Source organism: Chloroflexota bacterium (assembly GCA_014360825.1).
GTDB lineage: Bacteria > Chloroflexota > Anaerolineae > UBA2200 > JACIWT01 > JACIWT01.
On the sequence record JACIWT010000010.1, the window covers coordinates 1 to 115,343 of the forward strand.

The following is a 115,343-nucleotide window of genomic DNA, read 5'->3' on the forward strand; positions in this document are numbered from 1 at the left end:
CGTTCACTCGGTGGTATCCTTTCCATGGCGTGTGGTCCTTTCTACCCTTCCGGGATGGTGATGGGTTTGTTCGCCATAGTGTACCACACGCCGTTTGATTTTACAGGAGTGTACTGCCATCACCCGGAGCCTTTTGGCAAAGCAAAGGCCGTTTTGGTCTCTCCTGTCCTGTGCCTAAAGAGTTTTGCCAACAGGGCAAGAAGATAACTTTAGGAGGAAGATACGCCGGGGTTGGCTATCTTTTACCTGCAGGAACACCTTTCTTGGCAGCGCTGGATGGAGAGTTAAGATACGGACATGTGGTGATGAATCCGGAATATGGCGGAGAAACCTTTCAAACGGTTTCTGTCCTTAACGGCCGGGACCATCTGATTTGCACCTACTTAGGAAATCCCGAATACAGGACGGGGATGGTTTCCAAAGGTGAACAGATAGGTAGGGCAGATCAAACGCTTTCTCCTTACGGAGAGGTGAACCTGCTTTTTCTTTATGAGAAGGGAGGAGAGCCGGTAGAAATTACTGCCAAAGATTTTGATTAAAATGAAAAAGGTTGCTGTTGCTTTGTTTTTAGTTTTGGCTGTCTTTTTGATTTTGCCCCAACCGGCTGAGGCTGGGGTTTATTGTCCGGATGGTTATACCAAATGTGGACTTCAGCCTGGAGCAGGGTGTTACGGCGATGCGGGATGTGAGGAGGCCTGTTGTACTGGCCCAAAACCTGCAGACTTTTGTTGTGGGGCTTCAAATTGTGGCTCTGTCCCTGCCTGGAGTTATGCCTGGGCAGTTTGTTGCAGGCAGAAATTACCAGACCGAACATCCTTTGAATTTGGTTGGGAGACGACGGACTGCAATACTGCTGACCGGTGTGATGAGGCGAGGACTCCAGCCGGAAGTTATGATGCCGATGGGGATATTGCCTACGGCCTTTGTGATATTTCCCAGGGGCTTTTGAACTGCGGACGATATGGGGCGCATTATAAGAAATGCTGTCGGGTGGCTGGAGGAGCGTCGGCGGGAAACAGGTTGACAGGAGCCACGGGAATCTGTTCAAATGGAACTTGTTCTTCGGGAACCTGTGTTCGGGCAACGAGTTGTGATGCGAATAAATGTCTTGATTATTTGCATGAGGGATGTTGGTATTTGAAAGATTGTGGGGCGCCTTCTGGGCCGACGCCAGGGTCGCTACCTCTTGCAGCCGGCGCAGGAGGTAGCGGCGCACGTGGAGCAGGCGCTGCCCGTGCCGGGGATGGCGCTGGTCACGCCGGAGGAGTCCTTGCTGAGGCAAGCGAAGAGGGAGAGCAGCCGCTGTCCCTGCGGCTGTCCGCAGGCGGGGCAGGTAGCAGGCTCGTCAGCCTGGCTGAACCCGCGCAGTAACTCGAACTTATGACCACAGTTTTGGCAGCGATATTCGTACAGTGGCATCCCTAACACCTCGATCCGGCTATATCATACGCCCACTACCGAATTCGGTCAAATGGCGCGTGGGAGTGGTCTCCAGACCACGACCTTGCCCGCAGGCGATCTATCCTACCGCCAGCGTGACCACCGTCACGCCATCGCCGCCCTCACCTTGCTCGCCGGGGCGATAGTTGCTCACCAGGGGGTGATCCCCTAACGCCTGACGAACGGCGCGGCGCAGTGCTCCCGTGCCCTTCCCGTGGACAATGGATACCTCGGACATCCCGGCCAGGTAGGCGTCGTTCAGGTATTTGTCCAGTTCGATCAGCGCATCTTCCACCCGCGCGCCACGCAGATGAAGTTGCCGGGGGACCAGCGTGGACGGGGTCGGCAGGCGGGTTCGGGAGCGAGCCTTTGCTTGGGAGACCTCAGGGCGGCTGCGGAATTCGAGAGTCGCCGGGTCCGCCCGCACGCGAAAATTGCCCACCTGTATTTCGGCTCCCTCCTCGTCCAAGGCAACGATTTCACCCTCCAGATTCAGATGTGAGACCCACACCCGATCTCCCACGCGCAGATCACTGGTCACCCGACTCACGGGCTGCGGTGCGCTGGCGACCTTCACTTGCTCCAAACGCCGTTCTGCCTGGGCGATCCACTCTGCGGTGATGGACTGGGTCTCCATCGCTGCCCGCAGGGTGCGCAATTCGGCGCGAATGCGCTGGAGTTCTTCGCGGGCTTCGGCCAGCAATTCCTGGCGCTCCGATTCGATCTCGGCCAGACGGCGTGCTAATTCACGCTCTTGCTCCTGGATGCGGGCCAGGGCGGCGGCAGCCTCCCGTCGGGCGCGCGCGGTCTCCTCTCGCGCCGTGCGGATGTCATCCAGGAGACGATCCGCCTCCTGGTCGCCGTCAGAGACCCAGGTCCTGGCTCGCTCGATGATCTCCGCGCTCAACCCCAGCCGCGAGGCGATGGCCAGCGCGTTGCTCCGGCCCGGCAGGCCGATGGTCAGTTCATACGTGGGCGAGAGCGTCTCCAAGTCAAACTCCACCGATGCGTTCTGCACCCGCGGCGTGGAGTGGGCGTAGAGTTTGAGTTGCGGATAATGGGTCGCTACCATTGCCGGGATGCGCCGGTCGAGCAGCGTGGAGAGGATGGCCCGCGCCAGAGCCGAGCCCTCCACCGGATCGGTGCCAGCGCCCAATTCATCCAGCAGGACGAGGGAACGCTCATTCGCCTTGGCGAGGATATCAATGATGTTGGTCAGGTGCGACGAGAAAGTGGACAGGCTCTGTTCGATGCTCTGCTCATCGCCGATGTCGGCGTAGAGGCCATCGAACACAGCCAGCGCCGAACCCTCGCTGGCCGGGATGTGCAGGCCCGCCTGAGCCATCGCTGCCAGAAGGCCCACCGTTTTCAGGGTTACGGTCTTCCCGCCCGTATTGGGTCCGGTGATGACCAGGATGTCGAAATCGCCGCCCAGCCAAACATCTATGGGCACCACGGTCTCCGGGGGCAGTAGCGGATGCCGGGCCCGCACCAGGTCCACAATCGTGCTTGGATGATGGCGCCGCGCCTCGCGCTCCCGATGCAGGCGGGTGGCAGTCGGTTCGATCAGGTCCACCAGTTCGGGCGCTACACACTTCAGTTGGTAACTGTACTTCGCCTTGGCGAAGGCCAGGTCCAGTGCAGCCAGGGCGTCTACAGTGGCGATGATGGCCTCGCCTGCCTCAGCCACCTGCGCGGTCAACTCAGAGAGGATGCGGCGGATTTCTTGCTCCTCGTCCAGTTGCAGTTTGCGCCACTGGTTGCCCAGTTCCAGCGTGGCCAGCGGTTCGATGAAGAGCGTAGCGCCGCTGGCGGATTGGTCGTGCACTAAGCCGCGGATGCGACCTTTGAAGTCGGCCTTGAGGGGGATGACGTAGCGCCCCTCGCGCTGGGTTACGATGGCTTCCTGGAGATAGGCGGCGTTCCTGGGGTCGTTGACGATGCGGTTCAGCCGCTCCAACAGCCTGGCGTGGGTGGTAGCCAGGTCGCGGCGGATGCGGGCCAGAGCGGGACTGGCGCTATCCAGCACCTCGCCCCGGTCGTTGAGGACCCGCTCGATGCTGGCTACCAGTTCGGGGCACTCCTGAATGCCCTCCGCTGTTTGAGCCAATAGGGGGAATTCCGCAGCCAGCCGGCTGATGGCGCGACGCAACACCCGTCCGCTGGTCAGTGTGCCGCGGATGTCCAAGAGTTCACCCGGCTCCAGGACACGTCCCAGGCGGGCCTGGTGCACCAAAGGGCGCACATCCCTGGCCCCGCCCACCGAGGCATCGCTCTTGAGGTCCAGGAAAGCGCGGGCCTCGCTGGTCTCTTGCTGTCGCCGCCGCACTTCGGCGATGTCCGAAGAAGGGCGCAGCGCCAGCGCCAGTTCGCGGCCAGCAGAGAAGTCCGTGTATCCAGCCAGCCGCTCGATGATCTTGGGATATTCGAGTGTTTCGAGGTATTTGTCGTCCATCAGTCCTTTGTAATGCAAAGTATAGCGCAGCGGGGGGAGGGGACAAAATTGGATCCAAATAGCAATAATAGAGAAACTTGACAATTCACAAGATTGTGGTATAATTATTTTAGTTTAAACGATTAAGTTCTCTGGCCCCGGGAAAACGGGGGTATTTATTGGCTTTGTTATTAAACGTTTAACCTGAAGGGGAGAAAGAGTACGTGGCTACGATCAAGGATGTCGCCAGGCGGGCAGAAGTCTCTATTGCCACTGTTTCCTACGTTCTTAACGGCCGCGAGTCTGTCAGCCAGAGCACCCGTGAACGCGTGCTGCAGGCCGTCCGCGAATTAGGGTACCGCCCCAACGTCCTTGCTCAAGGCCTCCAGGCCGGCGAAAGCCGCATGATTGGCTACTCTTGGAACCCCGCTCCACCAGATCAGTTCAACCCCATTCTCGACAAATTCCTGCAAAGCATGATCGAAACAGCCGAGAAGGCTGGCTACCACATCCTGCCCTTCCCTTGCCCGCCGGACCACGCCCAGGTCGAGGCCTACGAAGCATTGATCGCCACCAACCGCGTGGATGGCTTTGTCCTTTCCAGCACCAATCTGAACGACCAACGCATCGCCTATTTGATGGAAATTGGCTTTCCCTTTGTTGCCTTCGGGCGGGCCAATCCGGACTGGGATTTCGCCTATGTGGATGTGGATAACCAAGGTGGTGTCCGAGAGGCCATCGAGCATTTGCTGGCCTTGGGACACCGCCGTATCGGCCTTATCGCCTGGCCGGAAGACTCGCTAACTGGCACCCTCCGCCTACAGGGCTACCTGGAGGCGATGGCCAGCGCCGGGATCTCGGTTGATCCAGCCTGGATCGTGCGCACTGAGCACACTGTCACTGCTGGTCAGCAAGCAGCAGGGCAACTCCTGGACTTGCCAGCTGATCGCCGCCCCACTGCCATTATGGCCGTGAGCGATTTCATGGCCATCGGGGCCATGAACGCCATTCAGAACCGCGGCCTCGGTGTGGGCCGGGATGTGGCCATCATCGGCTTTGACGACGCGCCTTTAGTGCAGTACTTGCGCCCGCCCCTGACTTCGGTACGCCAACCAATCGTGGAGGCGGGCCAGCGCATTATGGACATGCTTATCCGACTCATCCGGGAGGAACCATTGGTGGAGAGGCACGTACTCCTGACCCCGAGTCTGATCATACGAGAATCCAGTGGTGGCCCAGTTATATATGAGTGATCTAATTCCACGAACAGGTGGATTATGGACACCTGGCGAATTATCGAAAACAAATTCGATCCTCAGCAGCTTCATCACAAAGAAACCCTGTTCACATTAGGCAACGGCTATGCCGGCACCCGCGGCGCGTTTGAGGAGGGCTATCCCGGCGCTTGGCCCACCACCCTCGTCCACGGGGTCTTTGATGACCTCCCGCTTTTCCACACCGAGTTGGTCAATTGTCCCAACTGGCTGCCGTTCATCCTATTGGTGGAAGGTGAGCGCTTTGGATTAGACCGAGGCCGGATATTGGCTTATGAACGCATCTTAGACCTGGGCCATGGCGTGCTTACCCGGTGGGTGCGCTGGCAAAGTCCTGCCGGCCACATGGTAGATCTGGTCATCGAGCGGTTCATGAGCCTAGCCGATGAACATGCTTTGGCCATCCGCTACCAGGTCACCCCGCGGGACTTCCGGGGCCTTCTGGAATTCCACACTGGGCTCAGCGGCTGCGTGGACAATCAGGGCGTGGTGCACTGGGACCACCTGGACCAAGGGGCTAGCCCAAGGGCAATATGGTTGCATAGCCGCACCCGCCACACGGGGATCGAGTTGTGTTTGGCCGCCAGTCTGAACATTGTGGGGGCTGACTCTCCAGAATTTGAGGGCCAGAATTGTGAATATCATCCAACCCTCACTGCCTTGTGTCAAGTAGCGTCAGGCCAGACCATCACTGCTGAGAAACGGGTAGTTCTCTACACCTCGCGGGAGACAGCCGATGTGCGACAAGAGGCCCTGGCCCACCTGGATCAATTACCAAGTTATGAAGCCTTACGCGTGGCCCACGAGGCGGCATGGGAGAAAACCTGGACCGATTGCGACATCGTCATCGAGGGCGATGAAGACGCCCAGCGAGCCGTCCGTTACAACCTCTTTCAACTTCTGGCGGCCGTTCCCCGCCAGGACGGCCGAGTCAGTATTCCGGCCAAGACCTTATCTGGCTATGGTTATAAGGGTCATGTTTTCTGGGATACCGAGATCTTTATGCTGCCTTTTTTCACTTTTACCCAGCCGGCCCTGGCCCGTAATCTCTTGATGTACCGCTATCATACTCTCCCTGGGGCGCGGCGCAAAGCCAAGAATGCTGGCTTCGAGGGGGCTATCTTCGCCTGGGAGAGCGCAGCCACCGGCGACGAAGTAACCCCTCGCTGGGCCATCGGGCCGACCCAGGATCCGGTGCGCATCTGGTGTGGCGACATCGAACTCCACATTAACGCCGACGTGGCCTATGCCGTGTGGCAATATTGGCAGGCTACCGGAGACGACGAATTCATGGTCCATTATGGGGCCGAGATCATCCTCGATACGGCCGTCTTCTGGGGCAGTCGTGCCGAGTGGAATCAGGAACGGGGCTCTTACGAATTCAACGATGTCATTGGCCCGGACGAAAATCACGAGCATGTGAACAACTCGGTCTTCACCAACTGCATGGCACAGTGGCACCTGAAGACTGCGCTGGAGACCTTAATGTGGTTGCGCCAGCATTCTCCAGAAAAGGCTATGGAACTCACCGCCCAGCTGGATTTGTGCCCAAAGCGGCTTGCCCATTGGGCTGACGTCATTAGCCGTCTCTATATTAGCCATGACCATGAAACCGGACTCATGGAACAATTCGATGGCTTTTTCGATTTGGAAGACCCAGATCTGAGGAGCCTGGAGCCGCGCACTCGCTCTGTACAATCTTTGCTGGGCGTGGAGAGGACACAGCAGGTACAGGTGATCAAACAGCCTGATGTGCTAATGCTCCTTTACCTGCTAGGTGACCACTACGACTATCAGACCAAGCAGGTCAACTGGGATTACTATGTCCCTCGCACCGACCAGACGTATGGTTCATCGCTTTCACCGAGCATCCACGCCATCTTGGCCTGCGAGTTGGGTCAGTTAGAAACTGCCTACGAATTTTTCATGGAGGCGGCTTTGATGGACCTGGAAGGCTTACGAGGCAATACCCAGGATGGTATCCATGGGGGCTCAGCAGGAGGAACGTGGCAGGCAGTGGTCTTTGGCTTCGGCGGCGTGCACCTGGCTGAAGAGGGGCTGACGGCTACCCCCCGGCTGCCGCAAGGCTGGCGAAGGCTCCGCTTCCGACTTCAGCACCGAGGTCGGTGGCACGAGTTTGATTTTCGACAATGAGGACACCCCAGGGAATGGGAAAGAATGGACATCAGAGGCGTTATCTTTGATCTGGATGGCGTGTTGACTGACACGGCGGAGTATCACTATCGGGCCTGGCAGCGTCTGGCTGATGAAGAGGGCATTCCCTTCACCCGCGAGGACAATGAAGCCCTCCGAGGGATATCGCGGCGGGAGTCGCTGGAACTGCTATTGAGGGGCCGGCCAGTGACCGAAGAACAGGTCCAGGCTCTGATGGAGCGCAAGAACCAGTACTATCGCCAGATGATCAAGCAGATAACACCGGCAGACCTTCTGCCAGGTGTGGCTGATTTGTTGAAGGAACTAAAGACCTCTGGCATCAAGGTAGCCATCGCCTCAGCCAGTAAAAATGCTCGCGATGTCATCGAGCAACTGGGCATCGCTGGTCAGGTGGACGCCATCTCCGATGGCTACAGCGTAACGCAGACCAAACCAGCCCCGAACTTGTTTCTCCATGCAGCGCAACAACTGGGGCTACCACCGTCACAGTGCCTCGTGGTTGAAGACGCAACCTCTGGGGTGGAGGCGGCCAAAACAGCCGGTATGTGGGTGGTAGGGTTGGGACCGGTCACACGCGTGGGCCGCGCTGATGTGATCTTCCCCAGCCTGATTGGCCTCCAATGGCAGAATATTCTAGAAGCATTGGAACATAGACGGAGTGAATACTTTAGCCCGACCACTGAAAACTAACTTAACAGTCCTAAGAAAGTTGGAGAGCCACCTAAGCGTCTTTCGCCGGACTCTCGGTGGCTCTCCCAAGCACCCCCGTCGCGCAGGGCCTTGTCTAGGGACAGGCATAGTTTGCCCCGGGACGGCCTATGGTGCTACCTAATTGTAGTCACTTTCCTCCATCGAGGCAAAAAGCCATTGCATTTGGAAAAGTGGTGGCCAGTTGCGCAGCGGGATGATCACAAAGGAGGTGATACCTGAACCGAAACGAATTTTGAGATCAGATGGTGAAGCAACCACACAACAAGGAGGAGTAAGATGGACAAGCGCATAGTTCGTTTAGTGGCCACCACAGTAATTGTCGCTACGCTGGCTACGACCCTGGGTGCTTGCGCTCCCGCCCCGACGCCGACGCCCCAGGTCATCCGAGAGACCGTTGTGGCGCCACAGACAGTAGTGGTGGAAAAGGAAAAGGAGAGGATCGAGGTTCGTCTCTCCGGCTGGGCCGCCAACCCCCAGGAGACAGCGCTCCTCGAATCACTGCTCTACAAGTTCTCAGTGGCTAATCCGGACATCATCGTCAAATACGAGCCCATCACTGGGGACTATTGGGCAGCTATGAGTACCATGGTGGCTGCAGGGCAGGAACCGGACATTTACTACATGGATATCTTCCAGTTCCTGTTCTATGCCACCAAAGGGGTGTTGGTGCCGCTAGACGAGTACATGGCCAAAGATGGGGTGAAGAAAGAGGATTTCGTCCCCACCCTGATTAATGCTTTCACCTATCAGGGCAAGGTCTACGGCATCCCTAAGGATTTTAACACTCTGGGCCTGTTCTACAACAAGAAGTACTTCGCCGAGGCTGGCCTGGAGGCGCCCACCGACGACTGGACCTGGGACGACATGAAGGCCGCTGCCAGAGCCCTTTCCAAGCCCGATAAAGGCATCTATGGCCTGGGCGTGCCTGCTGACGCCGGCCGTTTCCCCATCTTCGTTTTCCAAAACGGAGGCCATATCATGAACGCTGACTTTACCGACACCCTGCTGGATAGCCCGGAGGCCATTGCCGCGGCTGAGTTCTACACCGGCTTCCGCGCCGATAAGAGCGGGGCTACTCCCGCCGATGTGGGCGATGGCTGGCAAGGAACGTCGTTCGGCAAAGGCACCATGGCCATGGTCTTCGAGGGTGGTTGGCTGATCCCCTACCTGAAGGAACAATTCCCCGATACCCAGTACGGGGTGGTCGTTCCGCCGGCAGGCCCTAAGGGCGAGGGTAACTTGGTCTTCACAGTGGCCTACGTCATCTCCAAGAACTGCAAAAACCCTGAGGCGGCCTGGAAGGTCATCAACTTCCTGACCAACAAAGAGAGCCAGACCACCGTCTTGCAGAGCGGTTTTGCTCTGCCATCACGAGCGGCTCTGGCTGATGACCCTTACTTCAAGGATCATCCAGATTCGGCGGCCATCTTCAAGGGAGCGGAGTTCGCCACACCGTTTATGTGGGGCCTGCACGGCTCTGACGTGAACGATCAGATGAGCAAGGCCTTGGAGCGGGTTTACTTGAAGGGGCAAAGCCCGGCCGATGCCCTGAAAGAAGCGGCGAATGAGATCCGCAAGATTTTAGCGGAGTGATCTTGCACTCGGTTGGGGTGGGGTTCACCCCTGGTGGACTCCACCCCTACCCTCTCGTGTTTTTTAGGAAAGGGGCAGACGATGCAAGGGTTTCTGGCTGTTGGCGTGCGGGCTGGGTTGGTGGTTGGGGTGTTGGCAATCATACTCGCTCTCTTTCGTCCCTACATTGTTCGCCGCGAATGGCTGACGGCTTATATCTTCTTGTTGCCCTACCTGTTCACTTTTGGCCTTTTCTCCGCCATTTCTGTAGCCTACGCCTTCTATCTCTCGTTCACCAAATACGATCTCTTCAGCCCGCCCCAGTGGATTGGCATCCAGCAATATGTGAGATTACTCACCAATGAGACCTTTATCAAGCACGCCATACCCAACACGCTGAAATACGTGATCGGTGTCGTGCCTACTCAGACGGTGATCAGCCTGGTGGTAGCGTTTGCTCTGGACCAGAAGTTGAAATTCCGTCGCTTTTTCCGCACTGCCTTCTACGTGCCTTCAGTAACATCCTCGGTGGTTATTTCCTTGATTTTCTTGTGGTTGTTCGCCAACACCGGCATCGTCAACATGATTTTGATGAGCCTGTTCGGCGTTCGGGTGGATTGGCTGACCAACCCTAATACTGCTCTACCCACTATTATGATAGTCAACATCTGGAGCACCATTGGTACAATGATGCTCATTTTCCTGGCTGCCTTGCAAGACATTCCTACCGAACTCTACGAGGCGGCTGCCATTGACGGTGCTAACCGCCTCCAGATTTTCCGTTATGTTACCATCCCTGTCCTGCGACCAGTGATCTTTTTCGTAGTCACCATTGGCATGATTGGCTGCTTCCAGGTTTTCGACCAGATTTATGTCATGACTGCCGGTGGCCCATTGGATTCAACTACAACTATGGCTTACTTGATTTACAAATGGGCTTTCCAGAGCACCACGCCTCACATGGGCCGGGCGTCGGCCGTAGCCTTTATCCTGGCCCTGATGATCCTGGCGGCCACGATACTCCAGCGTCGCATCATTGAGGGCGCTGGAGCCCAAGTAGAAGGAGCGTAAAAGATATGGCAGCAACAAGTGTTGCCCTACGCGGCGCTATCCGGCACGAAGTTAGCTGGTGGGATCGCCTCAAGCAGCCTTTTTTCTATGCTATCTTGATCGGTTGGGCTATTCTCTCCATCGCCCCATTTTACTTGTCAGTGGTGTTTTCCTTAAAGCCAGTACAAAACATCTATGACAAGCCTTTGTTCTGGCCGCAGCCTTTCACGCTGGATAATTATGCCAAGATAATTACCCAGTTTGAGTATTTTCCACAGTGGTTGCTGAACAGCACTATCGTGGCCGTGTTTCTCTGCCTCGTTCGCACCCTTTTCTGCGCCATGGGTGGGTATGCTTTTGCCCGAATGAAATTCCCTGGCAAGAATCTCCTGTTCACAGCCATGCTAGTGTCCATGATGATTCCGGGTCAAGTGACCATCATAACCAACTTCCTGATCATTGGCCCTCGTGTCTTCCACTTGATCGACAACTTGTGGGCGGTGATCCTTCCCGGCATTACTACTGCCTTCGGCGTGTTCATGATGACCCAGTTTTTCAAGAGTATCCCCAAAGATTTGGAGGAAGCAGCCTACATAGACGGAGCTGATCGCTTCACAGTTTTCTTCCGACTCATTTTGCCTCTCAGCCAGACATCGCTTATCACGTTGGCCTTGTTCACTTTCCAGGGGGAGTGGAATGCCTTCATGTGGCCGCTCATTGTGTTGCGCACGCCAACGAACTTCACCCTGCCATTAGGGTTGCAGTGGTTTAAGGGGGAATATTACTCGCTCTATTCCATCATCCTGGCCGGGTCTCTGTTTAATGCTCTGCCTATCATCATTATATTTTTCTTGTTCCAGCGCTTTTTCATCCAGAGTATCGCCACAACCGGACTGAAGGGCGTATAATACCCTGGGCGCGATGCCCACCCCCATCACCCGTTTCCCCACACTGGTGCGGAGATCACCTACATTCGCCTTGCTCGACAAAGAGAATACCCGAAGCGCTTGATGTTGCCGACTTTTGCGGTATAATTTAAGAAAGGGCGATTGCCGCATGGCGTCTGCACATTTTCTCAGCCATTAGTTGCTCCACTTGAGGAGGACTTCCATGAACCCGTTAGATCTCAATCCCTTTTTCTTCCCAGGCGGTCCCACTGGTTGCCTGCTGATCCACGGCTTCAGCGGCAGCCCGCCCGAGATGCGACCTATGGGCGAATACCTGGCATCGCAGGGCCTCACCGTGCGGGGCGTCCGCTTGGCTGGTCATGGCACCACCCCCGAGGATATGGCGCGCACCGGATGGCGGGACTGGGTCGCCTCGGCGGAGGAGGGCCTTCGGGAACTCCAGGACCGCTGCGACCGCGTCTTCGTGGCCGGCCTCTCAATGGGCGGGCTGCTGACCCTGCACCTGGCGGCCCACTATCCTCTGCCCGGAATTATTGTCATGTCTGCCCCAGCCTATATCGCCGACTGGCGCTTCCGCTTCCTGCCCCTGGTACAGTCCTTCGTCCACTGGGTGACCCCGGATATAGAATCCGATCTGACCGACCCGGAGGCAGAGAGCCGTTACTGGTCCTACGACCGGCTCCCCACTCGCTGCGTGGTCAGTCTGGGCGAACTCCTCTGGCTGGTGCGAGGAGAACTGGCGAGGGTGCAGATACCGGCTTTGGTTATGCAAGGGAGATGCGACCGCCATATCCCTCCCGACAGCGCCCAGATCATCTACGATCGCCTGGGTTCGGCGGACAAGGAACTGGTTTGGTTCGAGAACTCTGGCCATTGCATCACCATTGACAGCGAGCGGGAGGCAGTTTGGGCTCGGGCTTATAAGTTCATCGTCGCTCACTCCGCGCGACAACCGTAGATGTTTGACTTGGGGACTTAAACGAGAGTATACTAAGGGCATGGTTCCCGATCCCCCATAATATATCCCGTACAATGGCGTCGAAAGGAGCGAAGATGACGGTCTTCAAGAACGGCACGCTTATCACTATGGACCCCCGGCGCCGCATCATCACCGAGGGAGCCATCGCCGTCCAGGGCGATCGCATTGCTGCCATTGGCAAGGCGACGGAAGTGCAGGCCCGTTTCCCCCACGATCAGCAAGTGGACCTCCAGGGCAACGTCGTCCTGCCTGGACTGGTGGACACCCACGTCCACCTGGCTCAAGCCATGATCCGGGGTTGCGCCGATGATCTATCTCTTATTGATTGGCTCTCCAAGCGGGTGTGGGTGCTCCAGGGCAACTACGACGAGGACGACGGTCGCACCAGCGCCGAGTTGTGTATCCTGGAGATGCTCAAATCAGGCACCACCGCTTTCGTGGAATCCATGATCGCCGGGCGCTACGGTTTCGACGGCATCGCGGAGGTGGTGGTGCGCTCCGGCATCCGGGCTGCCCTCTCCAAAGTGGTCATGGATATCCCCACCTACGCCACTCAGACCGATATCATGTATCCCGGTATGAAGGAAGACCCTGAAATCAGCATGCGCCAGGCTTTGGAGGCTCACGACAAATGGCAAGGCGCTGCTGACGGGCGCATCCAGGTCTGGTTCGGCCCGCGACCCCCAGGCGGCTGTACCCCCGAACTCTACCGCCGCGTGGCTCGTCACGCCGCCGAACGGGGCATGAGCGTTACCATTCACCTGGCCGAAGTGCAGGCTGATGTGGAATATATCCGGCGAGAGTACGGTATGTCACCCACGGAGTATATGGAGAGCGTGGGGCTTCTTGGCCCGAACGTACTCCTCATCCACGCGGTCTGGATGGACGCAGATGACATCGCCCGACTGGCCCGCACTGGCACCCACGTTACTCACAACCCCCTCTCCAATACCAAATTAGCCTCTGGGATCGCCCCCGTGCCCGAGATGCTGGCAGCTGGGGTGAACGTGTCCATCGGTTGCGACGGTGGCCCCAGCAATAACGCCTACGATATGGTTCGTGACCTGCGTTGGGCATCGTACCTGCACAAAGTGCGTGCGCTGGACCCGACCATCATGCCCGCCGAGACCGTTTTGGAAATGGCCACCATCAACGGGGCGAAAGCCATGGGGCTGGCCGATCAAATCGGTTCGTTGGAAGTGGGCAAAAAGGCAGATTTCGTCGTCATCGCGATGAACAAGCCCCACCTTACGCCGAGTCCCAACCCGGTGTCCACGATCGTCTGCGCTGCTACGGGGCAGGATGTGGACACTGTGGTCATTGATGGCAAGATCATCGTGCAAGGTGGGCGAGTGCTCACTATGGACGAGGAACGCATCTTGGCTGAGGCCAGAGAGCGGGCGGAGAAATTATACCGACGGGCAGGGATAGAGATTCGACCGCGATGGCCGGTCATGTGAAACGAAATTACCCGAGACCGTCCCGGGAAGTGATGAACAATCGAACATATACCAAAAGGAGGTGATAGCCGAGGAAATCGTACGTGCTCCCGTGGAGATAGTTGTAGGCAGATTGTGGCGATTTGCCCCGAGTACGCGAAACAACTTTCGAAAGGAGGAGAACCATGTTGCGAACGAGTAGGCTTTGGAGTTTGTTGGCCATCCTAGTAGTAGCCGCCAGTATCGTCGCTGCCTGCGCGCCCGCTGCCACACCCACACCGGTGCCCCCGCCGCCAACGGCGCCTCCCACGCCCGTGCCGCCCACTCCTACTCCGCCCCCACCTACCCCAGCGCCGCCCAAGGTGCTCAAAGTGGCCATGATCATGCCCGGCCGCATTGATGACATGGCCTGGAACCAGGCCGGCTATCGGTCTTTCCTGCGGCTGCAGGGGAAATTGGGCCCTGAGATCCAGACTGCCTGGGTGGAAGGTGTGTACGACGCCGTGGACATTGTGCCTGCCCTGCGCTACTACGCCGAGAAGGGCTATGACCTGATCATCGGACACGGCTTCCAATTCCAGGAGCCGATCAAAGAAGTGGCTCCAGATTACCCCAACGTGAGTTTTCTCATCACGGCTGGTTGGGAAGCCGCGCCTAACTTCTCCTTCTGCGACGTGCGCACTGACCAGACGGGCTATCTGGAGGGTGTGTTAGCCGCTAAGATGTCCAAGACCGGCAAAATCGGCTACGTCGCCGGGCTCGAGGTGGCCGAACTGGCTCGCTTTGCCAAGGGCTACGAATTGGGAGCCAAGTCGGTCAACCCGAACATCGAAATCCATAAGGTCTATACTGGGCACTTCCATGACGTGGCCGGAGCCAAGGAGACGGCCATCAGCCTGGCCAATGCTGGGGTAGATGTCATCGCTACGATGGGCGATGGCGTGGTGCTAGGCACCATAGCCGGATGCAAAGAGAAGAAGGTGTTTTGCCTCGGCAATGGCGCGGACGCCCGAGAACTAGCCCCAGAATTGGTCCTCACCAGCGGAGTCTGGTACTGGGACGCAGTCTACGAGCAGTGGATCGAAGACTACAAAGCCGGCATCAAAGGTGGCAAGACCTATTGGGCCGACCTGGCCAACAAGGGCCTGGCACTGGCCGATTTCAATGCCGCCGTGCCTGAAGATGTAATCGCCTTGCTCAACGAAATCAAGAACAAGATCATCGCGGGCGAGATCGAGACCGGCGGGCCATAAGTGATCGGACCAATTCTGCTCGGTCTTTGCAATGACGTGTAAGAGTGATGGCGACAGGGCCGATGATGGGTCTGGCTGGTTACCAACTCCCTTCCTCTCCTCATAAGGGAGAGGAAGGGAGTGTTCATGGAGCGGGGCACGGACGGAGGAGAGAATAGTTTGAAGATCCTGAATTTTAAGGTCGAAGAAGGACCAGAGCCTTCGACTCTGAGAAAGGTGCTGGCTCCCATTCTGGCCATACTGATGGCTCTCTTGGCTGCGGCGGTTCTGATCGTCATGGCTGGAGCCAGCCCTTGGGTGGCCTATCTGTCTCTCTTCAGTGGAGCCTTCGGTAGTGTGCAAAGCCTGGCCGAGACCCTGGTCAAGGCCACGCCGCTTCTACTGGTGGCCTTGGGCATGATCGTGGCTTTCCGTGGCCGAGTGTGGAACATCGGTGGGGAAGGACAACTCATCGCCGGGGCCATTGCCGCCACTTGGGCTGGCCTGAACTTTGGTTATCTTCCGAAGGGGATGCTGTTCCTCGTGGTGTTGGCAGTGAGTTTCCTGGCCGGGGCACTTTGGGGGGCGATAGCCGGAGCGCTCAAAGCCCGATTGACAGTGAACGAAGTCATCGTCACCATTATGATGAATTACATTGCGATTTATGGGCTGAACTATTTGGTACGAGGCCCCTTGCGAGATCCCTCCATCGCTGGTGGGTTCCCCATGTCACCCCTCATCGCCAGTTCGGCGAAATGGCCTCGCCTTATCGCTGGCACCCGGCTTCACGTGGGCGTGATCGTCGCTCTTCTCGCGGCTGGCGTAATCTACGTCTTCCTCTTTCGGACGCCGTGGGGCTATCGCATCCGGGCCGTGGGCGCCAATCCAGTCGCAGCCCGTTATGGGGGCATCAATGTGCTAAGCAGTATTGTTCTGGCTATGTTCTTGAGCGGGGGGTTAGCAGGACTCGCCGGGGCAGGGGAAATCTGTGGCCTGCATTATCGTTTGTTGGACGGTATCTCCACTGGCTATGGATACACCGGCATCGTCGTGGCCCTCTTGGGCAAATTAAATCCCTTCGGGGCCATTTTGGCTGCTATCTTCTTCGGGGCTATGGTGGTGGGCATGGAGGCCATGCAACGTGCCATCGGCACACCCTCTGCCCTCGTGCTCGCTATCCAGGGCCTGGTGGTGCTGTTCATGTTGGTAGGCGATGTCTTGGTGCGTTACCGGGTCAGGAGGGCTTGACATGAGCTGGGAAACCGTCTTGAACCAGGCGGTTCTGGTCAGTCTATTGGCTGGCACACTTCGTCTCTCTACCCCTATCGTCTTTGCCGCCATAGGCGAGATCCTCACCGAAAGGGCGGGGATATTGAACCTCGGGGTAGAGGGGATCATGCTCATGGGAGCCTTCGCCGGATTCTGGGGGGCATTCCATACCGGTAACCTGTGGGTTGGCACTCTGCTGGGCATGGCTGTGGGTGCCCTAATGGCCTTTTTGATGGCTTTTTTCAGCGTGACTTTGCGGGTGGACCAGGTGATCAGTGGGATGGGCATTTACTTCTTGGGATTGGGACTCTCCAGTTTTCTCTATCGCATCACCTTTGGCATACGCATCTCACCCCCTACCGTCGAGGGTTTCCAGGACCTTCCCATCCCTCTCCTAAATCGCATTCCTGTTCTCGGGCCCATCCTATTCCAGCACAATGCTCTGGTTTATTTGGCTATCCTCCTCGTCCCGCTGTCGGTGCTGGTGCTGTATCGCACGACCTTCGGCCTCCAAGTAAGGGCAGCGGGGGAAAACCCTCGGGCAGCCGATACCCTAGGGGTCAACGTGAACCTGATCCGGTATCTGTGTGTCGTCCTCGGAGGAGTGTTAGTTGGCTTGGGGGGCGTGGTGCTCTCAGTGGCCCACCTGAGAATGTTCTGGGAGAACATGACTGTAGGCCGTGGATTTATCGCCATCGCCATCGTCTATTTTGGTAAATGGCATCCCTATCGCACTTTCGCCGGGGCACTGCTTTTCGGAGGCGCTTATGCCCTGCAGGTATGGCTCCAGGCTATGAATGCCCCAGTGCCTCACCAGTTGTTGCTTATGTTCCCTTATCTATTGACCGTCGCTGTGCTGGCTGTAGTGGCCCGGGAAGCCAAGGGGCCAACTGCCCTAGGGGTGCCCTTCAGGAGAGGTGAGTACTGATCCTTCTGACATTCGCTGCCTGTATTTCTACCCTGCCGATGACGATCTGCCTGGCGGCAGGCACATAGAAAGGGCTTCCAGAAAAGGAAGCCCTTTCTCGTCCTTCAGACCCACTCGCTTTTTCACTGGCCCTTGGCCAGTTTGGCCTTTTCCTCTTCGACCAGGATGCGACGCAGGATTTTGCCGACCATGGTCTTGGGCAATTCGGTGCGGAACTCTACCAGGGTGGGCACCTTGAATTTCGCCATCTTGCCCTTGCAGTACTCGATAATCTCCTCTGCGGTGGCCGTCTCGCCTTCCTTGAGCAGGATGTAAGCCTTCACGGTTTCGCCGCGGTAGGGATCGGGGATGCCTGCCACAACCGCCTCTTTCACCTTCGGGTGCTCGTATAGCACCTCTTCCACCTCACGTGGGTAGATGTTGAATCCGCCGGCGATGATCATATCTTTCTTGCGGTCCACGATGGAGAAGTAGCCATCGGCATCCATCTTGGCGATATCGCCTGTATATAGCCACCCATTGCGCAACTGGTTGGCTGTCTCCTCGGGCATGTTCCAATAGCCCCTCATCACCTGTGGCCCCTTGACCACCAGTTCGCCGATCTCGCCGGGCGGCATATCCTTCTGGCCGGTCTCCAGGTCCACGATCCGGGCGTCGGTGTCGGGCCAGGGCAGGCCAATGGTGCCGATGCGGTTTTCGCCGTAAATGGGGTTGGCGTGGGTTACGGGCGATGCTTCCGTGAGACCATATCCCTCAACGAGTCGCGCCCCCGTCAGTTCCTGGAACTTCGTCTGGACTTCCACAGGCAACCCGGCAGCCCCGCTGATGCAGGCGCGGATAGAGCGTAGGTTGTATTTCGGCGTCTCGGGATGGTTGTTGAGGGCCACGTACATCGTGGGCACGCCCGGGAAAAGCGTGGGCTTATGTTTATCAATGTTCTTGAGGATATCAGGGATGTCTCGCGGGTTAGGTATGAGCACCAGGGTCGCTGCCTGTTGGATACCGAAGTTCATGCAGGTAGTCATGCCATAACTGTGGAAGAGCGGGAGCGCAACCAGCACGGCCTCTTGGGCCTCAGTCGCGTCGGTGATCCAGTGTTTGCACTGGATGGCGTTTGCCATCAGGTTGCGATGGGTGAGTTCTGCGCCCTTTGGCACGCCTGTGGTCCCACCAGTGTACAGGAGGCACGCAATATCCTCAGGCGATACTTCCACTTTCTTCGGCTTGTCCGGAGCCTTCTGAATCAGGTCTTGGAACCAGTAGGTATCCGCGTCACCACTGATGTCTGCGTAGTGGCCCTCCTTTTTCTCCTTGAAGAGCGTGAAGAGCAGCCGGATGAGCGGTGGGAGATACTCCTTCACACTGGTGACAATCACTCGTTTGAGCCCGGTGTTGGCGCGAATGGATTTCACCGCTTTGTAGAAATTGCTCATCACGATGATGGTCTCCGCGCCGGAGTTATTCACCTGATACTGTACTTCGCGCGGGGCATAGAGGGTGTTGATTGGCACTACAATAGCGCCCGCCTTCAATGCGCCATAATAACTGATCACGTACTGCGGCGTGTTGGCGATGTAAATAGCCACCCGGTCACCTTTTTGGACGCCGAGGTTCTGCAGAGCAGCAGCCAGTTTGTCGGCCAGGGCGTTCAACTGCGCGTAGGTGAGTTTGGCATCGTGGAAAATCGTTGCTACAACGTTGGGGTGTTTTCGGGCGGATTCCTCTAAGTTCACGTGGAGCGGGTATTCCGGATACGTGAGGTTTGGCGGCACGGTGGGCTCATAATGCTTCAGCCAGGGTCTTTCCATTTCTCCTCCTCTCTGCCGTTGGGCATCGGCAATTGGGTCTCTGCCCTTGTGGTCCGGGTGAAGACGGACCTTATTCCAATACGATCTAACATTAGTATAACAGAGATAACCGGGAATGTCAATGCTCGGATGGCTGCGATCACCCCCTTCCGACCCGAGTGGTCAGCGCCTCCATAAAGGTCTGAATACGCGTTCTGGTAGGTTCATCGGCGTGGGCGCGGTAGTCACACATATCCGACTCCAAGATGAAGCCGGGCAGACCGGTGCGGGCCGTTAACTCAGCCTTTATCGCATATTGACCCAGCGAATAGGGCTTGCAACTGCGGTTACAGTGCATGACGAAGCCATCCACTTCGTACTCGTTCAACAAACGTATCGTGAGCTCAGTCCGGTATTCCAGGCTTTGGTTCAGGAAGACAGTCGTGTAAGCCCGGGCTAGGCTCTCCAGGGGTTCGTTCCACTGGATCTGCGTGGACCACGCCCCTGTGTACGTGTCCACCACGAAACAGGCGCCATAATCCACAAAGTAGCGATAAAAGCGAAAGAGGTGATGCCATATCGCAATGTTGTCCCAGAGGAGTCGGTATCGCTCCTCTGGCAAAGCGCTGATGCCGCACTCCACTCGCTCCTCGACCTCCGCCTTGAGTTTCTTGTAGAACCCAACTGCCTCTTTGGTCCCCCGGAGCACCACGATGGGGGCCATATTGACGAAGAGGTCGGGAGCATTCAGGGGCGAGGGTTTGGCTTTGCATAGGGCGCGGATTTCGCCCCACAGCACGATGGCTCGGTTTGCCAACTCGATAGTTTCGCTCAATTTTCGTAGATGGAGAGTGCGACGAGTATGATGCTCCAGAAAAGCGACCATCTCGCGGAACTGGGCAAGGACATAGTGAACTGTGTGATCAGCGAGACCATCGTGGAGGAACGGCGTGTCCAGCACAAAGAGGGGGATGTTATAATGCGCTGCCAGCGCTTCGTACCACTTGACTACGGTGCTGCAGATATTATTGCAGCAAATGAGGAGGTGAGGACGAGGCAATCCGCCCAACGGCGCGTTTTTGGCGTCGAAGACGGACCCTAAGTTGCTCCGAGCATAGGAGCATAGATCTGGCGAATAACCCTGCGCCTCCGCCACCTGAGCCAGTGGGACGGCTGCCAGCCGTGCTCCACACAGCGCCCCGTAGTTCTCAGGATAGATGGGGAAAATGTCCATCGCTCGCAAGATCTCCACCGGTGCCCCGCTTGTTACCCAGGCCACTGGTTTGAATCGCCCGACAAACTTACCAATCGTGTAGTGCCGGGTCATTAGGCGTTCGAGATCCGCTGCGGTGCGCAGTTTCTTATATTTCTTTTCTCGCTTCCCCTCAGTCAAATCCTATCATCTCCACAAATGCCTCGACCCTTGTTCGCACTTGGCCCGAGGCCACCGTGTGCTCGGTTTCCAGGCATAGGTGAGGCACCCCTGCCCTCTCTAACACAGACTTCAGCCGTGGATAATCAAAAGCGTGGGGGTCGCAGTACTTGGGGATGAAGAAGATCACGCCATCGGCTCGGTTTTGCTGTATTAGTCCGATCAACCGCTCACCACGGTCGCGGCCCGGAGCGTGTTTGGAAGGGCAGGGGGCGCGATTCAGATAGCGCCTTGCCAACTCGACATAAGGATCACTACCGATGGCTACAGGCGTATCGAAATAGCGGCTGCCACTACATAGGTCATCGCCAACCACGTGGGCCCCCGCGTTCTCCACCAGTGCAACAAGCGCTAAGTCGTCGAGGATGGCTCCCGAGAGAATCAAGCGCGGCTTTCCGTCAGCGGGGCATGGGGGCTCGGTCTGCTGTGCCTCCACCACCTGGCGGAGTAGGGGATTATAGTCTTCTTTTGGCATCAGCATCCCGGCGTTCACGATGGCCAACACGTCGGCGGCAGACAACCTGTCACGCGAAGCATATAGGCGGGTCAGTAGGTCCCGCGTCTCGTTGTAAAGCGCGATACTCTCGTACAGTCGCTCTGTGGTTACGGGCGCATCGAATCGCGAACCCAACTCGGCGGCGAAGTGATGTAACTCGGCGACGGTGTAGTCCAGAGCGTGGGGGCTCTCTATCGCAGTCGGCAGGGCGAAATGGAGAATGGCTATCTCAGTCTGTGTCATGCGCCAGATATCAGCCAAACACTGCATAGTATCGCAAGTCTGGGGGAAGATGACGCCGGCTAGGAAATCAAACTTTCTCTTGAGCAACTGGTCGGTGCAGGAACGGGCCAAGGCACAGCAGAAACTGGGCAGCACGGCCTCACCCTCGGTGATGGGATCGGGGCTCTCCATTAGCCGGATGGGCGTGAACCCCGCCGCGTGCATTATTTCTTCCGGGGCATAGGTGCAGATGTAACCTAGGGCACGGCGGTCAGGATGGCGGGTGGACCAGTTCCGGCAGCGGTTTTCGTGGACAGCGCGCAGCGCTTCCAATGCATTCAATTAGCCCTACCTCACAGGCTATTTTTCACGCTGATGTACTGCTTTGGTTCTCCAAATAAGATCGGATCAAATTTGTACTGCTGAAATGGCCCAAAGTAACGTAGCGGATAAGCGACTCCGATCCGAAGAGCCGATCTCGGATGGCGGCCACACTCATCCCGGAATTGTGCAACCGGCGTATTTCCTCCCCCAATCCTTCCAGATACTCGATTTTCTCGCGGATGTCGGAGCCGGGATCGTCGCGCACCGTTCCACTACCTGCGAACAGACGCGTGAGTGGTAGTTGGGCTATCTTTTTCAACGAGGCAATGATGGTGTAGACGTTGTAGTCCAGTCGTAATACCCGATCTTTGCCGCCGATATACAAATCCCCGGAGAAAAGCCACTTGCGATCGGGTTCATACAAACAGACGTGCCCCGGTGCGTGACCTGGCGTGGGGATGATCTGGAAGCGATGGTGCTCGGTTTCCACCCACTCGCCGATAGGTTCACCACATGAGGGCTGTGGCCATCCCCAGAAGAGAATGCGGTAGGGCTGCAATCGCAACAGGCGCGGGTTTTCCAAGATGGGCAGCGTCTCTGGATGCGCGAATATGCGCACGCCACGCGTCCGCTGCAACTGAGCGTTACCGCCGATGTGATCTTCGTGGTCGTGGGTATTCACTATCTGCGCGATGGGCACCCCCGCCATGGCGCTCGATAGTTCTAGTGCGGTGTGGGCACAGCCGGTATCAATGAGCAGGCCATCCACCCAATACGCCGCCGTGAAATAGAGCGGGTGTCCGGCAATCGCGCGTGCCATGAGGATGCGGTGCACGCCCTCGATTTCGGTTACAGTGATCATGGTGGTATGTGGTCCTCGCTACGCATCATCAGAGGCGTTGCTCTAGTTCTTGACGTACGCGCTCTGGGATGGGGACGGGGCGGCCACCCTCGCGCATGTTCACGAACACTTGTACAGTGCGCCCGGTGGCAAGGAGTTGTCCCGTCTCGGCATTCAATACTTCATAGACCAGGGCGAAACTGGATCTGCCCAGATCCTCCGCCCAGGTGCGTATAGTCAACACCTCATCGAAGTGGGCGGGGGCGTGGTACGTGCATGAAGCCTCCGCGATGACAAAGCCGATCCCCGTTCGTTCTATGTCCGCATACTGCAGGCCCAGGTCACGGAAGTAGTTGACGCGCGCCACTTCAAACCAGACGAAGTAATTGGCGTAGTACACGACGCCCTGGGCATCGGTCTCCGCATAGCGGACTCGCACTTCCGACGAAACCACGTATGCCATGTCTTAGGCTCCTCCCATAGCGGTGGCAAGGTCCGGCGGAAGGCGACACACTCGGCCCTCGTGGTTCACGCATAGGTGCACAGTGTATCCCGTCACCAGCGTCTTTCCCGCCGCATCCACGATCTCGTAGCCGAAGGTCATGCCCCGGCTGCGCACCTCCTCCACCCAGGTGCGCACCCGTACCAGATCACCGTAGCGGGCTGGAGCATGATAGCGCGCATAGACTTCCGAAAGCGGAAAATTGATGCCCCTCGCCTCCCACTCCGCGAACGATTCGTTATTCACAGTTCGGAAGTAATCGCCTCGTCCTACCTCGAACCAGATGATGTAGTTCGTGTGATAGACGATGCCCATCGCATCCGTTTCCGCATACCGGACGCGGATTTCTGACTCGACGATTCTCTTTTCTTTTCCCATCGGGCCATCATCCCGCGGTTTATATCTTGCTTCCTGCGCCAGCGGCCTTCAGTTCCTTCAAGATCTCCGGGATGATCTTATACAGGTCGCCAACTAGTCCCAGGTCGGCGATCTGGAAAATGGGGGCATTCGGGTCTTTGTTGATGGCGATAATGTATTTGGACTCCTTCATTCCCGCTTGGTGCTGGATAGCCCCGGAGATGCCACAGGCAACATAGAGGTCAGGGTGCACTGTTTTGCCCGTCTGTCCGACCTGATGATCCGAATCAATCCAGCCAGCATCCACCGCCGCACGGGAGGCGCCGCATTCACCACCCAGTGCGTTTGCCAGTTCCTCGATCAGTTTGAAGCCCTCTGGTCCGCCGAGCCCCCGGCCACCCGAGACGATGATCTTGGCTTCCTCCAGGTTCACTCGGCGGCGCACTTCCTTTACCGCCTCTACCACCTTCGTTCGGATATCATCTGGGCTCAGATCCACATCTATCTTCTCCACTGTGCCCGTGCGGGTGTTATCTGGTGGGCGTGCGACCATCACACCGGGGCGGACCGTGGCCATCTGGGGACGATGCCGTGGGCAGACAATGGTGGCCATGATGTTTCCGCCGAAGGCTGGGCGGGTCTGGAGCAGGAGCCGCTCCGCGTCGTCAATGTCCAAGCCGGTGCAATCCGCAGTCAGTCCAGTGGTGATGCGCTGCGAGATGCGCGGGGCCAAGTCACGCCCGATAGTGGTAGCGCCGAACAGCATGATCTCCGGCTTCTTCTCTTGGATCAGGTCGGCGATGACCTTGGCGTAGGGGTCCGTGCGGTAATGGGCCAGTTCGGGGTGGTCGGCCACATACACCACATCCGCTCCGTGCCAGATAAGTGGCTGGGCCAATCCCTCCACTTGGTGACCCAAGAGCACCGCGCCTACCTGCACACCCAGGTGGTCGGCCAAGTCACGGGCCTTGGAGAGCAACTGCGGGACCACTTTGGTTAGTTGCCCATCGCGTTGCTCGGCGAAGACCCAGATATTGCGGTAATCCTCGGGTCGCACCGCGCCCTCGACCACCACTCCCAGTACCAGTGCACCCTCCGGACAGGCGTCCACACAGGCTCCGCAATCCACACAGATGTCGAAGACCTTGGCCTTTCCGTTCTGCACCGCGATGGCTCCAAAGGGGCAGGCTGCCTCGCAAGCGCCACAGCCAGTGCACTTTTCTTCGATGACGCGCAGTTCCATGTTTCCTCCTTCGCCTGTTAGTTAATCCTTATGTGTTGCAACGCCGACAGATGCGGTTGCCATCTGGCGTTTGATAGCCTTGCCTAACCGCTGGATGCCCTCCTCAATCATCTCTGGGCTTGCATTCGAAAAGTTCAGTCGGAAGGCGTCGCGCCCCGCTCCATCAGGATAGAAGGCTGTGCCGGGGATGAAGGCCACCTTTTCTTCAATTGCGACCTTCAGCAGTTCCAGACAATCTACCCCTGGGGGCAAACGTATCCAGAGGAAAAGACCGCCCTGAGGGCGCGTCCAAGTGACTCCTTCGGGGAAGTACTTCTCCATTGCCGCCAACATCACATCGCGTCGCTTGCGGTACACTTCCCGAATCTGCTTGACGTGTTGGCGCACGAACCCGCGCTGGCAGATGTCATTGACGATCATTTGGGTGAACGTGCTGGTATGCAAGTCTGCTCCTTGCTTGGCCAACACGAGTTTGGCGATGATCGCCTCTGGGGCTACGATCCAGCCCAGGCGGATGCCAGGGGCGAGCGTCTTGGAGAAAGTGCTGAGGTAGAGGGTGTTCTCCTTGTGCAAGACCACGATAGGAGTGATATCCTCGCCCTCGAACCGTAAATCTCCATACGGGTCGTCCTCTACGATGAACACTCCATACTTAGCAGCCATCTCCACGAGTTTCATCCGCCGTTCCAGAGACAATGTAACTCCAGCAGGGTTGTGGAAATTAGGCAGGATGTAAATGAACTTGATGGGATGACTTTTCAGCGCATCTTCGAGTAGATCCACCTGCATCCCATCATCGTCCAGCGGGATGGTGACATAACGGGCCTCATAAGCATTCCAGGCTTGTATTGCGCCCAGGTATGTGGGGCGCCCGGCGATCACGTAGTCGCCGGGGTCAATGAAAATCTTGCCGATGAGGTCCAGGGCCTGCTGCGAGCCGTTGGTGATCAGCACATTCGGGGGTTCGGCTGGCACGCCGTATTTCTGCATTTTCTCGCAGAGGTACTCCTTCAACGGGGGATAGCCCTCCGTTACGCTATACTGGAGGGCGGTTGGCCCATCGTGTTCCAAGACATAGCGGCAGGCTTCTTGGAACTCGCGGACAGGGAATAGTTCTGGCGCGGGCAAGCCCCCGGCGAAAGAGATGATATCCGGTCGCTGGGTGAGTTTTAACGTTTCCCGAATGATGGAACTACTCATTCCTACCGTTCGCTGGGCATACTTCGTATCCCAAATTGTGGTTACCTTTCCGTCAAAGCGTGATAAGTTCGGTGCCATGAGATTACCCTCCTTGCTCTCCTTCGATGATCTCGCGGAGTTTGACTCGGCGGGCTTCTCCGCTGAGGCACTCCAGGGTACGCACGCCCAGGGGGTCAATTTCCTCGCGAAGGAGGCGCACTTCCTCGGCGCTGGGAGGGGGCGTCTCGACCACCTGTGGTGCGTAGGCTAACTCGAAGCCCGTGCGAGCCTCGATGTCGGCGACGGAGACACCCGGATGATGTGAGATCAAGCGCATCCGCCCGCCCACAAAGTCGAAAGTGCCTAGGTCGCTCACCAGATAACGAGGCCCTGGCCGGCGTCCTGGTGTCTCCGGCACGCCAAGCCCACTCACAAAGTCCACTTTCTCCACGAACACCCGCGGCGAATGTCGCGGTACATACAGATACACCCGTCGCGAGAAAACGGTTACATCGCAGATGCCCCCACTACCAGGCAACCGCACGAGGGGCGCGGTATAGTCGCCAATGACGACATTATTGAAGTTGCCGTGAGGATCAATCTGCGCCGGGCGGAAGAATTCCTTCGGTTGCACCTGGGGCAGGAGAGCGTGACATATCTCGTCGAAGTCGAGTGTGGCCACTGCGTTGCCCAGCCACAGTTCTTCCACTCGGGTCAGTGAAAGGGGCGCCCAATCCTGGCAGATAGTACCACCTATGGCAGAGGCCATGACCAGGTTCGGCGCGTGGGTGCGCTTTGCCAATAGATAACCGGCGGCGACCAAGGGAGTGGCAATGCCCTGCACTACCATCTCGCCATCCTCAATCTGGCGGGCGATACAGACGCATATCAGTTCGTCAATGGTGAAATCCTTCGCTATAGTCACGGGTTCCGTTCCAAAAATTCGCGCAGATAATTTTCGAATCGCCCGGCCTGACACATCTCAACGTAGCGCAGTATCTCTCTTCCGTCCAGGGGGTACTCTGGATAGCACGAAGTCGGCCATGCTCCCCGCGGCGCCTCCACCACTGCGCTCACACGCACCCCGGGGACGTCAGCCAGCCGATCCAGACGCGCCACCACTCGTTCGGCGGTGACGACCACCTTTTCGGCGGCGAAAGCCAACTGCCAATCCAAGGCCCTGTTGCCGACGAAGGCTGCATTGCCCCAGTGGTCAGCCTCGCGAGCGTGGATAACGGCCACATCAGGGCGAATGGCGGGGAAAGCAACCACCTGTTCACCAGAGTATGGGTCAGTTACCAGTTTCACATCTGGCCGGACACGCAGGCAATCGGTGCCCAGCCAACCCTGTCCGGGCATGAAACCGACCCCCGCTGCTGCCGCCCGCAGGCCGTAAGCCAGACTGGCTTCTGATTCCTCGATGACGCGTACCCCTCCTTTGCCCGCCAGGGCTGTGAACATCGGGGCCAAGCCAAACCCCTCCAACCCAAAGTAACAGGTTCGCACTGCCGATATCAGACCCGCTCCCACTAACAGATCGCTCTCGTAACTGGCGGCCAGGCTCACGAGGGTCAGTTTACCGATCCGCTGCCGGATTACTTCGCGGACGAAGGCAACAGGCTTGCGGTACAGGTTCATCCCGCCTAAAGCCAATGTTTCGCCGGACCGCAAAAGCGCCACAGCCTCGGACAGTGCGATGACCTTGTTCATCGCCCCTGCGCTCCGTCGCCAGCAATCCATCCGTTGGCCTCCAGATGCTTGAAAAGAGGGCCAATATCGGTGATGGAGGGCACTACAAAGTCCACCTCTTCGCCTTCGCTGCCCTCGCCTACCAGAACAGTGACCATGCCCAGCCTGGCCGCTGGCCTTAAATTACGGATGGAATCTTCGAATAGGATACACTCTCCGCCCCGCGCAGGCAGTCTCTCCAATAGACGAAGGTACACTTGCAGTGCCGGCTTGCTGACATATTCCATCGCCACTACATCGAAGACGCGCGTGAAATGTCGTTCGATGCCCAATGCCCGCAGCACTCGCCAGGCGTGCTGAGCAGAAGCATTGGTGAAGACCACCTTCTCCAGATTTGTGGAGTCCAATGCGGCGTCTAACTCGGGGTTAGGGCAGATCATTTCCTCAACCGGAAAATCGTGTACGAAAGCCAAGTATTCCTGCGCGTCAACGTGGTGTTCCGCAATCAGCCCGCTCAAAGTTGTCCCATACTGTTCGAAATAGCGGTCGCGCAATGGGCGCACCAGTTCCCTTGGCAGGCCCACGCGGTCAGTCATATATTGCTGGATACGACGGCCGAGGACCTCCATCATCTTGGAATCGGGCGGATAAAGCGTGTTATCCAGATCAAAGACTGCGTATCGTAGAGCGCGTTTCATGAGATCCCTGACCAAATGCTCCGTTAAGTTGCGACCAGCATGGCTTCGCCCTGCGCTCCTGCTCCGCAGATGGCGGCCAGGCCTAATCCGCCACCACGGCGGCGCAACTCATATACCAGCGTCATCAGGATGCGGGCTCCTGTTGCCCCTACCGGGTGGCCAATGGCTACCGACCCGCCATTCACATTCACCTTCTCGGGATCAATCCCTAATATCTTGATAGCCGTGAGGGTGGTGGCAGCGAATGCTTCGTTGATCTCCCATAGTACGATGTTCTTTTTGTCCAGCCGGGCTCGTGCCAGCGCATCCTCCGCTGCTAATGCGGGGACGACGTTGATCAGCCGCGGCGCAGCGGAAGCCTGCCCGATAGCCAGGATACGGGCCAACGGTTCGAGTCCTCGCTCACGAGCCTTATTCGCGGACATAATAACCACCATCGCTGCCCCATCATTCAGGCCAGGGGCATTGCCTGCGGTGACAGTGCCCTGCTCCTCGAAGGCTGGTGGGAGGGCGGCCAATTTCTCGTAAGAGGTATCAGCACGAGGTTGCTCATCGGTGGTGACAATGACTGTGCCCTTCTTGTCTGGTACCTCCACTGCGAAGACCTCGTCTTTCCACTTGCCCGCTTGGAGTGCTTCCTGATAGCGCATATGGCTGCGCAGCGCCCACAGGTCTTGTTGCTTGCGATCGATGCCGTGCTCTAAGGCTACCTCGCTGGCGAAGATGCCCATGTGTTTTCCGGAGATGGGGCAGGTGAGAGCGGCGGTGAGTGCGTCCACCAACGGGGCGTGGCCCAGGCGGTAGCCCCAGCGGGCCTGTGGCAAGATATAGGGCACATTGCTCATGCTCTCCATGCCCCCGGCAATGACTACCTCTGCCTCTTCGTGGGCGACTAGCCACCACGCCCAGCGCATAGCCACCATTGCCGCCACGCATGCCTTGTCCACGCCGATGCAGCGCACCTTCTCTGACAACCCAGCACGCAAAGCAGCCTGGCGTGCGGGGACTTGGCCCAGTCCTGCGCTGGCGGCATTGCCCAAAATCACCTCATCCACCTCGTCGCCTGAGAGCGCGGCTCGCTTCGTCACCTCGCGGATGGCGAGAGCACCCAGTTCCACTGCCGACAGCGGGCGCAGCGCCCCACCGAAACGGCCAAAAGGCGTCCGCGCGGCGGCGACAATCACTGCCGGTCTCATACTACGTTCACCCTCTTGAGCAAAAACGTCATGTTTTCATAGTCCTTCCGGGCGTGTCGCCCAGGGAAGGTAAACCGGATATAGCGGCGTGTCGTAAACAGATGGATCGGTTGTGCTAAAGTAAAGGGCTTGTTCGGGGGGTGTTTCCCCCTCCATCCAAGTGAGATAAACTTCACTGGCGGTTGCATCCAATGCCAGGTTCTCCCGGCTCGTTTCTGAGGGCAGGATTACCTCCTCACTCCCCCAACCTCGCCCATCATTATGCGCATAATGGAGGTTAACAGCAATCGCTCTCATCTGCTCGAGGAGACCTTCGCTCCAAGCCAAATGCAAACCACCTGCTTCATCAGATACTAACTCGACGTCGCGCACCGCTTGGTTAGGGTTGGGTGTGGAAATGGGCAGATTCGGCCCCCACTCTCCCCCTGCCCACACCCGCTCGTAGAGCGCTGAACCCTGCGACTCCGATGAGAAGGGGCTTCCCGTGTCCGTCCACACGAGGTGCACCTGCCCGCTCCCATCTATGGCAAGGGCTACATCCTGGGCTACGCCGTCAACGGAGGAGATGTTCACTGGCTCGCTGAAATTTTGCCCATCAAAGCGGGTGTAATAGGCATCTACGAAGTATCGGTCATACATCCACTGGCTACTGTTAAGGCCAAATCCAGCCAGGTGAATAGTATCGCCCTCCACAGCACCCGTGTATACGCTTATGCGGTAGTCCCAAGGTGCCATATCGGTCCACATGCCATCCTGTTGGTACATGTACGAGGAAGCAAGGCCATGGCTGGCAAAGGCGTAGAGCCTATCTTGGGCTTTCAGGAGCACGAGCTGATAGCCCCCGGTGAGATAAAATGGGTCGTGATGTATGACCTGGGCCTCTGACCAATAGCCTCTCTCATAGCGACGGTAGAGGATATCGGTGCCATCGGCTGGCGCACCTTCGCTGGCGGCATATATCTGACACCATACCAGATGCATGGTCCCATCTGCTTCGAGACAAGCGCTCGGCGAAAGGCTGGACCAAGGGGACGACGACAGATTCTGCGTAGGGGTCCACATTTGCGACTCTGCTATCCAGCGGCGGTATGCGATGGCCGTTGTGCCAGAGAGATTATCGCACCAGAAGACATGTACATCGCCGGTTTGTGAGTCATAGAGCAATTGTGTTCCACCGAGCACATGGGCACGGGTTGTTATGCGGATAGGAGCGATCCAGCCACGAGCAGGGCCTTCTGCCTTCACCCAGTGTGCACCTAACATCTGTAGGGCGAGCGATGCCCCAATGGCCGCCGCTCTGCCCAAGACCATGATCGGTTTACCTTCTCTTTTCACCCCCGTTCCTTCGACAAGATTGGCGATCAGATGATGTTCTTGCTCTTCAGGCGAGCGACGAACTCCTTCGCCAGTTCCTGCGGTGAGCCCTGGATGACTTCGCCGGGTTCTTTGGGTGGTGGTGTGAAACTGCGCTTCACCTGCGTAGGCGAACCTTTCAGGCCCACCTTGTCGCGGTCGGCATCTAAGTCATCGGCTCCCCAAACGATTACTTCGCGCTCCCGGTAGGCACTGATAATGCCCGGCGCAGACGGGTAGCGAGGCTTATTGGCCTCTTTGGTGATGGTGAGCAGTGCTGGTAGGTCTGTTTCGATGACCTCATAGCCGTCCTCTAACGCACGCTCGGCCTTCACCTTGTTGTCTTCGATCTCCAATTTGCGAACGTAGGTGATCTGCGGTATGCCCAGGTACTCGGCTAACTGGGGGCCCACCTGGGCGGTATCGCCGTCAATGGCCTGTCGGCCAGCCAAGACCAAGTCGTAGTCACCGATCTTTCGGACCGCCAAACCCAGTGTAGTGGCGGTGGCCCAGGTATCCGCTCCCGCGAAGGCTGGGTCTGAGATGAGAATCGCCTGATCCACGCCCATTGCCAATGCTTCGCGCAGCGCCTCATCAGCCTGCGGTGGCCCCATCGAAATGACGATGACCTCCGCCCCTCGGCTTTCCTTGAGTTTGAGCGCCTCTTCGATGGCGTTCTTGTCCTCCGGGTTGATGATGCTGGGCACACCCTCTCGGATGAGCGTTCCTTTCACTGGATCCAAGCGCACCTCATGGGTGTCTGGCACCTGTTTGATAGTGACAATGATCTTCATCTGCCTTCCTCCCTAACCCTCAGCGTAGCCTCAGTCCGACGCGGCGGAACAAGTTACGAGCGATGACCTCGCGGTTGATCTCATTGGTGCCCTCGAAGATGCGGGTGATGCGGGCATCGCGGTACATGCGCTCGACGGGGTATTTTTTCATATAGCCCATACCGCCATGGATCTGGACGGCCACGTCTGCGGCCCGACAGGCTACCTCAGAACCGTAAACCTTGCACATAGCGGCCATAGTGGTGAATTCGCGCCCCATTTGGCCGGTGTCCATCATCCACGCTGTGCGATAGACGAGTGAACGCAGAGCCTCGATCTCGATGGCCATATCCGCAATCATCCATTGGATCGCCTGCTTGGTAGCGATGGGTTCACCGAACTGGTAGCGGCTCTTCGCGAACTCCAAGCACATCTGGAGAGCAGCATCCGCCGCGCCCAGGCAGCCCGCACCTAAACTAATGCGTCCCACATCGAGCGTTTTCATCGCCGTTAAGAACCCTGCCCCAAACTGGCCCAGCACATTTTCTTTGGGCACGCGGCAGTCCTCGAAGATGATCTCCGCTGTGGACGAGCCACGGATACCCATCTTCTCCTCTTTGTGTCCGGTCTTGAACCCGGGGAACTCCTTCTCGACGATGAAGGCGGTCACTCCGCCACGTGCGCCCAGCGCTGGATCGGTGACGGCGAAAACCGTTATCACATCGGCGATATCGCCGTTGGTGATCCAGATCTTAGAGCCATTCAGAATGAAGTAATCTCCATCCCGTATCGCCCGCGTCTGGATGGCGGCTGCATCGGAACCGGCGTTGGCCTCAGTGAGGGCGAAAGCAGCGATCTTTTCGCCCCTGGCCAAGGGCACCAGATATTTCTGTTTCTGTTCCTCGGTGCCATCCAGATAGATCGCCATAGCCCCGATACCGGTATGCGCGCCGATGATGGTGGCAGTGGAACCGCAGACTTTGTTCAGTTCTTCCATCAAGATGCAGTAGCCGATCTCTCCTGCGCCTGCACCACCGTATTTTTGAGGGAAGGGCACGCCCATCAGACCCAACTTGCCGGCTTTCTTGATAACCTCCCATGGCACCCGCTCGTCGCGGTCAATCTCTTCGGCGATAGGGGCCACTTCTTTCTGAGCGAACTCGCGGATCATACGGCGCAGGAGTTCGTATTCTTTTGGAAAGGTGAAATCCATATCTTCTGCCTCCTGACTCCATAGTCGAGAGCGCGTGCAAGCAACCGGATGCTCTCCGAACCGGTTACTTGCACGCCTTAGGCGGGATTACTTATCCTTGAACGTCGGTTTTCGCTTCTGGAGAAATGCGCCTACACCCTCGCGCATGTCCTCGGTTTCACACAATTTGCCGAATAAGTCTGCCTCCAATGGCAAGGCCTCATCGAGCGGCAGGTCTAACCCCTTGGTCACTGACTCTAAGATGGCCGCATTGACCTTAGCGCTTTTGGAGGCGATGACCTTCGCCAGGCGAGTGGCCTCTCGGACTACCGAGCCGACGGGCACGACCTTGTCTACCAGACCCAAGCGGAATGCCTCTTGTGCCGTGATGTTGGTGCCGGTCAAGAGGAGTTCGAGGGCCTTGCCCTTGCCAATCAGGCGTGGCAAACGCTGCGTGCCACCCCAGCCGGGCATAATGCCTAAGTTGGTTTCTGGTTGGCCGAACTGGACGCTGTCCTCTGCGTAGCGGATGTGGCAGGCCATCGCTAACTCATTCCCGCCGCCCAGCGCAAAGCGCCCGTTGATGGCGGCGATGACGGGCTTCTTGCTGTTTTCGATCTTGCGGAACAGTTGATGCCCTGCCCACGCCTTCTCTTTGCCATCTTCATACCCTTTGACCACATTGATCTCGTTGATGTCGGCCCCTGCGCAGAAGAATTGCCCTGCTCCAGTGATGATGATCACTTTCACCTGATCGTTGGCCGTTACCTCATCGAAAGCAGCATTCAGGTCCCGCACAGTTTGGCTGTCAAAGGCATTGGCTGGCGGGTGATCGAGAGTGAGGATCGCCGTGCGTTCCTCAATGGTTACGTGCACATATTGATAGTCGCCCATGATTGTTCTCCTTTCTTTTGAGACAATGCGAGATGGGAAGCCACGCGCTCCCCTTATCAAACAGTGTATTCTTTGAACCCCCGGCCGGCTTTTTTGCCCGTCTCTCCCGCAGCGACCTTCCGTCGCAGCAGATCTGCTGGGGCAAATCTCCTGCCGTATTTCGCTTCCAGTTCTTCCAGCTTCTTCAACACCACATCCAGGCCGATCTCATCGGCGTACTCCAGCGGACCCATGCGCACCAACTCGTTGCCTTTGCGCACAGCCATACCGATGCCGGCGATGCAGGCCATGTCAATATCGTTTACATTCGCGATACCCTCCGTTACACACAGGGCCGCCTCGTTGATGAGCGGCATCATCAGTCGATCCACGCTGAATTCGGTCCCGGTCTTGACCTTCCCCTCGGCCTGCAACTTCCGGATCATTTCCTTCACCGGCTCGTCGGTCTGATCACCATACCCGTAGAAGCCCGCTCCAGTCTTCTCTCCGTAGCGTCCGGACTGGAATAGTTCCTCGAATAGGACTGCTGCTTCCATCCGGTCACCATACTTCGATGCCAGGTACTTGCCGACATGATAGCACACATCAATGCCTAACATGTCCATCAGCTGGAAGGGCCCCATCGGCCAACCAAAGTTCCTCATCGCCTCATCAATCTCGCTTGCCGGCGCAGCACCCTCCTGCAGGGCGATCACCGCTTCGTTCAGATAAGGCATCAGCAAGCGGTTGACCAGGAAACCGGGACATTCCTTTACGATGACTGGGATTTTCCGCAATTCCTGGGCGAATTGTTGCACTGTGTCAATAGTATCTTGGTCGGTCTTCTCGCCGGGGATGATCTCCACCAGTTTCATCACGTGCGCCGGGTTGAAGAAATGCAGACCAATCACCTTGTGTGGGCGATTGGTGGCCGAGGCCATCTCGCTGATGGAAAGGGCCGATGTATTCGAAGCGAAAATGGCATCGGGGTGGCACACCTTATCCAGTTCGGCGAACACAGCCTGCTTGATCTTCATGTTCTCAGGCACGGCTTCGATGACAATGTCCACATCTCCGAACTCGTCGTAGGTGAGCGTCGGTGTCACCAAATCTAGTTTCGATTGCATCTCGCCAGGACTCATCTTGCCCTTATCCACGCGGCTCTGGTAGATACTGCGTACAGTCTCCATGCCTTTATCCAAAGCCTGCTGGTCAATGTCCTTCAGTACCACGGGTAAGCCCGAGTAACTGATGACCTGGGCAATGCCCCCGCCCATGGCCCCGGCACCTACCACTGCCGCCTTGAAAATAAACATCTCCTCACCTCCTCTGTGGGTTTGAACACCTTACCAAGTTTGAAGGGCGATCGCCGCCTCGGGCGAGCCGATGCGCACGAAATACATCCACTTGTCAGGATATTTAGCGAACGCGAGGTCATTGGCCTGGCCCAACGTTTTGCCGACGAAATATTCCCCGCTCTCTGGCTCGATGGCCACAATTTCGCCGGGGCTGTTTTTCTCCAACTGCGCTTTGATCTTCTCGTACACCTGGCGGCCCTTGGCCTCGAATGCCTCTTTGCTTTTCGGGTCCATCACATTCTCCCTCCTACTTGCGCTCGATAATGATCGTACCGCCCATACCACCGCCCACGCACGCGGTGGCCAGTCCCAGGGAAAGACCTCGGCGGATCATCTCATACAGCAGCGTGACGGTGATGCGCGTACCTGTACAACCCACTGGGTGGCCTAATGCGATCGCGCCGCCGTTGACATTGACTTTGTTCCAATCCCAGCCATCTTTCTCCAGTTCCCGGCCCACGGCCAGGGATTGGGCAGCGAAAGCCTCGTTCAACTCGATGAGTTCGATGTCGGTCAATTTCAGGCCGGCGCGCTTCAGGGCCTTGGGCACCGACCGGGTGGGCCCGATGCCCATGATCTCCGGGGGCACAGCGGCGTACGCGTAAGAGCGGATGTACGCCAGAGGCTCGAAGCCCAATTCTCGGGCCTTGCCCGCGGTCATGACCACCATGGCTGCAGCGCCATCGGAGATAGGGCAGGCATTTGCCGGTGTTACTGTGCCGTTCTTCTTGAAAACAGTGGGGTAGAGCGCAGCCTTCTGCACAGAGAGTGTGGGATTGATACACTCGTCCTGGATGATCTCCTCCCGTGCTACCTCCTGTCCGGCCACCTTCTTGGTGACGGGGACTGGTACGATCTCCTCGCGGAATTTTCCCGTCCGGGTGGCCATGAATGCCTTCTTGTGGCTGTTGACGGCGAACTGGTCCTGCTCCTCACGGGTGATGCCGTACATCATGGCCAGGTTCTCGGCAGTGTAGCCCATAATCTGGCCACACACCGGGTCGGTCAACCCTTCCCATAGGGTGTCAATGAACGTGGTGTGTCGCAGTTTTAACCCCCAGCGGGCACCACGGACCGTATAGGGAGCGGTGCTCATGCTCTCCGTCCCGCCGACCAGAAAGATTTCCCCATCTCCGGCCTGGATGGCCTGATAGGCGTTGGTGATGGCCACCATCCCGGAGACACAGTTGCGCTGCACCGTGTAGCCTGTGATGCGCGCTGGCACGCCCGCCATCAACGCGGCCACGCGACCGATGTTCGGCGCATCCGAATATTGGCCGATACAACCCAGGATGACATCGTCAATCAGGCCGGGGTCGAGACCGCTTTTGGCAAGCACGCCCCGAAAGGCAGTGGCGGCCAATTCTTGGGCCGTGACTTCCTTGAACGCTCCCCCATGAGCGCCGATAGGCGTGCGCACGCCCGCTACGATAACCACCTCTTTCATGCAGACCTCCTTCAGTGGATTTCGGTAATTGCTGCTATTCGCCCAAACATAAAAGGCAAGGGGCTATCTCGCTGACGATCATCAGCGCCCCTTGCCTTGAACAAGCAGGTGGTCTGGAGAGTTCTGGCGACGAACGCGCTTCAGGAGAACTCTTTTTGTGACCTGCAGCATTCGCAATCCTTTCGCCGTTGAAGGGATGGGCCCTTGGCGGCGCCCCCATGTTTGTTTCTAACTAAGTGCTATTGTAGCAGAAGACTGTTTTCTCGTCAACTTGGCGCATAGGAGCGCTATACGCTTGGTGTGCGAGTCAACCTTCGTTCACCCAAATGTCCAATTTGGAGTAAAATAGACGTAGGAGAATAAATGGCGATTCGGGTATTGCCGCCCCAGGTGGCGGCCAAAATCGCTGCCGGGGAAGTGGTTGAGCGCCCAGCCTCGGTGGTCAAAGAACTGATTGAGAATGCGATTGACGCGGCTGCCACGGAGATAGATGTGGAGTTCGTCCGAGGCGGCCAGCGCCTCATCCGCGTGTCGGATAACGGCTCCGGTATACCAGCGGCTGAAGTGGCCCTCGCCTTCGCCCGGCATTCTACAAGCAAACTGGAAACAGCAGAAGACCTAGAGCGCATCCGTACGCTAGGCTTCCGCGGCGAGGCTCTGGCGAGCATCGCTGCCGTTGCCGATGTAACGCTGATCACTCGCTACACTGGCGAAGAGGTGGGCACGCTCATTCGCCTCGAAGGTGGTGAGATCGTGCGACAACAGGGGCATGGCGCAACGCCTGGCACCATTGTCACCGTGGAAAACCTCTTCCGCAACACGCCCGCCCGTCTCAAATTCCTGCGTGGCGAAAACACCGAGGCCAAGCACATCACCGACCTGGTGTCGAAATATGCCCTGGCTTATCCTGAAATCCGTTTCCGCCTGACGCGTGAGGGTCGGGTCGTTTTGCAGACTACGGGGGGCTCTGCCTACGATGTCCTGGTCAAGGTTTTGGGGCTGCAAATGGCACAGCAAATGCTCGAAGTGCCCCCCACCGAGGAAGATGGCGTTCTCGTATCCGGTTACGTTAGCGCACCGACCCTCACCCGCTCCAACACCAGTTACATCACATTCTTCGTGAACCGGCGTTGGATCCAGGATCGCTCCCTGCTCTGGGCGGTGGAGCAGGCATACCATAGCCTGATGCCTGTGGGACAACACCCTGTGGCCGTCGTGCACATTATCGTCAGACCGGAAGACGTGGACGTGAACGTCCACCCCACAAAGCGCGAGGTACGCTTCCGAGATGCTCGGCGCGTTTTCGCCGCTGTGCAGCGCGCAGTGCGCAGGGCGCTGGTAGAGGGGGCTCCCCTCCCTTCGGTTGGTGCTCCCCTCGAGCAAACCACACCTGTGGATTGGGGGCGGCGACGCCGTCCGATCAGCCTGCGCCCACTGTCGTCACGAGAGCCAGGTGATGTCGGTCAATTGGGGATAGAGATCCAGCGTACTAAGGATGTGTCAGGAGAAAAAGCGCCCCGCGATGAAGTTTGGGCACCCGAACCTCCCATCCCATTTTCTCTTTACCTGCCTGCCCTGCGGGTCTTAGGGCAGTTACACCGCACGTATATCGTCGCCGAAGGCCCCGAGGGCATGTATCTAATAGACCAACACGCCGCCCACGAGCGAGTGCTATACGAGAAATTGAGCGCAGAACAGGCTGCCCATCAAGTGGTTCGCCAAACGCTCCTGGAGCCCATGCTGGTGGAATTGACCCCCCAGCAATCTATGGTGATGGAGGAAAATCGCGAGGCGCTCGCTGCCTTGGGCTTTGACCTGGAGCCTTTTGGCGGTGACACGTATCTATTGCGCGCCATACCGGCCTCTCTCAGCAAAGCGGACATCACCAGCGCACTGGCTGAGATGCTGGACGAGGGCGAGGAGACTCCCTATCTCCCGCGCTGGCAGGATAGAGCACTGGCCACGATCGTCTGCCATAGTGCAGTCAGGGCTGGGCAGGTGCTCTCTATCGAAGAGATGCGCGACCTGGTCCGCCAACTGGAGGAGACAGCGTTGCCCTATACCTGTCCCCACGGTCGCCCGACGGTCATCCGCCTTTCCTCCGCGCAATTGGAACGGCAGTTCGGGCGGGGCTGATGCCCGCAACCATTGTCGCCCCTTTGCGTATTGACTACTGTGGAGAATGGGCAAGTCTTGGATCACGTAGTATAATACTAGGAGGAGAACATCGTGAACAGGTTAGTCCGCCGTCGTTCAAAACGCATCATTGCTGGCGTTTGCGCTGGTCTGGGCGATTATTTCGGGATTGATCCGGCTCTGGTGCGGTTGGTCTTCGTTCTCTGGGCTATCCTGGGCCAGTGGGCGGTGGCTGTGTACATCCTCCTGTGGGTTCTCATACCGGAGGAGGGCAAGGAGGAGGCCGACCGGGGTACCACCGTGCGCGACAACGTGCGCGAAGTGGTCGAGGAGGTTCAACAGTTCGGGAGCGACGTGGGAGCCATGTTGCGGGGTGAGCAGACCGAGGCATCTTCACAGCGCATCATCCTGCTCGGGGCAATTTTGGTTCTGCTTGGGCTCGCTATGCTGGCCAACAATCTGGGGCTATTCGCCTGGTTTCAACTCGGGCGGCTATGGCCACTGTTATTGATCATCGCTGGCGTGGTCTTGCTAATCCGAAGTCTGGGGAGGAAATCATTATGAAAGAGGAACGTCGCTATCCGGGGATCGTAGGGCCCATTATCCTGATCGTGGTAGGTGTTCTCCTATTACTCAATACGTTGGGATACCTTTCCTGGGGGATCTGGGCTTCTCTGTGGCGGTTCTGGCCAGTCCTGCTCATCCTGGCTGGACTGGAGATCATCGTCAGTCGCTTGCGCAGCCCGATCGTTTATTTGCTGATGATCGCTGTCACGTTAACGGTGGTACTCGGCGTGATCGGGCTGTCGTTGGTCTGGGGGCAGCGGCCCATTAGCACAGCGGCGGGGTCACTGGTCATCGCCGAAGAGATGGCTGGGGCCACTTCGGCCCGTGTGGAACTGAGTATAGACGCGGGGGAACTGAAGGTGGCAGCGCTGATGGACTCTCCCAATCTGGTAACGGGTCGGGTGGATTACGGACCCGATTCGGGCGAGCCACAAAAGTCTCTCGTGGTCTCGGGAGGCCAGGCGCAATTCTATCTGCGAAGTGGTCGCCAAGGACGACTCTTCTGGTTGCCGGGCTCCAAGACGGGTGATATCTGGGATCTGCAGTTCACATCCGAGATACCGCTCGCCCTCCGCGTGAACGCGGGTGCGGGCAGAGTGAACCTGGACTTGCATGAACTCCAAGTTACAAATCTGGATGTCAACGTCGCTGCGGGTACAGTGATCATTACTTTCCCGGAGCGCGGGACGGTGAGGGCCGACCTCAATGGCGCAGCGGCAGAGTGGCAGCTGCGGGTGCCAGAGGGCGTCGGAGCACGGATAAACACTGCTGGTCTAGTCAACGTGCGCGTGGATAGTTCGCGCTTCCTCAGGACTAAGGAAGGCTACGAAACCGTGAATTTCGCCACAGCCAGAAACCGGGTGGAGATCGACCTGAAAGCCGCGGTCAGCAGCGTGGATATCCGTTGAACAAGGAACTAATTAAGGAAAGGGCTGGGACCATCCCAGCCCTTTCTCTTTTCCTATCTTAACGGGGGCGATTAAACTGTCTCTTCCGCCTCGGTCAGCGCGTCCTCGAAGATGACCAGGGCTTCATCCACTGCATCTTGGGTGACATTCAGGGCGGGCATGAAACGGAGACTGGTCGGTCCACAGCCCAAGATGAGCAGGCCGCGCTCGAAACTGCCCTGCACCACCGCATTGCGTAGATCCGGCACAGGTTCTCTCGTGGCTTTGTCTTTCACGATCTCCACGCCGATCATCAGTCCCAACCCCCGCACATCGCCCATCGAGGGATGATCGGCTTGCATCCGGCGCAGGTTCTCCAGCATATACTTGCCCATGCGCTCGGCATTGCCCAGATAGTCTTCCTCCTCAATTAGACGGATGGTGGCCAGTGCCGCAGCGCAAGAAATGGGATTTCCTCCAAAGGTATTGCCATGTGCTCCAGGTGGCCAGGTCATCAGACTCCGTCGAGCGGCCATCACTCCCAAAGGCATGCCCGATGCAATGCCCTTGGCGATGGTTACAATATCGGGCTCCACTCCCCAGTGCTCAATGGCCCACCACTTCCCCGTGCGACCCATGCCAGCCTGGATCTCGTCGTCCACAAAGAGGATGTCGTACTTGTCGCACAGTTCTTTGAGGCGGATGAAGTAGAGCGGGGGTGGGACAACATAGCCGCCTTCACCTTGGATTGGTTCCACAAAGAGCGCCGCTACCTCAGAGGCGGGAACGTATCGTGCCAGCACTTGCTCCTCGATGAACTTCACGCAGTAAACATCGCATTTGGGATATTCCATCTTGTAAGCGCAACGGTAGCAGTATCCGAACGGCACGTGGGTGACACCTGGGACCAGGGGGGCGAAGCCTTCACGCTGCACGTATTTCGATGCGGTCAGCGAGAGGGACCCCATGCTCCGGCCGTGGAATGCACCCACAAATGCGATCAGACGCGGGCAACCGGTGTGATAGCGCGCCAACTTGATCGCTGCCTCTACGCTCTCGGTGCCGGAGTTGGTGAAGAAGACCTGCATGGGCTCATCGCCGGGGATTAGGCTGGTGAGTTTCTCCGCCAACTCGATCTGCACCGGGTAGTAGAAATCCGTGCCTGACATGTGGATGAACTTCTCTGCCTGCTCCTGGATGGCCTTGACCACGGCCGGATGGCAGTGGCCGGTGGCGGTGACGGCGATGCCGGCAGTGAAATCCAAGTAGCGGACCCCATCCACATCCCATACTTCCGAACCCTGGCCGTGATCCATTACAAAAGGATAGGTACGGGTGTACGAGGGCGAGATTACCGCTGCGTCCCGTTCTACGTACGCTTTGGCCTTCGGGCCAGGAACCCTCAGTTTTTTCACCCTCGTCTTAATGGCTGTGACCATATATCCTCCTTGTCTGAAATGGCAACTTTGCCGTTCACTCTGTTGGATGTTCCTCATCCCCCGCCGACAATGGGGACTAGTTTCACGATATCACCATCTGCCAGCGTGTAACTTTTTTCCACCTGCCGACCATTGACCAACGCGATGGCTACGACAGACGGTGGTAGCCCCAGTTCATTGAGGAGTGCAGCGATCGTTTTTCCTGCCGCATCCTGACGAATGGGCAACTCATCGCTTTGCACGTACCGCTTGAGCAATCCAACTGGGATGATTTCCACACTCATTCCTTCACGCTCCTAGAGCACAGAGGGGTTGAGCCCCTACTCTTTGGCACTCAACCCCTCTGTGTTCCTCAGAAAAGTAGGTGGCTCATATCTGCACCAGATCGCTCAGGCCCAGTTCGTCCAATTTCTCTTCCGTCGGGATGCCGTTGCGGTCCCAGCCGCGCTGCTCATAATACATATCCAGCAGTTTCTCGATGTTTTCACGGCTGATGAAGGCACCTTTTGTGGGCCCGCTGCTCACTTCATCCAGCCATATACGTGGTGGTGGGTAGTCCCATTCGCGACCGAAGCCCTCTACCTCACGGATCCAGTAGGCCCGGGTCAGGTTCCACACCCGCTCCGAAATCTTCATCAAGTCTTGCCAGGAACGGTCTTCGCCGGTGATGGCCTGAAGGATGGGTGCGTAGTGGTCCAGACTGAGGCTTAATTCCACCCACTGCAGGCGACATGCACCCAAACAGTCGAACAATGGGCGGATGTGCTGCAACTCAATCACTTTGGCTGCTTTGTCGGGTGTGATCTTCTTGCGGCCTACTTGCAGATCGTAGGTGATGGACCAGGAGCGGTTATGATGTGCACCCACGTCGGCAGTCATGTAGGACAGAAGCATGGATGGTGCATCGCGAGACTCGTATCCGCTCCACTCCATGCCCTTCACGTGGATGGCGAAGTTCGCACTATCGCCGCCGAAGACCTGCGCCGCGTGTTTGACCCCCTCCGCCAGCACTGCGCCGAGGCCCTCGCGCTTAGCGATCTGCCGGAGCATGGCGTACACAGCCTCGGCGTTGCCGAAGCGAAGATCAATCCCGCCTGTATCGGCCAGGCCGATAATGCCGCGCTCGAAACACTCCATGGCGAAGGCGATCACGTTTCCACCGGAGATAGAATCGATCCCCAGTTCATCGGCCAAATAGTTGGCATAGGCCACATCCTCAATGTTCCCCAGTCCCACATCGCCGCCGAGCAGGGCGGTGGTCTCGTATTCTGGGCCCTCCACACGGATGCCGTACTTCTTGCTGTGCGACCACTTGCCACATGGGCTAGGGCAACCCTTGCATCCCTTGTCGGTGACCACAATGGCCTGGCGCATAACCTCGCCGCTCAGGTTTGCGCTGTCCTCCAACGCGCCAGACTGGAAATTGCGGGTGGGGAAGGCTCCTATCTCATTGGACCACGAGGTTACGCCGGCGGTGCCATACCTTTGCCATACTTCCAGACCCTTTGCTGCCTTGCAATCGGCGTACATCTTCTTCGAGAGTTCCCTGAATGCCTCTAGATCGGCGACTGGTATGCCCTTGGTGCCGCGCACGGCGATGGCTTTCACCTTCTTCGCACCCATCACCGTGCCTACCCCGCCGCGCCCAGCCTGGCGACCGAAGTCGTGACCGATGCAAGCGTATTTCACACCGTTCTCACCTGCCGGGCCGATAACCAGGATTTGAAAGGGCTCCCCGAGTCTCTTTTTCAACACCGTCTCCACGGTGATAGCGCCCTGGCCCCACAGATCCGTCGCATCCCGGATCTCGACCTTGTCATCGTCTATGACGATGTAGACTGGCGTTTCAGATGCGCCCTCGAGGATAATGCTGTCGTAGCCAGCGTATTTCATCTCGCCGCAGAAGTGCCCGCCCACACTGGCGCTGGCATAGCCCCCAGTGAGAGGAGACTTGGTAGTGATATCTAGTTTACCTGCTCCAGGGACCAGCATTCCGGACAATGGGCCAGCAGAGATGATGAGTTTATTGGCTGGACTCAGGGGGTCCGTCCCCTTGGGGACCTCAGTGTAGAGCAGGTATGCACCGAAGCCTCGGCCCCCCAGGTATTGCTGTGCCATCTTGGGGTCGAGAGGCTCACTCTGGATCGCTTTGGTGCTCAGGTTCACACGGAGGATCTTGCCGCCGTATCCGTTCATTGATTCTCGCCTCCTAGATGTCCGATCATTCGCCAATCCAAAGTGCGTTCATCCCACAAAACTCGACGCATTCACCGCAGAGGTTGCACTTGAAAGGCGATTCCAGCGCGGGATGGGTCATCATCACGCCCTCGGGGCACGCATCCACGCACGCCAAGCACTGGTCGCATAGATCTGCGTTGACATAATAGGCGCCGCGCTCGTTCTGGAGGATGGCCCCGCTTGGGCAGACGTCGGCACACTCGCCGCACTGGGTGCAGACTTTGACTTCGTAATTGCCTGGGTCGGGGAAATGTGGGATGATGGCCAATGAGGCCTTTTTGGGGTTGTTCTCGCCGAAGGTGCAGAGAGAGCAGGCCAACAGGCAGGCCTGGCACCCCGAACACTTGGAACTGTCTGCATACAGCCGCGATGCCATGTTCTGCTCCTTTGGAAAAGATACTGTTTCGATGGGCCGGTGTTGGGCCGCCTGAACCTTACGGCGCTAAGCATATATAAATCCGTGCAAATTGTCAAAACTGGATTTGACAAATGGACGGAAATGGGGTATACTATAGATGTACCCCGGGGGGGTATATGGCCGAAGGAGGCCCTTCGTGATGGATGCGCAGAAAGAGGAAATCACTAACCGTCTACGCCGTATCGAGGGCCAGATTCGCGGTTTGCAGCGGATGATCGCTGAGGACCGCGATTGTGGCGATCTCATTACACAATTCATGGCCGCACGGGCGGCGCTGGATCAAGTGGGCCTGAGCGTCATCACGCGATACATCGAGGAATGCGGCCAGTCGGCATTGGAAAACGAGGAGGGCAAAGAGAAACTAACTCGTGCCATTCGTCTGTGGCTGAAATTTTCGTAATCCCATAAATTTCTGAGATGGAAAGGAGAACCAGTTCGATGAGTGAGCCAGTTGCGGTAACAGATAAGACTTTTGTTGAGGAAGTGCTTATGGCAGAAAGCCCGGTCCTGGTAGATTTCTGGGCCGCCTGGTGTGGCCCTTGCCGTATGGTGGCCCCGATTGTCGAGCAGATCGCTGCCGAGGCCCAGGGACGCTTGAAGGTCGCCAAAGTGGATGTGGACCAAAATCCGGAGACTGCTATCAAGTACATGATACAGAGCATCCCCACGCTCATGCTGTTTGTAGATGGCAAGCCGGTGGAACGACTGGTGGGTTATATGCCCAAGGATAGCCTCTGGGCAAAAATCGAACCCCATCTGCCTTTGGAGTGAATGGGCATCAAAAGCGGGCGTCAGCCTAACGCTGGCGCCCGCTTTTGTTTCTGCTCGCCACAACACTATAATTAATTTGCCAACAAACAGGGGGAGTGCAGGAAAAACAAGATGAGCACCCTTCGCATAGATGGGGTTCACTTGACCATAGAGGATGTGGTGGCAGTTGCCAGGGCATGGGATTGTCCTGAGAGCATCCGTATCGCCCTTACGCCCGCGGCTCGTTCCCGGGTGTCCCGCGCCCAGGCTGCCGTGGAGAATCTCACCAGACGCGGGGAAACCGTATATGGCGTGACTACGGGTTTCGGGCGTTTCAAGGACCGGCGGATTGAACCCGAACAAACTGCTGAACTGCAACGCAACATCTTGAGGAGTCATGCGGTGGGGGTCGGCCCGTTGTTAGATGAAGGCACCGTGCGAGCGATGATGCTCCTCCGTGCCAACACGTTGGCAAAGGGCCACTCTGGCATCCGCCTGGAAACGCTGGAAACCCTGATCGAGATGTTGAACCGGGGCGTGCACCCGGTTGTGCCATCGCAAGGCTCGGTCGGGGCCAGCGGTGACCTGGCACCCCTGGCGCACATGGGCCTGGTGCTTATCGGCGAGGGCGAAGCCTGGTATCGGGGCGAGCGGCTGCCTGGCGGCGAAGCCCTGCGCCGGGCAGGCTTGCAGCCGGTCGTGTTGGGGGCCAAGGAGGGCGTGGCTCTCACCAATGGCACGGCGTTGATGACCGCCATCGGTGCTCTGACAGTCCACGCTGCGGACGAGTTGGTGCGCCTAGCGGATATCGCTGCGGCCATGAGTCTGGAGGCATTGCATGGCACACCCTTGGCCTTTGATGCCCGTATCCACGCTATGCGCCCCCATCCCCACCAGGCGGATTGCGCCGCCCACCTGCGCCGACTGCTGGAGGGCAGTGACTTCACCCGCCCACCCGAGGACCCTCACGACGTCCAGGACGCTTACACTCTGCGCTGCATCCCCCAGGTGCACGGGGCCGTGCGCGATACCATCGCCTATGCGATGCGGGTGCTAAGCACCGAATTGAACGCTGCCACCGACAACCCGCTCCTCTTCGTGGAAGGTGACCAGGTCGCATGTCTTTCGGGTGGTAATTTCCACGGCGAGCCCATTGCCCTGGCCATGGACTTCCTGGCCCTTGGTCTGACCGAACTGGGCAATTTCTCCGAGCGGCGCATCGCCCGTCTGATGGACGCCGACTCCAACGGTGGCATCTTGCCGCCCTTCCTCACCGAGCATGGCGGGCTGCACTCGGGCTTCATGCTGGTGCAGTACACCGCGGCCGCGCTGGCCTCGGAGAACAAAGTACTGGCCCACCCCGCCAGCGCCGACACCATCCCCACCTCGGCCAACACCGAGGACCACGTGAGCATGGGCACGACGGCAGCACGGCAGGCGCGGGAGGTGCTGGGCAACGTGCAGACCATCATCGCTTTGGAACTCCTGTGTGCGGCGCAGGGGATTGACTTTCGCCGCAAGACGCAGGGGCCCTCGGCGCGCCTGGGACGGGGCACGGCACCCGCCTATGCCCTGATACGCAGGGATGTACCCTTCATCGAGCGGGACACAATCCTATACCCGTACATCGAAGCCATGCGCCAGTTGGTGGTGAGCGGGGAACTCTTGCGGGCGGTGGAGGGGGAAGTGGGGCCTTTGGCGGGCGTTGATGAAATGGGCAAGGTGCGGTATACTTAGTAGTGGATGTGTACTTTTGCGTATCCATGTAGTCGTCAGGAGGTTTTCTGATGTCCTCTCAAGCGATTGTCAACCCCGAAGACCTGGAACGTTTTGCCCGCGAACTCAAGCAATTCAATGCCCAACTGCGCGACAGCACATCCCGGCTGCAGGGCGAGTTCCACCGCCTGGGCGACACCTGGCGTGACCAGGAGCATTACAAGTTCGCCCAGGAGTTCGAGCAAACTATGCGAGTGATCCACAGATTCCTGCAGGTCGCCGACCAACACATCCCCTTCCTACTTCGCAAAGCCCAGCGGGTGCGGGAATACCTGCAGCAGCGCTAAAGGAGGTGCATCGTGGGTGCGGTGCGGGCCAACCCCAAAGATATGCGCGAGTTCGCTGGTTACCTGAAGCGTTTCAATGTTATGCTGACCGAAGAGAAGCGCCAATTGCGGGCCCGGTTTGTGCGCCTGGGAGAGACTTGGCAAGACCAGAAGTATCAGAACTTTGCCCAGGAGTTCGAGCAAACCATGCGGCTGCTGGATTACTTTGAGAAAGCAAGTGAAGAGGTGGTTCCCTTTTTGCTAAAAGACGCCGAGATTTTGGAAGCCTACCTGGAGAGAAGACGGCGATGAGCAGTGGCGCTAATGTACGGGCGATTCAGGCCTTGGATGACCTGAAAGGGGCTCTGAATCGCTTCGCCGGGGAAGCACAAGAAGTGCTGCAGGCGGCAGAACAAGATATCCGGCGGACAGAGGAATGGCTGCAGGAACGCCTGAATCACTGGCGGAACGAAGTACAGCGGCGACAAGAAGAGGTGCGGCTGGCCGAGGCGGCTTTGGCCCGCTGTCTCGCATCTGGATACCGTGATCGCGATGGTCACTACCACGCCCCAGACTGCAGCGCTTACGAGCACGCTTTGCTCCAGGCCCGTGTCCGCCTGCGAGAAGCCGAGACCGAACTGCGCAATGTGCAGGAGTGGATGCGGGTAGTAGGACAGGCGGCCGCAGCGTACCGCACGCAGGCACAGCGTTTAGGCCGGCAACTCGCCGTGGACATTCCCAGCGCGGACGCCCTCCTGGAGCACAAGATTGCCGATTTGCAGGCGTATCTGGCTGTTGCGGTGCCAGCGGGGACGGGGGTGATCTCCTCTGTGGGCAGCATAACACAGGTAGGGGCAGTCCAATGGAATGTTGCCGGCGACAGCGAAGAGATCGCCAAACTCCAAGAGGGGTTGATGAGGCTCGAAGGGACAAGTCTCGGTCAGCCCATCGCAGCAGCCATCCATGAGCACGGCACAGGCGTGCGCTTTGGGCAAACCCCTAAAGATGTTATTGCCTATTTCGACCCTGATAAGAACGAGATTGTTATCCATGAACGTTTCCGAGACAGTTCACCCAATGTTATAGCGGCCCATCTCGCCCACGAGGGCACTCATGTGCAGTGGGATAGGGATGATTCCATTGATCAGGAGTACTACGCTTTCAAAGCCCAGGCGGAAGTCTGGAACCAGGTGAAAGGAAAGGAGACGGACGAGCAGTGCGATTGGGTAAGCTGGATGATTTCGCTGGGAGAGGGAAGAGCCAAGGCCATTATTCGGTTTCACTATCCCGACCTGCCAGAGAGTGCCTGAGCAGGTGCAGGAGGAGGTGGTTTATGGTAGAAGGATATGTTCCTTTTCAATCTACTCGGCCGTCAGCACCGTGCAGTTTTCTTTATCCTGCTGACTGGCAAATCCGAGAAATTGAGCAGGATGAATCAGTGGAATTCTTCATAGCCGGCCCACGAAGCCCGACTGGAACCTGCGCTGCATCCTTCACCGTTCGTGTGTCACCGGTGTCCCAAGAAATGCTGGAGGATGCAGCAGCTGCCTTTCTCTCCCGCTACCGGCCAGCTCCAGGCTTCAGTGAACTGGGACGAGCCTCTGGTATGGTGGCCGGATGTCCTGCCGTGGAGGTCGAGATCACTTATCGGATGCCCCTGCCACTCAATAGCATCAATGCCCAGGCGACTACCATTCGCGAGCGCCACATTTTCCTGAGGCGAGGAGGGCAGCTTTACGAACTTCTCTATATGGCACTGGATGAGGACTACAGAACCTGGCTGGAGGCTTTTCGCACCCTGGTGCGCACGTTCGCTTTCCTGGAGGAGCCTGTCGGTGCAACCTTTCAGCCTCTGGTCACCCCAAGCTCGCAGATACTACGGGAGGATGCGATAGGTTACGAGAACGATGAGGGCAAGAGCAGTGAGCAATCTGAACACGATCACGGCTGAATTGGATGAAGCCTGGCAACGCTTGCGCCAGCGTTGGGAGGAGACGAAAGCAATGTGGAACGACCCAGTGCGTTGGCAGTTTGAACGGGAGTTCTGGCAGCCGCTGGAGAGCCAGGTGCCAATCATACTGAAGGAGATGGAGCGGCTGGCGCAGGTGATTGCCCAGGCACGGCGGAATGTGAGGTGAGGTCACTGTCAACGGATTTTTGGAGCGGATCGAGCGGATGGCGACCGAAATCCGTTCCATCCGCTCCTGTGAATACGTTGACAGCAATCCCGCTCTTACGGAGGAATCCTATGCCCGAACCAGACCTGTTGCAACATCAGCGTGAAATCCTACGCACTTTCCGCGATGCCACCGCTCAGCGCGCAAAGGTCGAGGCTGAAGCGGAAGCCCGCCGCAAAGCCGACCGCGAGGCCGCCGACACAGACCTGGAACAAGTGCGCCAGATGGCCGCCGTCCAACTGGCCGAAGTCCGCAAGGCCCAGGAGGAAGCCCAGGCCGCCCTGGACCAGGCCGATCTGCAAGACCTCTGGGAACAAGCCAGACCATCCCCACCCACCGCCAGCCCCGATGCCGACCCGGCCCAGGAACTGGCCCGCTGTGTCTCTACGGCTACTGACGCACCAAAAGCAATACAGGCGGGTATTGAAGCATTGCGGCGGTGGCGTCTTCGCGCAGCTGTGCGCCGCCGGCTACTGATCACCTCTGCCGCAGTTGTTTTGGTCTTTCTGGCAGTCGTTTGCGCAGTGGCAGGTTATCGCACGTACCGGGAATTGCAGATGGCACGACTATACCATTCCGCAGTTACAGCCCTTGAGGTTGGGGAGTGGGACAAGGCTCGGGCAGGCTTGAATCAACTTATTGCCATGAATAGCAATTACAAGGACGCCCAAACCTTGCTGCGCGAGAGTTATTACCGAGAAGCGGTTGCAGCACTGGAGGCGAGCGAATGGGAAAAAGCGGCCAAGGCTATCATCCAGTTATGCAAACTGGAGCCTGCTTACAAAGATATCCCCGACTTACTTGCTCAGCATTCGCACCCACAGCTTTGGGGGAAGTTCTGGTTAGAAAGTGATGTGAGTTCTGTCGGTGCTATACGTAGCCATACAGCCGCGGTGCGTAGCGTGGCCTTCTCCCCAGACGGGGCAATTCTGGCTTCGGGGAGCGATGACGGGAGGGTGAGACTGTGGGATGTGGCCAGCGGGCGGGAGTTGCGCACCCTGAGCGGGCATACAGCCGCGGTGTGTAGCGTGGCCTTCTCCCCAGACGGGGCAATTCTGGCCTCTGGGGGCTATGACGAGACGGTGAGGCTGTGGAGCCCAACTGTCGTTGCTACCCAGTCGCCAAAGCAATAAACGAAGATTATTTCCGTTCCGGCAAGCGATGCTGCAGGGATTCATACAGGTCTTGATGTGCGACGCGGCGATACAACAAAGTTCCATGCCCAAGGTAGGTGGTGCTGGCGTGATGGGTCTGAGTGTTCTGACCGTGATGGAACCCCAGGACGCCCGTGGCCAGAAGAGCGCCCCACTATCCTCGATGGCGAACCGTTCGGAAAGTTAATTGGCCGTGTAGGTGATTGGATGTTTGCCATTGGCAGCACTGCCGTGGTGACCGCCGCTGCCGATGGCGAGTTGCTGCTGCTCATGAACGACCGAGTAGGATATTACCACGATAATAGCGGCTCGATCACGGTGGAAGTAACAGTAACCGCAGCCCGGTAGTAGGACTTTGACTTCGGGACACGGTTATAGGCTCGGGGGACTGACCCAGTGAAGTAGGATATGGGCGATATGTTTAGTGGAGGTTTTCTATGCCTTCGGAGCGAGACCTGATCCAACAAGTCCAATCCCATGTCAGGCGCTTAGTCCAGGCATTGGCCGATGCCCAATACTGGCATGACCGCTGGCTGGGGCAGGCGGAGCAGGAACACGAGCGCCGCATAGCCGAGATTGACAGCCATCACGAGAAAGCCATGGTTGAGGCCAGGTCAGTCTACGAGGCGACGTTAAGGAGGGTGAACGAAGAGAATAGCGCTATCATCAGCACCGCCGGTCTGTGGGCTGCGCCCTGGGACGACTCCCTTTGGGCCTCATGGAGTCCCGTGGCGGAGGGCATTCCCCGCTTGACCCGCATTGGCGAACTGGTGGAGGCAGGGCGACGGGATCGGCTCGCTTTTCCCGCCCTCTTGCCCATCGTCGGCGGGCGCAATGTGCTGATAAAGGCCTCTGGCGCAGGGAAAGAGATAGCACGGGCAGCCATCCAATCGGTCCTGCTCCGGTTGCTGGTAACCCTACCGCCCGGCAAGCTACGCCTTGTGGCTGTTGACCCGGTCGGGTTAGGTTCCACGGTGGCCGGGTTCATTAAGGGACTGCCCGAGTTTCTGACTGGCGGTCAAGCATGGTTCGAAGACCGTCACATTGAGCAATGCTTGGCGGACCTGGAAGCACATATGGCGATGGTAAAACAGAAGTACCTGGGTGTCACTTTCTCGACCATGGAAGAATACAACGCCTATGCTGGCCAGATAGAAGAGCCGTATCGGCTGCTGGTCGTGGCCGATTTCCCTTCCCGTTTCACAGATTCGGCGGCGCAACGGCTACTCAGTATTGCTACCAATGGGCCGGGCACGGGTGTTTATGTACTGGCTATGGTGGATGCTGATTGGCCGAAGATGCCCTATGGCTTTAATCTTGCTGATCTGGAGCGAACGGCGACTGTCATCACCTGCAATAATAAGGACTGTATCTGGCGGGACGCGGATTTCAAAGATTGCCACCTTGAACTCGACCGCATTCCCTCACCAGCGGACTTTGAGCGATTTGTGAAAGTGGTCGGTGCAGCAGCAGTTTTGGCCAGCGAAATCAAGATACCCTTCGAGACGGTGGCGCCAACACGAGCACGCTGGTGGCAAGGCGACTCGCGCGCTGGCATAAAGGTGCCGATCGGCCAATTTGGTGCGCGGGAAGTTCAGTATTTCACTCTCGACGAGAAATTGCTAAATAGCGCACTGATCATTGGCAAGACCGGATCCGGCAAAAGTACACTATTGCATGTATTGACTCATAACCTGGCTCTGACCTACTCTCCGGAGGAAGTGCAACTGTATCTGCTCGACCTGAAGGAGGTGGAATTCAAGGACTACGCCACATACCAGTTGCCGCATGCCCGCGTGGTAGCCATCAATTATGAACGGGAATTTGGCCTGAGCGTGCTGCGCGGCCTCGACGACGAGTTACGGCGGCGTATGGACATATTCCGCCAAAAAGGCGTTACAACACTGAGTGAGTATCGGAACAAGACAGGGGAAAAACTGCCACGCATACTTCTGATGGTGGATGAGTTTCAGGAGTTATTCAGAGAAGATGATGCTATAGCCAGCCAGGCAGGACTTATTTTGGATCGCTTGGTGCGTGAGGGAAGAGCCTTTGGAATCAATATATTGTTAGCCTCACAGACACTTACAGGGCCCTACACGTTGGCATTATCAACCAAGAACCAGATTCAAATACGAATTGCCTTGCAATGCTCAGATACTGACTCTCGGTTGGTATTGAGTGACGACAATGACCACGCGCGCCTGCTCGGGAGACCTGGTGAAGCCATCTACAACGCGGCGAACGGACGCGTGGAAGGTAACAACCGGTTTCAAGCGGTGTGTTTGGCGCCAGATGAACGCAGGCGGTACTTGCAACAGATCCAGGAGATGGCCCAGCAGCGCGGCTACGTCCCGCCACAACCCCAGATCGTCTTCGAGGGCAAGGCGCCAGCCGATGTGCAAAAGAACCGACCGCTACACGACCTGCTTATGCGCTCCCCTCTCCCGCGCACAGGAGAAAGGCCTGGGGTGAGGGGCAAAATCGCCGCCTGGCTCGGCGAGCCCGTCGCTATTAAAGACCCCACAGCCGCCTATTTCCGCCGCCAGAGCGGGAGCAACCTGCTTATTGTGGGCCAGAACGACGAAGCAGCGATGGGAATGATGGTTACAGCTCTCATCAGCATAGCCGCCCAACTCCCCTCTCCTAGTATTGGGAGAAGGGTTGGGGGTGAGGGTCGCTTCTACGTCCTCGACTTCGGTCTAACAGACGCCCCCTACGCCGGTTTATTCTCAAAGGTAGCTGAACTGCTGCCCCACCCAGTGCGGGTAACTGGCCGCCGTGGGTTACCTGAAGTGATCGCCGAGATCTCCGCCGAGGTGAACCGGCGGATGCACGCGGATGACACAGCCGCTTCGCCGATCTATCTGTTCATCTACGGTCTCCAACGCGCTCGTGACTTGCGCCAGGAGGAGTTTGGTTTCCCGATGCCCGGCGAGCAACCCGTCCCACCAAGCCCAGCCAAGCAATTTGCCACCATTCTGCAGGAGGGGCCGGACTTGGGTATCCACTCCCTGGTCTGGTGCGACTCCTACACCAACCTGACCCGCACACTGGATCGGCGTTCGCTGCGTGAATTCGAGATGCGGGTTGTCTTCCAGATGAGTGCCGAAGATTCCAGCAACTTGATTGATACCCCTGCAGCCAGCAAACTAAGGCCATATCGAGGGCTGTACTACAGTGAAGAAGAAGGTCGCTTGGAAAAGTTCCGGCCTTATAGTGTGCCGTCAATGGATTGGCTGGCCTGGGTTGGCGAGCGGTTACGGGGAAAAAGAAAACGCTAACTGGATAGAGCCTGCACTTATCGGCTGACCAAGCATGTGCGTCCGCATAGGGAGGACCAAATGGCCACAAGTACGGATTTTGTGACCAAACTGGCGATGGCGATGGAAGCCAACAACAGCCAACTCTGCGTCGGGCTTGATCCGATGCCCGAACGCTTCCCGCCCGAGGTATTGCGCGAGCACGACCCCATCTTCACCTTCATGAAGATGATCGTGGACGCCACCGTGGACTTGGCTTGCGCCTACAAGCCCAACATCGCCTTCTACGAAGCCCAGGGTTTGCGTGGACTGACCGCTTTGCAGCGCCTTATGGCCTATATCCCAGACCACATCCCGGTCATCCTCGATGCCAAGCGGTCCGATATGGCCCATTCGTCCGCTGCTTATGCTCATGCTTCCTTTGAGGTCTGGGGAGCAGACGCGGTTACCGTCAGTCCCTACTTGGGTCTGGATGCCCTGGAGCCCTTCCTGGCCTACCGCGACAAGGGCGTGTTCCTCCTTTGCCACACCTCCAACCCAGGCGCAGCCGAGGTGCAGGGCATGAGGTGTGGCGGCCAACCCCTTTACCGCTGGGTGGCCGAGCGCGCCCGCAGCCTGAACCAAGCGGGCAACCTGGGCCTGGTGGTCGGTGCAACTTATCCTGAAACGCTCAAAGTGCTGCGTGCTGCTGACCCAACGATGCGCTTCCTGGTGCCTGGTATCGGCGAACAGGGCGGCGAGATCCGCGCTGCGGTCCTGGCTGGGATGGGAGCCCGTCCTGACAGCCTGATCCTCAGTTCCTCGCGGGGCATCACCTACGCCGCCGACCCCCGGGCTGCAGCCATCGCCCGGCGGGACGAGATACGGCGGGCGCGTGCCGAGGCAGCCGCGGTGCCACCACCTTCGCCCAGTGCGGCCCTGGTAGAAGAAGTGGCCCTGGCCCTCTACGACTCAGGGTGTGTGCAGTTCGGCGACTTTGTGCTGCGCACTGGCAAGCACGCGCCTATCTACATTGACCTACGCCTCCTTGCCTCCCGGCCGGTCCTATTGCGCCTGGTAGCGGGAGCCTACGCCGACCGACTGGCTGGCGTGACCTTCGACTCCCTGGCGGCTATCCCCTCCGCCGGGCTGGTGCTGGGCACGGCGGTGGCACTGGAGACCGGGCGTCCGCTCATCTACGTCCGACAACGAGTTAAGGACTACGGGACGCAGAAGGCTATCGAGGGTACGTATCGGCAGGGCGAACGGGTGGTGGTTCTGGACGATTTGATCTCCAGTGGTGACAGCAAACTGGAGGCCATTGGCATATTGGAGGAGGCTGGTTTGATTGTGGAGCGCGTGGCCGTGCTGATAGACCGAGAGCATGGAGGACGGGAGGCATTGAGAAAGGCGGGCTATCACCTCGATGCCGTGCTCACCCTGACCGAATTGTTGGACGCGCTGGTGGCGCGGGGACGACTTTCCAGTACCAAACGCGACGAGGTGATCGCATTTGTCCGCCAGGAAAGGGCAAAATAGGAGGTGGGAGGATGGTGAAACGAGTCATTCGTGCCCCCCGAGGAACAGAGATTTCCTGCAAGGGCTGGCTACAGGAGGCGGCCCTGCGTATGCTGATGAATAATCTCGACCCAGAGGTGGCAGGCGACCCCGACAATCTCATCGTTTATGGTGGCCGGGGCAAAGCAGCCCGTAACTGGGAATGCTTCGATGCTATCGTCGCCTGTCTGCGAGAATTGGAGAACGATGAGACATTATTGGTGCAATCGGGCAAGCCAGTAGGCATCTTCCGGACTCATCCCGACGCTCCGCGAGTGCTGCTCGCAAATTCCAATCTGGTGCCCCGTTGGGCCACGTGGGAGCATTTCAACGAACTCGAAGCCAAAGGGCTGATGATGTACGGTCAGATGACCGCCGGCAGTTGGATCTACATAGGAACCCAGGGCATCCTACAGGGCACCTACGAGACGATGGCTGCTGCGGCTCGGGCCCAGGGTTGGCCCAGTTTGAGGGGCAGGTTCGTGCTCACCGCCGGATTGGGCGAGATGGGTGGAGCGCAACCGTTGGCGGTTACGATGAACGAGGGCGTGGCCCTGGTCGTCGAGGCGGATCCATGGCGCGCTAAACGCCGTCTCGACACCCGTTACCTCGATCGCGTGACCGAGAACTTGGAAGAAGCCATGACCTGGGTGCAGGAAGCAGTGGATGAGAAACGCCCCCTCTCCGTCGGCGTAATTGGCAATGCAGCCGAAGTCTTCCCCGAACTGGTCGTGCGTGGCGTGACACCTGACATCGTAACCGACCAGACTCCCGCCCACGACCCGCTGAAGTATATCCTCCCCGGCCTTTCTGTCGAGGAGGCGAAAGCGCAAGCAGAGGCCGACCCGCGGGGCTACACTGAACGAGCCAAGGCAGCCATGGCCGCCCACGTCCGGGCTATGCTCGATTTCCAGAAGCGGGGTGCGGTTGTCTTCGACTACGGCAATAACATCCGCCAGCAAGCATTGGATGCCGGCGTGAAAAATGCCTTCGATTTCCAGGGTTTCGTGCCGCTCTACATCCGGCCGCTCTTCTGTGAGGGCAAGGGGCCCTTCCGCTGGGTAGCGCTCTCGGGTGACCCACAGGACATCTACGCTACCGATGAGACCATCCTCGAACTGTTCCCTCACGACGAACACCTGTGCCGTTGGATCAGGATGGCGCAACAGAAGGTGGCTTTCCAGGGCTTACCGGCGCGTATCTGCTGGCTTGGCTATGGCGAGCGAGCAAAGGCTGGGCTGGCCTTCAATGATCTGGTGGCCAGCGGCAGGGTGAAAGCCCCCATTGTGATCGGGCGCGACCACTTAGATGCCGGGTCGGTGGCCTCACCGAACCGCGAGACGGAGGGGATGAAAGACGGTTCGGACGCCGTCGCCGACTGGCCACTGCTCAACGCTCTCATCAATGCCGTCGGTGGGGCCACCTGGGTTTCGATTCACCACGGTGGAGGAGTGGGCATGGGATATTCCATTCACGCCGGGCAAGTCATCGTGGCCGATGGCACCCCCGAGGCAGCAGTGCGACTGCAGCGCGTGCTGACCACTGATCCGGGCATGGGCATCCTGCGCCACGCCGACGCGGGCTATCCCGAGGCGATCGCCGCAGCCAAGAGGCACGGCCTGGTAATACCGATGCTGCGCGTTTGACGGGCGCGCGGCCAACGTAATATAATTTGTTCAATCGGACAGTAGCAAAAGGCTGTGAGCAGGGAGAATAAGCACCATAGCGGGGCCACAGAGAATCGGGGGCAGGTGAGAGCCTGATGCCAGCGCCGGTGCCGAATGGACCTGTGAGCCGCAGGGCGAACGGAGCACGTCGCTCTGAGTAGTCCGTGCCGGAATCGCCACCGTTATCATGGCTGAGGATATCGGGAGCGTAAACTCCCTGTATCCGCAATGAGCGAGGCTGGTCTCCGCATCCTTTCGCCCGCTGCTCAGGGCGGGTTCTTTGTTGGAGCGAGAGATGGCCTAACGGGGTGGCACCACGGGTGTCCATACAGACCCTCGTCCCCACAAAGGGACGGGGGTTCTTTGTTCAGTAGGAGGTGTGTATATGAAACAACGGGTTTTCTCTGGCATTCAACCCAGCGGCGAGAGTCTGCATCTGGGCAATTACTTGGGCGCGATCAAGGGCATGTTAGCGCTGCAGGACAGCCACGACTGCATCTTCGCCGTGGTGGACTACCATGCCATCACCGTGCCCTATGACCCGGCTTCGATGCCCGCCCAGAAATTCAATGCCATCGTAGAGTATATGGCTGCCGGACTGGACCCCAGAAAATCCATATTGATTATCCAGTCCGATGTGCCTGAGCACACCGAACTGGCATGGCTCTTGGGTTGCATCATGCCCGTTTCCAAGTTAGAACAACTGCCGACCTACAAGGACAAAAAGGCGCGCCAGCAATCGCCTACTATGGGCTTGCTGGATTACCCGGTGCTGATGGCTGCGGACATACTGATCTACAAAGCATCCCTCGTCCCAGTGGGGCAAGATCAGTTGCCGCATATCGAGTTCGCTCGAGAAGTGGCGCGCAAGTTCAACGCCGCGTTTGGTGAGACTTTCCCAGAACCGCAGGCCTATCTCACCGAAGGAGCGGAGGTACCCAGCCTGCTGGGAACAGGCAAGATGTCCAAGAGCGTGCCCGGCAGTTTCATCGCTCTCAACGACTCGCCAGACCAGATACACCACAAACTGGCCGTTGCCGTCACGGACCCGGCCCGTCAGCGGCGCAGCGACCCCGGCGAACCAATGCGCTGCAATATCTACGCCATCCACCGCCTCTACACGCCCGTGGACCGATTGGCGGAGATTGCAGATGGCTGTCGTGCGGCGGATATCGGCTGCTTGGAATGCAAAGCCATCTTGGCTGAGGAGATCATCGCGGATCTAACGCCCTTTCGCGAGTGCCGCGCCCGGTTATTTTCTCACCCTGACGACGTACGTGACGCACTGCGGGAGGGGGCTAAGCGGGCCCGACCATTGGCCAGGGCTACGTTAGATGAAGTGCGATGCGTAATGGGGCTGGACAGGATATAGGTCAGACGGGATCACAGGGATACGGCTCTGCGTCCGTCCGCGCACGCCATGCCTCCTGCACCTCGGCAACCAGGAAGAGCGACCCCGTCGCCACCACGGGCGTGCCCTGTCCGGCTATCTCCAATGCTGTGTCCAGGGCTGCTGCGGGGTCGGGTGCCACGTGGGTCTCGATGCCGTAAGGCTCGGCCAACTTCAGCAAGACATCTTGTGGGTTCGCCGCCCGAGCATGGTGCGAGGCGGTGAGCACAACTGCCCTGGCGTGGGGCAATAGTTCCGCCAGCATGCCAGCGGCGTCCTTGTCAGCCGATACGCCAAAAATGAGGACGAAGCGGTCGATGAGCAAGTAATCTCGCAGCGCCGCCACCAGGCGGTGCACCGAGTCGGGATTGTGTGCGCCATCTACGATGAGAGCAGGGTTCCCGCTTAACACTTCGAGCCGGCCCGGCCAGTGCGCCAAGCGCAGGCCCCGCCGAAGCGCACTCCTACTGATGGTCACACCTTGCCTTCGCAGTGCTTCGATCGCAGCCAATACCACCGTCACATTGATGAGTTGGTGTTCGCCGAGGAAAGGGATGCGTAGGTTGGCATAGTGGACATCGGGGCCAGTGGCGCGGAAACGCTGGCCACGCCTGCTCCAGGAGCGCAACTGATAGGCCCAATCTCGGCTCACGCGGGTCAGCGGGCTGCCCTTGTCCTGACTGACATGCTCGATGACCGCCATAGCCTCGGGCACCTGTGGCGCACTGACCACCGGCACGCCTGCCTTGATGATGCCTGCTTTCTCCGTGGCGATGGCCTCGATTGTCCAACCCAGGTAGATCATGTGATCGAGGCTCAGCGAGGTGATGACCGCCACCAGGGGCATGACTATATTTGTGGCATCCAGCCGTCCGCCCATACCAACCTCCAGCACGGCAGCATCCACGCCCTCCTCGGCGAAGTACAAGAAAGCCAGTGCCGTTGCCACCTCGAAGGTGGTGATGTCCGGAATGCGTTCGGCATAGGGGCGCACGCGGGTGGTGACTTCAGCAAAGCGCTCCTCGGTGATGAGCGTGCCGTTGATCTGGATGCGCTCACGAAAGGTGTGCAGGTGAGGCGAGGTGTAAAGACCGGTGCGATAGCCTGCTTGTTGGAGTACCGAGGCCATCATGGCACAGGTGGAACCCTTGCCCTTCGTCCCCGCTACATGCACGCTCCAGAAGCGGTGATGTGGATTTCCCAGATCCGCCAGCAGCGCGCTGACGCGGTCGAGGTTGAAGTTCTCCGGTGCATAGGCGGCGGGCTGGTTCTCGCGATTGGCGAGACTATAGAGATAGGAGAGGGATTCGGTGTAGTTCAATGGGCCCCCTTGTCGTATCGCGTGAATTGGCTGGAATTGTAAGCCGTATGGGGAAAAATGCAAGTGAGATTGGGCGTAGGATAACAAAGTGGACTGGGGATGTAGACGGCTAACGCCAGTGCTGATGGATCAAAAGGCTGCTGGAGTCAATCCGGACAAAGCCAAACGAAGTCTTTTATCCATAGTCAGACACGATAGAACCTTAATTTAGGGGAGTGGTCGCTGGCGCACACGTCCGCGTTCGACAACGGTGAATTTCCCTTTCAGTAGCAGACCGCTAATGGCCAAGGGTTTTAACAGGCGTTCCGCTGGCTCTTCTGGGGTTACTGGAACGAACCGGAAGTATATTACACCTGCTGGTACTGGCAATTTCCGCCGATAGATCGGTTCTCCGTAATCCCGATCGAAAGCGAACACAATGCAATGGTCATTGGCAGCGCGGGTCAGAACCTCGCGATCTTTAGTGCCGGGTGAGTCTTCAATAATTGCCTTAACCTCGTAGCCAGCCTCTCGTAGACGGTGCACGCTCGTTAAGGGGAAATTTTCATTGGCCAAAAACCGCATTACGTCGCTCCGCTTGGTACTATGTACAAAGATTCCTCATGCATACACTCGGCAGCGAAAGCGAACACTGCTTGCAGGGCCTTAGGGGTAAGCGTTGGATAGTTCTCTAATACTTGTTTTTCTGTCCACCCCGCGGCAAAGAGTCCCAGGATGAAGTCAACGGCAAGCCGCGTGCCCTTCACCACAGGCTTGCCCAACAAGATTTCTGGGTCTGAATGGATGTAATCTCGCCAATCCATCTTTCTCCTCCCCACGGCTGGAATTCTCCCTGAGACCAACGGGATTTGTGTTCCTATTTATAGGAGCAGTTGACGAAATGTAAAAACGAAAACCTTCACCAGAACCATCTCGTCCGCCACTCATCTTCACGGTCTTGAGGCTGAATTCGAGGGTCTATTTCATCCCAGCCTGCCAGGGCAAGGACTTTGGCGATGGAACAACTACTCGTCTCCCGTCGTTGTCATATTGACTAACAGCAGGCGATGGGGTAAACTAACATCACGCAAAGGCAAAATATCACACCTGGGAGGCCAATCTCTTGAGAGCAAAATGGTTCGTCGCCATCTTATGCGCTGCCCTTGCATTGTTCCTCGCCAGTTGTCGGGCTGGCCCGCTTATCTATGACGTGCAGATCCGCCCCGATGTCATCTCACCCAATGCCGATGGCGTGGATGACGTGGCTGCCGTTTCCTACAAGATCGGCAGCAATGCCAACATCTCGATCTATTTGATAGATGCTCAGGGGAACAAGCACTACTTCCGCCGTGACGGCCGCCGTTCCCACGGCTCCTACACCGCCCTCTTCAGCGGCGTGATTGACGGCCGCATGCTTCCCGATGGTACGTATACGATGGTCCTGGAAGCAACCAATGAGTCTGGCCGCACCGAGAAAATCGAGAAGTCCATCACCCTGGTGGATGCCGACACCAACTACATCGAGATCCGCAACTTGAACATCTACCCTTCGAGTTTTACCCCTAACCGCGATGGCATCAAAGACCGCGTGACCATCGCTTATTACCTCAATAAGGAAGCCACCATCGTGCGGGTGTACCTGCTGGGCCCCGATGGAGAGAAATACCCCATCCCCGACGACAAGATTCGCCCCATGGGCGCGCCAGGCAACCATGAGCATGACTATGAGGGCGGCGTGGACCTGGGCGCTGCCCCGCCACCCGACGGGACGTACACTGTGGTGGTGGAGGCCGAGGATGCGGTGGGAAACCGCGACCAGAAAACCGGGCAATTGACCATCGAAGTGGGCGGGGTGCCTATGGCCGAAATCGTCAACCGCGCTGTGCAATGGTCGGGCGACAGTTATGCCCTGGGCCAGACCCTGACTTTCACCTGCACGGTGCGCAATATCGGAAAAGTCCCCATCCGCACCCAAGGGCCTGAGTCGGGCTATACCTACACCAACGCCGAGACTTATGGCAGTTGCGGCTACTATACCGACCCCGGCGTGTTCCGCGTCGGGCTGGATATGGAAGACAACAGCATCGGGCGCGAGTATCCCTGGCGCTGGCAACTGGGCAAAGATAGCGAACTCACTGTGATAGATGGCCATAAGTACCTGATGCCCGGCCAGACCGTGCAGGTCGTCGGACATTTGACCTTCGTGGACAAGACCCCACGTACTGCACCCTACTTCTGGGTGGGTCTCATCCACGAAGAGGTGCGCAAGGTGGACGACCGCGTGGACCCCAAACAGGTTACGATAGATTTCTAGTGTGTGCATCGCAGCCGCGGCGTATCGAAACACGGCGGTCTCAGCGCTATCGGTAGTGGATTCAGTTGGATGCCTCGGAGTTAGGGACTGACCAGCAGATGGACCTCTCTGTTATCATTGTCAACTGGAATGTGAGAGACCTCCTCGCCGCGTGCGTTGATTCGGTGCTACGCTTCACGCGCCCCAGCCTCGAAACCGAGGTTATCGTCGTGGACAACGCTTCCCACGACGGCAGCCCCAATATGATACGCCAGCGCTTCCCTTCCGTGCACCTCCTGGCCAACACCGAGAACAAGGGCTTCGCTGGTGGCAACAACCAGGGCCTTCGTGCTGCCACCGGTCGCTATCTGGCTCTCCTGAACCCCGACACCGAGGTTCGGGGCGATGCTCTGGGGACACTGGTGGACTTCCTGGCAGCCACACCAAACGCTGGGATGGTTGGCCCACGCCTGATCCACTCTGATGGCAGTTTCCAGCACTCCGCCTTCCGCTTTCCCACCCTGGCTATGGCTTTCTTCGACTTCTTCCCTCTCCACCACCGGCTCATCCATTCCCGGCTCAATGGGCGCTACCCGCGCCGTCTTTATGATGCCGGCGTGCCCTTTCCCATTGATCATCCCTTGGGTGCCTGTATGGTGCTGCGCCGCGAGGTGATCGAACAGGTGGGGCTCCTGGACGAGGGCTTTTTCATGTACTGCGAGGAGATTGATTGGGCTATGCGCGTGCGGAAGGCAGGATGGGGCATCTACTGCGTGCCGGCGGCTGAAGTGGTACATCATGTCGGACAGAGCACGCGCCAATCCCGCGACGAGATGTTCGTTACCCTCTGGCGCAGTCGCTACCGGCTCTTCGAGAAGTACTACGGCCCGGCGTATCGCTGGCTGGTACGGCGCATTGTGAGGCTGGGGATGGCGCGCGAGGTGGCACGCGTGCGGAGGGCTTTGCGGCGCGGCGAAATGAGTCGGACGGAAGCACAGAGCCGCCTCAGCGCCTGTCGCCTCGTGGCCAGCCTATGAGGTTGTGATGCCCGACCTGACGGTTATCGTGCTGACCAAGAACGAGGAGCGCAACATCGCCGCCTGTCTGGATAGCGTGCGTTGGGCCGATCGTCTGATGGTTCTCGACTCGTTCAGTGATGACCACACGGTGGATATCGCCGAGGCCGCTGGGGCGGCGGTGTACAGGCGACCTTTCGTGAACTATCCCGACCAGCGCAATGCTGCCCTGGACTTGGCAACAACCGAGTGGGTCTTTTTTGTGGATGCCGACGAGCGGGCTACGCCCGAGTTGGGAGCCGAAATCCGCCAGGCCATCGCTTCTGACCGGGCAGGTTGGTGGGTGCCCCGGCGAAACATCATCTGGGGCAAGTGGATCCGGCATACCGGCTGGTATCCAGACTATCAACTTCGCCTGTTGCGGCGAGGACGAGCGCGCTACGATCCACAGCGCGAGGTGCACGAACTGGTCATCCTGGATGGGCCAGCCGGTTACCTACAAAATCCTCTAATTCACTACAACTACCAGACGGTGGGCCAATTCCTGGCCAGACAAGATCGCTACACCCACTTCGAGGCGGATATCCTATTCAAACAAGGCATTCGACCGCGACCTCACAACTACATCCTCCAGCCCCTCCGCGAATTCACCCGGCGTTTCATTGCGTTAGAAGGCTATCGCGATGGCGGATACGGCTTTCTGCTGAGCCTTTTGATGGCCTACTATACTTTCTTGACCTACGTGCGTCTGCGACAGAGGTGGAGGAAACAGGGAGGCTGAAATCGAGAGAGAACCCTCTCCGGGGAATGATGCGGTCCCTCTAAATCTTGGTGGCCAATTCCACGATCTTCGGATAGCCTGCCTCGATGATCTCTTCCAACTCACGGGCCTTGAGGCGGTAATCCATCAGCGACCCTCCATATGGGTCCTCGATGTCAAAACGCTGGCCGATCATCTCGCTGAGCAAGTGCATTTTCTCGTCGGCACGGCGGAAATCGCGCTGGATGGCATTGGCGTGCCTCTCGGCCATCACCAGGATCAGGTCGGCTTGGTCAATATCCTCTTGGGTGAGATTGCGTCCTCGATGGTCACTGATGTCTAAGTCATGCTCTGCCATTACCTGGCGAGCATAGGCAGTCGCGGGCTCGCCTTCCAGGGCCCACAGCCCCGCCGATCGCACATCGAACTCGGCGGCTCGCCCTTCACGGGCCAGCCTGGCCTGCAAGAAGCCCACGGCCATCGGCGAACGACAGACATTGCCCGTGCAGACAAACAAGATCACATGCTTCTTGGCCATGCCGCTCTGCCCCCTATCTATAGAACGCACACCCTGGCGCTCTTTCCTCGAAGTATAGCGTCTGTGTTCAGACACAGTTCTATTTTAGACTAGTGAGGGATAGGCGCAAAAACGAGGGCAAGGTCTTTTCACCCTCGCCCTCGTACTGGCGCACCGCACCGCTGGGTGCATCACACCAACTCTGGTATAATCAACCCGTAGTTTCCATCGCGGCGGCGGTATAGGACATTGATGCCGGCATTTTCGCCGTTGTAGAAGACGAAGAAGTCGTGGCCCAATAGTTCCATTTGCTCGGCCGCTTCCTCCACGGTCATCGGCACCATAACGAAGCGCTTGGTTCGCACAACGGTGGGCTTCCCTTCCTCCACTACGGGTTCCTCGACAGGCGACGTTTCTTCCCGAGGGCCACGACCCCGGCGTCGCTTCTCCTTGTAACGCGCGATCTGGCGGTGTATTTTGTCCACCACCGCATCTATCGAGGCGAACATGTCGGCCGAGCGTTCCTCGGCCCGCAGAATTGTGCCGTTACTGCGCAGCGTAACCTGGACCACTTGCCGATGGGCTGCATCCTTGGCACTTTGCACGGAGAGTTCCACGCGGGCTTCGTCAATACGGGGTAAATACCGGTCGAGTTTTCCAATCTTTTTCTCCACATAGTTGCGGAGAACGTCGGTAATTTCAAGGTTCTTGCCTTTGATAATCAGTTGCATATCCACGGCTCCTTTACTTATTCTTAGGCTTCGACCTTAAGCCAATAAGGCTATAAGTGCACGTATAATTGGAGCCCGCTTGAGGAGGGTTGGGGAAAAGCCAGAAGCATGTCTCAGATATTTTCTACTATCATTTTAACTGTTTTTTGGACAAATGTCAATGCGTCAAACAGCCTAAACGCGCGTACTACCGTGTGGAGAACATGTCCGGGCCAGCGTGAGTCCCCATACCTCACGTGCTCCACCGGCGAGCAGTCCCTCGACGCAGGCGTTCAGCGTTGCACTGGTGGTACACACGTCGTCTACCAAGAGTACCCGCAACCCCGCCAATCGTTCATCCGCGCAACGGAAAGCCCCAGCCACATTCTCCCGGCGCTCCCTGGCATTCAATTGCACTTGTGGCACTGTGGCCCGCACGCGCAGGAGGCAGTCCTCCATCACCGGCAGACCGCTGGCGGCGCTCAGTTCGCGAGCCAGAAGCGCGGAGTGATTGTAGCCCCTGTGCCGCAATCGACTGGGGTGTAGGGGCACGGGCACAGCGATGTCCACTGGGAGCGGAGTGTGTCGCCAATAATCAGCCAGATAGGTCCCCAACACCGGGGCAATGGAGCGCAGCCTCTTGTATTTCAGGGCGTGGATGGCTTTTTCCATCACTCCATCGAGGTAGGAAACCGAGCGAATAGCCGACAAGCGGGGAGGATCTATCTGGCAAAGGGGGCAGAGTCCGCCTATCTCATTGGGCTGGCCGCAGCGGGGGCAGTAGGGCGGTGTGATGAGCCGCACCGTGCTCTGGCATTCTTCGCAGAACCAGTGCCCAAGCCGGCCACACCCCACGCAGCGGGGTGGAAATAGTAGCCCCAACAAACGTTGTATGACAGCGGAGGGTGGATTTGCGCCCAAATCGCCTCCTGGTTACGACGATTGGCCACGCCTTAGGAAACGGTCTTTGCTCAGCCGCAAGACGGTGTACAGGGCGCGAGCGATCTCCCATTGGGAGATCTTGGAGCGGCCCCGCTGCCGGTCTTCGAAGATAATGGGCACTTCGCCCACTCGCCAGCCCTGCGAGACACACTTGTACAGTATTTCGATCAGAAACGAGTAACCGTTGGAGAAAATGCGATCCAAGGCCAGAGATTCGAGCACGCGACGGTGGTAGCAGCGAAACCCGGATGTGCAGTCGTGAACAGTCAGACCCAGCATAAGCCGGGTGAATGTGTTGGCTCCAAAACTGAGCAATCGCCGCTCCAGGCCCCAACTGCGCGTCCCCCCGCCAGGCACGTAGCGCGAACCGATGACTAAGTCGTAGTCCTTCGCGGCTTCCATAATGGCGGGGATATAGTGCGGATTGTGGGAAAAGTCGGCATCCATCGTCAGGATGAGGTCATCGCCGTGAGCCAGGCTCTCGTAAAAGCCAGCGATGTAGGCGGTGCCTAGGCCCAACTTGCCGGGGCGATGGACGACACGGACGCGCTGGTCCTGCGAGGCCCATTGATCAGCCAATTGACCGGTGCCGTCAGGCGAATTGTCGTCCACGATCACAATGCTCAGATTCGGGAGGTCTAGACCGGTAATAGTACGGATGAGGGGTTCCAGATTCTCACGCTCATTGTAAGTGGGGACGATTACCGATGCAGTCAACGTTGCCTCCTGATATGTTGCTGTAGCGCCATTCTATCACAGTTCTCGCCTTCCGCCAAGTGGCGGGTCCGGTTCGGGGATGTCGAGCATCGTCGGCTATCAGCATAACCTTTTTTCACCGTATTTGTAATTGGCCGAGATTTGCAGTAGAATTGGGGAAGAGAAATCTGGGAAAGGAATATTCCCATGCTTCCACTGCGAGACCTGAATCCGGCACGGCGGTTCCCCATCGTAACGATCGTGATCATTGGCATCAATGTGCTCGTGTTCCTGTGGGAAATCCTCCTGCCATCACAGGAGGCCCTCGAGGGGTTGATCTACACGGCGGGGCTGATCCCATACCACTTGACTCATTCCCCAAACTTGTCCAGCGTGGTGTCCATCTTCACCTCCATGTTCTTGCACGGGAGTTGGATGCACCTCCTCGGCAATATGCTCTTTCTCTGGATTTTCGGCGACAACGTGGAGTCGGTGATGGGGCACTTCTTCTACCCGATTTTCTACATTGGCTGTGGCGTGATGGCTGCTCTGGCGCAGGTGTTCGTGGGTCCCAATTCTATGATTCCCACTATCGGTGCCAGCGGGGCAATCGCCGGGGTCTTGGGTGCCTACCTGATCATATACCCGGGCGCTCAGGTGGAAACGCTCTTCCTGATAGGCTATTTCGTCCGTTTGGTGAGGCTACCTGCTTTGGTGGTGCTGGGATTGTGGATCGTCCTCCAGTTTTTCAACGGATTGCTGAGCCTGGGCGTGGCCACCGCTCAGACGGGAGGCGTGGCCTGGTTTGCTCACATCGGTGGTTTTCTTACTGGCGCGCTGATGGGAGTGATTTTCAGGCCTCTGGCAGAGCGCCAAGGGCGTTGGTCAGGGCGCTATCCTGGTGATTGGTGGTGATGAGGTCCACTTATGCCAGTGAGATCGCCATCCGCAGAGAAACTAGTCAACGCCTTTTCGACCCCTCTGCCCTTGCCTGTTCTCCACCCGCGCCCATTGGATCTGCGGGGAGCCCGATGCTACCAGGCATTGGGCTCTTCTTTTTGTCCAGCCGGTTTGTGAAGGGATTGCAATGAACACTGTTGCTATGCTTTATAAGTTGCAACAATTGGATCTGCAAATCACCGAGGGCGAGCAACGCCAGCGCGACATCGAGGCCCAGTTAGGAGATAATGTGGAATTGCGCGAAGCGCGCGTGGCCGTTTCGGATTGCGAAGCGCAACTGAGCGTTTGGCGGGGGCGACTGAAGGACCTGGAACTGGAACTTCGGGGAGTCGAGGAGAGAATTGCCAAGAACGAGGCCCGACTGTACGGTGGCCACGTGACCAATCCGAAGGAGTTAAGCAGCCTGGAGCAAGACCAGGCGAGTCAGAAACGTCGGCGTAGTGAGTTAGAGGACAATGTGCTCGAGGCTATGTCACGGGTGGAGGAACTGGAGAGTAGCCTGGCGACCAGACGCGAGATCTTACGAGTTATCGAGGCCCGCTGGACCCAGTCTCAAGCCAAATTGAAGGGAGAACTCGCCAAGGTGAACGCGGAACTGGAGAGTTTGCGCCAGGAACGCGAATTGCTCCGCCGTCGTATCCCGGCGGACACTTTGGCTCGCTATGAAGAGTTGCGCCGGAAGAAAGGCGGCCGCGCCGTGGCGATGCTGAAAGGCCAGATGTGTGAGGGCTGCCGCGTGACCGTGCCCTCCGGCACCGCCCAGCAGGCCCAGCGTTCGTCCGACTTGGTTTTGTGCGAGAACTGTGGGCGCATCCTTTATTGGTGCGGTTGAGCGAGAAGATGGCTCAACGGCAGAAATCCAAGGAGGGAAGTCTGTCACGAATCATCATTTACTGTGATGGGGCAGCGCGGGGCAATCCTGGGCCAGCGGGCATCGGTGCAGTCCTGACGGATGAACGGGGGCGTGAACTGGCGCGTGTCCAGGAATATATCGGCCGGGCCACGAATAACCAGGCCGAATACAAGGCTCTGATCCGAGCGCTCCGTCGGGCAGCTGCCTGGGACGCACAGGACGTGGAAATACGGGCCGACAGCGAATTGCTCGTCCGGCAATTGCGAGAGGAGTACCGGGTGCGTAACCCGGCTTTGCGGAAGTTGTGGCAGGAGGTAAAGAACCTCCTTCGCCCCTACCGCGCTGTGAGGATCGTCCACGTGCCGCGTCACGAGAACTATCTCCCAGATACGCTGGCAAACGCAGCGATAGATAATCGTCAAAAACATATCACAACAAGGGGAACGAGGGAGGCGAAATTCCCCTCACCCAAGAGGCAAAGTGGCCAGGAGGTGTGAAATGGGCAAAATAACCGTGCCCCAGGAGGATTTCCCTCGTACTGCCGACGTGGTGATCATCGGCGGTGGGATTGTGGGGGCGGCGACGGCGTTTTTCGTCAGCCACGCGGGTCTGGATGCAATTGTGGTGGAGCGCCGCGACGCATTGGGCACATTAACAACTGCGGCCTCGGTAGAATGTTTCCGGGCCCAATTCAGCGAACCCGAAAACGTGCAGATGATGCTCACCAGCATCGAGATCTTCGATCATTTCGCGGAAGTGATTGGCATCCCTGGCTATGATATCAACCTGCATTACCAGGGCTACCTTTTCATCACGGATGCAGAAGATGGCGAGAAAACATTGCGGGCTCGGGTGGCTCATCAGCAGAGTATAGGATTGAAGGATGTGGAGTTCTTGGAGGGTGACGAGGTGCGTGCTCGTTTCCCCTATGCGAGCCCAACGGTGACAGCGGGCACATACCGCGCCAAAGAAGGGTGGCTCTCAGCCCACGAGGTTACCTACGGTTTCGCCAAGGGCTCCAAAGCACAGTTCTGCCTGCGCACCGAGGTCTCGGGCATTGTGGTGAAGGGTGGGCGCGTGCATACCGTGCTGACCAACCGCGGCCCCGTTGACACCCCGCGGATCGTCATTGCTGCCGGGCCGTTCTCCGGTGTCGTGGCTCGCATGGCGGGCGTGGAACTACCGCTATGCATCCTGCGTCGTCAGAAGACCATCATTGGGGAACATCCCCTCATCCCTCGCCATGCACCGATGACCATTGATGACATCCGCGGAGCGTACTGGCGCCCAGAGGGCGGCGGTGCCGCCCTGGGCTGGGCATTGCCGGAGGAGCCGAGCGAGCCCAGCGAAAATGTGCCCGCGGATTGGACTTTCGCCGCCATCGTGCTGGAGGGGGTCAGCCATCTCTCGCCCTTTTTCGAGCAGGTGGCAGCAGGACTGAAACGCGAGGATGTGTTCACCAGCGCTGGACAGTACACCTGTACGCCGGACAGCAAGCCCATCATTGGGCCCAGTCCAGATGTCGAGGGGCTCTATTTCAACCTCGGTTACAGTGGCCATGGTATCATGGGCTCTCCGGCGGGGGGCAAACTGACTGCTAAATTGATGGTGGGAGAGATTTCGACGTCCGAAAATCCATTCCGCTTCGAGCGATTTGCGGAGAAGCGAGAATTAACCGCGGCGGAGAAGATCGTGATTTAGGTATGGCAGAAAAAGGACCCCGTTCTGGAGCAAGCATTGGGAATCCATATATCATTGACCGCCCCCTCAGTGACGAGGATCTTTTCGTGGGGCGGACCCGCGCCTTGCGTTGGCTGCGTGATGCGGTCTCATACGGAGAGCGCCTGTTGGCTGTGGGAGGCGGGCCCGGCATCGGCACAACATCTTTCCTTTTGCACTTGGCCCGAATGTGGGAGGGCGAGACCACGGCCCTCTATGTGGATCTGGCTCCGGAGGCGAAGACCACACCAGCGGCTTTGCTCGCCCAATTGACCACCGCAGTGCGAGATTTCGTCTGCATAGGATCGCCCGCTGAGGTGGAGGAAGAGGAGTCGCTACCGGCTTCGCTCGCCCGAGCAGCCGAGGTGGCTGCGCCGAAACGTTTGCTCCTCTTGGTGGATGGCATTGGCAAGAAGCCGGTGGAGCCGGGAGAATGGGCGCAGGTGGTGGCTGAACTCCGGGCTGCCCTTGCCGGTTGCCCCAGTCTCCTGGTGGTGCTGGGTGTGGAAGAGCCAGCCGGCCCGGGTGCGATGGCCATCCAGGGTGTGCCGACCTACCAACTCGATTGTTTGAGCGCCGACGAGTCAGAGGAACTGCTGCGCAACTTAGGACGCGCACGGATAGGCTACGAGCACGGCGCGATACGCGCCATCTACAATCTTTGCGGTGGCCACCCCTATTTGGTTCAAGCCTTCGGCTTCGTCCTTTTCGAGCGCCTCGGTGGGGAGGGTCGTGTTACTTACCACGATGTCCTTTCGGTAGAGCAGGAAGTGGTCGAAGTCGGCAACCCAGTTTTTGGAAGGACGTGGGAGAACTCCTCGCCTGCGGAGCGCGTCGTGCTGGCGGCGCTGCAGTCACTGCGAGGGCGTCACGGTGTTTTCACCCGCCGCGATGTCCAGGATGGCGCTCGCTGGCAGGGCGTCGAATTGCCGGATCAGATAATCTCTGACGGTCTCCGCTTGCTCGTCGCGCGCAAGGTCCTTCGGCCGCTGAGCCAGGAGGGATACGAATTCGCCGTCCGCCTCTTCCAGAACTGGCTGGCCGCAAACGTGACTCTGGCTAATGTGGTGCGAGAAGTTTCGCACTCTAAGAAAGCGGCGTTATCTGTGGGCCTGCGCTGGCCGCGCCGACGGGTGAATTGGGGGACAGTGCTCCTGTGGGTGGCTCTCATCGCAATAGTCGTCTCCGCCTTTGTCCTGTGGAGCGAGCGGGGAAGTGGACAACTGACCACACCTACGCCCACCAGTAGGGTACCGGTCGTTGCCAGCCCTACTTTGTCTCTGGGCTTGCTTGGCACGAAGATCGCTTACGCCCAGCGCGAACACGCAGACGCGACGTGGGATATTTGGGTCATGGGTTACGATGGCACAGATCCAGTGCGCCTCACCAATGGTCCAAGAAACAACATTCAGCCAGCGTGGTCACCCGATGTCCGGCGCATCTATTTCGTCTCCGACCGGGATGGCAACCGCGAGATCTACGTTATGAACGCCGACGGCACTGGTCAAACCAATCTCACGCGCGACGGCTCTGAGGATTGGACGCCGGCTGTGTCGCCCGATGGCAAGACGGTGGCTTTCGCCTCCATTCGCGACGGCAACTGGGAGATCTACGTCATGAATGCCGATGGCTCGCGCCCCACTCGTCTGACCCGCAACACGGCTGCCGACTACAGCCCCGTTTGGTCGCCCGATGGCAGTCGCCTTGCTTTCCAGTCTAACCGCGATGGCAACTGGGAAATCTACATCATGAATGCAGATGGCTCAAATCAGCAGCGTCTGACATACAGTGACGCCACCGATTCCTCCCCTGCCTGGTCGCCCGATGGGAGCCAGATCGCCTTCGAGTCCTATCGCGATGGGGATATGGAAATCTACGTTATGAACGCCGACGGCTCAAACCAAGTGAATCTGACCAATGAGCACACGGCAAACGATCATGGGCCAACCTGGTCGCCCGACGGGACTCACATCGCGTTCTACTCCAACCGCGCTGGAGGCTGGGACATCTACACTATGAAGGCGGATGGCACGGGACAGACCAACATCACCTTCAGTCCGGTCCACGAACAGGCTCCGGCTTGGCAGCCCTACCAACGCCGGTGAGAGGGAAGTCATCCCCTGCCATCGGGGTGCTTATTTACTCGTTAACCGGGTGCGCACCTCTTCGAGGCTGAGCCCTCTTACCGCGATCGTTTTCTGCCGCGATGATGGACCAGCCAAGATGCTTACATCTCGCCGGGGCACACCGAGGGCATCGGCCAGGAGGGCGATGACAGCCTCGTTGGCTGCTCCACCCACAGGCGGGGCCGTGACCCGCACCCGCAGGGCCTCACCGTACTCCCCGGCCAGTTCGTTGACCGGAGAGCGCGGCACGACCTTGACGGCGAAAAGGACGTAGTCCCCTCGCACAGAAAATTTCACGCTCATACAGAACAGTCTATTGTCTGTCGCAAGCGAGGTGAACACATCTTACTAGAACACTGCGGCCAGTAGCATCCACACGAAGCGTCGCAATAGTTCCAGGATGATAAGGGCGATCAGGGGCGTGACATCCAAGCCGCCAATGGGTGGAACGTAGCGGCGCAAAGGGGCCAGGATGGGTTCCGTACCCCGGTAGATGAGCGAAACGAAAGGGTTGTACGGGTCGGCGCGAACCCACGAGAACAGCACGCGCAGGAAAATCGCCGCCGTCGCCAACCAGAAAAGAGCGTCCACTAGATTGTAGAGCCAAATGATCATCAGTGCCTCCGTCTGTGATTTATTCCCTGTGGAAAATAGCCCGGCCCAAGCGGACCATAGTCGCACCTTCTTCCACCGCCACTTCAAAATCGTCCGTCATGCCCATCGAGAGTTCGCTCCAGTTGGCAGCGGGAAAACGACGGCGGAGAGCCTCTTGCAATCGCCGTAGGGCGCGGAAATGGGGGCGCACCATCTCCGCTTCCGGGGCGATGGGCGCGACGGTCATCAAACCCTCTACTCGAACTCCGGGCAAAGCGAGGATGCGCTCGACGTCCACACATAGGGAGTCAAAGGCGCTGGCATCGTGTAAGACATTTGCCGCGGCGAACCCATACTTGCTTTCCTCACCCGAAACGTTCATCTCCAATAGGATGGGCATCACCCGGCCCGCCTCGACGCAGAGACGGCTGATTTTCTCCGCCAGAGCGACCGTGTCCACCGATTGGATGCTATCAAACAAGGCGATAGCATCTCGCACCTTCCGCCTCTGCAGGTGACCTACCATGTGCCAGCGGGCATACACCTTGGCCCGGCAAAGCGGTATCTTCTCCGTTGCCTCTTCCACCCGGTTCTCGCCGAATTCACTGAGGCCAGCCTGGTGTGCAACGAGGATGTCCTCAATGGGGACAGTTTTTGTAACGGCGATGATGCGTACCTCCGTCGGGTGGCGCCTTGCTCGCCGGGCGGCTGCGGCGATGCGCTCGTTCACGTGTGTGATATTGGCGCGTATTTGCGCCTCGCGACGAGCATCAAGAGCAGACATATTTCTGCACTCGCAATGCACGCAAGGTGATCCATTTGCTCGGCTGGCCGAGGGCCTCGATGTCAGTATGCATCCGACCATTGAAACTATTCTCTAGCCGCCACCGGCCGTTGGCTTGTCTTTTGCTTTCCACCAATCCCCAGAGTGCCTTCGCCCTGGGATCGCTCCCGCAACCGAGTTCGCAGCAAGCCAGGAGCGCCTCCAACAAATCGCTCTCGTAGAAGGAAGGGAAGCCAAAGCGCAGCCAGTCGCTCACCCAGCCGTTCTCCGTCGTCCCAGCGCTTGCTGAAGCGGCCACGTAGTCTGTGCTCAGCAATCGCTCGGCGGCATCGGCGATCACCCTCTCGATTCGGGGTGTGCGCTGTTCCGATGGGACGGTCGCCAACGCCCGCAGCACTTTCACTGCTCCCCAAAGGCAGGCGGCAGCCTCGTCGTCATTGTGACGGCAGCCCCAGCCAGGATGCTCTTCGATTGCCTCCATTAGTCGCGCCAACGCAGCCCGTGTTGCAGGTTCATTGTCATACCCGAACAGATTGAGGAAGCGCACCACATTGCCCGAATAACACCAGATCACCTCGCCTTGCTCATAAGCGCCGGGCGCACCGATGGCGGCAATGGCTTCTTGCATATACGCCACCCCTTTCTGCACCGCCGGTTCGGTCTTGGTGAGCCCTAACTCCGATAGGATGATGAGTTGCCAGATGGTGCTGGTGTATTTGGGCCAGTAAGTGCTATCAGGCTTGGCCCAATAACCCTCGGGGTGCTGAGCGGCGATGATGGCACGTACAGTGGCCGAATTGGAGATGGCCGCTCGCGCCTTTCGAACCTCCGGGAGGTTCACCGGGCGATCCAAAAGATGTACCAGGGTGAAATAGCGTACTGAAGGCTCATCCTCGCCCAATAGCCACTCTATCACGCCAGTTCCCACTTCTTTCATAAGGCCGCCTCCTTCTCGGTGGATGCATCTGTCGTTAGTCCGATGAGGGCTCCGAAACGTCCGGTCCTCACGCCGTCGCCCCGGTGCGAGAAAAACTCGTGGCGGTGGCAAACGGTGCACATATTCGCTTGCTCAACGTGGCGCACGCCCACAGCCAACAGTTGTTGACGGTTGGCTTCTGGTAGGTCAAAATACCAGCGACCTGACGCACTCGAGTGGAGTAGCGCCTCTCCACGCAGGGAGCGGCGCACTGCTCCAGCCACATCCTCGCCCACCTCGTAGCAGCAGGGGCCGATGGCTGGCCCCAGGGCCACTTGCAAGTCGGCTGGGTTGGTGCCAAAGGCCTGCTCCATGACGTGCACGGCTTTGGTCACGATGCCCTCGATGGTCCCACGCCAGCCTGAGTGGACCAATCCCACAGCACGCCGCACTGGGTCGAAGAGCAAGATGGGCACACAGTCAGCGAAGCGCAGGAGAAGCGCGATGCCTGGTGTGTCTGATACAAGGCCATCGGTGGCTGGAATGACACGCCCCCCATCTGCACGACTGACAACGGCCACCCGTGCGCCATGCACCTGTTGAGCAGTTACCACATCCTCTGGGCGCAAGCCGAGCGTAGTGTAGATTCGGGCGTGGTTCTCTCGCACTGCTGTTTCGCTGTCACCCACGCTGTTTCCTATATTCAGGCTGTCCAGTGGCGGTTGGCTGACCCCGCCCCGTCGGGTGAAGATGGCGTGCCATACGCCGGGCCATTCCGCCAGGTTAGAGAAGATGTAGTAGGGAACAGCCCCATCCATTCGTTGCATCATCGCTCACGCTCCGTAACGAAGACGGCTCTACATACGCCGCAAGTTTCACAACCCCCGGGCTGGCACTCCGGCGATCCCTTGCCGTCGAGCGCTGCCCGCCATTCTTGGACCAGGTACTCGGTCTCTACCCCGGTCTCCACAATCTGCCAGGGTAGGGGAGCGCCCAGGGGGCGCTCATCCAGGTATTCTTCTTCTGCGAGCCCCGCTTTCCGCAATGCAGCATTCCAGGCCCCTAACGAGGCAGACGCTACCAGTGCCAAGGCCTCGCCCACACGTTGGTCTCCTCGCGCCAGGACGCCTTGTACCCGGGCCCAGGGTACGCTTTCTTGAGTTACCTCGACCTGGGCTGAGGCAAGCGCGCGTTTGAGCCGTTCAGTTCGTGCCGTGAGCACCTCGGCGGGCGCCATTGCTGCCCACTGGAAAGGTGTACCTGGCTTGGGAACAAATGGCGTGATGTTCACTTTCACCAGGCCGGGGAAAATGCTCGTGACCTCGCGGACAAGGGTGGTGATTTCGTCCACGTCCTCCTCAGACTCCCCTGGCAGGCCGACCATGAAATACAGTTTGACCGCCTCGAAATGGAATCCGGCTGCCAGCCTTACCGCGCGGATCACTTTATCCTCAGGGATGTTTTTGTTGATGACGCGGCGTAATCGCTCTGAGCCAACCTCTGGGGCCAGGGTGAGGGTTCGCGTGTCGCCCTCGGCCAGACAACGCAGAAACACTTCGGATACGGAATCGGCTCGCAGGGAGGAGGCACCGAGGCCAGCACCCATCCCACGCAGGGTCACCGCCAACCGGTCAACGGCCGGGTGGTCTGAGACGGCTGCGCCCACAAGCCCAATCCGTTTCCGATGGGTCAGGCCATCTCGTGCGGATTGCAGTAGCGTGTCCAAATGACGCGCCCGCGGCGGACGGTAGGTGTATCCTGCCAAACAGAAGCGACAGCCCCGCCCGCATCCCCTGCTGATCTCCAACAGGAACATATCGCCGAATTCGGTGTGGGGTGTGAAGACCACGCTGTGGGTGGGGCAGGAGTCCAGGTCACGCAGCCACTGACGTGTCACGCGGGTCCCCTCGGTGGCCAGGGCAGGCACATAGAGCCCGGGCTGGGTGGCCAATGTGGCCAGTATATCCTCGCGTGTCACGCCACGTGCGGTCAAGACGTCCAGTAGGCCAGGCAATCGCTCTTCCACTTCGCCAATGAACAAGGCATCGCAAATGGGTGCCAAAGGCGCGGGGTTAGCAGAGGGCGCAGGTCCACCGGCCAGCACCAGCGGCCAGTCTGCGTCCCGCTCACGGGCCAGCGTGGGGATACCTGCCCGGCGGAGCATCCCAACAAGGTGGAAATAATCTAACTCGTAGGAGACCGAGAAGGCGATGACATCGAAGTCAGACAACGGTCGCTGGCTCTCGATAGACACGGGCGGGTCGTTCTCCCTTTCTCGTCGCCCCAGGCCAGAGAAAACCCGCTCGCAAACTACATCGCCGCGCTGGTTGAATAGTCTGTACAGCGTGTGCACGGCCAAGTTGGACATGCCCACATGGTAACTATTCGGATAACACAGGGCAACGCTCAACCTGCCGCCCCAGTCTTTTATGACCGCGCCCTTTTCTTGGGCCAATACACGGCGGGCAGCAGCAATGGATTGCCATCTCATAATTGCACCCCGCTATTGACGAGGCTATATTAATGCAGAGGGCGAGGGGAGTCAATTCGCCTGGAACGGAAGTGGACCTAAAACAGCGAGGGGGAAAGTCGAGCGGTCGTCTGGGTGGCGAGACCAAGCATTTTATGTGGATCAAGAGGGGCAAAAGAAGGCAGCATTAGAGGGGTATGTATCACGCTGTCAGGGCTCTCTGGATCAAATCTACCACTTCCTGTGGGGCCTTCGCCGCGACCAACCCCTCGAGCAGACCCTGGTTCTGGATCACGCTTACTAACTGCTGGATCAGTTCGACCTGCTTCTCGCGCTCTTTGATCGCCAACAAGAAGATGAGGCGCACCTCCAGGACGACCGAGCCGTCGGTGCCCATTTGTCTGAAGCGCACTGGCGATCTCAGCACGCCGATGCTGATTGCCGACTGCTTGACGTGGTCTGGGTCGGCGTGGGGTATAGCAACAGCCAATGGCTGTGTGGGCAGCCCGGTGGGGAATGTTTGTTCGCGCTCCCAAACGTCCTTGGCGAACGCGGACTCTACATGCCCACTCTGGACAAGGGGGCGGGTGAGTTTGCGGATAGCTTCCTTCGGGTTTGAGGCGTGGAGATCGGTTAGCACGTGCTCAGGTTTCAACAGGTCAACGAACGTATATTGTGTGGACACGCTTCCACCTCAAAATAGTCGCGATAACGCCGGCCTACGTTTAGGCTGCCTCCCGCAGAGCGCGCACGTTCGCTGCGATCCTGTCGTCCTGGAAGATCGCCCGGCCGACGACAATCGTATCCACACCAGCCTGAACAACCTCCGCCAGGTTCTGTGGGTTGATGCCGCCATCCGCAACCCATTCGATCCCTTTTAGGCCCGCAGTCTGTTTGCCCGTACGCACTTTGGCCAACACCTCGGGCAGGAAGGGGCAATCGGGGCCCTCGGGCTCGGTAGTCAACACCAGAACAAACGACAAGTAAGGACGCAAGTACCGTAAGTCGGGGAGTGGCGTGGCCGGGTTGAGAGCGATCCCGGCTGTGGCTCCAAGTGAGACGATCTGACGCAGGACACGGCGTGGGTACAGACAGGCCTCGTAGTGAACGGAGATGCGATTGGCACCCATTTTGACGAGGTCTGCCAACAGCCACTCCGGATTCACCATCATCAGGTGAACATCGAAAGGCAACTTCGTCAGTGGACGCAGATCGGCGATGACCTTCGTCCCCAGGGTCATGAGCGGAACAAATGAGCCGTCCTCGATATCAAAGTGAAGTGAGTCAACTCCGGCAGCCTCCAGTTCAGCGATGATCTGGCCAAGCCGATCAAGGGGGGCGGAGGCAAGCGAGGGCGCAATGTGGACCGGCATCTCTCAGGCCTTTCGCAGTTCTTTCACTTTCTGCATAATGGCCCTGACGCTGTCAACATCCACTGCGTTCCAGGTGTTGCCCTCTTTTTTGAAGGCCGTGCCGATGATCGCGCCATCGGCAATCGCCAGTTGGTCGGCGATATTCTCCAGCCGCACGCCGGTATTGGCGAAGACTGGCACATCGGGCACGGCGTCCTTAACGAGTTTCAGGATCTGGGTGGAGGTCTCGGCACCGGCAGTCAGGCCTGAGACACACAACGCGTCTGGGCGCGCATTGAATACCGTTGAGCGAGCAATGTCGGCGATTTGTCGGTCACCCAGATAAGCCGCTGATTCGGGTACGATGTTAAAGAAAAGGCGTATGTGCCCTGCGGCAATGGCGTGCTGGTGACGGATGACTTCGCCGGCGTTCGTGTCCCACAGCCCGAAGTCCGAACCATAGACGCCAGTGAAAACCTCACGCACGAACTGCGCTCCCGTTGCCATAGCAAGGTCAATGGAAGCCATCGGGTCCCACAACACATTCACGCCGTAGGGAACCTTGATCTCGGGCTTCAACTCCGCGATGATGCTCGCCATGCAAGCCACGGTGATGGTCTCGACCCGTGTCAGATACGGCAGGCTGAACTCATTGGAGAATAGCACTGCATCCACACCGCCGCTTTGCAGGGCTAATAAGTCTTCGCGGGCGCGCTCGCAAACCCAGGCCAGGCCCTTCTGTGGGTCATAACCCGGATCACCAGGCAGCGCCCGCAAGTGACACATAGCGATGATGGGTTTATCCGTACCGAAAACATTGTGTAACCAAGACACCAACTTTCATCCTCCTCAAAATAGGGTGAGAGCTGGTCATAAGAGCGTTGACAGATGAACGACTCGTATCACCGGCCTATGAATCCCGAAGACCTCTTTATGCCAAGCGCTTACTCCATAGTCTGTCGGCCAGGATAAAAGGCCTGGGGAGCCCCTGCCACCAGGAGTTCCCCAGGCAGATCTTATGGGCATTGGCTCAGTCTGAGCCTCCTGCGACTTCGGAGATCACCCTCTCCCCAAGCGGGAGCCTCTTCTTAAGCAAATACAGAGCCACGAGTATGACGAGGCTGATGATGAGGGCAACGACCCCTGGCAGACTGAAAATGTAGTACAAGCCATAGGAGGTGGGAATCGCTGCGTCGCTCATCACCGTGTAGGTGGCGTATCCTGCTGGGATCTCCACTGCTACACCGCTTTGAACAACCATTTGCGTTACAGCGGGTGCCAGCAGAGTGGTGAAAATCAGCCCGATCCCCATCACGATTCCGCCTAAGATGACCGTTAGTAGCACATCACCACCTACCAGCGGTGCAAGCATGGCAGTCACAAAGGGCCCGTCTGCCAAGTCGATGAAGGGCAGCGTGCGATTGCCCACCTTGGACAAGAGCAGGGCGAGCACGATCTCAACTGGCACCATTAGCAGACCGCTAGCAATCACTCCTGGATTGCCAATCAATATCGCTGAGTCGAGGCCAATATGGAACTGGCGCCCAGCGAAACGCGAGGTCATAAAATCACGCGCAACGTCTGCAACTGGCGTCAGGCCCTCCATCAGGATAGCCACCATGCGTGGGATAAGCACCATGACAGCAGCAGTGCGGACACCAGTATTGAGTATATCCATTGGTGCCTGGCCAGCTAGCACAGCCAAGATGAGCCCAATGATCAACCCCAGCATGACAGGCTCGCCCAACAGGCCCAGGCGCTGGCGAATAGTATCAGGGTCCAGTTTGAGGCGCTTTAGGAAAGATATGCGGTTAATGACCAGCGCGAAGGGCACAGCCAAGAGCATGTAGCCCGCGGATTGCAGATGCGGGATCGAAACACCCGGCATCTTGAAATGCTTCTGGATCAAAGAGGCGGACCAGTCAGCGAGAAAGAGCGCAATCACCAGACTGATAGCAGCGGCGAGCAGAGCTAGGCCAAAACTCCCGGTGACAAAGTGGACGATAGCTCCCACGAAGGCCATGTGCCAGAAGTTCCACAAATCAATATCTAAGGTGTGGGTGAGGCCCAGCAGGAGCAGGATAATGTTTAATGCGATGCCGATTGGAATGATCAAATTTCCCACTGGGGTGCCAAAAGCGAGAGCGGAAGCTGCTGGCCAGCCAATATCGACGATGTCCAATCCAGTGCCGGTGCGCTCGGCAAAAGCCTTGCCAATGGTACTCAATGTCTCACCTAGCATGCCCACTGTCAAGAAAATGCCAACGAAGGCAACTGCGGACAGCAAGCCACTGCGGATGGCACGGTCGGCGCTCAATCCCAGGATGATGCCCAGTAATGCGACGACAATTGGCAGCACAATTGTGGGACCGAGCGTGTTCAGCAAACTGCCTATGGTTGCGAGTATGGCTTCCATCGTGTAATATTCTCCTTTTTCTGTTATTTCGTTAGTTCTTTTCCCCGCAAGATGTCCAAAAGTTCCTGTAAGACCTTATCCTCGCCTTGGCCAGTGATGAGGGGAACGCCATTGATAACTGGAACGACCCGGGCAAACTCGGCAGGCATGCCCGTAGTTGCCACGATCACATCAGCGTCCACCCGTGAAGGGGTTAGTTCCGTCACTCGGTACTGGTTAACCGTGGCATTGATACCTTTCCGCCTGAGAAAATCCTCAATTTTGACCCGAAGCATAGTCGAAGTGGCGATGCCTGTCGCGCACACGATATAGATTCTTTTCTGTTCTGCCATAGAAACTCCTTAGCCCTCAACAGTCTCTTCGCGTAACCCAGCGCTACAATAGGTTCTATCCACCCATCTCATCCCTCCTTTCTCGAGACCGCTATTTCCATTCGTAATTGAACAAACCTTACACCAACTCAACGGTCAATTCCGCCTCGCGCAACCGTTCCAGCATAGCCGGCGGAATGCCCCGATCTGTAATGAGCACGTCCACTTCACTCAGATCACATACTTTGGCAAATCCCACTATCCCAAACTTGGAGGAATCGGTAAGCAAGATAACTTGCTCACCCGCGCGAACCATGGCCTGTTTAACAGCCACCTCTTCCAAATTCACGTTGGCGATAGTGCCATCCGGGTGAATGGCGTCGGCACCCAAGAAGGTCTTATTCACGCGCAATGTTCTCAGAAACGCTTCCACTTGGGGGCCCAGCAAGGTATATACATTGGCACGGGCGATACCACCGGTGCACACCAAGTTGATATTAGGATTGGAAGCCAATTTGACGGCGATTTGGAGGTCATTGGTGACCACAGTGAGGTTGCGTTTGTGGAGGAGCAAGAGGGCTAGTTCGTACGTCGTAGAGCCAGCGTCGAGGATGATCGTCTCCCCGTCCAACACCATCTCCGCAGCAGCAGCGGCGATACGACGTTTCTCTTCTATGTGGCGTTGGCGCTTGACATCATACGGGAGTTCGAGGGTGGTGCTGCGGACCGACAGCACGGCCCCTCCCCGGGTACGGGTAACCAGGCCCTCTTGAGCCAGGCATTCCAAATCCCGGCGGACGGTGGCTGCGGAAACGTTCAGGGACGGTGCAACATCCGTCACCTCGATGTAGCCATTGTCCTTTAGCCTTTGCAATAAGATAGCCCGGCGTTCTTCCGCAAGCATTTCACGCCTTCATGTTCGTTCAAAAACAAATTCGAGCACAACACTGCTGCTAAGTGTTCATTTACAAACATTATAGCGCAATTATGCGCGGATGTCAATACCTGAGGGGGGTATTTATGCGAATAGACGCAGTTCTGCAGAAAAACGCTGGTTTGACAGGGAGACGTATTCGAGTTAAAATCTCATTAGGTACCTGAGTTGACTGGACGGTCGCTCGCTGCGATCGCGGCGGGAGGAAAGTCCGAGCTCCACAGAGCATGATGCTGGGTAATACCCAGGCGGGGCGACCCGACGGCACAGTGCCACAGAGAGCAGGTCGCCGGCTGATACTCCACGGTCGAAGGGCCGCGGTGGAAAGCCGGTAAGAGTGAAACGGTGGTGTAAGAGACCACCAGCAGCCCGGGTGACCGGACTGGCTCGGCAAACCCCATCAGGAGCAAGCCCAAGCAGGGACAGGCGCTTTCGCGCCGAGGGCTGCTCGTCCCTTTGTCCCAGGTAGGGCGCTAGAGATGCCAGGTAACTGGCATCCCAGAGAGATGACCGTCGCCTCGTCTTTGCTGCGCTTTTCGTCTAACTACGCAGAAGGCGCGAAAAGGAAATGCGTGGCCAGAGACAAGGTACAGAACTCGGCTTACAAGTTGACTCAGGTGCCGAACGTTTGGCAAGGGCCTCACCAGAAGTGGTGAGGCCTTCTCTTTTCGGCAGGTCGTCTGAAAAAATGGGAAAAAGTAAAAGAGCAACCTTAAAATTCACACATTGGGTGAAAAATGACAATTTGACCGAAATAGCCACTACATGCAGGATCACTACGACTGTTGTCCACTATATTTTGTGGCACACGGGAACGATTTGGGGTCTTTCACCGTACCTTAAAATTCACGCCAAAGGGCTTGTCAAAAACCAAAAAAGTGGTGTATAATGGCGGTGTATAGTGGTTAATTGGGGTGAATTGGGGTGAGCAAGCCCCAGTTAGGCGGCGAAAAATAACCCTCAGTGGGGAATATTAGAACGAATGTTCTTAGGCGAATTCGCTCGCACCATAGATAAGAAAGGCCGCCTGGCACTGCCTGCCAAATTCCGTGACGAACTGGCCGCAGGCGTGGTGGTAACACGGGGCGTTGACCGCTGCCTCTTCGTTTTCACCCGGGAGAAATTCAATGAACTCGCGGAGCGCATTTCTGCTCTGCCCACTATCACCAATCCTACCGCCCGCACGTTCTCGCGTCTCCTGTTCTCTGGCGCTGCCGACTGTGTTCCCGATGAACAGGGACGCATTATTTTACCACAATATCTACGCGAATACGCCGGACTCGTGGATGGCGAGGTGGTAGTCGTTGGGTTACACACCCGCCTCGAAATATGGAATCCCGAAGCGTGGGAAGGTACACGTAGCACCCTGGAGGAAGATGCCAGTTTCGCTGCCCAATTTGCTGAACTAGGTATATGAGCGAACACGAGCCTGTGCTGCTCGAGGAGGTGTTGGCTGCGCTTGCCCCCCGATCGGGAGGACGCTACATTGACGGCACAATAGGAAGTGGGGGGCATGCGCGCGCGGTGTTGGATCATTCTGCTCCCGATGGGCGACTTCTGGGCATAGATCTGGATCCCATTGCGGTGGCCCAGGCGCGCCGCGCCCTGGCCGAATACGGCGACAGGCTCGTTTTGCTACAAGGCAATTTCGCTGCCATAGGCGAGATTGCCCAACAATATAACTTCGCGCCGGTTGACGGCATCTTGTTCGACCTGGGACTCTCATCATTGCAATTGGAAGCCCCGGAGCGAGGTTTTTCTTTTCAGGTGGATGGGCCGCTGGACATGCGCTTTGATCCACAGCACGGCCCTTCTGCCTGCGATTTGGTGAACGGCTTGCCAGAATCCGAACTGGCCGACATCATCTACCGGTACGGCGAGGAGCGGCGAGCGAGACGCATCGCGCGGGCCATCGTCGAGGCGCGTCCTCTGAGGACTACCGGGGAACTGGCCCATCTGGTGGCCCGGATAGTGAAACGAAGCGGGGGAATCCATCCCGCGACGCGGACGTTTCAGGCCTTGCGCATCGCCGTCAACCGGGAACTGGAGAACTTGGAGCGCGCGTTACCCGCTGCCGTGGATTTGCTGGCTGAGGGAGGCATCCTGGCTGTGATTTCGTTTCATTCATTGGAGGATCGTATCGTCAAACGATTCTTTATGGAGCAAGCGAAAGGGTGTGTGTGTCCGCCCCAGTTGCCCGTTTGCGCTTGTGGACGGGAGCCCCGGCTGCGCATCCTAACGCGTAAGCCAATTCGGCCCAGTGCGGCGGAAGTGGAGCGTAACCCGCGTAGCCGGAGCGCTCGTCTGAGAGTAGCGCGACGTGAAACCACGTAGCGGAGGAGAGCCACATGGAATATAGCCCTACGGCGCGAAGGAATAGCATAACCCGTCTGGCCAGTGACTGGTTTACCGCTCTGCCCCGACTATCCCAGATCGGTGTGGCTTTGGTCCTCTTCGGCTTGGCGATCTTCCTGTATCTTGCCCAAGCCAGTGTCGTGGCAAACCTAAGTCTCCAAATCGTGCAATATGAGGCGAGAATACAAGAACTCAAGAACCGCAATGAGGTGCTGCGGGTTACCATTGCCCAAGAGGAGCGCCTGCCGGTGATCATGGAACGGGCTGCCGCTCTGGGCCTGGGCCCACAGGATGAGGTGTTATATGGTGTAGTAGAAGTTTCGCCCACTTTCACTTCTGTGAATGGCGAACTTGCGATACCTGCAGGGGGTGCACCTAATTCGACCTTGGCACAAGGGACTGCAAACTCGTGGTGGAACACGATCGTAGATCAGTTTGCAGCCTGGATGAGCCGCCCTGGTGGGTGATCGTAGGGATGGATGAGCCGCGAGAGCGTGAAGGCAATACTCGTCTGTACCTGTTGGCTAGCGTCGTGCTGGCGGCCTTTTTGGTTGTGGTGGGTCGGTTCGTGTATCTGCAATTCTGGCAGCCGCTGGTTTCACATGCAGGAACCAGTGACAATGTGACAGAGTCTACAGAGGAGAAAGTCGAATATCCTCCCCGTCGAGGCCGCATTTACGATCGCGATGGTAACCTGCTTGCGGTGCAGATCATTACCTACGAGATTGGGGTGAACCCAGCGAAAGTGGAGAACCCAGAGGCGCTGGCTGAGAAATTGGCTCCTCTCCTGCGGGAGTCGCGCGTTGTGCTGATGGAGAAGCTGCTCCGAAAAAGCGAACCCTGGGTCCGTCTGGCGAAAGAGGTAGAGCCCTCCGTTGCCGAGACGATTATGGAGTGGGGCAATCCTGCCCTGACCATCGACGGCCATCCCACTCGCGTGTATCCGCAGGGGAATTTTGCTGGTCACGTCCTGGGTTTCGTCAATGAGGAACAACGGGCCTTTCATGGGGTAGAGGAATACTATCAAACGCTCCTCAGTGGACAGCCGGGCTACCGTTCGCTGGGTCGCGATTCACTGGGGAACCAGCGATGCTGGATTGTGCCCGCCCAAGATGGGGCAGATCTCATTCTCACTCTTGATCGAGAAGTGCAATATCTGGCAGAGAAGGCGATTTCCGATGCCGTTACCCGCTATCAAGCGGAACGGGGCCTAGTGATTGTCCTGGACCCACGCACGGGCGAGATACTTGCGCTGGCAGTGAGCCCCTCGTATGATCCGAACAAGTACTACCTGGCCGACCAGACACTCTACGCCAACCCTGCCGTTAGCGATCACTACGAACCTGGCTCGGTTTTCAAAATCATCACCATGGCCGCCGGGTTGGATGCGGGTCTGGTTCGGCCGGAGACGACTTATCTCGACAACGGTAGCATTGTAGTGGGCGGCCGCACGATCCGGAACTCGGACCGCGCGGCTCATGGGCAGGTCAACATGGTTGGGGTGCTGGCCCATTCGCTAAATGTGGGTGCCGCGTATATCAGTACCAACTTGGGCGCAACGAGGTTCTACGATTACGTGCACCGCTTCGGGTTCGGCCAACTGACGGGCGTGGATTTGGCGAACGAGGTACCAGGCAGCGTCCGTGTCCCGGGCGATCAAGGGTGGTGGGAATCGGATTTGGGAATGAACGCGTTTGGGCAAGGCCTGGCAGTTACACCCCTGCAGATGATCACTGCGGTAGCAGCAGTGGCCAATAACGGCGTGCTAATGAAGCCGCACATTGTGAAGGCCATCATCCGAGACGGCGTCGTCGAATCCGTTGCTCCGCAGGCAGTCCGTCAGGTGATTTCCGCGCAAACTGCCAACGAACTGACGGAAATGCTGGTAGAATCCACTGCCATTGCTGCCCCAGGGGCCCTGGTGCCGGGTTATAGCATTGCTGGCAAAACAGGCACGGCGGAGATACCGATTCCGGGGGGCTACGACCCGGTTCAGACCATCGCTTCTTTCGTGGCTTATGCGCCCGCCGACGATCCACGCTTTGTGGCTCTGGTGGTGTTGTACAAACCGCAGGTGGACCGTTGGGGGGTCCTGTCGGCGGTGCCATTGTTCCACGATCTGGCAGAGGACCTTTTCCGCCTGATGGGCATCCCGCCCGATGACGTGCGACACGCACTTCACTAGGGTGAGATGGGCTGATGTTGCCATTGGCTGAAGTGTGGGCCGGGATCACGTCCCAAAAGGTCCCTTGGGAGGCATCGTGGGGTTTCAGTGGCGCTGTGGTGGATTCCCGGCTTGTGGTAGCGGGCAGCCTGTTCTTCGCCCTGCCGGGCGAGCGTCACGACGGGCATGAGTTCGTCCGCGATGCTCTCGAGCGAGGAGCACACGGGGCGGTGGTAGCGCGGTTGGACCCGGGCTGGAATTATCCCGCGCTCAGGTGGAACGAACCCGCACCGGCGATACCGCCAGGGCCACCGGTCTGTTTCGTGGTGCCCGATGTGTTGTGGGCTCTACAAAGGTTGGGAAAGCACTGGCGAGCGCGTTTCCCTGCCTGTCGAGTCATTGGCATCACAGGCAGCGTGGGCAAGACGACGACCAAGGAACTGATTGCCGCTGTGCTTCGCCAGCGCTATCTTACAGTGAAGAGTGAGGGCAACTACAATAATGAAATTGGTCTGCCTTTAACATGCTTGCAACTGGGGATGGAAACGGAACGCGCGGTTCTGGAAATGGGGATGTATGCTTTGGGTGAAATCACGCTCCTGGCCGATATTGGTCGGCCCCAGGTGGGTGTGGTTACCAATGTTGGTCCCACGCACCTGGAACGCCTGGGTTCTATCGAGCGTATTGCCCGGGCCAAGGAGGAATTGGTGCAATCTCTGCCCTCGGATGGCGTCGCGGTGTTGAACGGCGATGACCCCCGAGTCCGTGCTATGGGCGCTCGTGCACCGACATCGCGGACGTTTTACTACGGCTTGCGACCCGAGAATACTCTCTGGGCCAGCGATATCGGGAGTTATGGGCTGGAGGGCATTGCCCTACGCTTTCATTACCAGGGCGACGAGGTGTTCGCGAAACTGCCTCTCTTGGGGCGACACAGCGTTTACGGCGCTCTCGCCGCGGCCGCAGTCGGACTCATCGAGGATATGACCTGGGAAGAAATCATCCATGGCCTAAGTGACAGGAGCGCCCGCATCCGATTGCTTGTCACACCTGGTGTGAATGGGAGCATCATCCTGGATGACACTTACAATGCCAGCCCTGAATCTACTATGGCTGCTCTGAATCTATTGGCTGAAATGCCGGGGCGTAAGGTCGCGGTCTTGGGTGATATGCTGGAATTAGGCGATTTTGAAGTGGAGGGGCATCGCTTGGTTGGCCGACGCGCTGCCGAAGTGGCAGAGATACTCGTGACCGTTGGTCAGCGGGGGCGGCTGATTGGTGAGGAAGCCCTGACCTATGGCATGCCGGCACATCGCGTCCATATCCTGGCCGACAACCAGTCTGCGGCGGCCCTGCTGGCAGATATCCTGCAAGCAGATGATTTCGTGCTGGTGAAGGGCTCTCGAGGCATGGCGATGGAACAGATTATCGCCGCGATCGCGCGAGGGGACTGATGGCGGAAGCCTTGTTGTGGGGAACTATATCCTCCCTGATCACCGTGGCGCTTGGGGGACCATGTGTGCGGTTACTGAAACGGTATCAGATCGGCAAGCGCATCCGTATCGAAGGACCTCAATCGCATCAGGTGAAGATGGGTACTCCCACTATGGGAGGATTATTGATGGTGGTGCCTGTGCTGGTCATCACCCTTTTGTCCAACGTTATCGGGCGTTATTCCATCCTGTTGCCGCTGGGGATCATGGTGGCATACGCTGTGCTTGGCGCAGTAGATGATTGGATCGGCGTGAAGGGACCTACGGGAATGGGTTTGTTGGCGCGCATTAAATTCCCGCTGCAAATCGCCATCGGGGCAATCGCGGCCATCGGACTCCAATACTTCTTGGAGATCGGCCTCACCGCGGTTCCCACGTTCCCGCGCCCCTTCGATCTGGGCATCTGGTACATCCCAGCAGCCGTCTTCGTGATCGTGAGCACAGCCAATGCCGTCAACCTGACCGATGGCTTGGACGGGCTGGCGGGAGGCGTAGCGGCTATCGCGTTCATTGCTTATGGGATCATCGCTTACTTGCAAGGGCAGGCGTATCTGGTAACCTTTTGTTTCACCATCGTGGGCGCGATACTGGCTTTCCTGTGGTACAACGCCTACCCTGCGCAACTGTTCATGGGCGACATCGGCTCAGAGGCTCTCGGGGCGGCATTGGCCACCGTGGCGTTGATGACGGGACAATGGTTGCTTTTGCCCATCGTGGGGTTGGTGTTCGTGGCCGAAGCGGGGTCGGTCCTCATCCAGGTGGCCTATTTCAAACTCACGAAGGGGAAGCGCATTTTCCGCATGACTCCGTTGCATCACCATTTCGAACTTCTGGGGTGGTCCGAGGTGCAGGTGACGCAGCGGTTTTGGCTCGTCAGCCTTTGGGCGGCTATGTTGGGCATCGCCTTGGCGCTGACGTGAGGCACGTTAACATGACTGGGGTGACGCCATTCCAATTGGCAGGCCGACGGGTGACTGTGCTTGGTCTGGCCCGAGAGGGGACAGCGCTGGCGCGTTACCTGGCGGAGCAAGGGGCAGAGGTCACGGTCAGCGACCTGAAGGATAAGCATCAGTTGGCCGTCAATCTGGCCCAACTATCCGACCTGCCCATTCGCTATGTCCTGGGTGGCCATCCCCCAGGAATTCTCGACACTGATATCTTATTCGTCAGTCCGGGTATCCCCTTGGAAACGCCGATTGTGGTGGAGGCAGTGCGCCGGGGAGTGGCGTTGTGTAGCGAGTCGCGGCTCACCACACGGCTCATACCCGCCCCTGTGTTGGGCATTACCGGATCGAGTGGCAAAACCACCACCACAGCCCTGGTGGGTGAGATGCTGGTGGCCAGCGGGATCACCGCCTTTGTGGGGGGCAATATCGGGCGACCGCTCTTGTCTCGGCTACCGGAGATGACGCCGGCATGCCGCGCGGTGATGGAACTATCCAGTTTCCAACTGGAACTCTTTGGCGATTCGCTAATTGTGGGCGGGCTTTCAGCGACGCTCGTGCCGCCGGGTGGCTGGAGCCCACACGTGGCGGCGGTGCTCAATCTGACGCCCAATCACCTGGATCGCCACCCTTCGATGGAGGATTACGTTGCAGCCAAAGCCAATATCCTGCTCTACCAAGGGGAGGGTGACTATGCGGTCTTGAACGCCGACGATCCTTGGACGCCACGGCTGGCGAAAATGTGCCGTGGGAGAGTGCTCACTTTCAGTAGCAGCCACGAGGTAGAAGAGGGCGCGTTTCTCCGGGGTAAGGAGTTGGTGCTTCGGGTCGGCGGTCGTGAGGGTGTGTTTTGTCAGGAGGGTGAAATCCGACTGCGCGGTGCGCACAATCGGGACAACATCCTGGCAGCCAGCGTGGTCGCCGCGCTGGGTGGCGCTACCGTGGAGGCCATAGGACAAACTGCCCGAACCTTCGGCGGGGTGCCTCACCGCTTGGAATTGGTGCGCGAATGGCGCGGCGTGCGCTATTATAACGATTCGATCGCCACATCACCGGAGCGTGCGATGGCTGCCCTGCGCTCATTCGATGAGCCCATCGTGCTCCTGGCCGGGGGGCGAGATAAGCACCTTCCCTGGGAAGAGTGGGCTGCACTGGTGCGGGAGAAAGTGGCATGTCTGATCTTGTTCGGTGAAGCGGCAAATCTTATCAAAAATGCCCTCGGGCAGAGAGGGCCAACTTTGCATCAAGTGGCGACAATGGAAGAGGCGGTGGTGTTGGCCAGTCGCCTGGCCAGGCCAGGCCAAGTGGTCTTGTTATCTCCCGGCGGCACCAGTTTCGACGCTTATCGGGATTACGAGGAGCGAGGGGACGTTTTCCGGTCGCTCGTGAGTTCTTTGTCGTGATTTTGGATTGCGAGGCACGATGGTAGAGGGAAGACATCTACCGCAGAAAGGTACAACTGACTATGTCCTGCTGCTGATTGTGGCGATACTGCTCTTCATCGGCCTGATGATGATTTTCAGCGCGACCTTTACTTTGGGGGCTCGCCCTACGTATTTCTTAGAGCGCCAGGCGCTCTGGATTTTTCTAGGGCTAATCGCTCTGGTAATCACGGCGCGATTGGATTATCAAATCTGGCGGCAGTGGGCGGTGCCCATCCTGGCTGTTACCTTACTGGTCCTATTGGGGCTCTTGTTCTTGGGGCGTGGCTCCGAGGGCGCTCGGCGCTGGATCACCGGCAAGTCTGGTCAACCCAGCGAGTTTTGCAAATTGACGGTCATCATGTATGTGGCAGCGTGGCTGGCATCGAAAGGTACCAAGATTCGCCAGGTAACTTATGGGTTGGTGCCGTTCGCCATTCTCGTGGGCTTTGTGGCTGCACTGATCATATTACAGCCTGCTCGCTCCACAGCGGTGCTGATCGCTTTTGTGGCTGGAATCATGTTCTTCGTCGCCGGGGCTGACACCGTCCAAGTGATGGCCAGTCTGGTCATCGGCTTGGCCACTACGTATCTGGTAGTGAGGGGTTCCGATTACGCGACATCGCGCGTCGAGACATTCTTGAACCCAATGAGCGACCCACTGGGAGAGGGCTACCAGATCCGTGGCGTCTTGACCGCTCTCGCTTCCGGTGGGCTTACCGGCCGGGGTTTGGGAGAAAGCGTGCAGAAGCTATTCCCGCCTCAGGTCTATCATAGCGATGCCATCATCGCGATTATTGGGGAAGAATTGGGTCTTATCGGCTGTTTGGTGGTGATCGGGCTGTTCTTGTGCTTTGCTTACCGTGGTTTGTACATTGCTCTGAAGGCAAAGGACACCTTTGCGACACTTTTGGCTGTGGGCATCACGTCTTGGATCACCTGCCAGGCGTTCATCCACCTGGCTGCCAATACGGCGACATTGCCCTATACGGGCGTGACTCTGCCTTTCGTAAGTTATGGGGGTTCCTCCGTTGTCTCATGTCTGGCCGGCGTCGGCGTCCTTCTATCTGTGGGGCGGGGAACACCATTGAGGAAAAGCAACAGTGCGTCTTTTAATTACCGGAGGCGGAACCGGGGGCCACGTTTATCCGGCACTGTCCGTCGTCAAGGCTCTCGGCATCGGACCCAATAAAGGTCAGATCAGCGGGGTTCTATACGTGGGCACGTCAGCAGGCATGGAGCGCGCTATCGTCACCCGAGAGGGGTTGCCTTTCGCTGCTGTCTCCGCGGGAGGACTACGCGGCTTTGCCCCCTGGCGCATATTGGGCAACGGTCTGAAACTGGCGAAGGGCACATTTCAGTCCTGGCGCATTATCCGCTCCTTTCGACCCGATGCAGTGCTAGCCACCGGGGGTTATGTCTCGGCACCGACGGTCTTTGCGGCTTGGCTTTCCAGAGTGCCAGTGCTGATATACCTGCCCGATGTGGAACCAGGGTTAGCGGTCAAGGCGCTGTCGCGGTTTGCAGAGCGGGTTGCCGTTTCTCTTGAACCTTCGCTGGCCTATTTTCCGCCGGGCAAAGCAGTTGTCACTGGCTACCCGGTGCGGCCAGAATTGTACCAGCGGGAAAGGACGGTGGCCCGAGATCGATTGGGGTTAAGTGATGGGGATCGGGTGGTACTTGTCTTCGGTGGTAGCCGAGGGGCGGGCAGTATCAACCGGGCTGTGGGCGCCTGCTTGGAGCGGTTGCTCGAACAATGCACTGTGATCCATATTGCTGGTCGCAACGATATCGAGTGGCTCCGCGAGCGACGGGACGGGCTGCCCCCGATGCTGCGCGAACGCTATCGAGTCTACGAGTATCTCTATGAAGAGATGGTGGATGCGCTGGCAGCAGCAGATTTGGCGGTGGCACGGGCGGGTGCAGCGACGATGGGCGAATTCGCCGCCGTGGGTCTGCCCAGCGTGCTCGTGCCCTATCCGCACGCGGGACGGCATCAGGAAGCCAATGCGGACGCCTTGGTGGCAGCGGGCGCGGCGGTGAAAGTGCGCGACGAGGACCTGCCGTCTGGCGCGCTGGAGATCGAGGTGCTGCGACTTATACGAGATGAGGAACGGTTGCGACGCATGAGTGAGAAGGCGCGGAAATTGGCCCAGCCAAACGCGGCCAGGAATATTGGCTCTCACTTGCTCGCACTGGCAGGCGAAAATGCCTGCGGGGGTGGGGTATGGTCTTCATAGATATCCCGTATGACGTCATTCTCGCGCTTGTGATGGGACTGTTCATGCTCATCGGCTACTCGCGAGGCTGGCATCGTGAATTCATCACCTCGGTCTCGCTGGTAGCGTTGACCATATTTTACATAAAACCAGAATTAGCGAAGCCAGTTGTAGGTTATATTGATACATTTCTAAGGCTTCTGATTGCCTTTGTCAAAAGTGGCTTTCGGTTCGATCTCCAAATGCTGTCCGAGCGGATGGATTTCGTGCTGCTTCACCCAGAGAACCCGGAGGGCTTCTTGCTGGTGGTTTTGGGGATCATTGTAGTACTTTCCTACACGACGCACATTGGCTTGGGCAATGAAAAAGCGACTGCAATCAGCCGTCTGATGGGTGGTCTGTTGGGCCTATTCAATGGCTTTCTGGCCGTGTCGCTGGCGAAGGAGTTTGTGATCAAGTTCTTGCGCGAGACCAGGCCGCAAGCGGTTACGCTGCAGGCGGGGGGCGTGGTGGACCAACTCGCGGTCAGCGTGAGGGGCGTGACTCCGGGAGATCTTTTCCAGGGACGTGGCCCATTCTTGCTGGGCATAGCGATGGCAGTCGTCATCCTGATGACTTGGGAGAACTTCGTGAAGCGCGTGCGTGGTAAGGGATGATGAACACAGGCGGCGACTTCTTCGCGGGACACACTCATTTCGTGGGCATTGGGGGCATCGGTCTCAGTGCGATGGCGCGGGTGTTGCTCGAGCGGGGGCACCAGGTATCCGGCTCCGATTTGCACCTCTCGCCACTGACTGATGAGTTGCGCCGTCTGGGGGCGACGATTTATCAGGGGCACGAAGCGTCGCACGTCCACGGTGCCGATCGGCTGATCGTCAGTTCCGCCATCCGGCCCGAGAATCCAGAGGTGCTCGCCGCCCGCGAGATGAGCATCCCGGTGTACAAACGCGATGAGACGCTACCCCTCTTGATGCAGGGTCAATTCGTCATCGCCGTGGCGGGAACCCACGGCAAGACCACCACCGCAGCGATGATCGCGCTGATTCTGGCAGAGGCGGGTTTCGACCCGGGCTTCATCGTTGGCGGAATACTACGCGATCTGGGGACGAATGGTTATGCAGGGGGTGGCCGGGTGTTCGTAGTGGAGGCCGACGAATACGACCGTACTTTCCTGGGCCTCAAGCCCGATGTCGCAGTGGTCACGGGTGTGGAAATGGACCACCCAGACTGTTTCCGGGATCTGGAGGAGATGGCAGGGGCCTTTGCGGATTTCCTCCATTTAGTACCACAACATGGGCTGGTGGTCGGCTGCACCGATGACCCCATTGTGGCCCGATTGATGAGCGAACGGAGAACGACGTCAGCGGAGCGGCAGTGCTACGGCTTCCACTGTGAAACTGGCTGGTCGGCGCGAAGCATCGTGGCCAACGAGATCGGCGGAGCGAATTTCACCATCCGGAAAGGCAACGAGGAGATCGCTCAAGTGCAACTTCAGGTGCCTGGGCGCCATAACGTTTTGAACGCACTGGCAGCCTGGGCTGTCGGGGAGCGAATGGGTGTGCCCCGTGCGCAGATGGTGGCTGCACTGAGGCGGTTTTCCGGCGTGGCGCGTCGGTTCGAAGAGAAAGGGACCGTGGACGGCATCGTGGTTGTAGATGATTATGCCCATCACCCCACGCAAATACAGGCCACGTTGGCGGCCGCGCGGGCGCGATTTCCGAATCGGCCCATCTGGGCCTTCTTCCAGCCGCACACTTACAGTCGCACAAGGGCATTGCTGCCTGATTTCGCGGCCAGTTTCGCCAATGCCGATCACGTGATTGTGAGCGCCATCTTCGCGGCCCGCGAGCCGTTCGACCCGACCATCAGCGGGGCCGATCTTGTGGCGGCGATACATCATCCCGACGCTCGCTACATCGAAACCCTGGAGGGGGCGACGGAGTATCTGGCTGCACATTTAGCGCCGGGGGATGTCCTGCTTACCCTGGGGGCAGGAGATGGTTACCGCGTAGGCGAGGAATTGTTGAAACGGTTAGGAGCGACGTAGCATCCAATGGCTATGCTCTCGGCGGTGAAGTGTATGGATATTGATGGATTAGCGCGGGCTTTGGGCGACAAGGTGCGGCAAGACGAACCTTTGGCTAACCATACCACCTTCCGGATCGGTGGTCCAGCAGATCTGTTCGTCTCTGTGGGGTCGCTGGACGAACTCTGCAAGACAATAACCTTGGCCCGACGGTATGGGGTGCCTTATCTCATCCTGGGCCAGGGCGCAAACGTCTTGGTTTCGGACCGAGGCGTGCGCGGCATAGTAATCAAGAACAATTGTGATTATTTCTCTGTAGAAGAGGACGACGGAGGTGTGTTACTCTATGCGGAATCCGGAGCCCTCATCCGAGACGTGGCCCGAGCGATGGTCAGCCAAGGTGTTGCCGGTCTGGAATGGGCGGTAGATGTGCCGGGCACTGTGGGTGGTGCCATCGTCGGCAATGCAGGTGCCTACAATAGTTACGTGAGCGATTCTCTGGACTCTGTGTTCGTGCTCTTGCCGGAAGGTGAACAACGCTGGTTGGATGTGACCGAATTAGGTCTGGGTTATCGCACCAGTCGCCTTAAGGAGCGGCGCGATGGCACTGTCGTGCTGGCGGCACGCTTTCATCTCCGACACGGTGATTGCCAAGTGCTCAGCGAGAAAGCCGCTGGGTATACGCGCCGTCGCCAGGAAAACCAGCCCACCGAGCCCAGCGCAGGCAGTGTTTTCAAGCGCACAGAGCAGTACCCTGCGGGATTCCTGATCGAGACCGCTGGGCTCAAAGGTTACCGAGTGGGCGATGCGATGGTCTCGCCCGTCCATGCCAACTTTATTGTGAACATAGGCCGGGCGACGGCAGCACAAGTATGGGAGTTGATTGGTTTGGTGCGAGATACGGTGCGGGAAAAATTCGGCATCACCCTGGAATTGGAAATCGAGTTGGTTGGTGAGTGGTAAGAGGAATGGGTGAGAAACAACGGATTCGCGTCGGAGTGATCTTCGGCGGACGTTCTGGAGAGCATGAGGTATCGCTGATTTCAGCTGCTTCGGTGATGGCGGCTTTAGATCCGACGAAATATGAGGTTATTCCCATTGGTATCACCAAAACTGGCCGCTGGGTGACCACTGGCGACCCGATGGCGTTGCTGAAGGCGGAGGCTCGCCAGGATATGAAGCATCTGGAAGCACAAATCAAACGAGGGGCCTCGCCGGAATCGGGAACCCGCGAATTGGTGCCTGGCACTCAGGAAAGCGGTATCCCGACCGTGGATGTCATTTTTCCCGTTCTACACGGCCCGTTTGGTGAAGATGGCACTGTACAAGGGCTCTTAGAACTTGCCGACATCCCCTATGTGGGTGCAGGCGTGCTGGGTTCAGCGCTGGGCATGGACAAGATCGCACAGAAGGCGGTGTTTGTAACGGCGGGATTGCCGGTTTGCAAGCACATGCCTCTCAAGCGCAAGGCCTGGCGGGCTGACCCCAATGGGGTGATAGAACGCGTGGAAAGCACATTGGGTTACCCCTGTTTTGTCAAGCCCGCTAATTTGGGGTCGAGCGTGGGCATCTCGAAGGTGCGCAACCGCGAGGAACTGATCCGTGCGTTAGATATAGCCGCTCGTTACGACCGGAAGATGTTGGTCGAGGAGGCCATTGATGCCCGGGAGATCGAGTGCAGTGTGCTGGGCAACGATGAGCCGGAGGCGTCGGTGCTGGGCGAGATTGTGCCATGCAATGAATTTTACGACTACGAGGCCAAATACCTCGGCGATAGTCAATTGATTATCCCTGCGGATCTGCCGCCGCAGACGACCGAGTACATTCGGTCCCTGGCGATACGCGCCTTTCTCGCCCTCGACCTGGCTGGCATGGCTCGGGTGGACTTCTTCGTCAGCAAGAGCACCGGCCGGGTTTACGTGAGTGAAGTGAACACCATCCCAGGGTTTACGCCCATCAGTATGTACCCGAAACTTTGGGAGGCCAGTGGCTTGCCGTATCCGAGGCTGCTCGACCGCCTGATCGAATTGGCGCTGGAACGATATCAGGATACCCGGCAGTCACAGACCTATTACAATGCCGAACGTCTGGCGGGGTTCTCACAAAGTGCGACTGGTGCAGACGAAGCCTAAACGAAGACGACGCTCTCAAACACGACTGGGCCATCACTACGACGTGATTGTGCCCGAACAACTCGTGCCCGGGCGCCTGGTGGCTCATCGCAGCCGAATCCAGTGGGGCAAAGTGCCTTCGGCGCTCCTCTTGGTTGCTGCCCTGGCGCTCCTGTTTGCCTTTTGGATAGGCGATGATTTCTACGTGTCCAGCGTCCGGATCACCGGCACCCGGCTCGTCTCTGCCGAGGAGATTTTCACTGCTGCAGGCCTAAAGGACAAGAACATTTTTCTGGTACGGACAGGGGATATACAAGAACGACTATACAAAGCCTTTCCAAGCATCCAATCCGTGAGCGTGCGCTGCCAACTGCCCGGGCAGGTGATCATACAGGTTGTGGAGCGCGAGCCCAAATTGATCTGGCATACCAGGGATGCAGCATTCCTGGTGGATGGGGAGGGCAAGGTCTTGCAGTGGGCCAGTGGTGTTGAGAGCGGCAACGATCTGCATGTCTATGACTTAGACAATGTACCGCTCCGCCCTGGAGACATGGTGGATGCCTCCCCAGTGCGGACGGTCATTGCACTGCATGATTTGATGCCCGAAGTGAGGCGCTTCGACTACACGGCAGAACGCGGCATCAGCATTATGACTGCTCAGGGATGGCGGGCGTATTTCGGCAACGATGAGGCTCTGGAGACGAAGGTCAACAACCTGAAATCCATGCTGGACACTATGGTGGCGCAGGGTGTTCAGGCGGAGTACATTGATCTGCGGTTTGTTAGCAGTCCTTATTATCGCTGAGCGTGCGCGGTGTGCTCCGGTTTTTGACATAAGGAGTGGGTTATGTGGCTGCCAGTATTAGGATTGCTCTTGGGGTTGATCATTGGATCGGTTGTCTCATTCACGATCCCTTCCGAGTACGCGCGCTATACCGCGATGGCTATTCTCGCGGCGATGGACTCGCTCTTGGGAGCGGTGCGCTCGGAACTGGAGGGTGAATACGATAACGTGGTCTTTCTTTCTGGTTTCGTGGTCAATGCCCTCCTGGCCGGGGTGCTTACGTTCATAGGCGACCGGCTGGGCGTGGAATTGTATTACGCGGCCATTGTGGCTTTTGGGGTGCGGCTGTTTGACAATCTGGCGCTCATCCGCCGCCACTTCTTGGCACGCTGGGAGGCCAAACCATAGGTAGGCTCCTGCAGGAAAAGATATCATGGATCGCGCGATCGCCGCTCTGGATGTAGGCACAACGAAAATATGCACTCTGATCAGCGAGATCACTGAGGATGAGGCGCTGCGCATTGTGGGCGTGGGCGTAACACCCTCACGTGGCCTAAGCAAAGGCATGATTGTGAACGTGGAGGAGGCCTCCAGAGCCATCGCCGCCTCGGTGGAGAAGGCAGAGCGTATCTCCGGTTACAAGGTCGAGGGCGCTTATGTGGGCTTGGCCGGGAAACACATCTCCTCGCTGAATAGCCGCGGTGTGGTAGCGGTTGGGCGCGGCGACCGCGGCATCACCGCCGAGGATGTGGAACGGGCCATCGAGTCCTCGAAGGCCATTGCCATCCCGCACAACCGCGAGATCATACACGTGATCCCTCGTGGCTTCACGCTGGATGGACAAGAAGGAGTACGCGACCCGATTGGTATGGTGGGTTTCCGGCTGGAAGTGGAGACGCACATTGTGACTGGGGCAACGGCTTCCATTCAAAATCTGGTGAAGTGCGTCCACTCGGCTGGGGTGCATGTGAACGATCTGGTCCTTCAGCCACTGGCGTCTGCCGAAGCCGTACTCACAGACGAAGAGCGCGAGATGGGCGTGGTGTTGGTAGATGCTGGAGGAGGCACCACCGACTTGGCTATTTTTATCGCCAGCAACGTCTGGCACAGCCTGGTATTGCCGGTCGGGGGCAATAACCTGACCAACGACATCGCCATTGGCTTGCGCGTGCCGTTTACTGTGGCCGAGGAACTCAAAATCAAATATGGACACGCATTACCCGAAGCGGTGGACCCCAGTGAGCAAATAGATGTGGCTGCTTTTGGTGATTCAGCGCGGCGCTCGGTATCTCGTCGGGAGTTAGCCAGCATCATTGAGGCTCGGGCGGAGGAAATGTTCGCCCTTATCCTGCGAGAAATCAAGCGCTCTGGCTACGACGGCCTGCTGCCTGCGGGCGTTGTGCTGACAGGGGGCACAGCCCAGTTGCCTGGTTTTAAGGATCTAGGCCGCGAAGTGCTCCAGTTGCCCGTACGAGTGGGCGTTCCGCAGAATGTGGAGGGATTGGCGGAAATGGTCTGTGATCCCGCCTATGCCACCTCCGTAGGGCTGTTGCTTTGGGGCATGCAATACGAGAAAGAGAAGACCGGCCGGCCAGAGAGCACTGGCCAGAGCTGGGAGGAGATATATCGACGTTTCTTGGATTGGCTAAAAGTGTTTTTGCCTCGCTGAGACACAAATTAGGTGCAGCGGGCAGAAAGGAGCAAGATGGTAGAACGAGACAAACCACGTGGCAGCATCGAGAACTTCGCTCAGATCAAAGTCGTGGGCATTGGCGGAGGCGGCTCAAACGCCGTGGACCGTATGATCGAAGCCGGTCTCCAAGGCGTGGACTTCATCGCCGTGAACACCGATGCCCAGGCGCTCATGCTGTCCAAAGCACCGTTGCGGGTGCGCATCGGGGGCAAACTGACCAAGGGGCTTGGCTCCGGCGGGGACCCCACCATTGGTGAACGAGCGGCAGAGGAGTCCATCGAAGACCTGCGCGAGATCGTCAAGGGTGCGGACATGGTATTCCTCACCGCCGGCATGGGCGGCGGCACTGGCACGGGCGCATCGCCGATCATCGGTCGGATCGCGAAGGAAGCCGGAGCACTGACCATTGGCATTGTCACCCGGCCCTTCTCCTTCGAGGGTATGCGCCGTGCGAAGGCGGCTGAGGATGGCATTGCGAACCTCAAGGATCAGGTGGATACGCTCATCGTAATCCCGAACGATCGCCTGTTACAGATAGTGGATCGCAAAGCCTCCATCCAAACCGCCTTCAAAGTGGCCGATGACGTGCTGCGCCAAGGTGTGCAGGGCATCTCCGAGATCATCACGGTGCCCGGGCTGATCAACGTGGATTTCGCGGATGTCCGAACGGTGATGGCCGAAGGCGGGTCTGCCCTGATGGGCGTTGGCACTGCCAGCGGAGAGAATCGCGGAGTCGAAGCCGCTCAGCAGGCGATCTGCAGTCCCTTGCTGGACATCAGCATTGATGGCGCGAAGGGAGTGCTGTTCAATATCACTGCTGGTCCCGATCTGCGCCTGGCAGAGGTGGAAGAATCGGCAAACGTCATCCGTGAACGAGCCGACCCGGGCGCCAATATCATCTTTGGCGCGGTGATCGATCCGAATATGGGTGAGGAGTTCCGCATCACCGTCATTGCCACTGGCTTTGACGGGCAAGCGCGCAGTCACCAACGCCCTTACGTTATCTCCCCGCGGAAGACGATTGACTTCCCGGTGCGCAGTTACGACGAAGACGAACTGGACATCCCGGCTTTCTTGCGCCGCAATAAGTAGCACTCTGGTAACGGCTCCTTAACAGGGTGAGCACCTCTGCTCCATTACGGGGATGTGGAGAATACCTGGCCGAGGATGCTGGAAACTGTTTTTCAGCATCCTCGGCACGGACTCAGAGGGTAGCCGGGACAGTGTGCTTTGTCTCGTTTCGCCTGGATCGTGAGGGGTTGCTTTCTTCTCTGCCCCTCCCACTCCCGTTGGGGCAGAGGTAGCGCTGCATCTGTCAGGCAAGACGTTATCTCCTTAGGTCGTGCTCCGCGACTGCTCCGCATTCGAGTAGAAGAATCCTTAAAATTCGCTCCGAAAACTAAAATTTTGCCTCTAAACCCCTTGCTTTTTTGCGTCATTTGTGCTAAACTATAAAGGCACTATCCAACATATTGTGTAATGCCGCCCATCAAACACTAAATGTAGTACTTTAGTTCGAGCCTACCAAGTGCAACCCTGGACGAAATGGACAAACGGGAGTCTTGGCACTGGCGTCGTGCTTTGGCATAGCAGTTAGTACTACAGGAGGCTGATGGGCTTGTTTTGACTTCGCACAGAGAACGCCTTAGGGGGGATCATGAAGTGTCCTTACTGTCAATACAGCGACTCCCGTGTCGTGGACTCCCGCGATGTGGGTGATCTCATCCGGCGCCGCCGCGAATGCCTGCAGTGCAACCAACGGTTTACAACTTACGAACGGGTGGCCCCCGTCAATGTGCTCGTTATCAAGCGCGATGGCCGGCGCGAGGAATTCAATCGGGAGAAATTGTATCGTGGGTTGCGCATCGCCTGTGCGAAGCGACCCATCGCCGACGAGAAAATAGAGGCTCTCGTTCATGATGTGGAGACAGCGGTCTTTAACTTGGGTAAGGCTGAGGTTGAGAGCCGCGTCATTGGCGGGATGGTGATGGACCGCCTCCGAGAATTAGATGAAGTAGCCTATGTGCGTTTCGCTTCCGTATATCATCGTTTCAAGGATGTGGATGGGTTGGTAGAGGAAATAGAATCGCTAAAGCATTGGAAGAGCGATGCGCAGAAGAAAAGGAAGACCAGACGGAAGAAGGGGGCTCAGGGTGGAAGCGCAGCAAACTGAGATTAAACTAACTGCCAATGCGCTCACCGTTCTGGAAAAACGCTATCTAACCAAAGATGAAGACGGGCGCGTTTGTGAAACGCCGGCGGACCTGTTCTGGCGCGTGGCGCGAAACATCGCCCAGGCCGAAAAACTATACGACAGCGCAGCCGACACCGAAGCGGTGGCACAAGCATTCTTCCGCCTGATGGCCACGCTGGATTTCCTGCCCAACTCTCCCACTTTAATGAATGCCGGTCGCAAGTTGCAGCAATTGTCGGCTTGTTTTGTGTTGCCTATCGAAGATTCGATGGTGAGCATTTTCGAGACGCTGAAACACACTGCTCTCATCCACCAGAGCGGTGGCGGGACCGGCTTCTCCTTCAGTCGACTGCGGCCCCGCAATGATGTGGTGCGCTCTACCCACGGTATATCCAGTGGGCCCATCTCGTTCATGCGGGTGTACGATGCGGCCACAGATGCTATCAAGCAGGGTGGCACGCGTCGCGGGGCAAACATGGCTATCTTGCGGGTGGATCACCCGGATATCGTGGAGTTCATCACTTGCAAGGCCCAGGAAGGAGTGCTTGCCAACTTCAATATCTCCGTGGGTGTAACAGATGCTTTTATGGCCGCCGTGGCGAATGACGAGGAATATGGGCTTATCAACCCACGCACCGGTCAGGTAACAGAGAAAGTCCGTGCCCGCCAGATCTTCGACCTGATGGTGGAGATGGCCCACCGCAATGGTGAGCCAGGGGTGGTGTTTCTGGATCGCATCAACCAGTTTAACCCCACGCCCCTCGTCGGGCAGATCGAGGCTACCAACCCGTGTGGCGAGCAGCCGCTCCTACCTTATGAGAGTTGTAATCTGGGTTCCATCAACTTGGCCCACATGGTACGAAATGGTGAGATAGATACCGAACATCTGGAGCGCACGGTGCGCCTGGCCGTCCGCTTTCTGGACAATGTCATTGATATGAACCGCTATCCTATCCCTCAGATCGAAGAGTTGACCAAGGCCAACCGCAAGATCGGCTTAGGGGTGATGGGTTTCGCGGATATGTTGGTCCAGTTGAGGGTTCCCTACGATTCCGAGGAGGCCCTCGAGATAGCCGAGCGGGTGATGGGCTTCATCCGCGACATAGCACGAGAGGCCTCAGAGGAGTTGGCAGCCGTGCGAGGCGCTTTCCCGAACTTTGCCGGCTCGATTTACGATAAGCCGGGTGCGCGCCCATTACGCCACGCCACTTGTACTACCGTCGCCCCGACCGGAACCATTAGTATTATCGCCGGCTGTTCCAGCGGTATCGAGCCTTTGTATGCCTTGAGTTATGTGCGGGCCCACGTGTTAGATTCCGACACCTTGCCCGTCGTGAACGATCTTTTCCTGGAGGTAGCGAAGTCCGAGGGGTTTTACTCCGACGACTTGATTCGCGAGGTGGCGGCTCGTGGGTCGGTGCGCGGGTTGCCGAGTGTGCCGGAATGGGTGCAACGGGTGTTCGTCACCGCCCATGAGATCGCGCCGGAATGGCATGTCCGCATCCAGGCAGCATTCCAGAAATACACCGACAACGCAGTCAGCAAGACAATCAATTTTCCCAACAGTGCCACCGTGGAGGACGTGCGGCAGGCCTATTTGTTGGCTTATCAGATGGGCTGCAAAGGGATCACGATCTACCGCGATGGCAGTCGCCAGACCCAGGTGCTCACGAAAGGTTTGGCTGTGCCCAAAGAGGAGGAAGGCAAGGGAATCCGACGCAAGCCCCGGCCTCGTCCCACGATCACCAAGGGATGGACGGAGAAAGTGCCCATGGGTTGTGGGCGCAACCTGTACATCACCGTAAACGAAGATGCGGAAGGCCTCTGTGAAGTCTTCTTGCAGATGGGCAAAAGCGGGGGATGTACAGCCTCTCAGTCCGAGGCTATCGGCCGGCTGATCTCGCTGGCCCTGCGGTCGGGGGTGAGCACAGACGAGATCATTGATCAGTTGAAGGGCATTCGTTGCCCCTCTCCCTCGTGGCATAACGGCAGTACCACCCTCTCCTGTGCCGATGCCATTGGCAAGGCCCTGGAGCGCTACCGCAACGGGCGGGAGGGCAAGGGCGAGGAGAACGCCCATATTAAGAGCCTGACTGACATCTGCCCGGAGTGCCCGGAATGCGGGGGAATTATGCAGTTTCAAGAGGGATGCGCGATCTGCCGGGCGTGCGGGTATTCGCAGTGTGGCTGAGAGGCCATCTTCCGGCCCTCTGACGGGTGGAATAGCGTTGTGATGAGGCTCGTGCTCTTGAGGTTTGCTATCCGGATTTCAGCGCAGAATTTGACAAAAAGAAAAATTGTGGTATAATTAAAATTCGATTTTTCAACCAAAGGTTCTGCCTGGATCGCGGCCTCCGAACGGCACATGGCTTACCTTGATAAAGGTTCTTTCGTTGCCGCCAGTGGAGGCTCGTTTTTTGCTGTTTGCTTTCATCGAACCCTCGTGGCAGGCACTACAAGGGGGGATAAGAATAGATGGCAGTTTCAGTAAGGGGTGTCATCAATCGGAATATGAGCGTGTTGAATAACCGTGTCCGGTCCTATGCTCGCATCCCTGACGTCCATCCGCTACCCAGTCTCATTGAGGTGCAGCGTACCTCCTATGAGTGGCTCATCAAGGAAGGATTGCGAGAACTCTTCGAGGAGATCTCGCCCATCGTCAGTTACAACGGCAACTTAGAGTTGCATTTCCTCGATTATCGCTTTGAGGAGCCCAAATATAGCGAGGAGGAGTGTCGCACCCGCGACATGACTTTTGCTGCCCCGCTCTACGTGCGGGCGCGGCTCATCAACAGGGAGACGGGTGGGGAAATACCCGAGCAGGATGTTTACCTGGGCGATTTCCCGCTCATGACCAGCAATGGCACGTTCATCATCAACGGCGCAGAGCGCGTTGTCGTCAGCCAACTCATTCGTTCCCCCGGCGCTTATTTCAAGGTGGAGGAAGATCGGGTTACCGGACGACTGCTCTGCATGGCCAAACTCATTCCCAACCGCGGGGCTTGGCTCGAGTTTGAGACCAGCAAACGCGACGTCATCTCGGTGAAGGTGGACCGCAAGCGCAAGATACCGATCACCGTTCTCCTGCGTGCGTTGGGCACCATCGAAGTGGAGGGCCAAGAAGCCGATAACGCCCTCATTGTAACTGGCACCGACGAGGAACTGTTATCCCTTTTCGCATCTGTGGACACGATGCCGGAACACTCCTACATCCAGTCCACTATGGAGCGTGATCCGACCACAGATGCCGCCTCGGCCCTCGAAGAGTTCTTCAAGAGAATGCGTCCGGGCGACCCCGCCACCTTTGAAAACGCTCGCAGTTATCTTAGCAGTCTGCTTTTTCATCCGCGGCGTTATGATCTGGGGAAGGTGGGCCGCTACAAGCTCAATAAGCATCTGGGGCTGGATGTGCCTCTGGATCATCGCACCCTTACCAAGCGCGACCTGATTAAGATTGTCGAGCGCATCATTCAGGTGAACAACGGCGTCGAGGACCCAGACGATATTGATCATCTTGGCAACCGGCGTGTTAAGACCGTGGGCGAGTTGATCCAAAATCAGTTGCGCATCAGCCTGCTGCGTATGGAGCGTATGGTGCGTGACCGAATGAGCACCCGCGATCCGGAGCAGGTAACTCCTGTGGCGCTCATCAATATTCGTCCGATCGTCGCTGGGTTGCGCGAGTTCTTTGGTGGCAGCCAGCTCTCACAATTCATGGATCAGACGAACCCGCTGGCGGAACTAACCAACAAGCGCCGTCTCTCGGCATTGGGCCCCGGTGGCCTGCGCCGTGAGCGTGCCGGATTCGATGTGCGTGATGTGCACCACAGCCACTACGGCCGGATTTGTCCTATCGAAACCCCAGAAGGCCCAAACATCGGCCTCATCGGTTCCCTGTCCACTTATGCGCGGGTGAATGAGTATGGCTTCATTGAGACTCCATACCGCAAGGTGATCCATTCTCTCCCGCCCGACCCGAAACTGCTGGAGGGCCGCACTGTCCGCGAGCGGATATTAGACCCCAAGACCGAGGAGGTCATCGCCGAGCCAGGCACAAAGATAGATGCCGCGTTGGCGAAGCGGATCAAGAAAGCGGGCGTTCGAGAAGTCAAAATAGTCCCAGTGGCCACAAACGAAGTGGTTTACCTAACGGCGGACGAAGAAGATCACTACGTTATCGCCCAGGCAAATGCTCGGCTGGATGACGATGGCCAGTTCTTGGATAAGCGCGTCTCCGTACGCTATCACCAGAATTTCCTCATGGAGGCGGTGGAAAAGGTAGACTATATGGACGTGTCGCCCAAGCAAATCGTGGGAGTGTCGGCGGCACTCATCCCATTCCTGGAGCACGACGACGCCAACCGCGCCTTGATGGGTTCCAACATGCAACGCCAGGCTGTGCCGCTCATTGCCCCTGAGGCTCCTCTGGTGGGCACGGCGATCGAAAAACCAGCCGCATTAGACTCTGGTCAAGTGATCATAGCGGAGAACGACGGCGAAGTCGTCAGCGTCACAGGGCAGCGGATCGTTGTGCAAGGCAACGACGGACAAAAAGTCTATCATCTGCGCCGCTACAGTCGCACAAACCAAAGCACGTGCCTGGACCAACGTCCTATAGTGAACAAAGGTGACCATGTGAAAGCAGGAGACGTTCTCGCCGACTCCTCTTCCACTGACCGCGGTGAATTGGCCTTGGGTCAGAACGTAATCGTTGCGTTCTTATCCTGGGAGGGCGGCAACTACGAAGATGCCATTCTCATTAGCGAGGCGCTAGTCCGAAACGACAAGTTTACCTCTATCCACATCGAGAAGCATGAGGTCGAAGCGCGGGATACCAAACTGGGCCCCGAGGAAATCACCCGCGATATCCCAAACGTTGGCGAAGACGCGTTGCGAAACCTTGATGAAGAGGGTATCATCCGCATCGGTGCAGAGGTGGGACCGGGCGACATTCTGGTGGGCAAGATCACGCCGAAAGGCGAGACCGAACTGACCCCAGAGGAGAAATTATTGCGCGCCATCTTCGGCGAAAAGGCCTGGGAGGTCAAGGACTCTTCGTTGCGCCTACCACATGGCGAGCGCGGCAAGGTAGTGGACATCCGTACCTTCTCCCGCGAGGAGCATCCCGATATGGCTCCTGGCGTGGACAAGATGGTGCGCGTGAGCGTCGCCCAACGCCGCAAGATCACCGAGGGCGACAAGATGGCCGGTCGCCACGGCAATAAGGGCGTGATCTCCAAGGTGGTCTCCATTGCCGATATGCCCTACCTGGCCGACGGCACGCCCGTGGATATTATCTTGAATCCGCTTGGAGTGCCCGCCCGTATGAATGTGGGCCAGATTCTGGAAGCTCACTTGGGGTGGGCGGCCAGTCGTATGGGCTTTCGAGCCGTGTCACCGGTATTCGACGGCGCGGATGAGACGGAAATCATGGGCGAATTGGCACGCGCTTGGCTGATAGATCGGGCGTGGGAAGACGCAACCCGGCGCGCGTGGCAGTGGCTGCACGAGCAAGATGTGGACACCACCGACCTGGAGGATGACGAAGAGGCGCGGCGTGTGTACTTGCGCCACGTGTTAGAAGTACCTGACGACCAGGATGTGGATGAGGTCGTTTCCGATTGGGCCTCGGCACGCTGGGCCTGGCTGGCGCAGTGGCTGAAAGAACGCGGGTACGATATCCGTTCCATTCAATCCACCATCGAAACCGACCTGCCTGTTTCAGAGCGAGGGAAGGCCGACCAGAGGGCAGTGAATCTGTGTCTGCGTCTGTGGCTTGAGGACCATGGCGTGGATGTATCGAATCTATCCGACCAGGACATCGAGGACAAGGCAGCGCGCGTCAGCCTGGAAGTCAAAGAACCCCTGCCGATATCGGGCAAGATGATCCTCTACGATGGCAAGACCGGGGAGCCTTTCGACCGCCCAGTGACCGTAGGCATCATTTATATGATGAAACTGGCGCACCTGGTGGAAGACAAAGTGCACGCCCGCTCCACAGGGCCGTACTCGCTGGTCACACAACAGCCCTTGGGTGGAAAGGCCCAGTTGGGTGGCCAGCGTTTCGGAGAAATGGAGGTTTGGGCTCTGGAGGCCTATGGCGCGGCCCACACCCTACAGGAGATGCTCACCGTCAAATCAGACGATGTGACTGGCCGGGTCAAGACCTATGAGGCTATCGTGAAGGGCGAACGGATCAGCGAACCCGGCATACCAGAATCTTTCCGCGTCTTGGTGAAGGAATTGCAGAGCCTGGCGTTATCCGTTGAGGTTTTGAATGAGAACGGTGAGCGAATCCAGTTTGGGCGTGAGGAGAGTGAGGAGCCATTGCCCAGGCTGGGCTTGGGGTTGGGTGTGCCTGGATTTGCACGCGAGAGGACCTTTGGATAAACGCGCCTCTCTACCACATGCGATACAGGGTAATTGACAATTTTCACAATGTATATATACTTTAAATGTTTCATCCCGCTGTGAACTTGAGCGGGTGTGAACTTTCTTACCGAGTACGAGCATCGCCGAGGCGCTGCTTGTTCAGAGCGGCCTCGGCGTCTTATGCCTATTATTCACAAGCCTTGTAGAAGGAGGGCTTATCTTGCCGACGATCAATCAATTGGTGAGAAAAGGACGCAAAGAAAAGTTACAGAAAAGCAAAGCGCCCGCTCTGCGCCTCTCATACAACGCGCTCAAGGGTCGGTACACTCGGGGGCGGAATCCAATGAAGCGCGGCGTTTGCACGCAGGTCAAGACGATGACCCCGAAGAAGCCTAACTCGGCCCTGCGGAAAATCGCCCGTGTGCGCCTGACCAGTGGAATCGAAGTTACAGCCTACATTCCCGGCGAGGGCCACAATTTGCAGGAACACTCGGTGGTGTTGGTGCGCGGTGGCCGGGTCAAGGATTTACCTGGCGTGCGCTATCACATCGTCCGCGGAGCATTGGATGCTGCCGGCGTCGAGAATCGCCAGCGCGGGCGTTCGAAATACGGTTCTAAGCGACCAAAGAAGTCCTAACTTATACTGGGCATGATTTTGCCTTCTCTGTGCAAGGAGAGTGGAATGCCGAGACGTGGTACTGTCATCCGTCGGGTGCCAGCGCCCGACACCAAATATAATAGCATCTTAGCGGCCCGATTCATCAACAAATTGATGCAACGTGGCAAGAAGAGCGTGGCGGAACGCATCTTCTACGAAGCCATGGACATTATCGAGTCGCGGGTCAACAAGGCTCCATTGGAAATCTTCGAACAAGCCATCCACAACGTGGCGCCCGTTTTAGAGGTGAAACCTCGGCGCGTCGGTGGTGCAACCTATCAGGTTCCTGTGGAGATTCAAGGAGACCGCCGTTTCTCTTTGGCCATGCGCTGGCTCATCCAGTCGGCACGCAGCCGACCGGGCAAGTCCATGGCCGAGAAACTGGCCAACGAACTCATGGATGCTTCCAAGGGCACGGGGGCCGCTATCAAGAAGAAGGAAGACACACACAAGATGGCGGAGGCCAACAAAGCCTTTGCCCACTACCGGTGGTAGCCCAAGGCTGGCACACCTATTGCCGATGGAGTGACGCTGGCGTCGCATTTGCCAAGGCCGGGGTGTAAGATGTCCAGGCTCGCGCCTCTAGAGAAGGTCAGGAATATAGGCATTATCGCTCATATTGATGCGGGTAAGACCACCACCACGGAGCGCATCCTGTTCTACACCGGCCGCACGCACCGCATGGGCAATGTGGACGAGGGCACAACGGTCACCGATTGGATGGAGCAGGAGCGAGAGCGCGGTATCACTATCCAGTCGGCGGCTGTTACTACGCTCTGGCGTGATTGCCAGATTAACATCATTGATACACCGGGCCACATAGATTTCACTGCCGAGGTCCAGCGTAGCCTGCGCGTGTTGGATGGAGGGGTGGTCATTTTCGATGCTGTGGCCGGGGTGGAACCGCAGTCCGAGACCGTGTGGCGGCAGGCCGACCGTTTCGGAGTGCCGCGTATCTGTTTCATTAACAAATTAGACCGTACAGGGGCTGATTATTGGCGTTCAGTCAGGAGCATTGAGGATCGTCTTGGAGCACGCACGGCTGTGGTCCAGATGCCCATCGGCATAGAAGGGCATTTCAGGGGGTTGGTAGATCTCATCGAGAACCGCGCCGTGATTTATCTGGACGATCTGGGCACCCAATTGGAAAGCACCGCTGTGCCCCCGGAACTCCAGGAGGAGGCGGCCCAACGCCGCGAGGCGTTGATCGAACGGGTGGCAGAAACCGACGAGGCGTTAACCCTAAAATATCTGGAAGGTGAAGAGATAACGCCTGCGGACCTCCGTGCCTCTCTCCGTGCGGCCACAATCAGTGGCCAGTTGTTCCCCGTCTTAGGGGGAGCAGCCTTGCGCAACAAGGGCGTGCAATTGCTGCTCGACGCGATCGTGGATTATTTGCCCTCCCCGCTGGATATTCCACCAGTGCAAGGAGTAGATCCGCGCACTGGCACACCGATCGAACGGCGACGTAGCACCCAAGATCCTTTCACTGCCTTGGCATTCAAAATCCAGACCGATCCCTTTGTGGGACGACTGACCTACATCCGGGTGTATTCCGGTCGCCTGAAGGCGGGGATGCGAGTGTTGAACGCCACCAGAGACCGCAAGGAGCGAGTAGGGCGTATCTTGCGCATGTATGCCAACCGCCGGGAGGAGATGGAGGAAGTCGAAGCCGGCGATATCGCCGCGTTGCCAGCCCTGCGCTGGACGTTCACAGGTGACACGATATGCCACGAGAATTACCCGGTCGTTTTGGAAGCCATTCGGTTCCCAGAACCCGTGATCTCGGTGGCCATTGAGCCGAAGACGAAGGCGGACCAGGATAAAGTCAGTGACGCATTGAAGCGCCTGGAGGAGGAGGATCCTACCTTTCGCGTCCGCACCGATGCGGAGACAGGCCAGACGATCATCTCAGGTATGGGCGAACTGCACCTGGAAGTGTTGGTGGATCGGCTGCTCCGCGAGTTCAAGGTCCAGGCCACCGTCAGCAAGCCACAGGTGTCCTATCGGGAGACGATCACCAAGCCCATGCGCGCGGAGGGGCGATTCATCCGACAAACGGGGGGCGCTGGGCAATACGGTGTGGTGTGGCTGGAACTCGAACCACGACCTAAGGGTACCGGATTCGAGTTCGAAAACGCTCTGAAGGGAGGGACCATCCCCCAAGAGTTTGTACCCGCTGTAGAACAAGGTGTGCGCGAGGCAATGGAAAGCGGGGTCTTGGCCGGATATCCGCTTGTGGACATGCGGGTCAGGTTGGTAGATGCCCAATATCACGAGGTGGACTCCTCGGAACTGTCTTTCAAAATGGCGGGGTCGTTGGCTTTGCGCAATGGCGTAGCGCAGGCGGAGCCCGTGCTCTTGGAACCCATCATGAAGATAGAGGTGGTGGTACCCGAAGAAGCCACCGGCGAAGTAATCGGCGATCTGAATGCCCGACGGGCCACGATTGATGGCATGCAATCCCGCGCCGATGGGATGCAAGTGATTGACGCCCACGTCCCCTTGGCGGAGACATTCGGCTACGCAACCGATCTGCGCTCCTTGACCCAAGGGCGCGGCTCGTTCACAATGGAATTCGACCATTACGCTGAATTGCCCAGGGAGATGATGGAACGCATTCTTGGGGGCGCGCGATATGTTTCCCGGCGGACAGGATAGAAAGGGGAATCGAGATCCTTCCACTCTGCGAGAGAGTGGGAACGATTTGGATTGACCACTACATGTAACTTGCCAAAATTTGAATTTTGATTATAATTCCGCGTTTGTGCCAGTGAATTTGAGCAATCATCGTTTTCAAGTGACGAAAGGAGAACCACCTTATGGCGAAGCAGAAATTTGAGCGCACGAAGCCACACGTGAACGTGGGCACCATTGGTCATGTGGACCATGGCAAGACCACCTTGACGGCTGCCATCACCAAAGTGTTGGCGATGAAAGGTCTGGCCCAGTTCCGGCCCTACGATTCGATTGACAACGCTCCGGAGGAGAAGGCGCGGGGGCTGACCATTGCCATCTCCCACGTGGAGTACGAGACTCCGGAGCGGCACTACGCCCATGTGGACTGCCCAGGTCATGCCGACTACATCAAGAACATGATCACCGGGGCGGCACAGATGGATGGGGCCATCCTGGTGGTGAGCGCGCCAGATGGGCCCATGCCGCAGACGCGGGAGCACATTTTGTTAGCCCGCCAGGTGGAAGTGCCGAGCATGGTGGTGTTCCTGAACAAAGTGGACCTGATGGATGACCCGGAACTATTGGAGTTGGTGGAGTTAGAGCTCCGGGAGTTGTTGACCAGTTACGGTTTCCCTGGCGATGAGATCCCCATCGTGAAAGGGTCGGCGCTGAAGGCGTTGGAGAGCCCATCTACGGACCCCAACGCGCCGGAGTACCAGTGCATTTGGGAGTTGACGAGGGCGGTGGATCACTACATCCCGACGCCGGTGCGGGAGATGGACAAGCCTTTCTTGATGCCGATCGAGGATGTGTTTGGGATCAAGGGGCGCGGGACGGTGGTGACTGGGCGTATCGAGCGCGGCACGGTGAAAGTAGGGGACGAGGTGGAGATCGTCGGGCTGCGGGAGGATGTGCGGCGGACGGTGGTGACCGGTGTAGAGATGTTCCGCAAGACGTTGGACTACGGTCAGGCGGGGGACAATGTAGGTTGCCTGCTGCGTGGGATCGAGCGCGAGGAAGTGGAGCGCGGGCAGGTGTTGGCCAAGCCGGGGAGCATCAAGCCGCACACCGAGTTTATGGGAGAGGTGTACGTGTTGAAGAAGGAAGAAGGTGGGCGGCACACGCCGTTCTTCACGGGATACCGGCCGCAGTTCTACATCCGGACGATGGACGTGACGGGAAGCATCGAGTTGCCGGAAGGGGTGGAGATGGTGATGCCTGGGGACAACGTGAACATGAAAGTGCGCTTGATCGTCCCCGTGGCTTTGGAGCAGGGCTCGCGGTTCGCCATCCGTGAGGGTGGGCGCACTGTGGGCGCTGGTGTGATCACGAAAATCGTCGAGTAGGTAGAAAGAGGGGAAAGGGTCTCTGAACCCGAGTAGATATGGCGAAAAAAGAGAACCGCATTGTGATTACTCTCGCCTGCACCGAGTGCAAAGAGAGAACTTATACTACAACCAAGAACCGCAAGAACGATCCTGGGCGTATTGAACTGCAGAAATACTGTCCACGATGCCGGAAGCACACGTTACATCGTGAGGCGAAGTAAGGCCGAAACTACAGTCATAAAACCTACATTGCAGAATAAAGGCCAGTAGCTCAAGTTGGCAGAGCAGCGGTCTCCAAAACCGCAGGTTGCGGGTTCAAGTCCTGCCTGGCCTGCTGAACCCATAAGACACCGTATCGAAAACCAGGCGATTCTTATCGCCAGTATTTCGGGCGTTTCTCATAGTCGCCGGGTAACGGTACGGTGTCTTTGGGATGCGTATCTGTTCGGGAAAACACAGATCAAAATTATGGAGTGAGATCCGGTGGCCAAAGCGAAGGAAACAAAGCCCACGCGCGAACATAAAGAGAATCGAATCGTGCGGTATCTCAAAGAAGTGCGATCCGAGTTGATGAAGGTGACCTGGCCCAGCCGCAGCGAGACGTTTACGCTGACGATTGTAGTCCTAGTCACCACGGTGGCCATGAGCGGATTCTTAGCCGTTGTAGATTGGGGTTTTTCCCAGTTGATCCGAGTTATCTTACAGATTACAACAGGAAGTTGAATTCTTATCGTGGATCTATGAGCGAGAACGAAGCAGAAATTACTCAACCCGAGGTTGAGGCAACTGAAGAGCAGCCATCAGCCGAAACGCAGGTGGAACCTGTCGCCGGGGAGACGGCGGAAGGGCCTGAGGGCGAGGTTCCAGCGGGGCAAGAACCTTCCACGGAAACATCAGAGGGAGCCCTAGCGGAAGGCGAGGTTTCTGCGCAAATACAAGATGGACGTGCTTGGTACGTCGTACACTGCTATTCGGGTTACGAGAACAAAGTCCAAAAGAACCTGGAGCATCGTATCGAGTCCATGGGGATGCAGAACAAGATCTTCCGCGTCGTCATTCCAACTGAAGAAGAAATCGAAATTCGTGAGGGCCGTCGTCGCACCACCAGAAAACGCGTTTTTCCAGGCTACGTCTTGGTGGAGATGATCCTTGACGAAGATTCCTGGCAGGTGGTGCGCAACACTCCGGGTGTGACTGGGTTCGTGGGTTCGGGTACCAAACCAACACCTCTTTCCGAAGAAGAGGTAAGGAATATCCTAAAACGCATGGAGGTCGAGGCTCCCAAGATCAAGGTCAGTTTCCGGATCGGCCAAAGCGTACGCATCATCGACGGTCCTTTCGCCGATTTCATGGGCACCGTGGACGACATGAACCTGGAGAAGGGCAAAGTGCGCGTTTTAGTCTCTTTCTTCGGTCGCGAAACACCGGTAGAACTAGACTTCCTGCAGGTGTCAAAACTGTAATCGCTCTGGCTGGAAGAGCATCTTGAGGGGAGATAAATGGGTAAAAAAGTCAAAGCCATCGTTAAATTACAGGTTCCCGCCGGCAAGGCTAGCCCTGCACCACCAGTTGGCACCGCGTTGGGCCCACATGGTGTGAATATCATGGCCTTTTGCAAAGAGTACAATGCGCGCACGGCGAGCCAGGCCGGTAGCATCATTCCGGTGGAGATCACTATTTATGCGGACAATTCTTTCACTTTCGTCACGAAGACTCCACCCGCAGGGGATCTACTGAAGAAGGCAGCCGGTGTAGAAAAGGGCTCTAGCGAGGCAGGCAAGCAGATAGTTGGTAAGGTGACGCGCCAGCAGATCCGCGACATCGCGTCGCTGAAGATGCAAGACCTAAATGCCACCGACTTGGAAAGCGCAGCGCGGATCATTGAGGGCACCGCTCGTAGTATGGGTATCGAGGTGGTTGATTGAACAGTAGTGTCCCTTGTCGTGGGAGGGCATTTCGCCCGTTTATGACCACAATGGAGGAAAAATGACTAAGCATGGTAAGAAATACCTGGAAAAGAAAACGTTGATTGATCCGGAGAAACTGTATTCGCCGGAAGAGGCTGTTGATTTGCTCAAACAGACGGCTTACGCTCGCTTCGATGAAACGGTTGAACTGCACATACGCACTGGCGTTGATCCGCGCCAAGCAGATCAACAAGTGCGCGGGGTAGTACAATTACCTGCCGGCAGGGGTAAGAAAATCCGGGTGTTGGTCTTTGCTGAGGGGGAGGCAGAGAAGGTAGCCCGTGATGCGGGGGCCGATTATGTCGGCTCGGATGAACTGATAAAGCAGATCAGCGAGGGGTGGCTCGAATTCGACGTCGCCATAGCCACTCCGCAGATGATGGGTAAGGTGGGCCGCCTTGGGAAGATCCTGGGTCGCCGCGGCCTGATGCCCAATCCTAAAGCCGGCACTATAGCGGACATCTCCGATTTGCCACGTATCATCGCCGAGTCTCGTGGCGGGCGTGTTGAATTTAAGATTGATAAGACTGCCAACGTGCACATCCCAATAGGCAAGATTAGTTTCACCAAAGAGCAACTTTTGGAGAATCTCGCCGCGGCGATGGATGCGATCATGCGCGCCAAACCGACCGGCGCCAAGGGTCAGTACATAAAACGAATTACATTGACAACTACAATGGGACCAGGGATCCGACTAGATCTTTCACAGGCTATGGCTCTCAAGCCTGCCGCCTAAGCCCGAAATACTTCAACCCGAATGGTCGTTTCGGGTGCTGTACAGTTGTACAATAGAATATAGTCCCGCCAGTGACAGCAGGTGCGCTGCGACGCTTAATTAATGCCTGCCGAGGCAAGGACTTGAAGCCAAGCGAACCCCTTGTGCACGCGAGTCTTTGTTTCGGCTAGCACACGGGGTTTTTAGTTTCCAGTCAAAACATAGCAAGGAGGTGATCATCTTTGGCTATAACCAAGGCTAAAAAGGAACAACTTGTTGCCGACTACGCCGAAAAACTTGCTCGGTCAAAGGCCATCATTCTGACGGATTACCGTGGCCTGACCATGGCAGAACTGACCGACCTGCGTAGGCAGTTGCGGGGTGTTGGAGCAGAATACCATATCGTCAAAAACCGGCTGGTTAGATTGGCAATGAGTAGGGCGGGTCGGACTGTACCTGAGGATCTGTTGACAGGCCCGATTGGCATTGGCTTTTGCTTTGATGATGCCGTAGC

General features: G+C 57.8%; 109 protein-coding genes, 1 tRNA gene, 1 other RNA gene, 1 pseudogene and 1 other annotated feature (1 of these 113 running past the window's edge). Of the genes and pseudogenes, 68 read left to right on the top strand and 44 right to left on the bottom strand.

What is annotated here, in order from left to right; all coding sequences use genetic code 11:
• Positions 1-170 precede the first annotated feature (170 nt).
• The gene (locus H5T64_08005) at positions 171-539 is read left to right on the top strand and encodes a hypothetical protein (GenBank protein ID MBC7264290.1); all 369 of its coding nucleotides are present in this window, start codon (positions 171-173) and stop codon (positions 537-539) included.
• A gap of 640 nt (positions 540-1,179) precedes the next feature.
• On the opposite strand, the gene H5T64_08010 is transcribed toward H5T64_08005, so the two are convergent.
• Together H5T64_08010 and H5T64_08015 are read right to left on the bottom strand one after the other, a co-directional pair.
• A complete protein-coding gene (locus H5T64_08010; protein MBC7264291.1) occupies positions 1,180-1,419 on the bottom strand; it encodes a zinc ribbon domain-containing protein in 240 nt (79 codons plus the stop codon).
• A 100-nt stretch (positions 1,420-1,519) separates the two neighbouring features.
• Positions 1,520-3,895, bottom strand: a complete 2,376-nt coding sequence (locus tag H5T64_08015) for an endonuclease MutS2 (GenBank protein ID MBC7264292.1) — start codon at positions 3,893-3,895, stop codon at positions 1,520-1,522.
• Positions 3,896-4,098: 203 nt separating this feature from the next.
• On the opposite strand from H5T64_08015, the gene H5T64_08020 reads away from it, so the two are divergent.
• The 10 genes and pseudogenes from H5T64_08020 to H5T64_08065 all read left to right on the top strand — a co-directional run bounded on the left by H5T64_08020 (position 4,099) and on the right by H5T64_08065 (position 17,411).
• Complete coding sequence (locus tag H5T64_08020; protein MBC7264293.1) at positions 4,099-5,127, top strand: LacI family DNA-binding transcriptional regulator; 1,029 nt, start codon at positions 4,099-4,101, stop codon at positions 5,125-5,127.
• A gap of 24 nt (positions 5,128-5,151) precedes the next feature.
• A pseudogene (gene pgmB, locus H5T64_08025) lies at positions 5,152-8,013 on the top strand (beta-phosphoglucomutase).
• Between the two features lie 309 nt (positions 8,014-8,322).
• A complete protein-coding gene (locus tag H5T64_08030) occupies positions 8,323-9,627 on the top strand; it encodes an ABC transporter substrate-binding protein (GenBank protein ID MBC7264294.1) in 1,305 nt (434 codons plus the stop codon).
• Between the two features lie 81 nt (positions 9,628-9,708).
• Positions 9,709-10,677, top strand: coding sequence for a sugar ABC transporter permease (locus tag H5T64_08035; protein ID MBC7264295.1), 969 nt, complete (start codon positions 9,709-9,711; stop codon positions 10,675-10,677).
• 5 nt (positions 10,678-10,682) lie between these two features.
• A complete protein-coding gene (locus H5T64_08040) occupies positions 10,683-11,564 on the top strand; it encodes a carbohydrate ABC transporter permease (protein MBC7264296.1) in 882 nt (293 codons plus the stop codon).
• A gap of 202 nt (positions 11,565-11,766) precedes the next feature.
• A complete protein-coding gene (locus H5T64_08045; GenBank protein MBC7264297.1) occupies positions 11,767-12,522 on the top strand; it encodes an alpha/beta fold hydrolase in 756 nt (251 codons plus the stop codon).
• A gap of 95 nt (positions 12,523-12,617) precedes the next feature.
• A complete protein-coding gene (locus H5T64_08050; GenBank protein MBC7264298.1) occupies positions 12,618-14,003 on the top strand; it encodes an amidohydrolase in 1,386 nt (461 codons plus the stop codon).
• A 164-nt stretch (positions 14,004-14,167) separates the two neighbouring features.
• Complete coding sequence (locus H5T64_08055; protein MBC7264299.1) at positions 14,168-15,235, top strand: BMP family protein; 1,068 nt, start codon at positions 14,168-14,170, stop codon at positions 15,233-15,235.
• Positions 15,236-15,394: 159 nt separating this feature from the next.
• Positions 15,395-16,462, top strand: a complete 1,068-nt coding sequence (locus H5T64_08060; protein MBC7264300.1) for an ABC transporter permease — start codon at positions 15,395-15,397, stop codon at positions 16,460-16,462.
• 1 nt (position 16,463) lies between these two features.
• On the top strand, positions 16,464-17,411 hold the full coding sequence (locus tag H5T64_08065) for an ABC transporter permease (GenBank protein MBC7264301.1): 948 nt from the start codon (positions 16,464-16,466) through the stop codon (positions 17,409-17,411).
• 122 nt (positions 17,412-17,533) lie between these two features.
• On the opposite strand, the gene H5T64_08070 is transcribed toward H5T64_08065, so the two are convergent.
• The 19 genes from H5T64_08070 to H5T64_08160 all read right to left on the bottom strand — a co-directional run bounded on the left by H5T64_08070 (position 17,534) and on the right by H5T64_08160 (position 36,373).
• A complete protein-coding gene (locus tag H5T64_08070) occupies positions 17,534-19,219 on the bottom strand; it encodes a long-chain fatty acid--CoA ligase (protein MBC7264302.1) in 1,686 nt (561 codons plus the stop codon).
• 139 nt (positions 19,220-19,358) lie between these two features.
• Positions 19,359-20,591, bottom strand: a complete 1,233-nt coding sequence (locus H5T64_08075) for a 2-hydroxyacyl-CoA dehydratase (protein MBC7264303.1) — start codon at positions 20,589-20,591, stop codon at positions 19,359-19,361.
• On the bottom strand, positions 20,584-21,690 hold the full coding sequence (locus tag H5T64_08080) for a 2-hydroxyacyl-CoA dehydratase (GenBank protein MBC7264304.1): 1,107 nt from the start codon (positions 21,688-21,690) through the stop codon (positions 20,584-20,586). The genes H5T64_08075 and H5T64_08080 overlap by 8 nt, the downstream gene beginning before the upstream one ends.
• Positions 21,691-21,715: 25 nt before the next feature.
• On the bottom strand, positions 21,716-22,534 hold the full coding sequence (locus tag H5T64_08085; GenBank protein MBC7264305.1) for an MBL fold metallo-hydrolase: 819 nt from the start codon (positions 22,532-22,534) through the stop codon (positions 21,716-21,718).
• Positions 22,535-22,562: 28 nt separating this feature from the next.
• Positions 22,563-22,976, bottom strand: coding sequence for an acyl-CoA thioesterase (locus H5T64_08090; GenBank protein ID MBC7264306.1), 414 nt, complete (start codon positions 22,974-22,976; stop codon positions 22,563-22,565).
• Positions 22,977-22,979: 3 nt separating this feature from the next.
• On the bottom strand, positions 22,980-23,393 hold the full coding sequence (locus tag H5T64_08095; protein MBC7264307.1) for an acyl-CoA thioesterase: 414 nt from the start codon (positions 23,391-23,393) through the stop codon (positions 22,980-22,982).
• Positions 23,394-23,412: 19 nt separating this feature from the next.
• Complete coding sequence (locus tag H5T64_08100) at positions 23,413-24,615, bottom strand: electron transfer flavoprotein subunit alpha (protein MBC7264308.1); 1,203 nt, start codon at positions 24,613-24,615, stop codon at positions 23,413-23,415.
• A gap of 21 nt (positions 24,616-24,636) precedes the next feature.
• A complete protein-coding gene (locus H5T64_08105; protein MBC7264309.1) occupies positions 24,637-25,893 on the bottom strand; it encodes a PLP-dependent aminotransferase family protein in 1,257 nt (418 codons plus the stop codon).
• 4 nt (positions 25,894-25,897) lie between these two features.
• Positions 25,898-26,719 (bottom strand): hypothetical protein, encoded by an 822-nt coding sequence (locus tag H5T64_08110; GenBank protein ID MBC7264310.1) that lies wholly within the window; start codon positions 26,717-26,719, stop codon positions 25,898-25,900.
• Positions 26,716-27,504: a CoA transferase subunit A gene (locus tag H5T64_08115; protein ID MBC7264311.1), complete on the bottom strand. Its 789-nt coding sequence runs from the start codon at positions 27,502-27,504 to the stop codon at positions 26,716-26,718. The genes H5T64_08110 and H5T64_08115 overlap by 4 nt, the downstream gene beginning before the upstream one ends.
• The gene (locus H5T64_08120) at positions 27,501-28,181 is read right to left on the bottom strand and encodes a pyrimidine 5'-nucleotidase (GenBank protein ID MBC7264312.1); all 681 of its coding nucleotides are present in this window, start codon (positions 28,179-28,181) and stop codon (positions 27,501-27,503) included. Before H5T64_08120 ends, H5T64_08115 begins: the two co-directional genes overlap by 4 nt.
• 23 nt (positions 28,182-28,204) lie before the next feature.
• Positions 28,205-29,377, bottom strand: coding sequence for a thiolase family protein (locus tag H5T64_08125; GenBank protein ID MBC7264313.1), 1,173 nt, complete (start codon positions 29,375-29,377; stop codon positions 28,205-28,207).
• A 36-nt stretch (positions 29,378-29,413) separates the two neighbouring features.
• Positions 29,414-30,712 carry a hypothetical protein gene (locus H5T64_08130; protein ID MBC7264314.1) on the bottom strand — a complete coding sequence of 433 codons (1,299 nt, stop codon included), beginning with the start codon at positions 30,710-30,712 and terminating at the stop codon, positions 29,414-29,416.
• A gap of 26 nt (positions 30,713-30,738) precedes the next feature.
• The gene (locus H5T64_08135) at positions 30,739-31,524 is read right to left on the bottom strand and encodes an electron transfer flavoprotein subunit beta/FixA family protein (protein MBC7264315.1); all 786 of its coding nucleotides are present in this window, start codon (positions 31,522-31,524) and stop codon (positions 30,739-30,741) included.
• A gap of 19 nt (positions 31,525-31,543) precedes the next feature.
• On the bottom strand, positions 31,544-32,716 hold the full coding sequence (locus H5T64_08140) for an acyl-CoA dehydrogenase family protein (protein MBC7264316.1): 1,173 nt from the start codon (positions 32,714-32,716) through the stop codon (positions 31,544-31,546).
• Positions 32,717-32,803: 87 nt separating this feature from the next.
• Positions 32,804-33,589, bottom strand: coding sequence for an enoyl-CoA hydratase/isomerase family protein (locus tag H5T64_08145; GenBank protein ID MBC7264317.1), 786 nt, complete (start codon positions 33,587-33,589; stop codon positions 32,804-32,806).
• A gap of 56 nt (positions 33,590-33,645) precedes the next feature.
• Positions 33,646-34,884: a 3-hydroxyacyl-CoA dehydrogenase gene (locus H5T64_08150; protein MBC7264318.1), complete on the bottom strand. Its 1,239-nt coding sequence runs from the start codon at positions 34,882-34,884 to the stop codon at positions 33,646-33,648.
• 30 nt (positions 34,885-34,914) lie between these two features.
• A complete protein-coding gene (locus tag H5T64_08155; protein ID MBC7264319.1) occupies positions 34,915-35,160 on the bottom strand; it encodes a hypothetical protein in 246 nt (81 codons plus the stop codon).
• Between the two features lie 13 nt (positions 35,161-35,173).
• Positions 35,174-36,373, bottom strand: a complete 1,200-nt coding sequence (locus tag H5T64_08160) for a thiolase family protein (protein MBC7264320.1) — start codon at positions 36,371-36,373, stop codon at positions 35,174-35,176.
• A gap of 363 nt (positions 36,374-36,736) precedes the next feature.
• Here H5T64_08160 and mutL point away from each other — a divergent pair, with 363 nt between their 5' ends.
• The 3 genes from mutL to H5T64_08175 all read left to right on the top strand — a co-directional run bounded on the left by mutL (position 36,737) and on the right by H5T64_08175 (position 39,984).
• Complete coding sequence (mutL, locus tag H5T64_08165; protein MBC7264321.1) at positions 36,737-38,509, top strand: DNA mismatch repair endonuclease MutL; 1,773 nt, start codon at positions 36,737-36,739, stop codon at positions 38,507-38,509.
• A 93-nt stretch (positions 38,510-38,602) separates the two neighbouring features.
• On the top strand, positions 38,603-39,073 hold the full coding sequence (locus H5T64_08170) for a PspC domain-containing protein (protein ID MBC7264322.1): 471 nt from the start codon (positions 38,603-38,605) through the stop codon (positions 39,071-39,073).
• Complete coding sequence (locus H5T64_08175; protein ID MBC7264323.1) at positions 39,070-39,984, top strand: hypothetical protein; 915 nt, start codon at positions 39,070-39,072, stop codon at positions 39,982-39,984. Before H5T64_08170 ends, H5T64_08175 begins: the two co-directional genes overlap by 4 nt.
• Before the next feature lie 71 nt (positions 39,985-40,055).
• On the opposite strand, the gene H5T64_08180 is transcribed toward H5T64_08175, so the two are convergent.
• The 4 genes from H5T64_08180 to H5T64_08195 all read right to left on the bottom strand — a co-directional run bounded on the left by H5T64_08180 (position 40,056) and on the right by H5T64_08195 (position 44,016).
• On the bottom strand, positions 40,056-41,402 hold the full coding sequence (locus H5T64_08180) for an acetyl ornithine aminotransferase family protein (GenBank protein ID MBC7264324.1): 1,347 nt from the start codon (positions 41,400-41,402) through the stop codon (positions 40,056-40,058).
• 53 nt (positions 41,403-41,455) lie between these two features.
• Positions 41,456-41,686, bottom strand: coding sequence for a MoaD/ThiS family protein (locus H5T64_08185; GenBank protein MBC7264325.1), 231 nt, complete (start codon positions 41,684-41,686; stop codon positions 41,456-41,458).
• 85 nt (positions 41,687-41,771) lie between these two features.
• On the bottom strand, positions 41,772-43,598 hold the full coding sequence (locus H5T64_08190) for an aldehyde ferredoxin oxidoreductase family protein (protein MBC7264326.1): 1,827 nt from the start codon (positions 43,596-43,598) through the stop codon (positions 41,772-41,774).
• A gap of 25 nt (positions 43,599-43,623) precedes the next feature.
• Positions 43,624-44,016 (bottom strand): 4Fe-4S dicluster domain-containing protein, encoded by a 393-nt coding sequence (locus tag H5T64_08195; protein ID MBC7264327.1) that lies wholly within the window; start codon positions 44,014-44,016, stop codon positions 43,624-43,626.
• 181 nt (positions 44,017-44,197) lie between these two features.
• Between H5T64_08195 and H5T64_08200 the strand changes: the two genes are divergently transcribed.
• The 14 genes from H5T64_08200 to trpS all read left to right on the top strand — a co-directional run bounded on the left by H5T64_08200 (position 44,198) and on the right by trpS (position 58,019).
• On the top strand, positions 44,198-44,458 hold the full coding sequence (locus tag H5T64_08200; GenBank protein ID MBC7264328.1) for a metal-sensitive transcriptional regulator: 261 nt from the start codon (positions 44,198-44,200) through the stop codon (positions 44,456-44,458).
• A 38-nt stretch (positions 44,459-44,496) separates the two neighbouring features.
• A complete protein-coding gene (gene trxA / locus H5T64_08205) occupies positions 44,497-44,829 on the top strand; it encodes a thioredoxin (protein MBC7264329.1) in 333 nt (110 codons plus the stop codon).
• A gap of 111 nt (positions 44,830-44,940) precedes the next feature.
• Positions 44,941-46,545 carry a histidine ammonia-lyase gene (gene hutH, locus H5T64_08210; GenBank protein ID MBC7264330.1) on the top strand — a complete coding sequence of 535 codons (1,605 nt, stop codon included), beginning with the start codon at positions 44,941-44,943 and terminating at the stop codon, positions 46,543-46,545.
• A 50-nt stretch (positions 46,546-46,595) separates the two neighbouring features.
• Entirely contained in the window at positions 46,596-46,871 is a 276-nt protein-coding gene (locus H5T64_08215; GenBank protein MBC7264331.1) for a WXG100 family type VII secretion target, read from the top strand.
• A gap of 12 nt (positions 46,872-46,883) precedes the next feature.
• On the top strand, positions 46,884-47,162 hold the full coding sequence (locus H5T64_08220; protein MBC7264332.1) for a hypothetical protein: 279 nt from the start codon (positions 46,884-46,886) through the stop codon (positions 47,160-47,162).
• Positions 47,159-48,160 (top strand): hypothetical protein, encoded by a 1,002-nt coding sequence (locus tag H5T64_08225; protein MBC7264333.1) that lies wholly within the window; start codon positions 47,159-47,161, stop codon positions 48,158-48,160. The genes H5T64_08220 and H5T64_08225 overlap by 4 nt, the downstream gene beginning before the upstream one ends.
• Positions 48,161-48,183: 23 nt before the next feature.
• Entirely contained in the window at positions 48,184-48,801 is a 618-nt protein-coding gene (locus H5T64_08230; GenBank protein MBC7264334.1) for a hypothetical protein, read from the top strand.
• Positions 48,773-48,988, top strand: coding sequence for a hypothetical protein (locus tag H5T64_08235; GenBank protein ID MBC7264335.1), 216 nt, complete (start codon positions 48,773-48,775; stop codon positions 48,986-48,988). The genes H5T64_08230 and H5T64_08235 overlap by 29 nt, the downstream gene beginning before the upstream one ends.
• Positions 48,989-49,251: 263 nt before the next feature.
• Positions 49,252-50,160, top strand: coding sequence for a hypothetical protein (locus H5T64_08240; protein ID MBC7264336.1), 909 nt, complete (start codon positions 49,252-49,254; stop codon positions 50,158-50,160).
• A 6-nt stretch (positions 50,161-50,166) separates the two neighbouring features.
• Entirely contained in the window at positions 50,167-50,529 is a 363-nt protein-coding gene (locus H5T64_08245) for a hypothetical protein (GenBank protein MBC7264337.1), read from the top strand.
• An 89-nt stretch (positions 50,530-50,618) separates the two neighbouring features.
• The gene (locus H5T64_08250; protein MBC7264338.1) at positions 50,619-53,465 is read left to right on the top strand and encodes a hypothetical protein; all 2,847 of its coding nucleotides are present in this window, start codon (positions 50,619-50,621) and stop codon (positions 53,463-53,465) included.
• Between the two features lie 60 nt (positions 53,466-53,525).
• The gene (gene pyrF, locus H5T64_08255) at positions 53,526-54,962 is read left to right on the top strand and encodes an orotidine-5'-phosphate decarboxylase (protein MBC7264339.1); all 1,437 of its coding nucleotides are present in this window, start codon (positions 53,526-53,528) and stop codon (positions 54,960-54,962) included.
• A gap of 11 nt (positions 54,963-54,973) precedes the next feature.
• Entirely contained in the window at positions 54,974-56,626 is a 1,653-nt protein-coding gene (gene hutU / locus H5T64_08260; protein ID MBC7264340.1) for a urocanate hydratase, read from the top strand.
• Positions 56,627-57,032: 406 nt separating this feature from the next.
• Positions 57,033-58,019 (top strand): tryptophan--tRNA ligase, encoded by a 987-nt coding sequence (gene trpS / locus H5T64_08265; GenBank protein MBC7264341.1) that lies wholly within the window; start codon positions 57,033-57,035, stop codon positions 58,017-58,019.
• A 1-nt stretch (position 58,020) separates the two neighbouring features.
• Here the strand turns inward: trpS and H5T64_08270 are convergent, their stop codons facing one another.
• From H5T64_08270 to H5T64_08280, 3 genes are all read right to left on the bottom strand, one after another.
• Positions 58,021-59,358, bottom strand: coding sequence for a bifunctional folylpolyglutamate synthase/dihydrofolate synthase (locus H5T64_08270; protein MBC7264342.1), 1,338 nt, complete (start codon positions 59,356-59,358; stop codon positions 58,021-58,023).
• 207 nt (positions 59,359-59,565) lie between these two features.
• Positions 59,566-59,922, bottom strand: a complete 357-nt coding sequence (locus H5T64_08275; GenBank protein ID MBC7264343.1) for a DUF5615 family PIN-like protein — start codon at positions 59,920-59,922, stop codon at positions 59,566-59,568.
• The gene (locus H5T64_08280; protein MBC7264344.1) at positions 59,922-60,161 is read right to left on the bottom strand and encodes a DUF433 domain-containing protein; all 240 of its coding nucleotides are present in this window, start codon (positions 60,159-60,161) and stop codon (positions 59,922-59,924) included. The genes H5T64_08275 and H5T64_08280 overlap by 1 nt, the downstream gene beginning before the upstream one ends.
• A 299-nt stretch (positions 60,162-60,460) precedes the next feature.
• Between H5T64_08280 and H5T64_08285 the strand changes: the two genes are divergently transcribed.
• The 3 genes from H5T64_08285 (at position 60,461) to H5T64_08295 (ending at position 63,427) form a co-directional block, all read left to right on the top strand.
• A complete protein-coding gene (locus H5T64_08285) occupies positions 60,461-61,651 on the top strand; it encodes a hypothetical protein (GenBank protein ID MBC7264345.1) in 1,191 nt (396 codons plus the stop codon).
• A gap of 98 nt (positions 61,652-61,749) precedes the next feature.
• A complete protein-coding gene (locus H5T64_08290; protein ID MBC7264346.1) occupies positions 61,750-62,667 on the top strand; it encodes a glycosyltransferase family 2 protein in 918 nt (305 codons plus the stop codon).
• Between the two features lie 7 nt (positions 62,668-62,674).
• Positions 62,675-63,427 carry a glycosyltransferase family 2 protein gene (locus H5T64_08295; protein ID MBC7264347.1) on the top strand — a complete coding sequence of 251 codons (753 nt, stop codon included), beginning with the start codon at positions 62,675-62,677 and terminating at the stop codon, positions 63,425-63,427.
• Positions 63,428-63,467: 40 nt separating this feature from the next.
• On the opposite strand, the gene H5T64_08300 is transcribed toward H5T64_08295, so the two are convergent.
• The 4 genes from H5T64_08300 to H5T64_08315 form a co-directional block, all read right to left on the bottom strand.
• The gene (locus H5T64_08300; GenBank protein MBC7264348.1) at positions 63,468-63,944 is read right to left on the bottom strand and encodes a low molecular weight protein arginine phosphatase; all 477 of its coding nucleotides are present in this window, start codon (positions 63,942-63,944) and stop codon (positions 63,468-63,470) included.
• A 170-nt stretch (positions 63,945-64,114) separates the two neighbouring features.
• Positions 64,115-64,654 carry a ribosome-associated translation inhibitor RaiA gene (gene raiA, locus H5T64_08305; protein MBC7264349.1) on the bottom strand — a complete coding sequence of 180 codons (540 nt, stop codon included), beginning with the start codon at positions 64,652-64,654 and terminating at the stop codon, positions 64,115-64,117.
• A 174-nt stretch (positions 64,655-64,828) separates the two neighbouring features.
• Positions 64,829-65,554 carry a ComF family protein gene (locus H5T64_08310; protein ID MBC7264350.1) on the bottom strand — a complete coding sequence of 242 codons (726 nt, stop codon included), beginning with the start codon at positions 65,552-65,554 and terminating at the stop codon, positions 64,829-64,831.
• A 12-nt stretch (positions 65,555-65,566) separates the two neighbouring features.
• A complete protein-coding gene (locus H5T64_08315; protein ID MBC7264351.1) occupies positions 65,567-66,292 on the bottom strand; it encodes a polyprenol monophosphomannose synthase in 726 nt (241 codons plus the stop codon).
• Between the two features lie 186 nt (positions 66,293-66,478).
• On the opposite strand from H5T64_08315, the gene H5T64_08320 reads away from it, so the two are divergent.
• From H5T64_08320 to H5T64_08340, 5 genes are all read left to right on the top strand, one after another.
• A complete protein-coding gene (locus H5T64_08320) occupies positions 66,479-67,186 on the top strand; it encodes a rhomboid family intramembrane serine protease (protein MBC7264352.1) in 708 nt (235 codons plus the stop codon).
• A gap of 172 nt (positions 67,187-67,358) precedes the next feature.
• Positions 67,359-68,063 (top strand): hypothetical protein, encoded by a 705-nt coding sequence (locus tag H5T64_08325; protein MBC7264353.1) that lies wholly within the window; start codon positions 67,359-67,361, stop codon positions 68,061-68,063.
• An 8-nt stretch (positions 68,064-68,071) separates the two neighbouring features.
• Positions 68,072-68,581 (top strand): ribonuclease HI family protein, encoded by a 510-nt coding sequence (locus tag H5T64_08330; GenBank protein MBC7264354.1) that lies wholly within the window; start codon positions 68,072-68,074, stop codon positions 68,579-68,581.
• A gap of 1 nt (position 68,582) precedes the next feature.
• Entirely contained in the window at positions 68,583-69,785 is a 1,203-nt protein-coding gene (locus H5T64_08335; GenBank protein ID MBC7264355.1) for an FAD-binding oxidoreductase, read from the top strand.
• Between the two features lie 2 nt (positions 69,786-69,787).
• Positions 69,788-71,908: a PD40 domain-containing protein gene (locus H5T64_08340; GenBank protein ID MBC7264356.1), complete on the top strand. Its 2,121-nt coding sequence runs from the start codon at positions 69,788-69,790 to the stop codon at positions 71,906-71,908.
• 30 nt (positions 71,909-71,938) lie between these two features.
• Here H5T64_08340 and H5T64_08345 read toward each other — a convergent pair whose 3' ends face one another.
• From H5T64_08345 to H5T64_08400, 12 genes are all read right to left on the bottom strand, one after another.
• The gene (locus tag H5T64_08345; protein ID MBC7264357.1) at positions 71,939-72,232 is read right to left on the bottom strand and encodes a DUF167 domain-containing protein; all 294 of its coding nucleotides are present in this window, start codon (positions 72,230-72,232) and stop codon (positions 71,939-71,941) included.
• A 45-nt stretch (positions 72,233-72,277) separates the two neighbouring features.
• A complete protein-coding gene (locus H5T64_08350; protein ID MBC7264358.1) occupies positions 72,278-72,544 on the bottom strand; it encodes a YggT family protein in 267 nt (88 codons plus the stop codon).
• 19 nt (positions 72,545-72,563) lie between these two features.
• Positions 72,564-73,307 carry a YggS family pyridoxal phosphate-dependent enzyme gene (locus H5T64_08355; GenBank protein ID MBC7264359.1) on the bottom strand — a complete coding sequence of 248 codons (744 nt, stop codon included), beginning with the start codon at positions 73,305-73,307 and terminating at the stop codon, positions 72,564-72,566.
• Positions 73,294-74,244 (bottom strand): hypothetical protein, encoded by a 951-nt coding sequence (locus tag H5T64_08360; protein MBC7264360.1) that lies wholly within the window; start codon positions 74,242-74,244, stop codon positions 73,294-73,296. The genes H5T64_08355 and H5T64_08360 overlap by 14 nt, the downstream gene beginning before the upstream one ends.
• Positions 74,241-75,053: a peptidoglycan editing factor PgeF gene (gene pgeF / locus H5T64_08365; GenBank protein ID MBC7264361.1), complete on the bottom strand. Its 813-nt coding sequence runs from the start codon at positions 75,051-75,053 to the stop codon at positions 74,241-74,243. The genes H5T64_08360 and pgeF overlap by 4 nt, the downstream gene beginning before the upstream one ends.
• Positions 75,050-76,714 (bottom strand): radical SAM protein, encoded by a 1,665-nt coding sequence (locus H5T64_08370; GenBank protein MBC7264362.1) that lies wholly within the window; start codon positions 76,712-76,714, stop codon positions 75,050-75,052. Before H5T64_08370 ends, pgeF begins: the two co-directional genes overlap by 4 nt.
• Positions 76,715-76,895: 181 nt before the next feature.
• The gene (locus H5T64_08375) at positions 76,896-77,378 is read right to left on the bottom strand and encodes a PTS sugar transporter subunit IIA (GenBank protein MBC7264363.1); all 483 of its coding nucleotides are present in this window, start codon (positions 77,376-77,378) and stop codon (positions 76,896-76,898) included.
• A gap of 40 nt (positions 77,379-77,418) precedes the next feature.
• Positions 77,419-78,066 (bottom strand): ribulose-phosphate 3-epimerase, encoded by a 648-nt coding sequence (locus H5T64_08380; protein MBC7264364.1) that lies wholly within the window; start codon positions 78,064-78,066, stop codon positions 77,419-77,421.
• A gap of 3 nt (positions 78,067-78,069) precedes the next feature.
• Positions 78,070-78,879, bottom strand: coding sequence for a BtpA/SgcQ family protein (locus tag H5T64_08385; protein ID MBC7264365.1), 810 nt, complete (start codon positions 78,877-78,879; stop codon positions 78,070-78,072).
• A 196-nt stretch (positions 78,880-79,075) separates the two neighbouring features.
• A complete protein-coding gene (locus H5T64_08390; GenBank protein MBC7264366.1) occupies positions 79,076-80,461 on the bottom strand; it encodes a hypothetical protein in 1,386 nt (461 codons plus the stop codon).
• A 23-nt stretch (positions 80,462-80,484) separates the two neighbouring features.
• Entirely contained in the window at positions 80,485-80,793 is a 309-nt protein-coding gene (locus H5T64_08395) for a PTS sugar transporter subunit IIB (protein MBC7264367.1), read from the bottom strand.
• Positions 80,794-80,911: 118 nt separating this feature from the next.
• Positions 80,912-81,676, bottom strand: a complete 765-nt coding sequence (locus H5T64_08400) for a DeoR/GlpR transcriptional regulator (GenBank protein ID MBC7264368.1) — start codon at positions 81,674-81,676, stop codon at positions 80,912-80,914.
• 194 nt (positions 81,677-81,870) lie between these two features.
• Here H5T64_08400 and rnpB point away from each other — a divergent pair.
• From rnpB to H5T64_08560, 32 genes are all read left to right on the top strand, one after another.
• An RNA gene (gene rnpB, locus H5T64_08405) (RNase P RNA component class A) lies at positions 81,871-82,326 on the top strand.
• A 362-nt stretch (positions 82,327-82,688) separates the two neighbouring features.
• Positions 82,689-83,123, top strand: coding sequence for a division/cell wall cluster transcriptional repressor MraZ (gene mraZ / locus H5T64_08410; GenBank protein ID MBC7264369.1), 435 nt, complete (start codon positions 82,689-82,691; stop codon positions 83,121-83,123).
• Entirely contained in the window at positions 83,120-84,040 is a 921-nt protein-coding gene (gene rsmH, locus H5T64_08415) for a 16S rRNA (cytosine(1402)-N(4))-methyltransferase RsmH (GenBank protein MBC7264370.1), read from the top strand. The genes mraZ and rsmH overlap by 4 nt, the downstream gene beginning before the upstream one ends.
• A 14-nt stretch (positions 84,041-84,054) precedes the next feature.
• The gene (locus H5T64_08420) at positions 84,055-84,528 is read left to right on the top strand and encodes a hypothetical protein (GenBank protein MBC7264371.1); all 474 of its coding nucleotides are present in this window, start codon (positions 84,055-84,057) and stop codon (positions 84,526-84,528) included.
• Between the two features lie 8 nt (positions 84,529-84,536).
• Positions 84,537-86,246 carry a penicillin-binding protein 2 gene (locus H5T64_08425; protein ID MBC7264372.1) on the top strand — a complete coding sequence of 570 codons (1,710 nt, stop codon included), beginning with the start codon at positions 84,537-84,539 and terminating at the stop codon, positions 86,244-86,246.
• A gap of 14 nt (positions 86,247-86,260) precedes the next feature.
• On the top strand, positions 86,261-87,679 hold the full coding sequence (locus tag H5T64_08430; protein ID MBC7264373.1) for a UDP-N-acetylmuramoyl-tripeptide--D-alanyl-D-alanine ligase: 1,419 nt from the start codon (positions 86,261-86,263) through the stop codon (positions 87,677-87,679).
• Entirely contained in the window at positions 87,679-88,638 is a 960-nt protein-coding gene (locus tag H5T64_08435) for a phospho-N-acetylmuramoyl-pentapeptide-transferase (GenBank protein ID MBC7264374.1), read from the top strand. The genes H5T64_08430 and H5T64_08435 overlap by 1 nt, the downstream gene beginning before the upstream one ends.
• Before the next feature lie 11 nt (positions 88,639-88,649).
• The gene (gene murD / locus H5T64_08440) at positions 88,650-90,065 is read left to right on the top strand and encodes a UDP-N-acetylmuramoyl-L-alanine--D-glutamate ligase (GenBank protein ID MBC7264375.1); all 1,416 of its coding nucleotides are present in this window, start codon (positions 88,650-88,652) and stop codon (positions 90,063-90,065) included.
• A 19-nt stretch (positions 90,066-90,084) separates the two neighbouring features.
• Positions 90,085-91,275, top strand: a complete 1,191-nt coding sequence (locus H5T64_08445; protein ID MBC7264376.1) for a cell division protein FtsW — start codon at positions 90,085-90,087, stop codon at positions 91,273-91,275.
• Entirely contained in the window at positions 91,187-92,323 is a 1,137-nt protein-coding gene (murG, locus tag H5T64_08450) for an undecaprenyldiphospho-muramoylpentapeptide beta-N-acetylglucosaminyltransferase (GenBank protein ID MBC7264377.1), read from the top strand. The genes H5T64_08445 and murG overlap by 89 nt, the downstream gene beginning before the upstream one ends.
• Entirely contained in the window at positions 92,311-92,958 is a 648-nt protein-coding gene (locus H5T64_08455; protein ID MBC7264378.1) for a hypothetical protein, read from the top strand. Before murG ends, H5T64_08455 begins: the two co-directional genes overlap by 13 nt.
• Entirely contained in the window at positions 92,955-94,349 is a 1,395-nt protein-coding gene (locus H5T64_08460; GenBank protein MBC7264379.1) for a UDP-N-acetylmuramate--L-alanine ligase, read from the top strand. Before H5T64_08455 ends, H5T64_08460 begins: the two co-directional genes overlap by 4 nt.
• A 6-nt stretch (positions 94,350-94,355) precedes the next feature.
• Positions 94,356-95,291 carry a UDP-N-acetylmuramate dehydrogenase gene (murB, locus tag H5T64_08465; GenBank protein ID MBC7264380.1) on the top strand — a complete coding sequence of 312 codons (936 nt, stop codon included), beginning with the start codon at positions 94,356-94,358 and terminating at the stop codon, positions 95,289-95,291.
• A 5-nt stretch (positions 95,292-95,296) separates the two neighbouring features.
• A complete protein-coding gene (locus H5T64_08470) occupies positions 95,297-96,460 on the top strand; it encodes a D-alanine--D-alanine ligase (protein MBC7264381.1) in 1,164 nt (387 codons plus the stop codon).
• Positions 96,444-97,244 carry an FtsQ-type POTRA domain-containing protein gene (locus tag H5T64_08475; protein ID MBC7264382.1) on the top strand — a complete coding sequence of 267 codons (801 nt, stop codon included), beginning with the start codon at positions 96,444-96,446 and terminating at the stop codon, positions 97,242-97,244. Before H5T64_08470 ends, H5T64_08475 begins: the two co-directional genes overlap by 17 nt.
• Positions 97,245-97,286: 42 nt before the next feature.
• Entirely contained in the window at positions 97,287-97,631 is a 345-nt protein-coding gene (locus H5T64_08480; protein ID MBC7264383.1) for a small basic family protein, read from the top strand.
• Between the two features lie 25 nt (positions 97,632-97,656).
• Entirely contained in the window at positions 97,657-98,892 is a 1,236-nt protein-coding gene (ftsA, locus tag H5T64_08485) for a cell division protein FtsA (GenBank protein MBC7264384.1), read from the top strand.
• Positions 98,893-98,928: 36 nt separating this feature from the next.
• On the top strand, positions 98,929-100,008 hold the full coding sequence (gene ftsZ, locus H5T64_08490; GenBank protein MBC7264385.1) for a cell division protein FtsZ: 1,080 nt from the start codon (positions 98,929-98,931) through the stop codon (positions 100,006-100,008).
• Positions 100,009-100,573: 565 nt separating this feature from the next.
• Positions 100,574-101,089 carry a transcriptional repressor NrdR gene (gene nrdR / locus H5T64_08495; protein MBC7264386.1) on the top strand — a complete coding sequence of 172 codons (516 nt, stop codon included), beginning with the start codon at positions 100,574-100,576 and terminating at the stop codon, positions 101,087-101,089.
• The gene (locus H5T64_08500; GenBank protein ID MBC7264387.1) at positions 101,025-103,301 is read left to right on the top strand and encodes a vitamin B12-dependent ribonucleotide reductase; all 2,277 of its coding nucleotides are present in this window, start codon (positions 101,025-101,027) and stop codon (positions 103,299-103,301) included. Before nrdR ends, H5T64_08500 begins: the two co-directional genes overlap by 65 nt.
• Before the next feature lie 284 nt (positions 103,302-103,585).
• Positions 103,586-107,500: a DNA-directed RNA polymerase subunit beta gene (locus H5T64_08505; GenBank protein MBC7264388.1), complete on the top strand. Its 3,915-nt coding sequence runs from the start codon at positions 103,586-103,588 to the stop codon at positions 107,498-107,500.
• A 202-nt stretch (positions 107,501-107,702) separates the two neighbouring features.
• Positions 107,703-108,119: a 30S ribosomal protein S12 gene (gene rpsL, locus H5T64_08510; GenBank protein ID MBC7264389.1), complete on the top strand. Its 417-nt coding sequence runs from the start codon at positions 107,703-107,705 to the stop codon at positions 108,117-108,119.
• 45 nt (positions 108,120-108,164) lie between these two features.
• Positions 108,165-108,635, top strand: a complete 471-nt coding sequence (gene rpsG / locus H5T64_08515; protein ID MBC7264390.1) for a 30S ribosomal protein S7 — start codon at positions 108,165-108,167, stop codon at positions 108,633-108,635.
• Between the two features lie 69 nt (positions 108,636-108,704).
• Positions 108,705-110,801: an elongation factor G gene (fusA, locus tag H5T64_08520; GenBank protein MBC7264391.1), complete on the top strand. Its 2,097-nt coding sequence runs from the start codon at positions 108,705-108,707 to the stop codon at positions 110,799-110,801.
• A gap of 161 nt (positions 110,802-110,962) precedes the next feature.
• Positions 110,963-112,165, top strand: coding sequence for an elongation factor Tu (gene tuf, locus H5T64_08525; GenBank protein MBC7264392.1), 1,203 nt, complete (start codon positions 110,963-110,965; stop codon positions 112,163-112,165).
• A 38-nt stretch (positions 112,166-112,203) separates the two neighbouring features.
• The gene (rpmG, locus tag H5T64_08530) at positions 112,204-112,368 is read left to right on the top strand and encodes a 50S ribosomal protein L33 (protein ID MBC7264393.1); all 165 of its coding nucleotides are present in this window, start codon (positions 112,204-112,206) and stop codon (positions 112,366-112,368) included.
• A gap of 39 nt (positions 112,369-112,407) precedes the next feature.
• A tRNA-Trp gene (locus H5T64_08535) sits at positions 112,408-112,481 on the top strand.
• A 236-nt stretch (positions 112,482-112,717) separates the two neighbouring features.
• Positions 112,718-112,870 (top strand): preprotein translocase subunit SecE, encoded by a 153-nt coding sequence (gene secE / locus H5T64_08540; GenBank protein MBC7264394.1) that lies wholly within the window; start codon positions 112,718-112,720, stop codon positions 112,868-112,870.
• 17 nt (positions 112,871-112,887) lie between these two features.
• Positions 112,888-113,610 carry a transcription termination/antitermination protein NusG gene (gene nusG / locus H5T64_08545; protein ID MBC7264395.1) on the top strand — a complete coding sequence of 241 codons (723 nt, stop codon included), beginning with the start codon at positions 112,888-112,890 and terminating at the stop codon, positions 113,608-113,610.
• Positions 113,611-113,646: 36 nt separating this feature from the next.
• Complete coding sequence (gene rplK / locus H5T64_08550; protein ID MBC7264396.1) at positions 113,647-114,072, top strand: 50S ribosomal protein L11; 426 nt, start codon at positions 113,647-113,649, stop codon at positions 114,070-114,072.
• Positions 114,073-114,133: 61 nt separating this feature from the next.
• The gene (locus H5T64_08555) at positions 114,134-114,850 is read left to right on the top strand and encodes a 50S ribosomal protein L1 (protein ID MBC7264397.1); all 717 of its coding nucleotides are present in this window, start codon (positions 114,134-114,136) and stop codon (positions 114,848-114,850) included.
• 50 nt (positions 114,851-114,900) lie between these two features.
• Positions 114,901-115,044: a sequence feature (ribosomal protein L10 leader region), on the top strand.
• 27 nt (positions 115,045-115,071) lie between these two features.
• Positions 115,072-115,343, top strand: the 5' portion of a protein-coding gene (locus tag H5T64_08560) for a 50S ribosomal protein L10 (protein ID MBC7264398.1). The gene runs 262 nt beyond the window's last position; the window shows 272 of its 534 coding nt (coding positions 1-272); the start codon lies at positions 115,072-115,074; its stop codon lies off the right edge, out of view.

Bases quoted from the DNA above. Each gene is read 5' to 3' on its own strand.
- H5T64_08010 (MBC7264291.1), bottom strand. From the start codon at position 1,419: ATGCCACTGTACGAATATCGCTGCCAAAACTGTGGTCATAAGTTCGAG.
- H5T64_08015 (MBC7264292.1), bottom strand. From the start codon at position 3,895: ATGGACGACAAATACCTCGAAACACTCGAATATCCCAAGATCATCGAG.
- H5T64_08035 (MBC7264295.1), top strand. From the start codon at position 9,709: ATGCAAGGGTTTCTGGCTGTTGGCGTGCGGGCTGGGTTGGTGGTTGGG.
- H5T64_08040 (MBC7264296.1), top strand. From the start codon at position 10,683: ATGGCAGCAACAAGTGTTGCCCTACGCGGCGCTATCCGGCACGAAGTT.
- H5T64_08045 (MBC7264297.1), top strand. From the start codon at position 11,767: ATGAACCCGTTAGATCTCAATCCCTTTTTCTTCCCAGGCGGTCCCACT.
- H5T64_08050 (MBC7264298.1), top strand. From the start codon at position 12,618: ATGACGGTCTTCAAGAACGGCACGCTTATCACTATGGACCCCCGGCGC.
- H5T64_08055 (MBC7264299.1), top strand. From the start codon at position 14,168: ATGTTGCGAACGAGTAGGCTTTGGAGTTTGTTGGCCATCCTAGTAGTA.
- H5T64_08065 (MBC7264301.1), top strand. From the start codon at position 16,464: ATGAGCTGGGAAACCGTCTTGAACCAGGCGGTTCTGGTCAGTCTATTG.
- H5T64_08070 (MBC7264302.1), bottom strand. From the start codon at position 19,219: ATGGAAAGACCCTGGCTGAAGCATTATGAGCCCACCGTGCCGCCAAAC.
- H5T64_08085 (MBC7264305.1), bottom strand. From the start codon at position 22,534: ATGATCACTGTAACCGAAATCGAGGGCGTGCACCGCATCCTCATGGCA.
- H5T64_08090 (MBC7264306.1), bottom strand. From the start codon at position 22,976: ATGGCATACGTGGTTTCGTCGGAAGTGCGAGTCCGCTATGCGGAGACC.
- H5T64_08095 (MBC7264307.1), bottom strand. From the start codon at position 23,393: ATGGGAAAAGAAAAGAGAATCGTCGAGTCAGAAATCCGCGTCCGGTAT.
- H5T64_08100 (MBC7264308.1), bottom strand. From the start codon at position 24,615: ATGGAACTGCGCGTCATCGAAGAAAAGTGCACTGGCTGTGGCGCTTGC.
- H5T64_08105 (MBC7264309.1), bottom strand. From the start codon at position 25,893: ATGGCACCGAACTTATCACGCTTTGACGGAAAGGTAACCACAATTTGG.
- H5T64_08115 (MBC7264311.1), bottom strand. From the start codon at position 27,504: ATGAACAAGGTCATCGCACTGTCCGAGGCTGTGGCGCTTTTGCGGTCC.
- H5T64_08120 (MBC7264312.1), bottom strand. From the start codon at position 28,181: ATGAAACGCGCTCTACGATACGCAGTCTTTGATCTGGATAACACGCTT.
- H5T64_08125 (MBC7264313.1), bottom strand. From the start codon at position 29,377: ATGAGACCGGCAGTGATTGTCGCCGCCGCGCGGACGCCTTTTGGCCGT.
- H5T64_08135 (MBC7264315.1), bottom strand. From the start codon at position 31,524: ATGAAGATCATTGTCACTATCAAACAGGTGCCAGACACCCATGAGGTG.
- H5T64_08140 (MBC7264316.1), bottom strand. From the start codon at position 32,716: ATGGATTTCACCTTTCCAAAAGAATACGAACTCCTGCGCCGTATGATC.
- H5T64_08145 (MBC7264317.1), bottom strand. From the start codon at position 33,589: ATGGGCGACTATCAATATGTGCACGTAACCATTGAGGAACGCACGGCG.
- H5T64_08150 (MBC7264318.1), bottom strand. From the start codon at position 34,884: ATGTTTATTTTCAAGGCGGCAGTGGTAGGTGCCGGGGCCATGGGCGGG.
- H5T64_08155 (MBC7264319.1), bottom strand. From the start codon at position 35,160: ATGGACCCGAAAAGCAAAGAGGCATTCGAGGCCAAGGGCCGCCAGGTG.
- H5T64_08160 (MBC7264320.1), bottom strand. From the start codon at position 36,373: ATGAAAGAGGTGGTTATCGTAGCGGGCGTGCGCACGCCTATCGGCGCT.
- mutL (MBC7264321.1), top strand. From the start codon at position 36,737: ATGGCGATTCGGGTATTGCCGCCCCAGGTGGCGGCCAAAATCGCTGCC.
- H5T64_08175 (MBC7264323.1), top strand. From the start codon at position 39,070: ATGAAAGAGGAACGTCGCTATCCGGGGATCGTAGGGCCCATTATCCTG.
- H5T64_08180 (MBC7264324.1), bottom strand. From the start codon at position 41,402: ATGGTCACAGCCATTAAGACGAGGGTGAAAAAACTGAGGGTTCCTGGC.
- H5T64_08185 (MBC7264325.1), bottom strand. From the start codon at position 41,686: ATGAGTGTGGAAATCATCCCAGTTGGATTGCTCAAGCGGTACGTGCAA.
- H5T64_08190 (MBC7264326.1), bottom strand. From the start codon at position 43,598: ATGAACGGATACGGCGGCAAGATCCTCCGTGTGAACCTGAGCACCAAA.
- H5T64_08195 (MBC7264327.1), bottom strand. From the start codon at position 44,016: ATGGCATCGCGGCTGTATGCAGACAGTTCCAAGTGTTCGGGGTGCCAG.
- H5T64_08200 (MBC7264328.1), top strand. From the start codon at position 44,198: ATGGATGCGCAGAAAGAGGAAATCACTAACCGTCTACGCCGTATCGAG.
- trxA (MBC7264329.1), top strand. From the start codon at position 44,497: ATGAGTGAGCCAGTTGCGGTAACAGATAAGACTTTTGTTGAGGAAGTG.
- hutH (MBC7264330.1), top strand. From the start codon at position 44,941: ATGAGCACCCTTCGCATAGATGGGGTTCACTTGACCATAGAGGATGTG.
- H5T64_08215 (MBC7264331.1), top strand. From the start codon at position 46,596: ATGTCCTCTCAAGCGATTGTCAACCCCGAAGACCTGGAACGTTTTGCC.
- H5T64_08225 (MBC7264333.1), top strand. From the start codon at position 47,159: ATGAGCAGTGGCGCTAATGTACGGGCGATTCAGGCCTTGGATGACCTG.
- H5T64_08230 (MBC7264334.1), top strand. From the start codon at position 48,184: ATGGTAGAAGGATATGTTCCTTTTCAATCTACTCGGCCGTCAGCACCG.
- H5T64_08240 (MBC7264336.1), top strand. From the start codon at position 49,252: ATGGCCGCCGTCCAACTGGCCGAAGTCCGCAAGGCCCAGGAGGAAGCC.
- H5T64_08250 (MBC7264338.1), top strand. From the start codon at position 50,619: ATGCCTTCGGAGCGAGACCTGATCCAACAAGTCCAATCCCATGTCAGG.
- pyrF (MBC7264339.1), top strand. From the start codon at position 53,526: ATGGCCACAAGTACGGATTTTGTGACCAAACTGGCGATGGCGATGGAA.
- hutU (MBC7264340.1), top strand. From the start codon at position 54,974: ATGGTGAAACGAGTCATTCGTGCCCCCCGAGGAACAGAGATTTCCTGC.
- trpS (MBC7264341.1), top strand. From the start codon at position 57,033: ATGAAACAACGGGTTTTCTCTGGCATTCAACCCAGCGGCGAGAGTCTG.
- H5T64_08275 (MBC7264343.1), bottom strand. From the start codon at position 59,922: ATGCGGTTTTTGGCCAATGAAAATTTCCCCTTAACGAGCGTGCACCGT.
- H5T64_08280 (MBC7264344.1), bottom strand. From the start codon at position 60,161: ATGGATTGGCGAGATTACATCCATTCAGACCCAGAAATCTTGTTGGGC.
- H5T64_08290 (MBC7264346.1), top strand. From the start codon at position 61,750: ATGGACCTCTCTGTTATCATTGTCAACTGGAATGTGAGAGACCTCCTC.
- H5T64_08295 (MBC7264347.1), top strand. From the start codon at position 62,675: ATGCCCGACCTGACGGTTATCGTGCTGACCAAGAACGAGGAGCGCAAC.
- H5T64_08300 (MBC7264348.1), bottom strand. From the start codon at position 63,944: ATGGCCAAGAAGCATGTGATCTTGTTTGTCTGCACGGGCAATGTCTGT.
- raiA (MBC7264349.1), bottom strand. From the start codon at position 64,654: ATGCAACTGATTATCAAAGGCAAGAACCTTGAAATTACCGACGTTCTC.
- H5T64_08320 (MBC7264352.1), top strand. From the start codon at position 66,479: ATGCTTCCACTGCGAGACCTGAATCCGGCACGGCGGTTCCCCATCGTA.
- H5T64_08325 (MBC7264353.1), top strand. From the start codon at position 67,359: ATGAACACTGTTGCTATGCTTTATAAGTTGCAACAATTGGATCTGCAA.
- H5T64_08330 (MBC7264354.1), top strand. From the start codon at position 68,072: ATGGCTCAACGGCAGAAATCCAAGGAGGGAAGTCTGTCACGAATCATC.
- H5T64_08335 (MBC7264355.1), top strand. From the start codon at position 68,583: ATGGGCAAAATAACCGTGCCCCAGGAGGATTTCCCTCGTACTGCCGAC.
- H5T64_08340 (MBC7264356.1), top strand. From the start codon at position 69,788: ATGGCAGAAAAAGGACCCCGTTCTGGAGCAAGCATTGGGAATCCATAT.
- H5T64_08345 (MBC7264357.1), bottom strand. From the start codon at position 72,232: ATGAGCGTGAAATTTTCTGTGCGAGGGGACTACGTCCTTTTCGCCGTC.
- H5T64_08350 (MBC7264358.1), bottom strand. From the start codon at position 72,544: ATGATCATTTGGCTCTACAATCTAGTGGACGCTCTTTTCTGGTTGGCG.
- H5T64_08355 (MBC7264359.1), bottom strand. From the start codon at position 73,307: ATGTCTGCTCTTGATGCTCGTCGCGAGGCGCAAATACGCGCCAATATC.
- H5T64_08360 (MBC7264360.1), bottom strand. From the start codon at position 74,244: ATGAAAGAAGTGGGAACTGGCGTGATAGAGTGGCTATTGGGCGAGGAT.
- pgeF (MBC7264361.1), bottom strand. From the start codon at position 75,053: ATGATGCAACGAATGGATGGGGCTGTTCCCTACTACATCTTCTCTAAC.
- H5T64_08370 (MBC7264362.1), bottom strand. From the start codon at position 76,714: ATGAGATGGCAATCCATTGCTGCTGCCCGCCGTGTATTGGCCCAAGAA.
- H5T64_08380 (MBC7264364.1), bottom strand. From the start codon at position 78,066: ATGCCGGTCCACATTGCGCCCTCGCTTGCCTCCGCCCCCCTTGATCGG.
- H5T64_08390 (MBC7264366.1), bottom strand. From the start codon at position 80,461: ATGGAAGCCATACTCGCAACCATAGGCAGTTTGCTGAACACGCTCGGT.
- H5T64_08395 (MBC7264367.1), bottom strand. From the start codon at position 80,793: ATGGCAGAACAGAAAAGAATCTATATCGTGTGCGCGACAGGCATCGCC.
- H5T64_08400 (MBC7264368.1), bottom strand. From the start codon at position 81,676: ATGCTTGCGGAAGAACGCCGGGCTATCTTATTGCAAAGGCTAAAGGAC.
- mraZ (MBC7264369.1), top strand. From the start codon at position 82,689: ATGTTCTTAGGCGAATTCGCTCGCACCATAGATAAGAAAGGCCGCCTG.
- rsmH (MBC7264370.1), top strand. From the start codon at position 83,120: ATGAGCGAACACGAGCCTGTGCTGCTCGAGGAGGTGTTGGCTGCGCTT.
- H5T64_08420 (MBC7264371.1), top strand. From the start codon at position 84,055: ATGGAATATAGCCCTACGGCGCGAAGGAATAGCATAACCCGTCTGGCC.
- H5T64_08425 (MBC7264372.1), top strand. From the start codon at position 84,537: ATGGATGAGCCGCGAGAGCGTGAAGGCAATACTCGTCTGTACCTGTTG.
- H5T64_08430 (MBC7264373.1), top strand. From the start codon at position 86,261: ATGTTGCCATTGGCTGAAGTGTGGGCCGGGATCACGTCCCAAAAGGTC.
- H5T64_08435 (MBC7264374.1), top strand. From the start codon at position 87,679: ATGGCGGAAGCCTTGTTGTGGGGAACTATATCCTCCCTGATCACCGTG.
- murD (MBC7264375.1), top strand. From the start codon at position 88,650: ATGACTGGGGTGACGCCATTCCAATTGGCAGGCCGACGGGTGACTGTG.
- H5T64_08445 (MBC7264376.1), top strand. From the start codon at position 90,085: ATGGTAGAGGGAAGACATCTACCGCAGAAAGGTACAACTGACTATGTC.
- H5T64_08455 (MBC7264378.1), top strand. From the start codon at position 92,311: ATGGTCTTCATAGATATCCCGTATGACGTCATTCTCGCGCTTGTGATG.
- H5T64_08460 (MBC7264379.1), top strand. From the start codon at position 92,955: ATGATGAACACAGGCGGCGACTTCTTCGCGGGACACACTCATTTCGTG.
- murB (MBC7264380.1), top strand. From the start codon at position 94,356: ATGGCTATGCTCTCGGCGGTGAAGTGTATGGATATTGATGGATTAGCG.
- H5T64_08470 (MBC7264381.1), top strand. From the start codon at position 95,297: ATGGGTGAGAAACAACGGATTCGCGTCGGAGTGATCTTCGGCGGACGT.
- H5T64_08480 (MBC7264383.1), top strand. From the start codon at position 97,287: ATGTGGCTGCCAGTATTAGGATTGCTCTTGGGGTTGATCATTGGATCG.
- ftsA (MBC7264384.1), top strand. From the start codon at position 97,657: ATGGATCGCGCGATCGCCGCTCTGGATGTAGGCACAACGAAAATATGC.
- ftsZ (MBC7264385.1), top strand. From the start codon at position 98,929: ATGGTAGAACGAGACAAACCACGTGGCAGCATCGAGAACTTCGCTCAG.
- nrdR (MBC7264386.1), top strand. From the start codon at position 100,574: ATGAAGTGTCCTTACTGTCAATACAGCGACTCCCGTGTCGTGGACTCC.
- H5T64_08500 (MBC7264387.1), top strand. From the start codon at position 101,025: ATGCGCAGAAGAAAAGGAAGACCAGACGGAAGAAGGGGGCTCAGGGTG.
- H5T64_08505 (MBC7264388.1), top strand. From the start codon at position 103,586: ATGGCAGTTTCAGTAAGGGGTGTCATCAATCGGAATATGAGCGTGTTG.
- rpsG (MBC7264390.1), top strand. From the start codon at position 108,165: ATGCCGAGACGTGGTACTGTCATCCGTCGGGTGCCAGCGCCCGACACC.
- fusA (MBC7264391.1), top strand. From the start codon at position 108,705: ATGTCCAGGCTCGCGCCTCTAGAGAAGGTCAGGAATATAGGCATTATC.
- tuf (MBC7264392.1), top strand. From the start codon at position 110,963: ATGGCGAAGCAGAAATTTGAGCGCACGAAGCCACACGTGAACGTGGGC.
- rpmG (MBC7264393.1), top strand. From the start codon at position 112,204: ATGGCGAAAAAAGAGAACCGCATTGTGATTACTCTCGCCTGCACCGAG.
- secE (MBC7264394.1), top strand. From the start codon at position 112,718: ATGAAGGTGACCTGGCCCAGCCGCAGCGAGACGTTTACGCTGACGATT.
- nusG (MBC7264395.1), top strand. From the start codon at position 112,888: ATGAGCGAGAACGAAGCAGAAATTACTCAACCCGAGGTTGAGGCAACT.
- rplK (MBC7264396.1), top strand. From the start codon at position 113,647: ATGGGTAAAAAAGTCAAAGCCATCGTTAAATTACAGGTTCCCGCCGGC.
- H5T64_08555 (MBC7264397.1), top strand. From the start codon at position 114,134: ATGACTAAGCATGGTAAGAAATACCTGGAAAAGAAAACGTTGATTGAT.